The sequence below is a fragment of the Streptococcus infantis genome (genome assembly GCF_047464415.1).
Classification (GTDB): Bacteria; Bacillota; Bacilli; order Lactobacillales; family Streptococcaceae; genus Streptococcus; species Streptococcus infantis_AE.
On record NZ_JASHBX010000004.1, the window covers coordinates 56,168 to 156,842 of the forward strand.

Consider the following 100,675-nt stretch of genomic DNA (forward strand, 5'->3'; position numbering starts at 1 on the left):
TCCCAAATCTATTTTTAGATATGGGAGTGTTAGATATTTGCTTAACAATATAAAGAAAACTCTAAAACAGTTTCACTTATAAAACCTAAACTTCTTAGTTTTTGTCTGATTCTTCGAATGGTGAAACTTCTACAACTTCTTCAGTTTCATTGATGGTTACTACTTCTACTTGTTTCGTTGGCATAGCTAACAAAACTAAAAGAGCAAGAGAACCAACTATCGGAATAAAAATGATAAAGATTAGAGCCCAGTGGAAACCAGCATCACGTAGACGACGAACTGTCAAAGCTAACATAGGTAATATTAGGGCTAGCCCGAAAATCATGTAGATAATAGCAATTCCACCCAAGGCCATAAGAGCAGCCTCATTTCTTGGATTTGCTAGTACCTTAAAATATGCTGAGTAAAAAGGGACAAGGAGGATCATATTTGTTAGCCAAATCCACCAATACTCTGAGCGTGTTGAACGGCCTGTAAAATCTACATAACCTTTAAAGAAATTCTTATATGCGTTAATCATAAGTTACTCCCTATTTTTTTAATTCATACGAAATGAAAATGAAAGAGCAAATTAGAAAGTTCGTTATAAATCATATCTAAGTACAATAAAACGACGCAGACCTCATTTACTTTGATTTTCAAATAGTATAAATTTAGTTTACCATAAATGTTCAACAATGACAAGTTTGTTCAAAAAATTGGTAAAGGAGTAGCAGTTATCAAGAAAAGGTATAATTCCACTCACCTCTAACATGAAGCTAGGAATCATACCTTTTTTCTTTTTTAATGAATGTGAGTTGTTTCGTTAGCAAAACCGATAATAGCTTGTTTCAACTCTGAACCTTGCAAGGCACGGAATTCTTCAATCTTTTGATTGATGACTTCAAGTGGCATGACATTAACCTTACCAACAAAAATCTTATCCATGACTTGATTATCAACTAATTCAGTAGATACCAACAATTCCTCATAGAGTTTCTCACCTGGACGAATCCCCACTTCTACAATCGGAATTTCATTTTCAGTACGTCCGCTGAGAAGAACCATTTTCTTGGCCAAATCATAAATCTTAACTGGTTTGCCCATATCGAGGATAAAGACCTCTCCATCTTTAGCATAAGCTCCTGCATGGATCACCAAACGGCTAGCTTCTGGAATGGTCATAAAGTAACGAGTCATACGGAAGTCCGTCACAGTCACTGGACCACCCTCTGCAATCTGACGCTCAAATACTGGAATCACACTACCACGGCTACCAAGAACATTCCCAAAACGAACCGCACAATAGGTAGACTGACTACGTTGGTTGAATCCTGTAACAATCAACTCTGCCACACGTTTGGTAGCTCCCATTACGTTTGGTGGATTAACGGCCTTATCGGTCGAAATCATAACCATCTTCGGTACCTTAGCGGCGTCAACTGCCTTGGCAACATTGTAAGTTCCGAGGATATTATTTTTAAAGGCTTCTTTTGGATTGCGTTCCATCATTGGCACGTGCTTATGGGCAGCAGCGTGGTAAACAATGGCTGGTTGGTACTGCTCAAATACTTGAAGCAAGCGATCGTAGTCTTGGATGTCTGCAATCACAGGAACATAGTCAATTCCTTGGAAGCTACGAATCAATTCATGATAGATCAGATAAATGGAGTTTTCCCCATGACCCAAGAGAACCACGCGCTCTGGATTAAAACGACTAACCTGACGGCAAATTTCAGACCCGATAGAACCTCCTGCACCTGTCACCAAGATCGTTTTTCCAGTAATTTCTGAGCCTAGGCGTGACTCATCTAGTTGAATTTCTTTACGTCCCAAAAGGTCAGTAATATCGATTTTTTGGAAACCACCTACCTGAGGATGCAATCCTTGTACAACTGACTCAATCTTGGGCATCTTATAACACTTCAAGCCAAGTTGGTTACACATTTTTAGGATACGTTCATATTCTGATGGATCGAGAGAAGGAATCGCAACGATAACTTTTTCAATCTGATGACGTTTTGAGAGTTCTGGTAACTGTTCATAAGATCCTAAGACTGGGATTCCACCTAGTTTTTGACCTTTTTTCTTTTCATCATTATCCAAAATACCCACTAACTCAAGATCACTCGTAGGATGTTGGTAGCTGTTCATAAAGAGAGCTCCACCGTCTCCCGCACCAATCAAGAATGTACGACGATGTTCCCCTTCTCCATCACCCTTTTTGCGTCTTGAATAGATCAACTGCCAAGTAATACGTGGGAGCAAGATCAAGAAGGTGCTGAGCAAGATAAAGAGAACGATGAAACGCACAGAGAATAGTGGCAAGAAGGCATAGCAAAGGAGATAGGACAAGACACTGCTGACACTTACTCCAATGAATATCTTCATAAAGTCTGTGATTTTACTATAGCGACTAATGCTGGCATTGAGACCCCAAAATCCAATCATAATCTGATAGAACAAGAAGGTCAAGCTCGTATAGATGACATAGTCCACAGGTGCTGGATTGATCAATCCATAAAACAAGATATAAGAAACAATGATTGAGGAAATCATGCTGGCAGCATCAAAAATCCCCCAAAAGACTTGTTTTTGTTGTTTATTTAACACTTCAACAAGATCAATTACATAATCTGTCATTTTTTTATTCATGTGAATGGTATCCTCCTACACAGAGAAAATGTTTAATTAAGCACGACATAAGAAATCTTAATCTAAATACTGAATTTCGTATTTATAACCTTTTCTCCATTTAAAACCTTTGATTAATCCAACTATTGTACCTATACCGTAGGCAAAATGAATAGAAAACAGCATAAAAGGCATTAACAGTAATACTTCGTTTTTATGCTTCAATAAAGCAAGTATCGTCAAAGATATCACAAGTAAACTATATACTGCTAACAGAAGCACTAAAAACAATGGAGAAAAAGGTAGTAACATAGCACTTACAAAAATGCTTAACACAAACGCAAAGGGAACATAATGAAAAATAGATAGACATTTTGGTTTAACATGAGTTGTCAATCCAATCCATAGCCCGTTTGAATACTTTTGGTGGAGCATCTTTTTAAATGTTGGTCGAATATATTGATAAGATAAAACGTTGGGACTAAATCTTATTTTATATCCGTGATTTCTAATACGATAATGAAGTTCATTGTCTTCTGTTCTTCCAAGTTGTTCATCGACTAAACCAGCTTGCTCAAAAACTTCTCGACAGTACATGCCATGAAAAATAGAAGACACATATCTGTCTTGAGAGCTGTTTCGATAATCTGCGATGCTGCTTCCAAACATATTTTCTTCAACGATATGTAAAGCTTCTGACCATTTACCCTCACCTTCAACAAGCGTTGGTCTAGGCCCACCACAGACATATTCCCCCTGATTGATAATCTCAACATTATTCTTCACAAAATCCTCTGTGACTTTGGAATGCGCATCAATCTTCAAAACAAGGTCTCCATTAGAGTTCTTAATCCCTAAATTAAAACCACTTGCTTGATTCTTTTTAGGGTTATCATACAATCTAATTGACCTAAATTCGGTATTCTCAGAAATAAATCGCTGAATAATATCGGTTGTCTTATCAGTAGACATTGCATTAATAAATAAAATTTCAATATTTTCTTTATTGTATGTCTGTCTTTTTAAATCTTCAATTAAGTCCGGTAAGTACTTCTCTTCATTATAAGCACTAATCACAATAGAGACGATTAAATTATCGATTTGTTGAATCACTTACAGTCTCCTAAATATTTTCTTCCACTATTTTATCACAAATTTTCCGACTTTCCTATTTTTATTTGAATCCAAGAAAAAAACTAGTAAATCTATCCTTCTTTTTTCCCCATGATTTCGCTCAACTAAAGAGCGGATTTTCTCACACCATCTTGACATCTATTGGAAAAAGCCTTAAAATAAGCTGTTATCAAAATCAGTTTATTGAGGTTCACATGAAAAAACGATCACTCTTTTTTATTCTAGGAATTATCTTAATCGGAGCGGTCTTAAGAGCTCCTTTTACGGCCTTACCAACTGTTTTGGGAGATATTGCTCAAGGTTTAGGAGTTGAGGTCAGTTCACTTGGTGTTTTGACCAGCCTTCCTCTCTTGATGTTTGCCCTTTTCTCCTCTTTTGCGACGCGTTTGGCTCAAAAGATTGGCCTCGAGCACCTTTTTACACACAGCCTCCTCATCTTAACCGTCGGTTCAGTGATTCGTATCTTCAATCTTCCCCTTCTCTATCTGGGAACCTTACTCATCGGAGCAAGTGTCGCTATTTTTAACGTACTTCTTCCTAGCATGATTCAGGCAAACTACCCGCAAAAGATTAGCTTCCTGACAACGGTTTATGTGACGACTATGGGAATCGCGACAGCACTAGCTTCCTACCTCTCTGTACCCATTACTCAGGCAACATCTTGGAAAGGGCTGATTCTCTGCCTGTCCATGGTCTGCCTGCTAACCTTATTGGTCTGGTTCCCCAACCATGGCCACAATCATTTTCTAGAAAGGCATGAAGAGAAAAAAGAAAAAGAGAATATCCTAAAAAGCAAGCAAGTTTGGGCTATTATTGTCTTCGGTGGACTTCAGTCCTTACTCTTCTATACCAGTATGACCTGGTTACCAACCATGGCCATCAGTGCAGGGCTAGCTCATACGGATGCCGGACTTCTGGCTTCTATCTTTTCACTAATTAGCATTCCCTTCTCCATGACCATTCCAAGTTTAACGACGCGTTTGTCAAATCGTCACCGTCAAATCATGTTAACAATCATCTCTCTGGCTGGTATGTTAGGAATTGCCATGCTTTTATACCCAAGCAACAGTTTCTTGTATTGGTTGGTTGCCCATCTCTTGATTGGTACTGCTTGTAGCGCTCTTTTCCCTTACCTCATGGTTTGCTTCTCCATCAAAACCAGCTCTCCTGAAAAGACGGCCCAATTATCTGGTCTTGCCCAGACCGGTGGTTACATTCTAGCTGCCTTTGGACCAACTCTCTTTGGTTACAGTTTTAACATGTTCCAGTCTTGGGTTCCAGCGGTACTGATTCTTCTAGTAATTGATATCATCATGACAATCGCCCTCTTTATGGTGGATCGAGCTGATAAAATCCTCTAAAAAATTTTAGAATTTACTACAATAAACTCACTTTTCAAGCTAGACATCTGTCTGGCTTTTTTCTTTTAAAAAGGTTTGAAAGGCCTCCTCACAAGACTTTCGTTAAGCTAAAACATGCTATAATATACCTATGATGGAAACAATTATACAATTTATCTCTCAATGGAAGGGGATTGTTTTGCCCCTAAAAACATCCATGTAGATTCCTCTAACTTTTTAAATGATATACCATAGTTACGCTATTTCAGCTTTTTTACTGGTAACCTAAAAAGTAAGGACGCAACTTCAATCATTAATCTGATAAAGCTAGAATATCTAACAATCAAACCTTCCAAGGAGGTTAAACTCTTGCATCATGTAATCCTTCAATTCCCAAAATTGAAGGATGGCTCAGTCATTGAGAAACCAGAAATCTATCTAAAATAAAATCTTAAAGAACTTTACTTGTTTTAACTCAATTACAAACAAGTATTTGTTTAAAAGTCTAAAAAGACTATTGAAAATGTAGTAACATTTAAGGAGAAATTTATATGCTAGCAAAAGCAGGGGACGTCTATTGTGTTTACAATTTCCACCTAAAAAAATACATAGCTTGTCAGATAACCAAGATAGAAGAGGGAGAGAAAAAGCCGCAGGCTGTCCTACTGTCATTAGACTGGTCAGGAGAACAACCTCTTACAGAAGAAGAACTATCTTTCTTAAAGCCACTGTACATTGATTTTATGTACTGGGATAGAGGCTTGCATCTGTGTAATGTTGATATTCATGTACCGTCAAATTATATTTTTATTGGGAATACAACACCATTAACAACCGAAAGCACAAACACATATGCTATGTTTTGGGGGAATGGTTACGATATTTATAGGCAACTGAAATGGCAAGAAATCCCAAAAGAAAAAAGAGATTTATTTAAGAAAGCAGATAAAAGCAAGGAAAAGGTTTCATTTGCAGGGAATGACTACCGTATTTCTAAACACAATATTAATGACGAGTGGACGCCTTTTGAAGACGCATTAGAATTAAAGGTCTTCCCTTGTTTATCTAAGTTAGAATTAACTAAATGGCATAAAAATATATATGAATATTTACAGTCGACTCCTTTTATTACAGAACTAGTTCTTGAAAATCATGGACAAACAAAACTGGATTTTTCTAAGACATCCATACATCGACTTTCCATTGATTTGACAGGTGTAGAGGAACTTAGATTGAATGATGATTTGGAGGAGCTACTCTTATTAGGAGACATGAGCGACAATTGTCAGATACTTGTAAAAAACCATGGAGCCAGCTTACGATTACACCTTGACAACTCTCTACCCAAGGTGCTGGGATTAAAGGATTTGGGAGCCATCCATTGTTCTAACATCCTCGAAATAGACTTTGCACAAATCTTGAATAACTATCCAAGGCTTAGGGAATTAAGATTGTGGGGGAAACCTGGTCATATTCTTAATTTCCATAAATTATCAGAGTTCAAAGAGTTAGTCAATTTTTCAACCGTTGATTTGTTTGGCTTTACTGCAGAGGATATCCCAAAACCAGAAGATTTACCTCAATTAAGCATGTTTTGGATGAGTAGCTTACCAGAAGATGCCGCTAAAGTAGCCAAAAAATATTATAAAAAACTGCAGGACAAGGGACTGAATCTTTGGATAACAAAACCGAGGAAAGCTGAATGGCTAGCCCAAAACCTAGATAATCCATTTCGCTCATGGGATGGACAAGAGAATATTTCAACAGCAAACGCAAAAAAAGCAGCCTCTCTATATAGAAAGACTAGAGCAAGCCTTATAAAGCTTCTAGAAAACCTCAATGAGAACACTATGACAAACGTAGAAGTTCTCATAAGAGAATATACTCAAGGTTTCAATAAAATGGACAAACGTAACTGTTTTATTGAAACAATCGAGAGAGAGGATATCTATAGTGCCCTAGTTGAGATCTTAGATTTACTACCTGAAGATTTAGGAATGGACAAAGAAAAATTTATAGAAATCTTTGATGAGCTAAAGGATTTTTAAATAAGAAGCCTTTCTAGTTCATTCCTGAAACGGAGATTATCATGACTAACTTTATACAGACTATCACAGTAGAAAATCGGCAGGTCGACAAAGAAAATTACTTTACAATTGGCTACTCTCCTGAGATAGAAAAATCTTTACTGTGTGTTTATATTTCTTGGATTGCTGGTTACGAACGCTATTACGAGTTAGATGACGGAGATTTGGATCTCTTTGAAAGCAAACGAGAGGCATTTCTCAAAAAATATGAAAAAGAAATCAAGGCTTATCGGACTGAAAGATTGATTGGTTCTGGGGCTCTGAGGGATTACAATTTCAGATCTTTGCCTGAGAATATCCTAAAAAACTTGGATAGCTATCCTCCATTTAACGGATATGTCTATCAAAACGGCATCCTCTGTGCCAAAATCAAGATTGAAGACAAGTATTTTTATCTTCCGCCCATTTATGATGAGGATTGCAGATAAGCATTGCCTCAAAGTAATGCAAAACAGCCTCCAATCTTCTAGTTTTCACTAGAAGATTTTTTATATATAAAAATTTTACACATATTGCTTGACAGGGCTTACAAATAGATGTATGATGTATGTGTAGAATAATTATATATAAAATTTTTACATACTAAAAAAGGAGGTGCCCCATGTATTTTCCAACATCATCGGCCTTGATTGAATTTCTCATCTTGGCCATCCTAGAACAAGGGGATTCCTATGGTTATGAGATTAGCCAAACCATTAAACTCATTGCCAAAATCAAGGAATCTACCCTCTACCCCATCTTGAAAAAACTGGATACCAATCGCTATCTGACTACATACTCTCGCGAATACCAAGGTCGGATGCGCAAATACTACTCCTTGACAGAAATCGGAGAGGAGCAACTCTTTGTCCTTCGAGAAGAATGGACACTCTACACTGACACGATCAACGGCATCATAGAAGGGAGCATTCGCCATGACAAGAACTGAATATTTGAATCAGCTTGAAGCCTATCTGATGAAGCTGCCTCAATCTGATCGTATCGAAGCCATGGACTACTTCAAAGAACTCTTTGATGATGCTGGGCCAGAAGGTGAGGAGGAGCTTATCGCTAGCCTGGGAAGTCCAAAAGAAGCTGCCCATGATGTCCTGACTACACTTCTTGATAAGAAAATCAACGAAGAAAATTCCAGCAAGAACGATCACCATATTTTACGCATCGCTCTACTAGCCCTTCTTGCAGCTCCTATCGGAATTCCGGTCGGCATTGGTCTTCTCATGGCTATCATCGGGATTTTTATCGCTGCTGTCAGCGTACTTATAGCCTTCTTTGCTGTTTCAGCAGCTGGGATGGTTCTCGGAGCTGTTCTCCTATTTGAAAGCTTCTACATTCTGGCGGAATCGACATCTGCTTTTATTCTGATTTTTGGAGGAGGTTTACTGGCAATCGGAGCTTCGTCCCTAGTTTTGCTAGCAACTTCCTATGTGACCCGTTTCTTTGGAATACTAGTCCTTCGACTCATTCAGTGGATTCTTAATAGAGGAAAGAGAGGTGAAAGTCATGCGTAAATTAACAAAAGGATTTCTTATCTTTGGTGTTGTTACTAGTATCATTGGTTTTTCCATGATGATCATCGGGATCCAAACAGATGGTGTCAGAAGCCTCCTTGCAATGTCTCAAAATCCAGTATTTGAAAGTCGAATGGAAGAACTCGTTTTTGATCAAGATATTGAAAATCTAAACATCTCACTAACAGAACATTCTCTCGTCATTACGGAGTCAAACGATGATAAGATTCACCTCCAGTATCATCCAACCATCTCTGAAAAAGAAAATCTTCAACACTCTATCAAAGAGAAAAGTCTTGAAATAACTGACACCAAGTCAACTACACGTCGCTCTATAGGTTCTAGTATCGAGGGTATTCTCTATATCGCAAGCGGAATTTCTAGCCGCAATGATGAAGTTGTTCTCTCATTACCAAGAGGAAAAGACTTAAAAAATCTAACTGCCCAGGTAAACCATCGTATCCTTTCAATTGCTAATGCAAAAATCAGCAATGCCAAGATTCTGTCAAATGGATATCTCCTTCGTATCACTGATAGCGAGATTAAAAATAGCCAACTGATCACAACTGGAATTGTCAATGTATTTGAAACCAGTCTAACAGATAGTCGCATCCAAGCAGATCATGAACATATCAAGGCAGACGATATCCAAGTGCATGGTCGAGTGGAATTCGAGGCAAGAAAAGATATCTCACTCGAGTTATCTCAGAAGGAACTTGATCGAATCAATCTTGAATTTTCTGCTGAACATGGTGATATCTATCGTTGGCATCGAGACAGACGTGACATACCTACGGGAGGTAGTAAAGGTGAAGCATTAGCGAACCCTTACAAAACAGAAAAAAAAGATACGCAAGATCTCCTCGTCGCAAAATCTAATCAAAGTATCTATTTCCCATAATAAGATCGCTTGCTTTCTTATAGAAATCATGAATAAAGACAACTAGTAGTTACTACTCAAAAATTAATCAAAAAAGGGAGGTCTATTATGACTCAAGAATGGTTTGAAAGTGCTGATTTCGAAAAAACAGCCAACAATGATAAAAAAGATAGCCCATCCGACTCAGTTCTCCTTGAAGAAGATTCAGAGACAAGAGAAGAGGCGCCAGTAGTTGAGGAAAATCCTCAAGCCAATCCAGAAGATAAGGAAACTGACCTAGAAAAAGTAGAGGTCGAAGAACCTGAAGAAGAGCCGGCAACAAAGACAGACCAGTCAGAAGAACCTGTCAAAGAAGCTTCTCAGAAAAGTCAATCTTTGGAAAGCCCGTTTTTACCAGATTCTGTATCTGCCAAAACAGCACTATTCGCAGTATTCAAAGAAGAACTGGCTGATCTTTGGTTTTGGCTACAAGGTGCCCTTAAAGAACCGACAACAAGCATTGATACAGATAAAAAACATAGTTATAATGCCTTTGCCCTGCTGACTATCTTTTCTGCTCTTAGTTTCTTCTGTGCGATTTATCATATCAAGCATAACTACTACGGCCATATGGCGGCTATCAACTCTCATGTCAGCGAGCAGTTCCCTTCACTGAATCTCTTTTCTATCTTCTCCATCTTGGTAGCGACAAGTTTATTCTTCTTTTCTATCCTTATGGGTGGATTTGTAGTTAAACGTTTTGTCAATCAGGACAATGACTGGACACTGGAAAAATCCTTGCAAGAGTACAGCAGACTCTTCGCCCTTCCTCTCCTGCTCACAGGTATTGCCAGTTTCTTTGCCTTCTTTAATAGTCTACGCTTTGCGGCTCTTCTCTGCCTCATTAGCATTGGTCTGGTACTTCTTGCCAACCTCTATACCATCTCAAGACCAAGTAAAGATAGCCAAACTGATCCCTTCTATCGCCTTCTCTTGGCATTTCTAGTTAACGGTGGTATCCTATTTCTCTTCTTCCTAGCAGAAATGACTCTGGTTTTTGAATATCTACGAATCCTAGCTTTTATGTAAGATAAAGGTAGCGAGATAGAAAGATATTAGCTTTAGAGGATCATTACTATAAAATTTTAGAAATAAAAAAGCGAACAAGACAGAATTCTGATAATCAGAAAACTAATCTTGTTCGCTTTTTAACTTTATAGAAACTTTTGTCACAGATTCCTTATTTATCTATTTGCTAAGGCTTCAAAATCCTCTCCTGAAACTGGTCCTACCTCTACTTGGTTGGCATCCAAATCCTGACAAAGTTCCTTTGGAAGAGCTTCTAAAAAGGCTTGGTAATCCAGTCTAGCTACTGCTTCATAGTCTTCAGGCTTAGAACCATCTCCAGATATTTTCACCAAGTCAATCTCCCAGACAAGGTCCTTACCAGCCAACTGCTCAACATAAGGCACGGGAACAACAGGACCTTTCGGCAAAATTGTCTTAACCCCCTGAGCCAGGTGATAGATGCCGTGGATCTTACCTTCACTATCTGGGTAGAATTTTGCACTTGCAGGGTAGGCATCTGACTCTTGAACCTTTTTGACTAATGCTTCAAAACGTGCCACTCCATCTTCTTCCAAGAAGCTTTCTAAGTCCTTCTTATCAAAGTAAATAGTTGATAGAATTCCTTGGCAGAAGGCCAAACGAGCTTCCTTATCAGCTAGATAGTTTTTAACAGTTTCTTGGAAATAGTCTTCCAAATCAAAGTCTGCCAAGCCTTCAACAGATTCACCAACCTTGCTAGACAAGGCTTGTAAGAGAACTTCGACAATCTCCCAATCAGCTCTTGTAATCAAATCAGGAATGATTACTTGATAGCCTTTTTGAGAATCTACATAACGAACTTTAAAGAGAAATTGAGACTTGCCTACGATTCCACACTCGATATACTCAAGACGATTGAGGGGTTGACGGAGATAGACTGCATCATAGCTATGTGACTCTAAGCCATCTACCAAGGCCAAGACTGACTTAGCTGTAAGAATCTCCTGTTGTCCTAGAATACTTTGTTTATTTGGAATAAAAAATGTTTTCACCATAAATGGTCTCCTTTGAAATCGTTTACATCTAGTATACACCATTTTCCTGAAAGATGCAGAAACAAATTTAAGATTTTTTGGTCAAAAGCATAGAAAAAACAGCCCCTAAGGACTGTCCTACTTTTATACAACTTCAGAATGATCCAAGTTCTCACCAATCGCTGCTAAACGCTCGATGACTTGATCTTGTGTCAATTCATGCTCTAAAACATAGCGATTGCGTGGGTGGACACGGCACTCGTGCGAGCAACCACGGAGATACTTGTCTTCATTCTCTTCTGATGTCAAGATACGACGGTTACAGAATGGATTTCCACAGTTGACATAACGTTCACACGGTGTTCCATCAAACCAATCTTTCCCTACAATGGTTGGATTGACATGGTTGACATCGACTGCAATACGTTCATCAAATACGTACATTTTCCCATCCCAAAGTTCGCCTTGAACTTCTGGGTCTTTCCCGTAAGTCGCGATTCCTCCGTGCAATTGACCGACATCTTTGTAGCCTTCACGGACCATCCAACCTGAGAATTTCTCACAGCGAACCCCACCTGTACAGTAAACAACGACACGCTTGTCCATAAATTTTTCTTTGTTATCACGGACCCATTGTGGCAACTCACGGAAGTTGCGGATGTCTGGGCGGATAGCCCCACGGAAGTGTCCAAGGTCGTACTCATAGTCATTACGAGTATCAAGGACAACTGTATCTTCGTCTAGAAGAGCTTCTTTAAATTCCTTTGGAGACAAGTAAGCACCTGTTGTTTCAAGTGGGTCGATATCATTGTCAAAGTTATCATCCTCTAAACCAAGGTGGACGATTTCCTTTTTGTAGCGAACAAACATCTTCTTGAAGGCTTGCTCATTTTCCTCGTCAATCTTGAACCAGAGATCTTCCATACCTGGAAGGCTGTGGACATAGTCCATGTATTTTTGCGTGGTCTCATAGTCACCAGAAACAGTTCCATTGATCCCTTCGTCTGCGACTAGGATACGGCCCTTGAGACCAATCGACTTACAAAAAGCTAGGTGATCTGCAGCAAATTGTTCTGCGTTCTCAATTGGAACATATTTATAGTAAAGTAAAACTCGAATATCTTTTGACATAAGATTGATTCTCTTTTCTAAGATTAAATTATCAGAATTTTTCATTCAACTATACCAGTATACTCTCCCAGGAAAACGAATGCAATTTATTTGACCGAAAATTGAAAACAAGACCTGAAAACAGGTCTTGTTTTAGCTGAATATTCGCTGAAAAAAGGTTACCAAAAACGGCAAGGTAGCTACGATATTATTCATAACATGAACTGCATAGCTAGGATAGATACTCTTGGTATAGCGAGTTAAACCCGCACAAAACACTCCAAATGACGAAAAAACAAGAATATCTAGGAAATTGGGAAAGTTTGAAAAGTGAGGAAGAGCAAACAAAACCGAAGGAAGAATTAGGTCAAGCCCAAATTTCGAATCTTTAAAGAAGGCATGTTGGAACAAGCCCCTATATATCAACTCTTCCATCAGAGGACCTAGGAAAAATAAGGTCAAGTAGAGACCCAACTCAGCAAAATTTGTCCTGCTATAGCCGATTAGTACAGCCCACCCTTCAGAAGTTGATTGTACATGTCTAGCTGTTTGGAAATTAAAAGATATGGAAAGTACAGTTACGAGAATCGTCAAAACTGTATACCAAAGTCATTTTTTCTTTGGAATAACAAAAAGATATCCATGTCCTGTCTTGATTAAAATCCCTATCATGATGCCAATAAAGACAAGACTGATAAGGTTTCGGATCCAGAAAAAAATTGCCAATCTGAGAAGAAAATTGCCAGTAATTTTGGATCATAAGAGTTAGCTAATACTCAATGAAAATCAAAGAGCAAACTAGGAAGCTAGCCGCAGGCTGTACTTGAGTATGGTAAGGCGACGCTGACGTGGTTTGAATTTGATTTTCGAAGAGTATAAGAAAGCCCATATACGAAAAATAAGTAGGATAAGATTGCACTTATTTTAAAGAATGGATGATATTTTTTCATATGACTATAACCTATGTTAAATGTAAGAGCATAACTCTGAACAAAATACAGATAATTATATGCAAATACTGAAAAAGAATCACCACCTTATCTAGAAGGCTCTAGACAAGGCAGTGATCGCTCTTTTTAGGAATGAATACACGAAATCAATCTATCTTATGATTTTTTGCTTTTCAAGAATTCGTCGTATTGTTTTTGCATTTCATCCAATACTTTTTGGTAAGCACCTTCAGATTTAAGTTTTTCCATCAATTCTGGAATAGCTTTTTCTGGGTCTACAGTACCAGTGTTGATAGCTGTATCGAATTGTTGCATAGTGTTAGTGATAGCTGAGATTTCAGATTTCACATTGTCAGTGTTAAAGATGAATCCAAGCGCTGGAGATTCTTTTGCAGTTTCCAAGTCTTTCTTAGATTGTGCAATTTGCTCATCTGTTACGTTTTCGTTGATGTAAAGAATCCAGTTGTTACCAGTGTTCCATCCTGACATGTGAGTGTTTCCTTTGTATCCATCAAGGACTTTAACACGATTTTCTTTACCTGCAACTTTCTCCCAGTTCTTGCCTTCTGGTCCATAAACAAGTCCGTTCAAGAGTTCTGGGTTAGTGTTCAAGAGGTTCAACACTTCCATTGCTTTTTCTTTGTTCTTAGAGTTGTTTGAGATTACAAAGTTTGCAACTTGAGTTGTTTGGTTTTTCTTGATGAAGTTAGTAAATGGTTTGATTTGGATGTTTCTGTTAGCAACACGAGAAAGCAAGCTGCTACCGTAGTCAGCTGGTCCTACTGTTTCTTCGCGAGCAAACCAAGTATCTTGAGTAAGGTCATATGAAGTTTCGCTTGTTGCTACGTCTTTTGGAATGTATCCTGCTTCATAGAATTTGTGAAGAGTCTTCAAGTGTTCTACGAAACGAGGCACTTCGTAACGGTTAACGATCTTAGTAGTGTCGCCTTCAAGGTCGATGACGAATGGAAGTCCATTTGCAACTGGGTAGTCAAAGTTTTCTGATGGAATAAAGTTTTTACCAACAGCGAATGGCATTACATCTGGAGCTTTTTCTTTGATTTGTTTCAAGACTGGTTCAAGTGTTTCGTATGAAGTTACACCTGAGATATCGATTCCATATTTTTCAAGAAGTGGGCCGTTGAAAGCAAAGTTTTGTGAAGATGCAACGTTAGCTGCAACTGGAACTGCATAGATTTTACCGTTTACAGTGTTACCTTTGATGTAAGCTGGGTCAAGAGCTTTGTAAAGGTCAGCTCCTTCTTTCTTGTACAATTCTGTCAAGTCAGCATAAGCACCTTTTTGAGCGTTTACGACATAGTTATCTGCAAAGGCGATATCATAGTTTTCACCTGATGAAGTGATAACTGACATTTTCTTGCTGTAGTCACCCCAACCAAGGTATTGGATATCCAATTTAGCGCCAACTTTTTCTCCGATGATTTTGTTTGCATTTTCTAGCAATTCATCCAAGTTATCTGGTTTGTCACCGATTTGGTACATTTTGATAACAGTTGTATCACCTGATGACGATGATTCAGCAGCTTTTTGGTTGTTTCCTTTAAGGTTTCCACAAGCAGCAAGGCTAGCAGCTAAAGCGACAAGGCTAGCAGATGCAAAAGCATATTTTTTCCAGTTTTTCATTATAAAAACTCCTTTTTTTATTTTTAAAGTTATTAACAAATTGAGATTGTTGATTTTCCTTTGCCAGAAAAATCAGAGTTAGAGAAGAAACATTGTTTCTTAGACTTCCTTACTCTTTAACACCACCGATAGTCAAACCTTTTACAAAGTAGCGTTGGAAGAATGGGTAGAGGATCGCAATCGGAACAGTCGCAACTACGACCATGGCCATACGACCTGTTTCTTTTGGTAGGGCAACCGCAAGTTGTCCTGACATACCAACTGACTTAGCAATGTAATCCATGTTGTTTTGAATTTGCATGAGCAAATATTGTAATGGATACAAGTTATCACTCTTGATGTAAAGAAGGGCGTTAAACCAGTCATTCCAGAATCCAAGCGCTGTCAATAGTGTGATCGTTGCGATACCTGGTAGTGACAGTGGCAAACAGATTTGGAAGAAGATACGAGCTTCACTAGCTCCATCGATACGAGCTGATTCGAGGATTGCTTCTGGGATGGTTTTCTTGAAGAAGGAACGCATCAACATGATGTTGAATGGTGATAGAAGCATTGGAACAATCAAGGCCCAAATGGTATCACCAAGGTGAAGCAATTGAGTCACCACGATATAGCCTGGTACCAAACCAGCATTGAACAACATACTAAGAAGAGCGAAGATTGTAAAGAATTTACGATACTTAAATGTTGAACGTGAGATGGCATAGGCGTAAGTTGTCGTGATAAAGACGTTTGTCAATGTACCAACAACTGTCACAAACACTGAGATAAAGAGTGCTTGTAAAATCTTATCTTTGAACTGAGCCAAAAACTCAAAACCATCTAATCCAAACTGTGATGGGAAGAAGCTATATCCATATTGAACGATACTCTTCTCATCTGTAACTGAGATAATGATGACAAAGATGAAAGGCAAGATACAAGAGAAAGCCAGCAAACCAGAAATGATACTAAAGAAGATATCTGCTTTCTTGCTGAAGGAGTGTATGCCAACATTATCAATTTTTTCTTTTTGAATTTTTTTTGCCATATGCTCCTCCTTTCTAGAATAGTGCTGAGTTAGGATCAACACGTCTTGCAAATAAGTTTGATAGGATAACCAGAATCAAACCGACGACTGACTGATAGAGACCAGCTGCTGAAGCCATACCGATGTCTGCTGTCTGTGTCAAACCATTAAAGACATAGACGTCCAATACGTTTGTTACGCTATAGAGCTGACCAGCGTTGTGAGGGATTTGATAGAAGAGACCGAAGTCTGCACGGAAGATGTTTCCGACTGCAAGGATGGTCAATACTGTCACAAGTGGTGTCAACTGAGGGATGGTTACGTTGCGGATACGTTGCCATTTGCTAGCACCGTCCACTGTCGCTGCTTCGTAGTAAGTTGGGTCAATACCCATGATTGTAGCGTAGTACATAACACTACTGTATCCGAAGCCTTTCCAGATACCTAGGAAAAGGAGGAGGTAAGGCCAGATACTGATGTCTGCGTAGAAGTTAATACCCTTCATCCCGAGAGCTTCTAAGGTGTGATTGATAAGCCCTTTATCGATATTTAGGAAAGCATCTGTAAAGAAACTGATGATAACCCAAGATAGGAAGTACGGGAATAACATAGAAGTTTGGTAGATTTTAACCATTTGCTTAGAGCGAAGTTCACTAAGGATAATGGCAATCCCAACCGATACGATCAAACCGATAAAGATAAATCCAAGGTTGTAAAGGACAGTGTTTCGAGTGATGACAAAGGCATCTTTTGAACTAAATAAGAATCTGAAGTTATCTAGTCCAACCCATTTACTATTTATAATACTGTGGACGAATCCTTCACCAGTCATATGGTAGTCTTTGAAGGCAACCACATTTCCAAATACTGGGATGTAGAAGAATAAGATCAACCAAAGTGTCCCTGGTAAAACCATTAAGAGAAATATCCAATTATCTCTCAAAGTTTTTGAAAACTTGTTCATAATTTCCTCCCTTTTTATTTTTCTAAAACTTGATAATCTCACAATTTTTAGACTTGATAACGTTTACAAAAATAGTATACTCTTATTTTAAGGATAGTTTAAACTACTAATTATAGAAAAAACTCCACAAATTATTTTATGTGGAGAACTTTTTTTATAATAAGAAGTGTGTTTCACGAGAAACTTTCTTCCTGAATAGAGTTTTTCTAGGTCGTATAAATGGTCGAAGCTGTCGCAATGGTGTGCCATTGGTTAGCTGTTGTTGCTGCGAAGTCCTTGTCTCCGTAGAAATCATTGAATGGCAAGATGTCTACTTCTAGTTCTTCGATGCGGTCAATTTGACCAGCAAGATAAGCCTCAATACGACTTTCTGCTCGCTTGATCCGCTGCAAGAGTCCACCCATACGGATGTCCACTGTATCCAAGCCAAAGACCTTGTTCTCTTTTAGCCATTGTTGGCTAAAGAGCTTGTGGAAGTTTTCAATCTCGCTTCGGAGTTTTGGTAATTCTTCTCTAGCAATTTGTTGCAAGCTCTCTTTATCGCCTGCTTGATAGGCTTGACGGATGCGTCGTCCCACATCAACCTTACTACTTAAAATAGCATTCAACTGAGCCTGAGTTTCAAAGAGATAGGCGTAGATACCTGCTTTTTCTTTAATGTCAGTAAGAATCTCAGCTGCCTTGGCAAAGTGTGGCTTGTCCTGTTCAGGAGTCATGTGCTTGTCAAGAATTGGACAGAGAACATCCTGATAAAAAACATAGCGGTTGGGGTTGATCCCGCAGAGATTACCTGGTAGGTCTGGCAAGAGATTGGCCAGGTCAAGCTGCATGAAGTCCTCAACGGATAGACCTGTATTAGTCTTAAAGTGAGCAGACAGACGCTCTAAATCATTGCGGTAGCTGAGTTCTGCCCAGATTTGCAAGCTTGGCAAGATTGAGAACTGGGCTGTTTCACCACCATTGTCCCCCCAACCCGTCACAATGACTTCCTTGATCTGGTTGGCACGGCAGGCTTTGTTTGCTTCAAGAGCAATGAGACGGCTGAAATGGTTATGAGGTGTAAAGCCAATCCACTTCCAAGCACCACCTGCAAAGACGATATCCTGGCTAATCTTGTGGTGGTTACTAAAGTTACGATTGTATTTTTCTTCGCTATCTTGATAATAATCCCAGTAAACCAAGGTAACACGGTCTTTGAGACGATCTAAGTAAACACGAGTTTCTTCTGGAATTTCTACATCACGGTCGTACTGGCCGTCTGCTGACATGAGTTTGAAGAACATATCGCTCCACATCTGGCAGTGGAAACCGTATTTGTCTGCAATATCCAGCACGCGCTCCAAGTGTTGGCACATGAGGAGGCTACGATCAACTACACCGTTCAGGATAAGATAACGCCCCAAACCAACCAAGTGAGCTTCGTCCATTCCGATGTTGACCTTGCGAGTTTGCAGTTTAGATAGAGTTGCAAACATACCGTCAATCAGGTCATAGACTTTTTCCTCACCGATGAGGAGAATGTCTTCTACATCACGAAGTTGCTGGACTTCTTTGACTCCCCATTTGACAAAGGCTGATAAGTGAGCCAAGGTCTGGATACATGGGACAAAAGTCATGCCAAACTGTTGGGCGTAGGCTTCAATTTCCTGTAACTCTTCAGCTGCATAAGCTCCACGGAAATAACCAAAGTAAGGTTGCCCTTCAATCTGATAGGTGTCTTCCATGTAGAGCTCAAAGGTTGAGTAGCCCATGAGAGCCAAGACTTCAATCATCTGTTTGGCTGATGCGACATTGAGCACCGCATTGCGCGAACAATCCGCCATATAGGCTAAATCTTCGTAAGCCGCTTGTTCTTCAATCTCTACCTTGTCCCCTTCTGCTAAAGCTGTTGCTAGCACAGATAAAGCACGGTAGAGTTGATGAGGTTTACGGTAGGTCAAATGATACTGTCCACTCTCGCCCTTGATAGAGATGGAGGCTTGGTCAGACTGATCGACTGCCACCTCTACATCCGGTAGGGAGATGTGATTTTTTAATACTTCGATAGATTGGGATTGTTTGGGACTAAGTCCTGTAAATCTTACCATTGGTTTTCCTCCTGTAACCAGTTGACAAGGGCACCGTAGAGATTGGCATCTGCGTGATAGGTGCAAGCTTGAATGACTGGAGCAATTGTATATTCTTCATATCTTTCCACAAAGGAGTCTACTGCTTTTTGCACACCCTTAATAAAATCAGGGTTCTGACTGATAGAGCCACCTAGGCTAATGACATCTGGGTCGATTAGGTACTGGATATTGAGCAGGCCTTGAGCTAGGTTGCGATTCATACGCTCAATAGCTTCTTGGCAGAGGGCATTTCCTGCCGCAGCCTCTTGGTAAATCTTACGCCCATCCCAGTCAGACTGACCTGATTTTTCAATCACATAACGAACCATGTTTCCTGTAGAAGCGAGTTGCGACCAGTTGTTGAGTCTTTCTGCTGGTTCGATGGTGGTCATGTAGCCAAACTCACCGCCCAAACCATGGCGACCACGGTGTAGCTTGCCATTGATAATCATAGCGCCACCGATTCCTGTACCAATCACGACACAGGCTGCATTTTCAATCTCAGGATGAGCTAGTAATTCACTTAGTCCAACGCAGTTGGCATCATTTTCTAGGTGGATAGGTAGCTGGTGATGAGAAAGCGCATCATACCATGAAAAACCATGGATGTAAGGAATGGCACTAATCCCCTCAATCACACCTGTTTCTTGATTAACGGCTCCTGGTACACTCATAGCAATCCCACGATAGTCTTGTTCTGACAAACGTTGGTCCAACCAAGCAAGCAACTCTTCTAGAGTCTCTGGGGTTGGTGTGCTGTTCTTATCTAAAATCTTTCCATCAGGAGTTAGACTAGCAAACTTAATGCCAGTTCCTCCAATATCAATGGTTGCAAGGGTCATGGCTTTCACCTGTAAAAAGGAGCGAATCAGCAGTTGGTTCTTACTTTTTCGCTCCTCCTTTCTGTTTATGTTTTCTTTTTGAAATTAAATTTCTTCTTTTTTAATCAATTCTGTACGAATTTCTTGTGGCGCCAATAGTCCTGAATGAACTGGATATGGTCGTTCCAATAAGTCAAGAATGGTTTGTTGTTTGTCAGACACGCGAACATTTTCTTGACTCATATTGTAATAACGAAGGACGTAGCCTTCTTCATTTTCGGCAACTTTAAAGGCTGTTGGGCAGACTTGTGGCAAGTTCAGTGCCGCATGATTGAAGAGACTACCTGTTGCTGCGACGCTACCTTCTTGTTTTGCAACTTGAAGAGCTGTAAATGGCACCTGGAAGGCTTTGGCGCGACGGAAGGCTGAGAAACGTTCGCCTGCTTGATGGCATTCTACTGCAAACTCAACTTCGATATCGCGCAAGCACTGGGCTTCTGGCGTTGGGAAGTAGCCCCAGTCACCTAGCTCACCTGAAGCACGGAGAAGAGTTACAGCCATGGTGTCGTCTCCAAGGATTTCGTATTCGTGCAATCCTTTATTGGATACGGTCACTCCTTTTACATCATCATACAAACTGACAAAGGCTTGTTGGTGTTGTGGATTTTCAGGATTTTCCCAAGAAGCTGCCGGTTTATTTGGTCTTGTCACAACTTCATAGATGCTTTCAGAATCATTACTTGGGCGTGTGTTATGAGTTTTGACCAAGAGACGAATGCGGTGGTCTTTGGCTGTATTGGTAAAGCGAGTCTTGAAACGAATCTGTGGATTGTCCACAAAGACAGTCATCTCTGTTTCAAGAGGAATGGTTGTCAACTCTTCTGAACGACCTGCGTCTCGTTTCATGAATTCGATGATTCCTCTTTGTTCAGCATCCAATTTTTCATCTGCACTGACTGGGATAGTCAAGTCGTGTTTGAGCAAGACCTTAGCATAGCGAGCATTGTTTTCTAGAACTTCATAACCTTTCAGTTGCGCAAAGATTGGCTCTGTTCCTTTTGGTTGGAAGTAAATGTACTCGTTACCGATATCACCACGGTCCTCAAATTGGATGAAATCTTCATAAGCTTCGTTTGTAGTCTTGTCGTAGACTGTAATTCCTTGGTCTACACTCACAGTTACGAATGGTGTATCAATGACTCCATTTTGGTAAATACCATCACGGTGATTTACTTGACCTTCAACCAATTGGAAGCTTGCCCAAGAAAGAGGAGCAAGGTGAACTGGGATTGTCACGCGCACTTGACGTGCAATATATGGCTGACGGAATTTATCCTTTGGCAAAGTATAGCCAAAACTTGCTCCCAAGTCTTCAATCTTGGCTTCAATGACATGACCATCCAAATCTTCAACGTGATAATCTGGCAAGGTCACAGCTGCCATCTTCTTGTAGCCTTCAGTCGGATGCAATTCTTTGAAATCACAAGTGACAACATCCACTACAACACTAACCGTATCAACCTTGTCATGTAAAGCTGTGTTGACAACGGTAAAGAGGTGGTCACTTTGCGCTTCTTGAGTTGCTATTTTGTGTTTCCATTCATTGAGAAGGTTTGTTTTGACAAAGTTTCCGACTTGATTGACCTTGGCAAAGCGAGTTTCCATTTCACGGTGTACTTCATCAATACTACATCCACAGATGCTATCGTGTGGTGCATTTTGCAAAAGTACTTTCCAAGCATAAGTTAATTGATCCTTGTGGTTATGTCCACCTGTGAGAATAGTCAACGGTTCCACGATCTGCTCTAACAGGTTGCTGTTTTCTTGGAAGGCTTGTTTGAGATAAACGCGTGAAGAAGAGGTGTTAGCAAGAGTGTACCAACCATCTGTTTCTTGGCTAGTCAACTCACCTGTAACTGTTGATAGGTGTTCAGGAAGTGCACTTTCCACTGCTTGAACGTATTCATCAAAGGAGCTGTGAATAAAGGTCACGTCTGGGAAGAGTTCATTGGCCACACGAATAGCTTCACTAATATTTCTCTGTACTGGTTGGTGGTCACAACCATTCATCATCAACCATTGGTTAGTAGAAGCATAGTCACGTACGTCTGCCAATTTTTGTTTCCAGAAGGTCAAGGCTTCATCTTTATCCACTGGAATTTCGTTCCCGTTACTGTACCAGTTAGCAAAGAGAATACCAAGCACACGGCTACCATCAGCACCCTGCCAGTACATCTCAGAAAATTGAGAGGTGAATTGCTCATCTTCGAGAACTTGGTTGTCAAATCCGATTGGTTTAACACCGCGACCAAAGGCTGCTACGTGAATGCCTGATTTTTGAAGAATTTGAGGAGCTTGCCCCATATTTCCAAAGGTATCTGGGAAGTAACCAATCTGCGTAGATTTGCCCCATTTAGCACATTCAGCTTGTCCAATCAAGGTATTGCGGACGTTAGCTTCGCTGGAGATCAAATAATCATCCTGCAAGATATAGAAAGGACCAATCTTGAGCTTGCCTTCGTCGATATAGCGCTGAACCTTGTCACGGTTTTCAGGGCGAATTTCTAAATAGTCATCAAGGACAATGGTTTGTCCATCCAAATGGAAACTCTTGAACTCAGGGTCATTTTCAAAAAGATCAAAAAGATTGTCAAAAAGTTCCACCAATTGCATACGATGACTTTCAAAAGGTAAGTACCACTCACGATCCCAGTGGCTGTGAGAGATAATATGTACAACAACATTTTCCATGAGTAAAACCTCATTCTAACTTAAATTTAAAAATATATTTGTGATTCTGTACAAGAATCTGTCGAGCAAAAGCTCATTAGCGGATATCCAAGTAATCCAAGACTAATTCGCAGAACATCATGTTGGCCCATGAGAACCATTCGCGTGAGTAGAGTGTCGGGTCGTCTACGTGGAAGCTTTCGTGCATCACACCTGTTCCACCATCACAGGCAACCAACTGATCTAGCAAGAATTTCTTCTCTGCCTTATCCGTCGTTGTCAATCCTTGGATAGATAGAGCAATCGGCCAGATATAACGGTAGAAGGTATGTGAACTTCCGAGTCCACTTGCGTACTCTCCTTGGTAGAAATATGGATTTTCAGGGCTCAGGATAGTGCGACGAGTTGCTTGATACACTTCATCGTTAACATCACAGTAACCCAGATACGGAGCCGCCAATAAGCTTGGCACGTTTGGATCATCCATGATACTAGCATTTCCTAAACCGTCTACCTCAAAGGCATAGATTTTCTCGCCCTTACTGTTTGTAGTGTAGGAGTAGTTCTCAATTCCTTCTTGAATCTCAGCTTGGAGTCGTTTGGCATCAGCAATGATGCTCTTGCTATCAGCTAGATTCAATTCTGCAAAGATTTCTTGGACATAACCTAAGACAACCACTGCAAACATATTTGATGGAATCAAGTAGCTGTACTGACAGCAGTCATCACTTGGACGGAAGGCTGACCAAGTCATCCCTGTTACGGCGAAGTCTGGCCCAAAACCATCATTTACCAAGGTATCTTCCTTGCGATCAGTATCACGGACAAAGCGATAAGGAGAGTTCTTGTGGTCTTGTTCTACCGTCCACAGATGAAGAATTTCCTTGGTCGCTGTAACAAAGGTTTCATCAAATTGGCTAGTTTCACCAGTTTCTTTCCACAGAAGATATGCTAACTGCAAGGGGTAGCAAAGCGAATCCACTTCATACTTGCGCTCCCAAATCCAGCCATTGAGGTCTGTATGATCTGTCTCGTGGTGACCCTTCCAGTTCTCCTCAATATTGAAAGAATTAGCATAGGGATCTTTGAGAATCAAAGTCATCTGGCGTTTGACCAAACCTGCAATAGTCTGACGTAAACGAGGGTCTCTTTTTGCCACATGAAGGTATGGTCTAAGCTGAGCAGTCGAGTCCCGAAGCCACATAGCTGGGATATCCCCCGTCAGCACAAAGGTCGAGCCATCTTCTAAGATTTCAACTGTATTGTCTAAAGTGTCTGTGTAACAACGTTCAAAGACATCCACCCATTCCGGATGATCTTTAGCACGCTCTGCTACCTCATCTAGCCACTCTCTGACAATTTCTTTTGAATAAACCATAAACTATTTTGCCTCTTTCAAACAAATTTTCATTTTCAGTATATAGCTTTTAGTCCAGAAAATATATACACAAATGTTAGTCATTATTCTACAAAATCAAAAATTGCTTATTTTATGTTTCTTTATAGTTCCCTAACCCTTATATAACGCGCTTTTTAATAAAAATTACTAACATTACTATTTACTACTTGCTCCCCCAAAGTACGCAAAAAGGGGAGCAAAAAAGCCCCACAAAAGGGCTAGGATTTGATGAGTTCAGCAGGCAAGAAACTAGCACGGTCAAACGTGCTTTTTTATTAGGAAATCAAGGTATACGTTTACTAAAAGCAAACAAACGTATATATGTTTAGTAAATTTCTCCATTACTCAGCATTTGTTTTATGTTTGGGATCTATACGGGTTATATTAAAATAGTTTTCACTATTGTAATATCCAAACACTCTAAATGAATTACAATCTTTCCCGTAATGTACAACATCTTTGTTATTGATGGTTTGTGTTACCCCACCTTTTGTTCTCAAATACAGTTTATCTACTTGAGTTATCGTTAATTTCTTTCCAATAGTTATATCAATGAAGTTGTGTAAGGCTTTAATATCTGCAGCTTTTAAGTCTTTAAATGCGAAATTGTTATCTAATTGCTCACTAATTGAGAATTTAAAAGGAACATCTCGTAAAGCTGTTAATGAAGCGCCCTTACTCGAAGAAGCACTATTTTTGTTTGTTAGTTTCTTCAAGAATTAGTCTCCAATATAAATTGAAAGATAGTACTCTTTCATGTCTTCGGCATTAATCAGTTCATGACTAGGTTCTGTTTCCCCTAAACCTTTACGAGCATTTATCCAAGGAAGTTCACTATGTGTCAATGCTTCTAATTCGTTTGCAGATTTTGACCCGTATGTAATCCATACAGATTCCAATAAATCTAATGTCTTATTATCAAACAAATCTGAATTATCTTCTGTTTGTTCAATATCATTCCATCCAAATTCTTTATATCTGCTATACAATTCTGGAGAGACAGGACCATGTACCCACGCCTCAAATTTTGTATCAGATATAAGAGAGTCATTAAACAATGCGTAACTCCATGCTTCAAAATAATAAGAAAGTTTTTGTAACTTTTTAGGAGTCATTGCTTCTTTTGATAGAAACCAATCAGAAATATTAAAAATGCTATATTTTTTCATCTCTTTTCTACTCCTTTCTAAAAAAATTATAACAGCTCACTATACTTATGTCAATCTATTTCGCTTTAAAATTAAGTTAAAACATATTTTTTTAAAGCCAAATTTCAAGTTCAAGTTAGTCATCAAGCAGTCTTCTCTGGGAGACTTGTAGTTTATCCGTGGTGTTTTAGTTGTCCAGTACGAAACAAAGCAAAATAGGGGGCGAATATGAAGCCTCAGCCTACATTTGCCAACATTTACGCTTCTAACTCTCCGTTCTGGTGGAACATGTAGGAACTTTTCAGACCCAGAGAGCATTTTTTAGTTTTTCGATGACGGGGGGACGTGTAAGAACTTGTTAGTACCTGACAACATTTTATGAGCTGTTCAACGACTGGCGATATGTGTCCATAAATGTCCATACCTGCTAACTTAATTCTCAACATTTCTCAACAAAACACCACCACGATAGCTTTTAGCAAAGTCTAGCAGTATCTCAGCTTTTAGACGTTCATACTCAGCCTTATCAATGCCCAGTGTCTCGTATAACCGCCCTAGCTTCAACCTCTCCCCAGTCCGTCTTGTAAATAGATTGGCGAATATCTCACGTCGTACATCGTCTAGATTGTCCCTGAAGGCTTCAATCACACCCATCAACTCCTCAGCTTTGGCTCTAAATGCTCCATCTTGGCCGTCTAGACTCAATTTTACCAGTGAGTGATAGCTTTTTAGAAATCTGTATACCTGTTTGACTGTCTCTTTTTTATCAATCTGCATTTGCCATACCTGCTAAGTGTTCTATAGCTTCCTGCCTTACTCGATATACCAAAGTTTTAGATTTTCCTATTTCTTCAGCGACTTCCAAAGCTACAAGATCATTCAAGTAAAAAAGTCTTAGAACAGAACGCTCAAGTGGATTGTCCAGCTTATCGATTAGCCCCGATATTGCCATTCTCTCCTCAGTAAGGCGCTCAATTCTCTGGAGTGTATCCTCTTTTAGCTTCAGAACACTTATAAGATTGTTCTCTGTCTTGTTCTCTCTGCTCGTTTGTACCTTGCTATGGCTTAGTGTTGGCTTTTTGATAATACCACTCTCCAGGGCTTCCAATTCCAAATATAAGCCTTTGATCTCCTTGTTTATCCACTTAACGCCCTCTAGTTTTTCTTTTACCTGCTCTGGTGTCATGCCTTGGCCTCCTGTATGGTATAATTTCATTGTGTTAATTATAGCTGAGGTGGTAAGCCTTGGCTTTTTTGCATTTTCAACGACTGGCGGAATATGTTCATAATTGTTCATGTTTGAAAGCATGTTGTAAGTGTAAATAAGGCAAGTTATTTGTTCCTTCTCTGCTTGATAAATGATAGGGGATATACCCCACTTTCTCAGGCTTCGCTCGAGCTTCAAGCTATGTAATCTTCTCTGTTCGTTCTCTGTTCAAGAGCTATTTTCTCGGCGTTCGCTCGGAGTTCAACACACATAACCCTGCCATTTGTCAGGCATATTTACTGCCACTACCTAAGCAAAATCTCACCATTGGAAGACTTCGATACCTTACCGTTCTTTGTCTCTAAAAGTATCTATATCTTAGGAAATCTTAGTGTTTTATCTCTAGAACAAAGCCCTGTACCTTGCTATTATTAAATGCAAAACCTAATTTAAACCTTACCAAAACCTAAGTATTTCCTGTTTCCTTTTCCTAAACGAATAACTTTTTTTCAAATCACGCGCACCCTTTCGGAACGCTCGAATCCGTCAAAAGTCTTGATATAGCTGACTTATTTCAGAGTTTTAGTCGTCTAATATGTAGTATTTGTTTGTTTTGTAAATTGCACCCTACTAAAAATTACCTTAGAGATCCCAAACCATTCAGCCAAAAGCTATCCCCTTTTCTGGTGTAGTTAACAAACTTTTGATAATGCTTATAATACTTGTCACGTTTCATATACTTTGGTCTTTCAGGAAAACCATCAAACATATATCCGCCACGTTTGGGACTCCAACCTGGTTCCACCTTTCTAGCTTCCCTCAGTGCTCTCTCCCAATAGTATTGGCAATCTGTCTTACTTCGGTTCAGGGTTGATTTGTGTATTTTCTGGCATGATCCACAACCATATAGCAAAAGTCTCATATAGAGTTTTCTGCATCGTTTACCACAAATAGGACAGAGAAAAAAGTAGCGATTTCCTCCCTTAGTTCCTGGTATTCTTGCTAAATCAAAACGATCACGTTCAAAGGTGATATACAGATTATCTAGGTCTATTTCTAGTTTTCTACCGTCCAACTCAGCTATACCGTGACTGATATTCTTGTTTTTCATTGGCTTTATAAATGTCTCTATGGTTATTGATTTTATAGTTTTCATCCGCTCCAAAATCTCCATATACAGAAAAACCCAAATCTATTGGGATAAGTAGCAATTAAACCACAAAAAGAGGCTGGTGCCTCTCTTGATAGTTCTAGCTTTCTGCCTCTGCCACATAATCAGCAAGGCCTTTATATTCGCCTTCTACGTCCAACTTTTGGAGTAGGCTAATACTTTCATCGCCCAGCATTTCCAACGTACCAAAAGCAGTCATAGAGTCCATAGGGGTAGGCTTATCAGAAAGCAAGCGATCAGCATAGTCTAATAGTTCTAGCTCGTAGTCTGTAACCTTATTGAGCAAACTCTCAAAATCCTCTGACTCTTTGAGTTGAATCACGCGCTCCCGTTTGTAACATTCTTCCAACGCTGCAGCCTCTCCTGGTTGTTTGTCGTAGTCTTTAAAGCTGTCACAAATACGCTTGAAAGTCTTGTTTAGCTTGTGATCTTCTACATACTCAGCGACAAGCGTGCCTTTATCCTTGTAGGTCAATGAGATTACAGGCTGGCAATATGTTCCAGTCATATATCCCAGTAGCGCGTGACCTGCTACTTGAGCGGTGTCTTGGTCTTTAAATTCGTAAGTGAAAGTAAATGTTTTTGCTTTATCAGAAAATGTTTTTAATGTCATGTTGTTTCTCCTGTTCTGTTATTTGTATAGAACCATCACACTGGTTAGTGTATCCATATCCTCACTATTCCCCACTGTTGCCTCTGTATATTTCACGTCAATAACTTCAACGCCTGCCATAAAACCATTTACCTGGCTTTCCAAATCCCAAAGGGCTTTCTTGTATTTCTGATGAAATAGTTTAATTTTCATGTTGTTTTTCCTCTTTCTGTTTTTAAGGGTGTCACTAGTAGTTACACCATTGCAAGGGGGTCGGTACTATCTACCCCATTTTGTTACCTTCTTTAGTGATTTTGTTACCTTCTAGGTAACATAGTTCAGCCTTACTCCCCCAAGGGTTTAGATCCTTTTGTTACCATGTTACCTTCTTTTGAAGTCATAGCCCTTATATATAAAAATACTATTTTTTCCCTATATAGAGAGTTAAAAACAAGGTAACAAGGTAACATTTTCCCAAAAAAGTCAGTAGTATCAAGGGTTTAACAACGTTACCTTCTTTCTAAACAAGGTAACAAGAAGGTAACATTTTTGGGCAAAAACCTAGATATACCAAGGGTTTAGGGCATAAAAAGAAGGTAACATTTTAGTCTTTAACGACAGCGTGATTAGTTTTGGATAGTTTGGTTCTTTCAAACTCTAGCGGATCTAGTTTGTCATAATCTTCAACTTTGACCCTCGCTCTTTTAAGTTTGTAATGATTGGGTGTTAACTGTTGTAAGTGTCTTATCGTTTCTTTTCCTGCCCCGTAAACATTGGGCTTGGGTATTCCCATATCTTCAGCATAATGTTTCAGCGACCTAGTTAGTATAAAAACAGGTACTACGTCCAGCTCATGCCAACCTTTTTCCATGTATTCATGCTTAACCCATGAAAGTAAGTAGTCATTATCCTCCTGGTATTCTTCTAGGAGTCCTTTAACTGCTTTAGGTTCGATAAAGTGAGTAAATGGCTCTTGATTGATAGCTTTGTAGAGGGCATATTCTAATACTTCATCATTGGCCAAAAATTCATTTTTTATCCAAGGTTTTTCCTTCTCCCCGTTAAAGTCAGCATTAAAAGGGACGATCATAATTCTACGATACCAGCCTTTTGTCTTGTTGCCACCATTGGGGATATAGTTGCCTGAAAAGATATTGAATAGCTTAAAAGTAGCTTCAAAAGCTGGCCGACCTTTTGGATTGACTAGCACGGTGTCCCCACTAGTGATACTCATTAGATCCGACGGATTTTTTAAGTATTCGTTAGGTGCTTCATCCCCAATATTACAGACTTTACCTACCAAGGTTTCTAAGTTATGTTTTTCAGCAAACTGTGCAGGTTTTAAGGCTGATATATTGCTTTCCCCTATCAGGTTGATAAGGAAGCGCTGAAATGTCCCTTTACCATTGTTACCGTCCCCGTAGAAGATAGCAAACTTATTTCGGGTATGGTTAGGGTTAATAGCTTCAAGGATAATCTGCCAAAACAGTGTTACCAGTTCACTATCATTACAAGCGATTGAGTTTAGCCAATCATCAAAAGTTTTGCCCTCTCTATCTGTTGGGACTCGTTTAGGCGCGTGGTAGGCCGTGCTTATCTTACTTGTAATTACATACTTAGGACTAAAGGGGAGTAGTTCCTTAGTTTCTAAGTTGATAATGCCGTTCTGTACGGGAATAAGGTTAGCACTTTCTAAAGGTTTTCGTATCTTGGCCAATGTTCTAACCATTAACTTAATCTGTGGCCACTCTCTGGGTTTAATTCTAACGTCAAAGGTCTTACACAAAAGATTGAATAGATCATTACTAGCGGTATAGATACCCTCGTCTAAATCATAGATATAGAGCAGGCTATAATCAGGTATATTGCTCTTGCTGATAAAAGTAAATGTGACAATCTCGCTCAGTATTTTAGCTACTGTGAATGTCTGTGGCATGGCCACCTTTTCGGTAACGTCCCCTGTGGTCTCATTTACCTTAGTTTCGGTATGTTCTGCCCGCCATTCTTCTCCAGCTTTAAAGATACGATTTTCAAGCTCCTTCATCGTTCTAGGAGGTTGTTCTTGCTCTCTGACCTCCAAGATTTCACTTTCTAGGTTTCCTAATTCTTCTAGTTCTATGGTTCTAACCTCTCTTTCTATATTCAGCCCGTGCTATGCTGCTGAATGTACGGTCTAGTTCCTCGATTGGTAAAGGTTCAGCCGTCACGCTATTGGCTATCTTTGTCAGTTCGTAGGCGGTCTCTAAGTCACAATCAACCCACTTGTTAAAGAGCAAGCCTACAAATCGTGTCACTGCCACGTTACGCCCTCCCTCGTCTCCAAAGCCATTAAAAAGCGTGTCAATGATCCTCATTGTCATTGACCTCTGGCCACTTGCTCTAGGCTTGTAACGCTCAGTAGTTTCTTGCTTCGCTCTTGGTTCAACCTTGGGGACTGGATAATCTAGGCCATGCTCTACGATTTTTTGATAGTCTGCTGGGTTGCCTGTTGTGACTGGTAGCCCTTGGAGTTGTGACCAGGTTAGACTGGCCATGTCAAATGGTAGCCCTATCTTGTCAGCAATCTCCTTGACTACCTGCTTATAGGTTGCCTCATTCATCACGTTGTCAGGCTTCACCACAAGGCGAAAACGGGGCTTTTCTGCGCTATGTTTGATAGTCGGGTATAAGATATAGGAGTAGCCAAACAAGGCGCTAGAAACGGCGTTTATGAAGCCCTCAGACGTCTCCTGTATATCGTCATAATCAAGAAAAATCAAATCCCGATATACTAGGCTGGTGTTGTTTCGCTTGTAACTCCCGTTTTTCTCCGGCATAACCTTACCACTTAAACAATATGGCGCCTGGGTTCTTTTGTATTCCTCCGGATCAGCACTTTCAGAGACTACAAAAGGTTTAAAGCGTTCAATATACTGGAATGGCTCAATCTTATCAAATGGATAGACAAGATTACCCTGAAAGCCTCTAGCCTCGTAAATTGCCACATTATCGCCCCTTTCTACGTTTTTTCTTCAGCTTTTTAAGCCTTTGCTGCTCCTTTAGCTGGTCTAGGGTTGGCCTGCGCTCTTTGTAAAATTTAATATTGTGATAATGTCCTTTATTATCTGCCGGATGAATACTATACCTTGCCATTTTCCACCCCCATAAACTTCCAGATGTCAGATATTTTATAATAGATTTTCCTAGTGTCTTCTAGTGGGGGCTGGTATCGTCTTAGCCCAGCATCTTCCCACTTTTGGAGTGTCTTATATTTTACGTCTAACTCGTCCATGACTTCCTGGGCTGAGATTAACCCTGTCAAACGTGGTTTGACTGTATCACGCGCCTCCAGGTAATTCTCCACAAGCTCCAGAACGCCATGAGTTAGCTCATATTCGCTCTCTTTGCTAAGACTAAACAAATTCATCAGCTCCCTTCAGTAGTTGCTTGTAGCTCTCTAAATCAGCATTTAAAAGGACCGTTAGGCGTTTCTGTTCTTCCTGTACCTGGTTATAGAATGCCTTTGCTCCGTCCAGTAGCTCCTCTTTGTTAGCTGGGATAAAGTAGCCTCTAAAAGCTCCGTGACGTATCCCGATGATAGGAACGCCGTAGCGCGTGATCAGACGGCTGATAATGTCCTGTACAGTTCTTTCTGCTAGTTTGGTGATTAGGCTGATTTCTGCCCCTGTTATGGAGTTCTCAGCCCCTACCTTGATTAGTCTTAATACTCGCTTATCATTCTCTGTTAGGCTCATTCAATTCCTCCCCATACGTTAACCCCTGCAAGCTGGATATATCGCCCATAATCAGGGTTTAAATCCTCGCTAGGTGTTTCTATCGTCTGTTTGTTTTCTCGCTCAATTTGGGCGCTTTTTTTGCGATCTCGGTGGTTTAGATAAAGCAGTAAGCCAATCAATACCACGATGGAGATAAACGCCTGTGTGTTGCTTAAATCTAGTTCATTCATGCTATGCCCTCGCTTTGTAATTCTTGATGTAGTCCACTTGGTCGCTTCGCTCCATCTTCAGGAAGTCGTCCACCTCTTCGGTGCTCACTTTTCTATCTACAAAATCAGAGATAAACTGAAAGAGGTTCGGGTGTCTCTCCTTGATTTCAGCCATTAGTTCATCAAATTCTGCTTGTGTCATGTTATCTAGGTCTAGTGTCATTTCAATAGCCCTCTTTCTTTCAAATCCTTTATAATCAAGCTACGTAAATACGTCCAGGTTGAAGCAGTTGTGTGATTGATCCCATTACTTAAATTGTTTTCTTTTATTGCTTGATCTAAGAAACTGAATAGCAACCAGTCAGGAGCTTCCCCGTGCCTTTCTGTGCATTCGTCGTCATATTTTTTTAATTCTCCAAGCAGGTTCTCAACATTCCTATTAAAGAAATCCTCATGACTTGCCTCTTGCTTTTTATACACCTCAGATAATTTGTAAAACTGAATCCATAACTGACTAATTGCTGATCTACAATCTTCAGCAATCTCTGTTGCCCCATGGTGTTTCTTGGAAAAATGCCACTCTGATAAAATATCTAGCTTTTCCTCTACAAGTCCCAGCTCTTTTTCAAAATCTTTAAAGTATGTGTCCATGTTTTTTACCTCTGTTTCTGTGTTTGTGTAATTGCCTTGATGGGCTTTTTAATGGTCGTTTCCTATACATGATTGGCACCACTCCAAACGCTGGGCGATTGCCCCAAGTTGGCGGACGCTTGTAGTGATGACCAGTTTAAAGAGTTAGCGCTCTCCGTATGGTCAAAATGTCCTAGATATGCTATAATCTAGTTATAAATCTTTACTAAAACCTCTTTAATAATAGCTTGCCTGCGTTGTTAAATTCGTTTTAGTCTTAGTGTGAAAGGCTTTGCTGATTGGTCTCGGTAAGCCTTTTTTGTTGTTCTCACGCGCTTCTTTGGCGTGTTTTTTTATTTCTAAATGCCATAGCTTTGATTTCTTGGTAACTCATATTCAAGCCAATCATGGCTATTACCATGTCTTCAAATGCCTGGTACTTCTCCAGCTCGTCACTGGTCAAGCTATCGATGCCATTATAGCCCCCACGTTCTTTCCTTAGCTGCTTAGCGTTCCTGTCGGTTACTGCCTTTAGTAGTAAGTTGTTCATGGTGCTATGCGCGTGCTTTGGTGCATTAGTCCATGTTTCAATACTGTCATGCAAGGTTTTTCTTTTTGGCTTTTCTAGCGCCCTCTGCATACGAAACTTAGAAAGTTCCTCACGCATTTCAAAGAAGGCTTTGACTAGATTGGTTTTGAAGTTGGCCACTTGCTCGGTATTCTTTAAGAATGTAACTAACAAGGTCGCTTGTTGCTCATTCAAAATATAGTCCTTGGTATTCTGGCCACTCTCCATAGCTTGGATTTTAAATCCAACCTTTCCGAACTGTTCAAACCTTTCTTGATGTTTGCGGATCGTCTTGGTTACTGTGTGATGTTGCAATCCTGCACATTCTGCAACAATACTGCTTAATGTGTACGGCTCTTTCTTGCCGTCCATGTAGACTAGTTCCATTGTGGTTCTACCTCCTGCATGAATCTGGTTAGCTTGCTTGTCAGACGGCTCTTCTCGTCCATATTTTGAGCCTCTGCAATGGCTTTGGCTAGTGTATCGATATAATACCGCTCTGCCTCTGCCAACGTGTCAGGGGCTTTTATAGTGGTCTGTGGTTCTTCCACCAGTTCCCCAGCCATATAGTAGCCTTGTTTTCTAATATCTTTTAATACTTGCTTAACCCATTTCTTAAACTCTTTAGCTTTTGGTTTGCGTGATTGGAATAGAATCTCATATAATCCTTGTTCGGTTAGAAACCAGACTTGTTGAACGCCTCCAGGGGTAAGAACTTTCTTCTTGTCCTTTTCGTCTTCGTCTACCATTTCAAGAAACTTACTCAAACTGCTATTTGAGTAGTCTATCATTCTAGCAATCTCTCCAGCTCTAAAAAGTGGGTTGTCAAAATCTCCGTAGATGTCCAACGCTTGACCGTGGAAAATAGTAGTAGTGACAACCTGCAATAGTTTCCCTTGGTCTGTTGTCTCTTCAAAAATACTTACTTGTGTTGTCATGTCTTGCTTAACCTCTCTGTATAACTGATTTAGTCTTTTTCTGCTTTCCTTGTTGGGCTTATGTTTGCCCTGTGCCCACTTGCCAACTGTTCGGGGGTCTATTCCTATTCGTTGGCCAATAGCTACCAAGTTCAGCCCGTGAGTGGTTCGCATTTCATCGATGACCCTTGTATAGTTCCTCTTCATTGCTTGCCTGCCTTTCTTAATCTTCTGGTGTTAGTAGTTCGTCAATAGAAACACCTAGATAGTTAGCAATTTTTAGCAAGGTTTCAATATCTGGGCGCTTAGTACGCTCATAGTACAAAGCTATCAAAGTGCTTTTTGCGATACTTGTCGCCTTGTGTACGTCTGAAACCTTTTTTCGTTGTTTTGCTAAAAGAACACGAAAATTATTTTTCATATCCCCAACCCTCCTTTTTTATATTTTTGGGAAAAATTGAAGCGTTACCGCTAAAATTATATCTCTTATTATACACTATGTTTTTATCGTGTCAAGTAAAATAATAAAAAAACTTGAAAATTTTTAGTGCATAGGCTAAAATATTTTCAAGGAGGAGTTTTCTTATGCTTCGTAATAATTTAGCTAAATTGATGATTGATAGAGGTATCTCGGCAACTCAGTTATTTAATGACACTGGTATAGCACGCTCTACCATTTCAAAAATTTCAAATAATAATACAGATAAAATAAGCTTACAAACCATTGATAAAATTTGTAATTATCTAGAGGTTAGCCCTTCAGAATTTTTTGATTTTTGGCCTTATGATGTAAAGGTACAGTGTGGTTTTATTAATTTTGATTCTCTTGCTGAAGTAAAAGAGAAATGGAAGGCAATACCAGACTTTAAAGAACCTGCTTTTTTATTAATTGAATTTACTAGAGGCAAAAATATAAAAAGAGTTCTTGAGTACAGATTTAATTACATAGAGGAATATGAACCAGGTATTCCATTTAACAATGGATATTTAGACAGTATTGTTCTGGACAATTCCCCGTCAGAAACGAGTATTTTTGATAATATGCCTGTTCAATTTCAAAATGAATTAGTTGAAGAAATAAAAGAAAAACTATCTGAAACTTTTGATGTTATGCCGTTTTCGCCAACGATAGAGAATTTGGACCTATTCACCCTCAGCGGTCTGTTCTAAACCCACGCGCCACAATATCCAACAATCCTGAAGCGCGTGACTTCTCAAGCTTCGTTCGAGCTTCAAGCCTATATAAGCCCCATATCTACTAATTTTGTTGATGTCAACAAATGTCAACCACTTACAATATTTTAGAAAGGATACTTTATTATGGAACTCCAACAGTACGATGAATTAACTTTTGAAAATATCAAACACATAGACGAAAATGGAGTAGAATTTTGGTACGCCAGAGAACTACAAACCATTTTAGAATATATGGAGTGGCGTAACTTTAACCAAGTTATAGACAAAGCAAAAATAGCCTGTAAAAACTCCGGAAAGCGCGTGGTTACCAATTTTGTTGACGTCAACAAAACTGTACAACTTAATTTTGGAACGCGAGAAATTGCAGATATTAAACTCTCTCGCTATGCCTGCTATTTGATTGTCCAAAATGGCGATCCTAGAAAAGAGGTCATTGCACTAGGGCAATCGTATTTTGCTATTAAAACCCGTCAGCAAGAACTACACGATGATTTTAATCAACTGACTGAAGATCAGAAACGCATTGCTATCCGTGATGAAATAAAACATCACAATAAATCGTTATCTGAATCTGCTGGCAATGCCGGTGTTAAAAACTTTGGCCGATTTCACAACTCAGGATACAAGGGGTTATATGGTGGGTTAACTATGCAGGATATTCATAACCTCAAAGAACTAAACGAAGGGGAGCATATTCTGGATTTTATGGGGAGTGCTGAATTAGCTGCTAATTTATTCCGTGCCACTCAGACCGACGAAGTTCTACGACGTAGAAACATAAAAGGCGAAGATCTCGCAAATGATACCCATTTCAACGTAGGCCGAACCATTAGAAATACCATGAAAGAACTTGGAACAACCATGCCGGAGAATCTCCCTACTCCTCGTGAAAGTATACAAGAGTTGAAAAATAAACAGAAAGAACTTGAAAAACAAGCTGATAATAACCAACTTTCGCTCTTTGATGATATGTAATAGTGGGCAATATTAGCCCCATATTCGCCTTGTTTCATACTCTGGTATTATTTACGTCTTGATTGCTTAAAAGCGAAAATAGGGGCATTCTCGTAGCTCCTCGCATGATATAAACCACAATCTAAAACCTCTTTAATAATAGCTTGCCTGCTGATGTATTTTAGAAAGGTTTATCATCATGAAAATAACTGAAGTTATAAAAAAAGACGGTAGTAAAGTCTATCGTGCTAATGTATATCTAGGAGTTGACCAGGTAACAGGAAAGAAAGTAAAAACCAAAGTAACAGGGCGGACACAAAAGGAAGTTAAGCAGAAAGCTACTCAAGAAAAAATTGCTTTTCAGAAAGCAGGATCTACTAGACAAAAAGCTAGTACCATAACAAGCTATCAAGAATTAGCTAATCTCTGGTTGGAAAGTTATCAGAATACTGTTAAGCCAAACACTCAAGGCAATGTTAGAAAGCTAATCGATAATCATATATTGCCTAATTTTGGGGCCTACAAGCTCGATAAGCTCACTACTCCACTTATCCAGTCAATTATCAACAAACTTGCTGACAAGACTAATAGAGGGGAAAAAGGGGCTTTTCTACACTATGACATGATACACGCTTTAAACAAACGTATCTTACAGTATGGCGTAACCATGCAAGCGATACCGTCCAATCCTGCTCGTGATGTTGTTTTACCTCGTAACACTCAGAAAGCAAAGCGAAAAAAAGTAAAACACTTTGATAATCCAGAATTAAAAAAGTTTCTTGTTTATCTTGATAATTTAGATAGTTGTAAATATCGTTATTACTATGACGTAACGCTCTATAAGTTCCTACTGGCAACTGGTTGCCGTATCAATGAGGCTCTAGCGCTTAGCTGGTCTGATATTGACTTAGACGGTGCCATTGTACACATCACCAAAACACTAAATCGGTATTTAGAAATTAACAGCCCAAAATCTAAGGCTAGTTATCGGGATATAGATATAGATCAAGAGACTGTTAGTATGCTAAAGCAGTACAAACTGCGCCAAACTAAAGAGGCCTGGAAGATAGGACAACGTGAAAGTGTAGTATTTTCTGACTTCATTCATGAATATACTAGCATTGTAAAACTTAAAAAAAGATTACTAACACATTTTAAACGAGCTGATGTTCCGAATATAGGTTTTCATGGTTTCCGTCATACTCACGCTAGTTTACTGCTTAACTCTGGAATACCTTACAAGGAACTCCAGCACCGCCTAGGTCATTCAACTTTATCAATGACCATGGACACATATAGCCACCTCTCAAAAGAGAATGCAAAAAAAGCAGTATCATTCTACGAAACTGCACTAAAAGCACTATAAGGGGAACAAAAAGGGGAACAAAAAGGGGAGCAAATTCAAAAATTAACAATTCAAGACAAAGCAAAAAGCCAATAACAACGGTATTTTGTGAGAGTTATTTTGTAAAAAAGGCTCATTATTCTACAAAATTGTTATATTTGAAAGTCATTTTCTAAAAGTATCCTTTTTCTGATATAATGTAGAAAACTACTGAAGGAACTACTATGAAACCTATACTTGAAACCATTGATACGCGTTTTGGAACAGCCAGTAAACACGCTTTTTCGCGAGGAAACACCCTACCCTACACAGGTGTTCCTTTTGGGATGAATTACTTTGTACCCCAGACTAGTGACCAGGAAGGATCTTGGTTCTTTGATCCCCATCTTCCTATCTTTCAGGGTATTCGACTAACCCACCAACCTAGCCCTTGGATTGGCGATTACTCCTGGCTCTTGCTGACACCAATTACAGGAGAAATCAGCGGCAATACTCTCTTTCATCGTCAATCTTCTTATAATCTTGAATGTGCTATTTTTAATCCTCATTTTCTAAAGATTTTTTCTGAGCGTTACCAGATTGAAACGCAACTAAGTCCTACTTGCTATGGTGCTTCCCTTCAGATAAGACAAGGACAAGGAAAGAACCTCTCCCTCTATCTTCATGCCGCAGATGAACTGACAGTCGAACAAGTCCATAAGCGTACTCTGGCCCTGAGACAAGCAGGAGAAACCGAAACCAATAAAAGTCCCCTAGCCATGTTCACTGCCCTCACATTTTCAGTAGAAATCTTATCTATCAAGCAAGAGGGACAGGACTGGCGTATTGACTTGGCTGGAGCGGAAGCTCAGGTTCAACTGGCGACTTCCTTTATTTCCAAAGAACAAGCCCTCTTTAATCTTCCTAAACAAGATTTTGAAGAAACGAAAATAAACGCTAAAGCGAGTTGGGAAGATCTTCTAGATCGTTTTGATGTCGTGGAAACTGGACCAGTAGATCGAACATTTTTTGATCACTGCCTCTACAGACTTTTCCTCTTCCCACAAACCTTCTATGAGGTAAATGAGCAAGGCGAGACTATTCATATAGACCTTGCTTCAGGAACGATCAAGCCTGGTCTACTCTTTACCAATAATGGTTTTTGGGATACCTTCCGCACTTCATTCCCACTCTTTGCCTTGATTATTCCGGAACGCTATCGTCAGTTTCTCGAAGGCTTCCTCAATAGCTACCGCGACACTGGGTATCTCCCTAAGTGGCTGGCTCCTGACGAAAGAGGAATGATGCCTGGCACCTTGATTGATGGCCTTATTGCAGATAGTGCTTGTAAAGACATGGCACCTGAACTTGAGGAGGAATTTCTCAAAGCCATGCTTGAAACTGCGACTAAGGCTGATCCAAAAGCTATCAACGGACGACACGGCCTTGCTCAATACCAAGAACTGGGCTATCTATCTACAAACTTCCATGAAAGTGTCAGTCATACACTGGACTATGCTTACAGTGATTTTTGTATCTCTACTTGCGCAGCAAAATTGGGTCATGAAGAGCTAGCCCAAACCTATTCCCAATATGCTAAGAATTATCAAAACCTCTTTGACCCTGAGACAGGATACATGAGGGCGCGTGATGTAGATGGCAACTTCCGCCCTGACTTTTCTCCTTATAGTTGGGGCCGTGATTATGCTGAGTGTTCAGCCATCCAAGCCAGTCTCGGTGTCTTACACGATATTTCTGGACTTAGTCAACTAATGGGTGGAAAAGAAGCCTTTAGCAACTATCTCTTAAAATCTTGTCAAAGTCTCCCACTCTTTGAAACGACGGGTTATGGATATGAAATTCACGAGATGAGCGAAATGGCAACAGCACCTTTTGGTCAACTAGCCATTTCAAACCAACCAAGTTTCCACATCCCTTATCTTTTCCGTTACAGTAATTATCCTCAGTACACCAGTCTCTTAATCAAGACTCTCCGTCAAAAAGCCTTTCGAGCTGGCTGGGATGCTTATCCAGGCGATGAGGATAACGGTAGTTTATCGGCTTGGTATGTCTGGTCCACTCTTGGGCTTTACCCAACCTGCCCAGGAAAAGCAAGCTATGATCTTGGGATTCCGCTCTTTGATCACCTTCGTGTCTATCTTGCAGAAAAAGACCAGTGGTTGGATATTCACGCGCATCAAAATCATGAACACTTCCACTTTGTACATGACTGTCATCTTGACGGAAAAGAAGTTCAGAGTATTGGTCACCAGGATTTGCTAAACGCCCAATCTCTCGACTTTACCCTCAACTGGTTACCAAATCACTAATAGTTCAAATCCCTTTGTCATGTACAGGGGGATTTTCTGATTAATAGTAAATCCTCCACAAAGTTATCCACAGATTGTGTATAACTTTCAAATCAATTTCATATACTTCCAAACGATTTCTCTCAACCATTTTTTTGACATCCTAAAGTAAAAACACCCTCAATATCCTGTTCTATCAGTCTTTATAACCGACTACCTTAGTACTCAACTCACACATTCTATCTCTTTTTTCTAAACTAACATTTGGAAAACAATTTTTTATTTCACAAAGTTATCCACAGATTGTGTATAACTTTTACTCAAGTACAAACTCCAGCTGATAAATTCCCCCTACATTTTTTATAGGAAATTTCGGATTTTGTTAGGCGCTTTCAAAAAAACATGATATACTGAAATTAATAGAAAAGGAGACATTATGAAAAAAGATCAACACCAACTTAATTGGCTGATGGTTTCTCTGATTGCCTTCAACATGGTTTGGGGGCTAGGAAACGTCGTCAACAACTATTCTCAACAGGGAATTTCAGTCGTCGTATCTTGGATTTTGATCCTCGCACTCTACTTTATCCCCTATTCCCTCATCGTTGGACAACTAGGTTCTACCTTTAAGGAAAGCGGAAGCGGTGTTAGTGACTGGGTTGAAAAAACATCAACCAAACGTTTAGCCTACTTTGCTGCTTGGACCTACTGGGTTGTGCATATCCCTTATCTCGCACAAAAACCTCAAGGAATTCTAATTCCGCTTGGTTGGGCCTTGCAAGGTAACGGACAATTCCTTAAACAAATCGACATCCACTGGATCGTTATTCTCTGCTTGCTAATCTTTGGACTTTTCCTCTACCTTTCTACAAAGGGATTGGCAACTCTAAAAGTCATTGGTAGCTTAGCGGGAAGTGCTATGTTGATTATGTCTTTACTCTTTGTGCTTTTGGCTGTCGGTCTGCCTTTCATTAAACCAGACATCCAGTTTGCGACACCACACATGGATCAACTAAGCACCTACATTCCAAACTTTGATTTTTCTTATTTTACAACAATCTCACTACTAGTCTTTGCAGTTGGTGGTTGTGAAAAGATTTCCCCATATGTCAATCAAACCCGCAACCCTGCAAAAGAATTTCCAAAAGGTATGATTGTGATGGCCATCATGGTCGGTCTCTCTGCTATCCTCGGATCAGTTGCCATGGGAATGCTATTTGATGGCAATAATATCCCTGAAGACCTCATGCGTAATGGTGCTTATCAAGCCTTCCAAATGTTAGGAAATTCTTGGGGAGTTGGAAACCTCTTCGTTGTGATTTACGCTCTAACAAATATGGTCGGACAAATCGCCGCGCTTGCCTTCTCGATTGACGCACCATTGCAAATCCTTCTCAATAACGCTGATGAAAACTACATCCCAAGCTGGCTTCGAAAACGTACTGAAAAAGGTGTCCTCATTAACGGCTACCTTCTTACAGGTGTCCTCGTTAGCCTTATCATCATCCTTCCAATTTTTGGTATTCAGGAAATTGACGGACTTGTAAAATGGATGACCAACCTCAATTCTATCGTAATGCCAATGCGTTACCTCTGGGTATTCCTTGCCTACATGATGCTTAACCGTGCTTGGAAGACATACAAAAATGCCGAATACAAGTTTGTGAATAATCCTAAACTTGGCTTTATTATCGGTACTTGGTGCTTCCTCTTTACTGCCTTCGCTTGTATCCTTGGTATGGTTCCAAAAATTAACTATGCTGAGAATCCAACTGCTTGGCAATTCTCGCTTCTTACAAACATCTTGACCCCAATTATTCTGATTGGATTAGGTGTGATTCTACCAGTACTTGCCAAAAAAGAACAAAAGAAACAAATCAAATAAATTCTACTACTAGCTAGATAAAATCGCTTTTATCTCTGCTTGCAAGAATTTTATCAGCAAAAATCCCCTTAAACGTTACTGTTCAAGGGGATTTCTTTTTGTTTAATAGTCTATTTTCTACTTGGCTTCATACCAAGTTACGCCTTCATTTTCATCAGCAATGAGGGGCACACTGAGTTGAATAGCTTCTTCCATGGTTTGTTTGACCAATTTTTTCATCTCTGCTAGTTCTGATTTAGGAACTTCAAGAACAATTTCATCATGCACTTGTAACAGCATCTTGGTCTGATAGCCGCCTGCAACTAGAGCCTTGTCTAGCTGAATCATAGCAATCTTGAGAATATCTGCCGCAGATCCCTGGATAGGTGAGTTGATGGCTGTACGTTCCGCAAAACCACGAATGTTGAAGTTACGCGAATTGATATCTGGCAACTCACGACGACGTTTGAAGAGGGTCTCTACATAACCTTTATCACGCGCCTCACGAACCACTTCATCCATGTAGTTTTTGATCCCTGGGAAGCGTTCAAAGTAGGTATCAATGTAGGCCTTAGCCTCTTTACGACTGATGCCTAGATTATTCGATAAACCAAAGTCTGAAATTCCGTAGACCACTCCAAAGTTGACAGCCTTGGCATTGCGACGGTCGTTTGGTGTTACATCCTCAGGACATTCAATTCCAAAGACCCGCATAGCTGTTGAGGTATGGATGTCAGCTCCCTCTTGGAAGGCCTTAATCAAGTGCTCATCTTTAGAAATATGGGCCAAAACTCGTAGCTCAATCTGTGAATAGTCCGAGCTGAGAAGGACACTGTCCTCCCATTCTGGCACGAAAGCCTTACGAATGAGGCGCCCTTGTTCCAAACGAACAGGGATATTTTGCAAGTTTGGATCGACACTAGACAGACGACCTGTCTGAGTCAAATCTTGCACATAGCGCGTATGAATCTTGCCATCCGCTAAAATCCAATCCTGTAGACCGATTACATAAGTCGATTGAATCTTAGCAATCTGACGGTAATCGAGAATTTTCTTAACGATTGGTGCAATAGGTGCTAGACGTTCCAAGACATCTACTGCTGTCGAGTAACCCGTTTTTGTTTTCTTGGTGTATTCTAGAGGGAGACCTAGTTTTTCAAAAAGAAGGACACCCAACTGTTTAGGTGAATTGATATTAAATTCCTCACCTGCCAACTCATAAATCTCTTGCGTCAACTTTTCAATGACCAGTTCATTTTCAGTTTGCATCTCAAGCAATGTTTCTTTTTTAACCTTGATCCCAGCAATTTCCATCTTAGCAAGGACAGAAGCCAGAGGCTGCTCCATGTCATAAAGGAGATCTAATTGCCCATTTTCGCTTAATTTTTCAAGTAAGACAGGCTCCGTCTCAACCAATACAGCAACCTTACGAGCCAAGTGCTCCAAGAATTTTTCTCGCTCTGGGATAGCTTTCTTTACACCTTTACCGTAGAAGGTTTCATCATCGACCAGGTAAGTTTGACCGTAGAGACTAGCGATGGTGGAGATTTCATTATTCTCTACTGTTGATAGAAGATATTTTGCTAAACGACTGTCAAAAGCAGGAGCCTGTAAATCCAAACCAAAACGATTTAAGAGGACTTTTGCTTTCTTAAAGTCATATACTTTTAGAGGTGTTTTTTCTAGAAAGTCCTTGAAAATCGGGTCTTGCAAAAGTTCCAGCTTATCTGTGGCATAGAGCTTGTCTCCGCACGACCAGGCAAAACCAATCAAGTCATCTGTATGGTAGTTTTCTCCAAAAAGTTCAAAGTGGAAGATAGAATCTGCACTCAGCATATCTTGACTGAATTTGTCAACCATAGTAAAGTCCAAACTCTCAGCCACATCAGCTGATGATACATTTAAAGCCTGCTTGAGTTGTTTGAAGCCCATCTCATCGTAGAATTTACCTAAGCTTTCCACATTTGGTCCGCTATAAACCAAATCATCCAGTCCAATCTCAATCGGTGCTTTCGTATCAATCGTTGCCAGTGTTTTAGACAGAAAGGTTTGCTCCTTATCATTGATGAGATTTTCCTTCATCTTAGAAGCCTTCATCCCATCGATATTTTCATAAATACCTTCGAGCGAGCCATGTTCTAACAAGAGCTTGATCCCAGTCTTTTCACCAATCTTGGTTACACCAGGGATATTATCAGACTTATCCCCCATGAGTGCCTTAAGATCAATAAACTGAGCTGGGGTAATCCCCATCTTTTCCATGAGATATTCTGGGGTAAAGGCCTCAAACTCGGCGACACCTTTCTTAGAAATCTCAACCACCGTATGTTCATCCGTCAACTGGATCAAGTCCTTGTCTCCACTGACGATAGTTACATCAAACGAATCCTTTTCAGCTAAACGACCTAAGGTACCAATGATATCATCTGCTTCATACTGGGCTAGCTCATAATGACGAATTCCAAGATGCTCTAGCAACTCACGAATGAAGGGAAATTGCTCACGAAACTCATCCGGAGTCTTGGCACGACCACCCTTATAATCAGCATACATCTCTGTACGGAAAGTCGTTTTACCCGCATCAAAAGCAACCAAGATATGACTCGGTTGGATACGTTCCAGTAGGTGATTTAGCATCAGGTGAAAACCGTAGATTGCATTGGTATGTAGTCCATTGTCATTTTTAAAACGATCCAGTTGCTGGTAAAGTGCAAAGAATGCCCGAAAAGCAACTGAAGAACCGTCAATTAGTAATAATTTTTTCTTGTCCATACACCCATTATAAAGGAAAGCAGGGAAAAATACCATTAGGAAGAGCCCAAATGCTGAATAACACTTATGAGGCTGGTTTTTCTACTCGAACTCCATCAGCATCAACTTGAAATCCATCGATAGTCGTATTTACTGCCAATTCTCCAGATGCATTTACATAATAATGTTTTCCTGAAACCTGGAACCACTGACTAGTTTTCATAGCTCCAGAACTTTCCAGATAATACCAAATGCCCTTATCCTTTAACCAACCTGTCTGCATTTCACCAGATGACTTCAGATAATACCAATTCGAACCTTCTTTTAACCAGCCTGTCGTCATTCTACCATCAGCTTGCAAATGATACCAATTCCCATTTATCTTCTTCCAACCGACTGCTTTTTGACCATTGTCATAGTAGTACCAACTTGTTCCCTCTTTTTCCCAACCATTTTTAGAACTACTTGTTTTAGTTAAGGGGATATAGCGTCTGTTTCCACTTCGTGAAATATAACTAATCCATTTATATCCTTCTTTTTCAAAGGTTTGATCATAATGAACACTCATTCCAGCTTCGTAGTAATCAATGACAGTAGCTGTCAGTGTCGGCTGATCCATAATAGCTGATTTTTCTGTGAAGTGATGAGTTCCACTGAAAGCTAGTAGAGACTGATGAGGCCCTACACTAGCATTCCCAACATCTTTAAAATGAATAAAACCAGTCATAGAACTCGCTTTTACAATTCTACGATGATACGTTTCTGTATAATCGTAATTGTACTCCTCAATTTCAATCATGTCTCCAATCACGTTAGATACCCAAGCTACGTGACCATATTGCCCTCTTGTACTCCAAGCAATCGCACCAATTGCTGGTTGCTGGTCCACACGATAGCCTTCTTTTTGGGCTCGATAACCCCATTGATTGGCATTCCCATAAGCAGCTGGTAGCTCAAAACCATTGACACTACTTAAACGAAAAGCAGCAAAAGAGGTACACTGTCCTGAGTACATGCGCCACTTATCAATTTTTTGACTTCCATTTTTATAATAATAGGGATAATCATCTCCACGTGCCAGCGATCCATTGTTTGCCTGGTTGGCATGAACAGTTCCTCCACCAAACAAAAAAGCTCCTGCTAGTAATAGTGAAGCTGATCCTACAGCTGTCTTTCTGAGAAAAGTTCCCTTTTTATGTCCTGCTTTAGTAAATGTCATTCATTCTCCTTCAAATAATTAGATTTTTGAGGTTGACCTCATCTATATCATTCGAAAGAAAATAAAAAAAGTGAGAAATCTTCTCACTTTCATGATTATCCTTAATCCAAATAATGAATTAAGTTCTTTTCTGTCAAAATATCTGAATAGGTGAAAGATTCAACATAGACATTAGCCTGTTTGTCTCCTTCAACATTTCCAAACTCAACGATGAAGAGCGATGGATAAACCTCAATTAGTTTTCCTAAACGATTCTTTTGGCGTTTACGACCATTTTCTAAGGTCATTTCCACCACTTGTCCCTCATGCGCCTTAATTTCTTCTTTGATTTTTTTCATTTTAGCCACATCTGTAAATGCGTCTGTCATCTTGGTTCCTCCATCTTCGAAATACTTGAAAATTTATTATATTCTTTTTGGAAAATCAATTCTACCGTTCCGCGAGCACCGCTACGGTTTTTCTCGATAATCACTTCTACTTTATTATTTGGAATACCTTCCTCCTCTTCACCACCGCGCTCATAATAGTCATCACGATAGAGAAAAGCTACGATATCAGCATCCTGCTCAATAGATCCAGATTCACGAATATCAGACAAAACTGGTCTCTTATCTTGACGTTGCTCTACACCACGAGAAAGCTGACTAAGAGCTATAACTGGAACTTTGAGTTCTTTTGCTAGGATTTTCAACTGACGGGAAATCTCAGATACTTCTTGTTGACGATTTTCTCGACCAGTCCCTGTGATCAACTGAAGATAGTCAATCAAAATCAAGCCTAGATTACCTGTTTCCTGAGCCAGTTTACGGGAACGAGAGCGAATTTCTGTGATCCGAATCCCTGGTGTATCATCAATGTAGATACTTGCATTAGCCAGATTACCCTGAGCAATCGTATACTTGCGCCATTCTTCCTCAGTCAATTGACCTGTACGGATAGAATGCGACTCTACCAACCCTTCCGCAGCCAGCATACGATCGACCAAACTTTCAGCACCCATTTCCAGAGAGAAAATAGCAACTGTCTTGTCTAGTTTGGTTCCGATATTTTGCGCAATATTCAAAGCAAAGGCTGTCTTACCAACCGCAGGACGAGCTGCCAAAATAATCAATTCTTCCTCATGCAGACCTGTCGTCATGTGATCTAAATCTCGATAACCTGTCGCAATACCCGTGATATCCGAAGTCTGTTGAGAACGAGCTTCTAGATTTCCGAAGTTGATATTCAATACATCGCGAATATTTTTAAAGCCATTTCGATTGGCATTCTCACTAACGTCAATCAAGCCTTTTTCTGCACGAGCAATAATTTCGTCAGCAGGTTGAGAAGCCTCATAGGCTAGGTTTACAGACTCTGTCAACTTAGCAATTAGACGTCGAAGCATAGCCTTTTCTGCTACAATTTTAGCATAGTATTCCGCATTGGCAGAGGTTGGCACCGAATTGACAATCTCAACCAGATAAGACAAGCCTCCGATAGTTTGTAAATCACCCTGGCTATCTAGTATCGTCCGAACTGTGGTTGCGTCAATAGCATCTCCACAATCAGACAAATCAACCATAGCTTGAAAAATCAAACGGTGAGCATACTTAAAGAAGTCCTGTGAATCGATATATTCTCGGACAAAAACGAGTTTAGTCTCATCAATAAAAATGGCTCCTAGAACAGATTGTTCTGCTAGGATATCTTGAGGCTGAACACGCAGTTCTTCAACTTCTGCCATCAGACTTTCCTTCCTTTTACAATATTGTCAACCAATCGTAAATTAAGCTTCCTTGACACGAAGATTGATTACACTTGTTACATCTTGATAAATCTTAACCGGAACATCAATCAAACCAACTGCTCGGATTGGTGATTGAACTTGAATATGACGTTTATCAATTTTAATACCAAATTGTTTTTGCAATTCTTCTGCAATCTTCTTGTTAGTAATTGACCCAAAAGTTCGTCCGTCTGGACCAACTTTTTCGACAAACTCAACGATTGTTTCTTCTGCTTCCAGTTTTGCTTTAATTTCCTTCGCTTCTGCAAGCATCTCTGCATGTGCTTTTTCTTCTGATTTTTGCTTACCACGCAACTCACCAATGGCTTGAGCTGTAGCTTCCTTAGCAAGGTTTTTCTTAATTAAAAAGTTTTGTGCATATCCAGTTGGTACTTCTTTAATTTCACCTTTTTTCCCTTTACCTTTAACATCTGCTAAAAAGATTACTTTCATTCTTCTGACTCCTTTTCTTTTGTTTCATTAAAAATAACAGTTTTCAGTTTATCTCCTGCTTCTTGCAGGCTCATATCTGTCAAACGTGCTGCAGCTAAGTTAAAGTGACCACCGCCACCTAACTCTTCCATAATTCGTTGGACATTGATCTTACTTCTGCTTCGCGCAGAAATGGAGATTGCTCCTTGACTATTTTTAGCAACTACAAAGCTGGCCTCTATACCAGACATGGCAAGCATAGCATCAGCAGCCTTACTAATAACAACCGTATCGTACTCTTTATCCTCCAAAGCTTGAGCAACCAGGATTGATGGCTGTACCATTTGCCCTTGTAAAATTAATTCATTTACCAATCGATATTCTTCAAAATCAGTGGCCGAAATTTCCTGAATGACAATGCTATCACTCCCTCTCGTTCTGAGATAACTTGCAACATCAAAAGTTCGACTAGTTACCCGAGAGGTGAAATTTTTAGTATCCAGCATCATCCCTCCCATAAGAACACTAGCCTGAATACGACTCAAACGTTTCTTCTTAGAGTTTTGAAATTGAATCAATTCTGTTACTAGTTCACTAGCACTACTAGCTCCACTCTCGATATAGGTAATGACCGAATTATCTGGAAAATCTTGGTCACGACGATGATGGTCAATGACAATCGTCTGGGTAAACAAATCATAAAACTCTTTGGATAAGGTTAAAGCTGTCTTAGAATGGTCAACCATCACCAGTAAGGAGCGTTTGGTAACCATTGTCATCGCTTGATTTAAAGGAAGAAGTTTTGAAACACCCTCATCTTCCAAATAATTGACCGCTCGAGCGATATCTGGAGACAGTTGTGTAGGATCATAAACCACATAACTATCTTCTAGTACATTACTCGAAAACAACTGCATTCCAACTGCTGAACCAAGAGCATCCATGTCAAGATTCTTGTGACCAACAACAAAAACTCGATCGACACTTTTAAGTTTATCTGAGATAGCTGTCATCATAGCACGAGTTCGTGTCCGAGTTCGTTTAACAGATGCTGCTGAACCGCCTCCAAAGTAGATTGGATTTTTGGTTTCATCATTCTCTTTTACAACTACTTGGTCACCACCACGAACTTCGGCTAAGTTGAGATTGAGGAGAGCAACCTTCCCAATCTGGTCGTGATTCCCATCACCATAGGAAACTCCTATACTCATCGTTAGTGGTAAATTCCGTTGCTTAGCTTCCTCACGAAAGGTATCAATAACAGAAAACTTATCCTGCATCAAGTGATCAAGTACAGTGTAGTCAGTAAATAGATAAAACCGATCCATACTCACTCTACGAGAAAACATGGCATGTTTCCCAGCAAATTCTGAAACAAAATTTGCAACAAAGCTATTAATATGACTAATATCTGATTCAGACGTTTCATTTTCCAAATCATCATAGTTATCAACTGAGATAATCCCGATTACCGGTCTACTTGTCACAAGCTCAGCAGTAGCCTCATATTCACCAGAAACATCAAAAAAGTATAAGACACCTGAATTTCTATCTAAATGCACTGCATAACGTTTCTCCCCAACAATGGCATAAGCCCCTGGAGTAGAAATCGAACTCTTTAAAATTTTTTGAAATTGAGGAAAATCAATTTCTCCATCCTCAGTTGTTAAAATTAATTCCGCATAGGGATTGAACCATTCAATCTCACTGCTGTTCATGTTTAATTTAACAACTCCGACAGGCATTTGCTCTAGGAGGGCACTCAAACTATCCGTAGCCTGATGATTGACATACTGGATTTGCTCGATATCTGTTTTTTTGTAATATTTTTTCTGGAAATTAAATAGCAGAACATAGAATACGATAAATAAAAATAGACTTGCTATAGTGATAAGATTATCCTTTACTAACACAATCAAAATGGTCATAATCGTAAAGGTTACCATAGCAATAAGATACATAAAAAAGGGATTTATTTCATTTTTTTTCATTACAAACCTCTTGCGCATTATTATACCATAAATATGGCCAAAATGCGACTTTTAAAGAGGTATCCCTAGAGTCAATCAAGAGTAAAATGTCCAAACTAAAAAGTGGTTTACACTAGTGTAAACCACTTTTACAAACTAATTATTAAGATTATTTAACTTCTAGAAGACCGATATCTCCATCTTCACGACGATAGATAACATTTGTTGTTTCATCTTCAACATCTACATAGATAAAGAAGTCATGTCCCAATAAATCCATCTGTAAGATGGCTTCTTCCAAATCCATTGGTTTCAAATCAATTTGTTTTGAACGAACAACTTTTGGTTGTGCTACATCTAAGTCCTCAACTAAAGCATCTGTAAAGAGTTGACTTGTTGATACTTTATTTCTGTTCTTACGTTCAATTTTAGTTTTGTTTTTACGAATCTGACGTTCAATCTTATCTGTCACCAAATCAATAGAACCGTACATATCTTGAGAAATATCTTCTGCACGAAGAGTAATAGATCCAAGCGGAATGGTTACTTCTACTTTAGCAGTCTTTTCGCGGTAAACTTTCAAGTTAACACGCGCATCCAATTCTTGGTCTGCTTGGAAGTATTTTTCGATCTTTTCGAGTTTAGAAACTACATAATCACGAATTGCTTCTGTTACTTCTAGGTTTTCACCACGGATACTATATTTAATCATATAAGTACCTTCTTTCTAAACATATTTGTTTTTCTAATTATATTATAACGCTTTCATAAAATTTTTGCAAACTTTTTCCTCATCTTGCGAGGGAAAAAGTTTTAATATTCTGACAACCAGCCTCTAAAAACATACTTTTAAGACGATTCAAGGTAGTTCCAGTTGTATAAATATCATCAAAGAGTAAGATATTTTCTGGGGACTTCACTCCATCTTTCAATAAAAATGGAAACTCTGTAAGTAAACGATCAGATCGATTTTTTGAAGAACTAGCCTCCACTTCTTTTTTAACCAAAATATCCAGATATGCTAACCCAGTATCCTTTATCAAACCTTCAACTTGATTAAAGCCTCTGCTTTTTAAACGCTGGTCACTCAGAGGAACAATCACAATCTGATAGTTCTTATACTTCTTTAACTCTTTTTGCAATATCTTAGAAAATACCTTTCTAAGAAGATAATCTCCATCAAATTTATAGCGACTAAAATACTCTTTCATAGCCTGATTATAGGAATAAAGAGCTCTATGATCAACCTTTACACCTTTTTTACACCAAAATTGACAATCTTGACAAATAGTTGACAAACCTTTTTTAAAACAACTAGGACAATGATTACCACCAATGCTCTCGAAAGACGAAATACAGGATTCACAGACTATTTCCTCCTCCTTTTTAAAACAGAGCAGGTTAGTAAAGGTTATCTCTGTTTGCAAGCTTTTACCACACAATAAACACTTCATACTCCTGCCTCCTGATTCATTTGCTTAATCTCCTTTATGGCTTTCTTAATGGACTGATTGGGTCCGTCATGGAAAAATATAAGTTCTCCAGTAGGACGATCCATGCTTCTTCCAACTCGTCCACCAATTTGTACTAAACTTGACTTGGTAAAGAGTTGATGATTGGCTTCCACCACAAAAACATCTACACGAGGGAAGGTAACTCCACGCTCTAATATAGTTGTGCTTATTAATATCGTCAACTCTCCATCTCGAAAGGCCTGTACCTGCTCTAATCGGTCTTCCGTGATTGAGGATACAAATCCTATTTTCTCATTTGGAAATTTCTCCTGCAAAATTTCTTTTAGCTTTTCTCCCTTTTTAATCTCAGAGGCAAAGATTAGTAAGGGATAGGCTGTCTTTCTCTGTTTCTCAATGTAAAGTTTTAATTTTGGAGGTAAGCCATTTTTTTCTAAATATCTATTAAAATGGGATAACCAGATTGGCTTGGGGACAATGAGAGGATTTCCATGAAAACGACGAGGTAAACTGAGACGCTTTAACTCCCCTTGTTTAACTTTTCTATCTAACTCGTCAGTTGACGTTGCTGTTAAAAATATTCTCAATCCGGTATCCTTTACACAATTATTGACAGCATGGTAAAGTACAGGATTATCAACATAAGGGAAGGCGTCTACTTCATCCACAATTAATAAATCAAAAGCTTGATAAAATTTTAATAGTTGGTGAGTGGTTGCTACAACTAAAGGTGTACGAAAATAGGGATCCGACTCCCCATGTAGTAGCGCGATCTCACATGCAAAATCATTTTGTAGTCGTTTATGTAGCTCTAAGCAAACATCAATTCGTGGACTGGCCAGACAAACAGCTCCACCTTGATCAATCACCTTGGCAACAACTTGGTAAATCATCTCTGTCTTACCAGCTCCTGTCACTGCATGTACCAAGGTAGCCTCCTTCTTATCTACCGCCTGAAGGAGTCCTTGTGATACCCGCTCTTGAAATGGAGTCAGTTGACCTGACCATTTGAGTACATCTTGCTGTGGAAACCTTTCTTGCGGAAAATAATAGAGATTTTGATCACTTCTTATTCGCTTCATAATCAAGCATTCTCGGCAATAAAAAGCACCAATAGGCAAATGCCATTCTTCTTCTATCTGACTACCACAACGCTGACAATATTGTTGACCCTTTTCTTTTTTCATGGATGGAATTTGTTTTGCTTGTTGTCTCTCCTCATGACTTAATTCTTGCTCGGTAAAAAGGCGACCGAGATAATTTGGATTTACTTTCATATTTCTTTATTCGTAAAATGTAGAACTTTACGCTATTTTTTAGTACAATAAAAATATGGAATACATAACTATAAAAGAGGACGGACAAGTCCAAGAAGAAATCAAAAAATCACGCTTTATCTGTCATGCCAAACGTGTCTATAGTGAGGAAGAGGCTCGTGATTTTATCACAACTATTAAAAAAGAACACTATAAAGCTACCCACAACTGCTCTGCTTTTATTGTCGGTGAGCGTAGTGAAATCAAGCGAACTAGTGATGATGGAGAACCTAGTGGGACTGCTGGCGTTCCTATGCTAGGAGTTCTGGAGAATCACAACCTTACTAATGTCTGTGTTGTAGTTACTCGTTATTTTGGCGGTATCAAACTAGGGGTTGGTGGTTTGATTCGCGCTTATGCTGGTAGTGTTGCCCTAGCAGTTAAGGAAATTGGGATTGTCGAAATCAAAGAGCAAGCTGGCATCTCCATTCAAATGTCTTATGCCCAATATCAAGAATACGGTAATTTTCTTAAAGAGAATAATCTCATAGAATTAGAGACAAACTTTACAGATCAAGTTGACACTATGATTTTCATTGATAAAGAAAAGAAAGACGGTATCAAGGCTGATCTCATTGAATTTTTCAATGGAAAAGTTACTCTAACCGACAAAGGTTTACGTGAAGTTGAAGTACCTGTAAACCTATCGTAAAGAAAGGAAATATCATATGGCTTTTGGAAGATTAATTCAGGGACTCGCTGGAAACTTCAGTGAGCAAAGTAAAGAAGCTCTTACCAAGGAGTTTGGACAATATTTATTAGAAAATGAAGAAATTCAAAGCGGATATAAACTCATTCGTGACTCAATTATCTTTACTAATATCCGTATCATCTTTACAGATAAACAAGGGGTAACCGGACGGAAGATATCTATCAAATCAATTTTCCTCATGAACATTGTCAATGTGGAAATGGAAACTGCTGGACTTGGGATTGATGATAGTGAGATTACGATTACTTATTTAGAAAATGCCTTTTTAAAATCTCACAATGAGCATTTTAATTCTCACAAATTTGAATTTCCAAAGAAAACTGATATTGTACCTCTTTACACCTATCTATTTGACTTAGCTTATCATAATCGTTTGAATATGAATAGTTTGAATCACTGATATAAAAAAATCCTATCACTCCGATAGGATTTCTATATTTTACAAAAGTTAAAGTTAGAGTTATACTAGTAGCATCTTATATAAAGAGGTGCTAATATGGCAATTTATAACAATATCACAGAACTCATCGGTAAAACACCGATTGTTAAATTGAATAACATTGTACCAGAAGGTGCAGCAGATGTTTATGTAAAACTTGAAGCTTTTAACCCAGGATCGTCAGTTAAGGACCGTATCGCCCTAAGCATGATTGAAAAAGCAGAACAAGAAGGTAAATTGAAACCAGGTTCTACCATTGTAGAAGCAACTAGTGGGAACACTGGTATTGGTCTCTCATGGGTTGGTGCCGCTAAAGGTTACAAAGTTGTCATCGTTATGCCTGAAACAATGAGCGTGGAACGTCGTAAAATTATCCAAGCTTATGGAGCTGAACTAGTCCTCACTCCTGGTAGCGAAGGAATGAAAGGTGCGATTGCAAAAGCGCAGGAAATTGCTGCTGAGCGTGATGGTTTCCTACCATTACAGTTTAATAACCAAGCTAACCCAGAAGTTCACGAAAGAACAACAGGAGCTGAAATTCTAGCTGATTTCGGATCTGATGGTTTAGATGCCTTTGTTGCTGGTGTTGGTACTGGAGGAACTATTTCTGGTGTTTCTCATGCTCTTAAAACTGCTAACTCAAACATTCAAGTTTTTGCTGTTGAGGCAGACGAGTCAGCTATCTTGTCTGGTGAAAAGCCAGGTCCTCACAAAATTCAAGGTATCTCTGCTGGATTCATTCCAGATACACTTGATACAAAAGCTTACGATGGTATCGTTCGTGTAACATCAGATAACGCTCTTGCACTTGGCCGTGAAATCGGTGGAAAAGAAGGATTCTTAGTCGGTATTTCTTCTGCAGCAGCTATCTATGCAGCAATTGAAGTCGCTAAAAAACTTGGAGCAGGTAAAAAAGTCCTTGCGCTTGCACCAGATAACGGAGAACGTTACCTATCTACAGCACTCTATGAATTCGAAGTATAGTCTCCTAAATACACTAAGCCCTTGTATAGGGCTTTTTGTTTACCGTTTATAATAAAAAAAGGATTCCTATGAATCCCCTCTAACAAAAGAAAAGGAAGCAAATTAGCTTCCTTACTTTTTTATTAGTTATTCAAGGCTGCTGCCATTGTAGCTGCAACTTCTGCTTCAAAGTCGTTTGCAGCTTTTTCGATACCTTCACCAACTTCAAAACGAGCGAACTCAACTACTGAAGCGTTAACTGATTCAAGGTAAGCTTCAACTGTCTTGCTGTCATCCATGATGTAAACTTGTGCAAGAAGTGTGTATGCTTGGTCAACTTTAGTGTTGTCAAGCAAGAAACGATCCATTTTACCTGGGATGATTTTATCCCAGATTTTTTCTGGTTTGCCTTCTGCAGCCAACTCAGCTTTAATATCAGCTTCAGCTTGAGCAATCACTTCATCAGTCAATTGAGCTTTTGATCCATATTTCAAGTGTGGAAGAGCTGGTTTACCAACCATAGCACGGCTTTCATTATCTTGGTCGATAACGTGGTTCAATTGTGCCAACTCATCTTTAACAAATTGCTCATCCAATTCTTTGTATGAAAGAACTGTTGGTTTCATAGCAGCGATGTGCATTGAAATTTGTTTAGCAAGTGCTTCGTCTCCACCTTCGATTACAGAGATAACACCGATACGTCCACCGTTGTGTTGGTATGCTCCGAAGTGTTGTGCATCTGTTTTTTCAATCAAAGCAAAGCGACGGAATGAGATTTTTTCTCCGATAGTTGCTGTTGCAGACACATAAGCCGCTTCAAGAGTTTCACCTGAAGGCATTGTCAAAGCAAGAGCTTCTTCGTTGTTAGCTGGTTTTCCTTCTGCGATCGCTTTAGCTGTTGCGTTTACCAACTCAACAAATTGAGCGTTTTTCGCAACGAAGTCAGTTTCAGCATTTACTTCAACAACTGCTGCAACGTTACCATCAACATAAACACCAGTCAAACCTTCTGCAGCAACACGGTCAGCTTTCTTAGCTGCTTTTGCCATACCTTTTTCGCGAAGCAATTCAATCGCTTTTTCGATATCGCCTTCCACTTCAACCAATGCTTTTTTAGCGTCCATAACACCAGCACCAGATTTTTCACGCAACTCTTTAACAAGTTTAGCTGTAATTTCTGCCATTTTGATTCTCCTATATTTTTTAAAAATAGGAGAGCCGGGCTAAGCCCCGCCCTCCTAGGTAATTACTATTTATTATGAATTAAGCGTTGTCGCCTTCTACAACTTCAACGATTTCTTCGATTGAATCTGCTTGAGCTTCTGAAACTACAAATTCTGCTTCAACTGCTGCAACAGCATCTTCACCTTGGCGACCTTCGATGATAGCGTCTGCCAATTTAGCTGTAATCAACTTAACTGCGCGGATAGCGTCATCGTTAGCTGGGATGATTACATCAATATCGTCTGGATCTGTGTTTGTGTCAACCATCGCTACAACTGGGATTCCCAATTTTTTAGCTTCTTTAACAGCGATTTGCTCTTTATGTGGGTCAACTACGTACATTACATCTGGGATACGAGGCATATCTTCGATACCACCCAAGAATTTTTCAAGACGTGCACGTTGTTTGTTAAGAAGTGCAACTTCTTTCTTAGGAAGAACTTCAAAAGTTCCATCTTCTTCCATACGTTTGATTTCTTTCAAACGAGCGATACGTTTTTGGATTGTTCCCCAGTTTGTAAGAGTTCCACCCAACCAACGGTGGTTGATGAAGTATTGACCTGAACGTACTGCTTCTTCAGCAACTGCGTCAGCTGCTTGTTTCTTAGTACCAACAAACAATACAACTGCATCGTTAGCTGCAGCATCACGCATGAAGTCGTATGCTTGGTCAGCGTATTTTACAGTTTGTTGCAAGTCGATAACGTGGATTCCGTTACGCTCAGTGAAGATGTACTTAGCCATCTTAGGGTTCCAGCGACGAGTTTGGTGACCAAAGTGCACACCAGCCTCAAGAAGTTGTTTCATTGAAATTACTGCCATGAGTATTTCTCCTTTTTGTTTTTTTCCTCTTCTTGATTTCAGCTTGCAAAACGACCCGAAGGCAACAGCTTCACAATTCATCAAGAATGAGTATTATCGTTTACACGACAAGTCATATTATATCATAGTTGAACCTTTTTTTCAAGTAATTGTGCTAGTTTTTCCTTCATAACATAACTTCCCAACTGAAATTTTAAAAAAATTTATCAACTTTAAATAAAAAACATCCCAACATAAATTGGTTACTGCTAAATGTGCAATAACCGCTTATGTTGAGACTCAGATAAATACAAAATATTTCGAGTTGATAACTTAAATGTTTTGATATGAAAGAATCTACTTTATATTTTTTATAGCAAGTATCATATCTTCATACTCTATGTTATCAAAAAAACAATTACTAAAGATTAAACTTGCCAATAAGTCTTTGACTTTCTACTTGCTACTTCGAAGTTTCTTACGGATTTTATAGGCTATATTAAACAAGAAATACAATGAGCTAGTTGGGTAATTAAACTCACCAGCAAATTCCTCGATAGTGGGATTAAACTTAGATTTAAAATTAAATAACCCACCCTCTAAGTTGTTTTCAATTCCACCCATATTATGAGTTTCTGCCCCGCGTTCAAATGAATGTTGAGCAGTCTCAAACCATGTTGGAATAGCAGGTTGATAATGTCTAAATTCCTCATTCATTCCAGCATATAAGTTCTCAGAAGTTTTCCCAAATTCGATGGTCAAAGTTCCAGACAATGGAACAACACTGTTCCCTCTATCAATATGACTCTTAAGAAAAGAAATTTCTTCCTCTAATCGTTTTCTCTCTTGCTGATTCTCTTTTATTTTGCCTTCTTTCGTTTTATCAGTGAATTTCTGCGCTATTTTAAGATTTTTTTCGAGTTGCTGCTCAACTTCTTTCAGTCTATTAGGTAAATCTAAATAGCTCAGTGTGATAAAGGAATGATCAGGATAAGTAGTCAATAACTTCTGATAATAATCTTTTCCTCGTAAACTGATGTTCTTACGAGACTCTGTTTTCTTCATTAAAAATGAAAATTCATCTAATAAATCAAGTCCACCGAATTTCACTTCCAATCCTTTATTTCTTGCAGTTCGGATTGCCTGTCGAGTAGATTTGGACAGTTGATCCAGCGAGAAGTTTTCTTTATGAATATTAGCTTGAAAACGAGGTTGTATGTTTTCTGCCATATCCTTTGTCAATCCTGTCCAATGAACTTTATTTTTTTGCAATTCCTCAACAATTTCAAAAGTTATAGAATTTTGAATAGTTTTTTGGTCGATCAGACTTCGACTGATAAAAAGGCTTGGATCAAATTTAACCATTATTGCATTGCTTTTTTTAGCAATTTTTTTCAATGTTAAAATCACAAATTTCAGAAGTTCTTTATCTTCATAATTAATAACTGGGCCTCTTGGAATATAGAACATGGAAAATCCTAATGGAAGAGGCTGAATTAAGATATTCGCTACTCCAACTAGTTGATTTTCTTTATAAAATCCAACTCTCTCATTCCCCCAAGTATCCTTTATCTTGGCCCAATCACTACTCTGCAATAAATTCCCTTGAGGATGATTTTCTAAAAATAAATCCCACTCTTGAGCATCAACATTCATTTTATAAGTAAACATAATTCCAGTACCAACTCTCTTAAAAACATATTATTTCGTTAGATAAACATACTTATCCTAGCTACATATCCGATAGTTTTCATCCCATCTTTAATTCCATAATGACAAAAACATTCTGATAAAAATTTTTTATTAATACCATACAAAGGGTGAGATTAATAAAACCTCACCCTAAATTTAGTAATAATTAATATGTTAGTTTGGATAAATGTATCTTACTGTACCACGTGATGCTGTAGGATTAAACCATCCACGATAATTTCCGATTGGTTGAGTTCCACTACCATCATAGTTACATTCTGAAACTTGAATACGCGTTGTTGACTCAACAGCAGTAACAACTGCTACGTGCCCGTATCCTCCATCATCCCATGAAGCAATTGCTCCAACTTGTGGTGTAGAACCTGTACGGAAACCTGCAGCCGCTGCACTTGCAGCCCATTGACCACCATTTCCCCAGTAATCACCAGCCCATGGAGCCAAAGTCTTAGCACCCCATGTACATTGACCTACAGGGTAACTTGAAGCATTTGAACTATAAGTTGGTCGTTGACTTACAGTAGTTGCTGCAGGTGTGTAGCTTGATTCTTCATCTGATGATGAAGATGATGAAGAACTTGAAGTTGCTTGTACTTGTGCAGCAAAGGTTGTGTTAGCCGAAGCTACAAGTGATTGTTGTTGACTTGCTTGTTTAGCTTTATAAGCTGCCTCTGCCTCTGCTGCTGCTTTGGCTTCTGCCTCTGCTGCTGCTTTTTTCTCTAGCAAGCTAGCTTTTTCGTTTTCTGCTGTAGCTTTTTCAGCTGCAAGATTTAACTCAGCTACTTTCAATTCTGCTTGTTTTGTTGTCAAAGCTTGAGCATCGTCAGCAAGCGTTTGTTGGTTAGCAATGACTGTATTGATTGCTTCGTTGTTTGCAACTTGTTTTTCAGAAATAGCTTTCTTATCTTCTTTTTGTTGCTGCAACATTTTATTGTTTGCTGATACGATTTCACTCATAGCTGCTACACGAGAAATAGCTTCTGTAATTGAGTCAGAGTTAATAATCGTATTGATATAACTTGTAGCAGTTCCGTTCGTTTGTGCACTACGAGCTTGGTTTTCAAGTGATTCATTACGTGCTACGATATTTTTTGAAAGCTCTGCGATTTCACCTTCAAGTTTTTTAGATTCTTCTTGAAGTTTTTCGTTTTCAGATTGTAATTTTTCTTGCTCTGATTGAATAGCTGAAACTTTAGTTTGAATTTCGTCTACTTGTTTTTGAGCTTCTTTCTGTTGAGCTGTCAAGTTACTAATTTTACTATCTTGAGCAGCAATCTTTTCATCTGTTGTATTTGCTTTAACACTTGAAAGAACAGCTCCTTGTGAGACCAATACTGTACTTAACAAAAGTGATGCTAGGATTTTTTTCTTCATAAGTGTGAATACTCCTTCTTTTACGACAATACTAGTATATCAAAAAAAGGCCTAATAAATATTACGCCTTTATTACAGTTTTGTTTCTTTCTTATAGATATATTTTTTCAAAAATAAACTGAAAAATTAACATCCATAGACAGTTTAATATCATTGATGGAACTAGACCATAAACGATAAAAACTGTTATACTTTCAGCAGTTAAGCCAATCATTTGCGCTAGAAGAAAACTGCCAAATTCAAAAGAGAAAGTCATCATTAAAATAGCTAATAGTCTAGTCCATCTATTTGATAAAATGAGCGCATTATTTTTATAAACGATTGCACCAATAATCACAAAAAGAAGACTGGCAATCCCTACTAAATGGAAAAAATAAATATCGTATATAAGACCAATAAATAAGCAATAAACTAAAAATAGATACTCCGATACTTCAATAGTTTCAAACAACAAGAAGATGAAGATAAAGTGGCTCACAATTTGAAAATGTGGAAAAAAACTATTTACAAATTGCCCTAAATGACTGTCTATTAAGACAACTATAGGCAAGAGTAAAAACATCCCTATCTGCTTCAACAGTCTCATGATGGATTCCCCACTAACTCTACGACTTTTAGATTCATTGGATCAGCATGGAGTTTGACCATAACTTCTCTTGTTAGATAGTCACTACTATGGGTAACTGATACAACCTCTCCTACGGGAATATCTGTAGTTTTAAAGTTGCCCAGACCTCCTGTAACTACCTTGTCTCCTTGGCTGATATCACTACTACTATTTAACTGGCTTATTTTAAGCAAGTCTTTTTCTTTGTCGTACCCAATGATAATGCCATATATACTAGTAGAACCGTGTTGGATTTTAACGGATATTTTCTCCGTATTTTCCGCATTGGTCAATAAGTTGACCACAGTAGAGTTATCTTCAACCTTTCCCACGCTTCCAATCAGTCCTCCACCAGCAATCACAAGCATATTGCTTGTCACGCCTTGTTGAGAACCTGCATCAATTGTCAACTCTTGTTTCCAGGTTGCAGGAGTTCTCATGATGACGTCAGAAGCAATTAACTTGGTTGCATTCAATTTTGATTTCATATCCAATAACTGACGTAGTTGCTCATTTTCTTCCTTCAGACTGTCTGCTTCATTCATTTCCTTCTTCATCTGATAGAGTTCTTTTTTGAGAGTTTCATTCTCGTTATAGGTTCTGGTCAAACGACCTAAATCAGATTTTACGGAAGAAAGCCATTGAAAAGGCTTTTGCACTATTCTATCGACTAATGAAATTCCATCTCCAGCTTTTGTTACAACTGCACTTGATTGTGTTGTCACTAAAAAAACGGATACTACTAATACAACGACAAATAGAACAATGATATATTTTGATTTTTTAAAACGGTTCATACCTCTACCCTATCTCATTCTATACTTCACTTTAGGATTTCAACAAAAATAGAATCAAACCCAACACACATACAAGAAGTAAGGCCACACTATCTTTATTCATCCAATTTAACTGTCGATACTGACTGCGTCCATTCCCGCCTTGATATCCTCTAGCTTCCATGGCTGTAGCAAGAGAATCCGCTCGTTTCAAACTCGTAGCGAATAAAGGAATCAAAATAGGAATCATAGCCTTAACTTTTTGGATTACATTTCCTTCTCCAAAATCAACACCACGCGCCTTTTGAGCATTCATAATGCGAATCGTATCATCCATTAAGGTTGGTACAAAGCGTAAACTCATAGACAACATGAGCCCAATCTCATGAACAGGCACTTTAAATCTTTTTAAAGGTCCAAGTAAGGATTCAACTGCTGTTGCCAAACTTAGTGGCATAGTCGTCAAGGTTAGCAAAGTTGAGAAAAAGATAATCAACACAAAGCGGCAAAAAATGATTCCAGCCTGCTCAATACCATAGCTTGTGATTTTTATAAATCCCATCTCGAACATGACGTGACCACCAGAGATAAAGAACAGTTGAAAAAGGGTTGTAAAAGCAATCAGAAAAAACATAGATCGCAAACCTTTTATAAAAAAAGATAAGGGAACTTCTGATAAAACGACAAATATGCCTGTTGCAATGAAGAGTATGAGATTTGTAATTGGATTATTGGCCCAAAAAGCGATGATGATCAATAAAATCATTGCTACTAACTTACTACGAGGATCTAGACGATGAATAATCGAATTTCCTGGTATGTATCGACCTAAAATCATATTATCCATTGATAAACTCCTTAAACTCCTCTATCGTTATCGGCAATTGTTCGAAAGAAATTCCTCTGTCAACTAGCCTTTGAGCAAATCGTGTGATTTTAGGAACACCCAATTGGATTTTTTCCATAAATTCGACATTTTGAAAGACAAGACTTGGCTTCCCACACTTAACTAGTTTCCCTTTTTCCATCACATAAACTTGGTCAGCAAATTCGGCCACGTCATCCATAAGGTGGGTTACTAAAACAATTGTTATGCCATCTTGATGAAGCTTTTTAAACAAGGCCATCAACTCTTTTCGACCAATTGGATCCAAACCAGCTGTTGGTTCGTCTAAGACCAAAATGCTAGACTCCATTGCCAAAATCCCAGCAATAGCAACCCTTCTCATTTGTCCACCTGAGAGTTCAAATGGACTTCGTTCAAAGAGTGATTCATCGATTCCTACTAAAGCTAGTTTTTCACGCGCAATAGCTTCTGCCTCTTCTACAGAAACTCCAAAATTTTGAGGGCCAAAAGCCACATCTTTTAGGACAGTTTCCTCAAAAATTTGATTCTCTGCAAACTGAAACACCAACCCAACTTGTTTACGAATTTGACGAATTTGCTTATTGACCGATGTTGGTGTGATCAATGTATCAAAGACACGAACACTTCCCTCTGTGGGAACTAGCAAACCATTTAAAAGCTGCAAAATTGTGGATTTCCCACTTCCTGTATGCCCAATAATAGCAGTATAGGAACCATCTTCTATGGTCAAACTGACATCTGACAAGGCAGCTGAGGCAAAGGGTGTTCCTTCCTGATAAGTATAACTAACATTGTCTAGAATAATTCCCATAAAGCCTCCTCGAGCTCCTCCTCGGTCAGGTAGTGCTCTGATAATTTCAAGCCATTATCACGCAGTGATTGTTTTAATTGGTTGACAAAGGGTTGATCTAAGCCAATTTGATCTAAATCTGATCTAGAAAATAACTCTCTAGGAGTGCTAGTTGACTCGATTTCTCCTTTTTTCATCACCAAAACTCTGTCACTCATGGCCACCTCATCCAGATCATGCGTAATGGAGATGACTGTCATCTGATGGTCTTTGCGAATCTTCTGGACTATCTTAATCAACTCTAATCGTCCCTCAGGGTCCAACATACTTGTAGCCTCATCCAAGATTAAAATATCTGGTCGCAGAGCAACAACACCTGCAATAGCTACTCTCTGCTTCTGACCTCCTGACAAGCGAGCTGGTTCCTTTTTAGCAAATTCAGCCATCCCAACCAATGATAAAGCCTCAGAAACGCGTTTCTTCATCTCTTCAAGTGGGATTCCTTGATTTTCCAGTCCAAAAGCAACGTCGTCTTCAACAGTTGCTCCTACGAATTGGTTATCAGGATTTTGAAAGACCATACCAATCTTACGTCTTTTTTCCCAGACATTTTCTGGAGTTAGGCAATCACCGTCTATCCAAATTTCTCCAGATTCAGCCTCGAGCAAACCATCAATCAAGCGAACTGTCGTTGATTTTCCACTACCATTATGACCAACGATAGACAACCATTCTCCACGTTTCACGTGAAACGAAAGGTTATGAACATCATAATGTTCTTGATCTGCCTGATATCGAAAAGACAGATCTTTTATCTCAATAATCGATTCCATATCTAACGAAAAGTTCCTTTAAACAAATATGCGCTTCCCTTGAAATAATCATAACCAGAATAAACTGTGAAGAACAAGGCAATATAAAGAGTTATCTGACCAAGCACATTCCAGTGAAGTAGCAAGAATATAATCGCAAACATCTGACTAAATGTCTTGATTTTTCCAGGCATAGCAGCAGCTAGAACAGTACCTCCTGTTTCAACTAAGAGCAAGCGCAAACCAGTGACTGCAAGTTCACGGCAGATAATAACTGCTACCACCCAAGCTGGTGCCATCTTTAGACCGACCAACATGATAAAGGCTGACATGACCAATAATTTATCAGCCATTGGATCTGCAAATTTACCAAAATTACTAACCACTTGCCATTTTCTAGCTAAATAACCATCTAGATAATCAGTGATACTGGCAATAGCAAAAATAACTGCTGCTATTTTATGTAACACAGGAGATGGCCCAACTGATAGAAGGAGAATAAAAATCGGAATAAATAAAATTCTACCAAGCGTAAGCATATTAGGAATATTCTCTTTTTTCATGTTATCCTTCCTTTAGTTTGAACTTAATGTTAGAGTAATCCAACCAGTTTGACCAGTTAATTTTGAAGTGTCAATTTCCTTATTATCAATTTTCACCGATACTCCTTTAACAACACCCAATGTTATGGTTACTGGAGATCCTTTAGAGATGGTTGTTTTGGCTGTTTTATTATTAGGTTCAAGAGTCACTCCTCCTGCTAAATCAGTATCCGAAACACTAATCCAGCTTGTTGTATCTGTTACAGATAAGTGAAGATCCGCAGAATCTTTAGATGTCTTATATTCCACTGACAAAGTATCTCCCTGACCTGAAACAGTCAAAGTAGTTGCCTCACTCGAACTTGATGAACTAGTAGCTTGACTACTACTTGATGCTACACTACTAGAGCTACTTGTTGAACTCACAACACTATAAGTTGCTGCAGAAGATGCAGTTGGTTGGGTTTGAATATAATTCCACACATAGTAGGTTACAAAAATTAAAATTGATAAAGAAAAAAGAACAAAGTAAAATAGCGGGAGAAATGAATTTTTCTTTCGATTAGACCGTCTACGTCCTGAAAGTTCAATCTCATCTACATCAACTTCTTCATAAGTAATCATACTTCCCGAATCATAGGCATCTAGAACGATATTTTCATCTAATTCAACAGCCCAAGCATACTTTCTCAAAAATGAACGAGCATAAAAAGTACTCGGTAGTTTGTCAAAATCATCTGACTCCATTGCCTCCAACAAATCCAGCTGAATATCTGTCTTTCTGTGCAATTCCTCTAAGCTCAGTCCTTGGTTAATTCTTGCAAGACGTAAGACCTCACCAATTGTTTTTTTTCTCATACTTAACATTCCTTCTTTCTAGTGTATTTTCTAGCGATTATATCGGGAAAATTGTATAATCAACCATATCGCTATTATCTATCAAATCATGTCCAGCCTCTAGAACATCTTCTAAAGTAATTTCCTGCAAAAGTTTAGGAAGGTCAAACAGGGTAGAACCTGTATCGGTTGGATGATACTGCGTGGCAATGTATTCTAGGGAATCCATACTATGAAGAAATTCTCCATACATCTCAGTTTTTACAATATCCAAGTGATCCTCAGTTACATCCTCATCTTTCATAAAATTGCGAATAGCTTTACGAAATTGATGAGAAAGTGCCACAGGTTCCTTTGTATCCATTGTTAATATCACAAAATGGAAACGAGGATCAACTTCTATTTCTAGAGACAGGGAAGCATCCAGTTTACCTGTCTCATATAATTTTTGAAATCTTTGTGAAGTCCAACCAAACATCATTGTAAACAACAATTTCAATAAAAGATGATAACGATACTGATCTCGATTTCCGATGTCTTTATTTCCTCTAATACCAATCGCTAATTTTGGAGAAGCCACGTCCATCCGTAAACTTTCAGTAGTCTTTACAGGATGTAAAGGTATTTTTTCTCTCTTAAACTCATGTTTTTTTTCTTGAGGATGAGATTTCTTAGCAAAATAATCTTCAAGCAGTTCAAAATCAAAATTCCCCACTAAAAAGATATTACTATTGACAGGTCTGTAAAACTCTTTAAAGTTCTCTTTTAAATCCTCCAAACAAATAGCATCAATAGAGTTTTCACTACCAACAATATCTGAAGCTAAAGGACTTTCTGGATAGAGATTTGCCAAAGTCTTGAAAAATAAACAAGAATCCGGATCATCCTGATACATCTCTCTTTCCTGTTGAATGATATCCTTTTCGCGCTCCACAGATTCTTCAGTCATATTGAAAGTAGTGACAAGTTCTTCTAGCAAATCTAAACACTCTAGAGCATTTTCAGAAGTCGAGAAAAGATAGTTAGTGTTCGTAAAGCTCGTAAAGGCATTACTTTCAGCACCCAACTCTGTAAAAGTTGCCATAACATCTCCAGAATCTTCTCTTTCAAAAAGCTTATGTTCTAAGAAATGAGCAATTCCTTGTGGATATTGTTGTAAGTCCTTATCATCCACTGTAAACCTTGTGTCAACAGAACCGACTTGGACACTTACAACGCCATAAACCTCGTTAAAGTCCTTTTTAGGTAGTAAAGTAACTGTCAAACCATTTTCTAAGCTAGTTTGATACAAAGTTTCTTTTACAGAAGGATAATATTTCTTTTGAAAAGTAGGTCTTGTCATTCTGCTCCTTCCATAAAATAAATAGCCTGCAACTTAAAACTGTTTGCTGCTTCACAAATTGCTTCTCTATCAACTTGTTCAAGCTTATCGATTAAAGTTTTTGTGTCAAGATTCGCTTTTCCAAAAAAAGTTGACAGATAATATTTATCGACGATAGAATCTTGATTATCCTGAGCAAGTAGTATTGATCGACGAATCATTTGTTTGGTCTGATCAATCTCCTTATCTGTAAACTTGCCATTTTTTATGTCAAGCAACTGATGATTCATCAATTTTCTTACTTTATTTCGATTTTGCCGATCAATTCCAGCAAACAATCGTAAAAATCCACTAAAGAGATCCAAATGACTTGATACCGTATAGGCCAGTCCTTCTTTTTCTCGCACTTGGGTAAATAGTTTCGAATGAGGAAAGGCTCCTAAAAGACCATTGACAAGAAGCACTGCCATCTGTTCTTCATCACCATATGCCACTGAACTATGGTAGCCCATCTCTAAAACAGACTGTCCTAATCTCTTTCTAACAATACCTTCTCTAAGAATATTAGAATAGGGTTGCTGATATTGAATGTTTACAACTGATTTACGACCTGTTAAAGGAAATTTATGTAAAAACTCTAAAACTTCAATTTCATTAAAATCGCCTAAGAAGAAAATATCTATTTGGTCTTCTTTTAGCATTTTTTGATAGCTTGAAAAACATGTTTTTGAAGTCTCTTCTGAAATTCTAGAAATCAAATCTTTTGGAACTAGCTGCATTGATTCTTCTTGGAAAAACAATTGATCCAACTCTTTATGTGCAAAGAAGAATGGGTCTTCTAATTCTGATTCCAGCCTTGATAAGATCTGTTTTTTCTCGATGTCAAAAGCATTTTTCTCAAATCCATCCTCATCCGACAATGGTGTAAACAGAACCTGGTGCAATAATTCTAAAATTTGAGAAGTTAATACGTTTTTCTTACTTAAAAATTCATCACGCACATAGGAAATACTCAAATCCACAAGATGACTTTGTCCTCTTCGATAGGCGTGCGCTGACAAATCAGTTCCATACAAGGTTGCTAAACGTTTTCTAAACAGTTGAGCAGTTGGATAACTTTGGTTGGCAGTTTCAAGCATACTGGCACTTAACATGCGACTTGAAATTGAATCCAAAGACAATGGAGCTGTGAAACGCACAGTAATTTTATTAGTTTTAAATTTTTTTGATTGGATAAAATGCACTGCAATTCCAGGTACTAACTCCATCTCTTACCTCCTTCTACATAGAGTTCTATTATACCATGAAAAGAGAAAATTTTCTTGTTCTCTTTACCCCTTTTAAAATTAAAATCGCTTTCATTTCTAACGAATTTACCTCTGCCATTTCAAGGTAAAATATGGTATAATACCAAAGATTGAGGTGAACTATGGAATACAAATTATTTGAAGAATTTATCACTCTCCAAGCTCTCTTGAAAGAACTTGGTATTATACACAGTGGAGGAGCTATTAAATCCTTTTTAGCTGAGCATCATGTCTACTTTAATGGGGAATTAGAAAATCGTCGTGGGAAAAAAGTAAGAATCGGAGACTCTATCGACATTCCTGACATGAAAATCCAAATCATTCTGACGCAACCGAGCTTAGAAGAACAGGAAGAATATCTCCAAGAAAAACTTGAGAAAGAACGTGTGGCTAAACTTGTCAAAGAAATGAATAAGACGGTCAAAAAAAAGCCAACAAAAAAGACCCCGAAAGCTAAAACAAAAACTGCACCACGTTTCCCAGGTAGATAAGTATGTGGCTAAAAAACTTATCCATCAAGCAATTTAGAAACTATCAGAATACCGAAATTGAATTTAATCCTAAATTAAATGTATTTGTGGGTCGAAATGCTCAAGGCAAAACTAATCTTCTGGAAAGTATTTACTTTTTAGCTTTAACTAGAAGTCATCGTACAAAGACAGACAAGAATTTAATTCAATTTGAAGAAGAACAACTTCAAGTTTCTGGAATTCTTCAAAAAAGAACGGCTACTGTACCACTTGAGATTGACTTAACCCCAAAAGGTCGGATTACTAAAGTCAATCACTTAAAGCAAGCTCGGCTATCTGACTATATTGGACACATGAATGTTGTTCTATTTGCACCCGAAGATTTACAACTTGTCAAAGGAGCACCAGCTATCCGACGTAAGTTTATAGATATGGAGCTAGGGCAAATCAAACCCATATACTTGTCAGACTTGTCAAGCTACAACCATGTGCTCAAACAAAGAAATACCTATTTAAAGTCAGCGAATCAGATTGACGAAACATTTTTATCTGTTCTGGATGACCAGCTAGTAGACTATGGTTGTCGGGTGATGGTCCACAGAGAAGAATTTATAAAAAAAATGGAATCTTTTGGTCGTAAAAAACACTTTGATATTTCGGACCAATTAGAAGAATTGTCAATTCGTTATCAACCATCCGTAAACTTCACTGACAAGGGAAAACTAGCAGAATCTTTCTATACCGCACTTCAAAAAAGTAGATCAAGAGATTTATTTAAGAAGAATACTGGAGTTGGCCCTCATCGGGATGATATGATTTTCTTAATCAATGGAATGGACGCAAGCTTTGGAAGTCAAGGACAACATCGTAGCCTTGTTCTTTCTATTAAACTAGCTGAAATCGAATTAATGGAGAGCATTACAAAAGAATCGCCTATACTTTTACTTGACGATGTTATGAGTGAACTTGACAATACTCGTCAACTTAAATTATTAGAAACTATATCTCAAAATATTCAAACCTTTATTACAACAACTAGTTTAGAGCATCTTCAAAACTTACCAGATAATCTCAGTATATTTACTGTAAAGAACGGTCAATTATCTGTAAACTAAATTTTACATTGGCGTAAACAATAAAAAATCTCCTGTTTTACAGGAGATTTTTTATTACATTGAGTAGTTTGGTGCTTCATTTGTGATTTGCACATCGTGTGGATGGCTTTCTTTTAGACCGGCACCTGACATTTCGATAAATTGAGCATTGTCATGCAATTCTTTAAGGTTAGCTGCACCACAGTAACCCATACCAGATCGGATACCACCAATCATTTGGAATACGATATCAGCTGCTGCTCCTTTATATGCAACACGTCCTTCAATTCCTTCTGGAACGAGTTTATTTGCTTCATTGACAGAGCCTTGGAAGTAACGGTCGCTTGAACCTTTCTTCATTGCAGCGATTGAACCCATACCACGATATGTCTTGAACTTACGTCCTTGGAAGATTTCAGTTTCTCCTGGAGCTTCATCTGTTCCTGCAAACATTGATCCAAGCATTACTGCATTTCCACCAGCAGCAAGGGCTTTAACAATATCTCCAGAATACTTGATTCCACCATCAGCAATGATTGTTTTGCCATATTCACGCGCAACTGCTGCTGCATCATAGATAGCTGTAACTTGTGGAACTCCTACACCTGCGATAACACGAGTTGTACAGATTGAACCTGGCCCAATACCAACTTTAACAACGTCAACTCCTGCATCATAAAGAGCACGTGCACCTTCAGCAGTGGCAATATTTCCGGCAATTAGTGTACGGTCAGGGAAGTGCGCACGGATTTCAGCAATTTTACGAAGAACACCTGCTGAGTGACCATGGGCAGTATCAATAACAATGGCATCTGCACCTGCTTCAAAGAGTGCTTCTGCACGTTCAAATGTATCAGAAGTTACACCTACCGCACCAGCAACTAAAAGACGACCGAACTCATCTTTAGCTGCATTTGGAAACTCAATCACTTTTTCAATATCTTTAATCGTAATCAAGCCAGAAAGACGACCTTCTTCATCAACCAAAGGAAGTTTTTCAATACGGTGTTCTTGAAGAATGCTCTCAGCTGTTTCAAGATCTGTTCCAACAGGAGCAGTAACAAGATTCTCACTGGTCATATGATTTGAGATTGGTTGATTGTAATCTGAAATAAAACGAAGGTCTCGGTTTGTTAAAATACCAACCAATTTACGATTTTCAAGAGTTTCAACCACTGGAACACCACTGATACGGTAACGTCCCATGAGTTCATCTGCTTCTGCAATTGTATGCTCTGGAGTCAAGAAGAATGGATCAATTATAACACCATTTTCAGAACGTTTTACCTTACGAACTTCATCTGCCTGCTGTTCAATAGACATATTTTTATGGATAACACCAAGACCACCTGCACGCGCAATAGCAATAGCCATTTGGCTTTCTGTTACAGTATCCATCGCAGCTGTAATAATTGGGATATTTAAAGTCAGATTATCTGCCAATTTTGTAGTTAAATCCGCATCATTAGGCAACACATGACTCTCTGCCGGAATAAGCAATACATCATCAAAGGTAAAACCTTTTTTCAAAAATTTAGTGTCCCAATTAGACATTGAAGTTTCCTCTTTTCTTTCTTTTGGAGCTTAACGCTTTTTGTATTGTATCTATCATACCATTCTATGAAAATTTGTCAATTATATTGATAATAGATAATGTAAAAAAACTATCCCTTTAATTTTAAAGAAGAGATAGTTTTAGAGTTCGTATTTTATCGATTAATGAAAGTAATTTAGACCCATTGCTGATTTTACTTCTGATAGCGTTTGACCAGCAACTTCTCGAGCTTTTTCACTACCTTTTTGAAGCATATTATACACTTCACCCATATCTTTAGCATATTCTAGGCGACGTTCACGGATTGGACCAAGTTCACGGTCTAGGATTTCAAGTAGATACCGTTTTGTCTTAACATCACCTAAACCTCCACGTTGATAATGCTCTTTCATGACAGCAATTTCTTGAGCATCTTCAGGACGTCCGAAAACATCTAAGTAATGGAAGACCATATTTCCTTCAATCTTACCTGGATCCTCAACACGAATGTGATCTGGATCTGTATACATACTCATTACTTTCTTACGCAAGGTATCTGCATCATCTGACAAGTAGATACCATTATTAAGCGATTTAGACATTTTGGCATTTCCATCAAGACCAGGTAAGCGACCTGCTCCTTCATTTTCAGGATAAATTCCTTCCGGTTCTACTAAAACATCACAATTATAGGCATGGTTGAATGAACGTACAATCTCACGCGTTTGTTCAATCATCGGTTTTTGGTCTGTACCTACAGGAACATAGTTAGCCTTAAAAGCTGTGATATCTGCTGCTTGAGCAATTGGATAAACTAAAAATCCAGTTGGAATACTTTCTCCAAATCCTTTCTGAGCAATTTCTGTCTTTACAGTAGGATTACGCTCCAGACGAGCCAAAGACACTAGATTCATGTAATACATAGACAACTCTGCCAATTCTGGAATTTGACTTTGAATGAAAATCGTTGATTTATTAGGATCTAATCCCACTGCAAGATAGTCCAAAGCAACATTCCCAATAGACTCTACAATAGTTTGTGGATCTTTTGCATGGTCAGTTAAAGCTTGCTGGTCAGCCAAAAAAACAAACATGTCATATTTATCTTCTTGCTGTAATAAGACACGATTTTTTAAACTACCAACGTAGTGCCCAATATGTAATTTACCCGTTGGACGATCTCCTGTTAAAATAATGGGTTTATTCATCTTATTCTCCTTTGATATGGTCCTTTCAATTATAGCATTTTTTTGATAAAAAGACAGATAATTTTTTTTATCAAATAATTACGATTTCAATTACTTAACTGTAAACCATTTGTAAACATCCTTTACAAATAATTGACAGATAAAAATTTGAATATTTGCTGATTTTCTAGTAGAATTAGAGTATTACATATAATAGGAGAAAAAAATTGCTAACAGTATCTGATGTTTCACTACGTTTTAGTGATCGCAAACTTTTTGATGAGGTCAACATCAAATTTACAGAAGGAAACACATATGGTTTAATTGGTGCTAACGGTGCAGGTAAATCAACATTTTTAAAAATCTTAGCTGGGGATATTGAACCTACAACTGGTCATGTTTCTCTTGGACCTGATGAACGTCTTTCTGTGCTTCGTCAAAATCACTTTGACTACGAGGATGAACGTGTTATTGATGTTGTTATCATGGGTAATGAAAAACTATACAATATCATGAAAGAAAAAGATGCTATCTATATGAAAGCAGACTTTACTGATGAAGATGGAGTTCGTGCAGCTGAGCTTGAAGGTGAATTTGCTGAACTAGGTGGTTGGGAAGCTGAGAGTGAAGCTTCACAACTCTTGCAAAACTTGAATATCCCTGAAGATCTTCATTACCAAAATATGAGTGAACTCGCAAATGGAGACAAAGTGAAAGTACTCCTTGCTAAAGCTCTATTTGGTAAACCAGATGTCCTTCTTTTGGATGAGCCTACCAACGGTTTGGATATCCAATCTATTACTTGGTTAGAAGATTTCTTGATTGACTTTGATAACACTGTTATTGTCGTATCCCATGACCGTCACTTCTTGAACAAAGTATGTACTCACATGGCCGACCTTGACTTTGGAAAAATCAAACTCTATGTCGGAAACTACGACTTCTGGAAAGAATCTTCTGAGCTTGCTGCTAAATTGCTAGCAGACCGTAATGCTAAAGCAGAAGAAAAAATTAAGCAACTCCAAGAATTCGTTGCTCGTTTCTCTGCTAATGCTTCTAAATCAAGACAAGCAACATCACGTAAGAAAATGCTTGATAAGATTGAACTTGAAGAAATTGTGCCATCCAGTCGTAAATATCCTTTTATCAACTTTAAAGCTGAACGTGAAATCGGAAACGATCTCTTGACAGTAGAAAATCTATCTGTCAAGATTGATGGTGAAACTATTCTTGACAACATCAGCTTTATCTTGCGTCCAGGTGACAAGACAGCTCTTATCGGTCAAAACGACATTCAAACAACTGCATTGATTCGTGCGATCATGGGTGATATCGACTATGAAGGAACTGTCAAGTGGGGGGTTACAACTAGTCGCTCTTACTTACCAAAAGACAATTCAGCTGATTTTGCTGGGAGTGAATCTATCCTTGACTGGCTACGTCAATTCGCAAGTAAAGAAGAAGATGATAATACCTTCTTGCGTGGTTTCCTTGGTCGTATGCTCTTCTCTGGAGATGAGGTTAACAAACCTGTAAATGTCTTGTCAGGGGGAGAAAAAGTGCGCGTAATGCTATCGAAACTCATGCTTTTGAAATCAAATGTTCTTGTACTTGACGATCCTACAAATCACTTAGATTTGGAATCTATTTCAAGTTTGAACGATGGATTGAAAAACTTCAAAGAATCAATCATTTTCGCCAGTCATGACCATGAATTCATTCAAACATTGGCTAACCACATTATTGTCCTATCTAAAAACGGTGTAATCGACCGTATCGATGAAACCTATGATGAATTCTTAGAAAATGCTGAAGTACAAGCAAAAGTCAAAGAACTTTGGAAAGACTAAATAATACTTTAAAACTCAGTTGGATTAACCAACTGAGTTTTCTATCATTCTATGAGGTAACATGAAAACATTTTTTAGAAACTATTGGACCTATTTTATTTCTTTCATCATTCCCCTAGTAATTATGTCAGGAGTCTATCTTTCTCAAGGTATCTACTGGAACAGTGATACTTCACCTTTATTAGGGGATGGATTTCATCAATATGTTATTTTTGATCTTAATCTTCGCAATATTTTACATGGGAGTGATAGTCTATTTTATACTTTTACCAGCGGTCTAGGTCTCAATTTTTATGCCTTGTCCAGTTATTACCTTGGTAGTTTTCTATCTCCTCTTGTTTATTTTTTTGATGTATCAAGCATGCCAGATGCAGTTTATCTTTCAACCTTGTTGAAATTTGGCTTGATAGGTCTGTCAACCTTTTTTAGCTTGAGTATAATATTCAAAAATCTACCAGCCCCGCTCAGATTATCTTTATCTACCTCATATGCTTTAATGAGCTTTACAGTTAGTCAACTTGAGATTAAAACCTGGTTAGATGTTTTTATTTTAATCCCCTTAATTTTAACTGGTTTACATCTACTCATAACGGAAAAAAAACGTATTCTATACTTTACAAGTTTGTCAATCTTATTTATCCAAAACTACTATTTTGGTTATATGACTGCCCTGTTTTTGGTAGTTTGGTATTTTTGCCAACTTTCCTGGGATTTTAAAAGTCGCAAGTATTCTTTCCTTGATTTTTTCCTAACATCCTTACTCGCTGGTTTAACAAGTTTCATCATGACACTCCCAACCTTGTTTGATTTAAGAACTCATGGTGAAAAATTAACCGCTATTACAAAAATAAAAACAGATGCCAGTTGGTATCTAGATCTATTCGCTAAACAATTTATTGGTTCTTTCGATACAACTAAATATGGTTCTATCCCAATGATTTTTGTTGGCCTCCTTCCTTTTATCTTAACAATTGTATTCTTTACATTAAAATCAATTAAGTTTCACGTGAAACTATGCTATGCAACTCTACTCATTATCATCATTGCTAGTTTTTATCTAGAAGCCTTAGATTTATTTTGGCAAGGAATGCACGCGCCAAATATGTTTCTTCATCGCTATGCGTGGATTTTCTCTACTCTTTTGATTTATATATCTGCGGAAGTTTTAAATAGATTTAAGGATATTAAGTTATGGAATATTTTATTCTCAATAACTTTACTTTTATCTGGCTATCTGGCAACCATTTATTTTAAAAATCATTATTCCTTTTTAACTAAACTAAATATACTCTTAACGCTTGAATTCTTAGTGGTATACTTACTGTTATTATTAGCACTTATTAAAAAACTGATTTCTCTAAAAATCTTTTCAATTCTTATTTTGATCTTTACAGTAAGTGAAGTTAGTTTTAATGCTTCATCTCAACTAAATGGAATTACGAAAGAATGGGGATTTGCTTCTCGTAGTACCTATGATAAAGATATTCCAAGTATGGAAGCTATTTTGGAGTATACCAAACAGCAACCAGATACATTTACACGAACTGAAAAGTTACAAACTCAAACTGGAAACGATAGCATGAAATTTAACTACAATGGCATCTCACAATTTTCATCTGTTCGTAATCGTTCTGCAAGTACAACGTTAGATAAGTTGGGTTTTAAATCTTCAGGTACCAACCTTAATCTTCGTTATGCAAATAATACTATCATTGCAGATAGTTTATTTGGAATCAGCTACAATATTTCTGAAACCTATCCAGATAAATATGGTTTTCATCCAAGCTATCAAAAAGATAATCTAACCCTTTATAAAAATCAATTCGCTCTCCCAATTGCTTTTGCTACACAGTCTCTTTACAAAGATGTCACTTTTAATGACCATACTCTTGATAACCAAACTCAATTTTTAAATCAAATTGCTGGCTTAAATGAAGAGTACTTTTATCCGATAAATCATTATACAGACTCTGATGACAACGTTGTCAATCTAAACGGAACTGATACTGAAGATGCAACTATCAGCTACAGCATTGAAGTACCTGATAATAGTCAGATTTACCTTTCCATGACCAAGCTAAATTTTTCAAATGATAAGAAAAAGCAAGTTGACATCATTGTCAATGGTGAAAAAAAATCCTTTACCACAGATAATGTTTTTACATTTTTTAATCTTGGATATGCAGAACATAAACAAACTTTTGATATCCAGATTAAGTTCCCAGGAAATGCTCAAGTATCATTTGAATCTCCAACTTTCTATCGCTTAGATACTAATAAATATACGGAGGCTATACGCAAAATAAAAGAAAATCCTGTAGAGGTGAGCTCTTATAAAAATAAAGTCACTGTAAATTATAAGGTAAAGAATGAGACATCGATCTTTTTCACAATTCCATACGATCAAGGATGGTCTGCTTATCAAAATGGTAAAAGATTACAAATTGAACAGGCACAAACTGGATTTATGAAAATTGATGTTTCTGAAGGTGAAGGGACTATTACCCTTTCCTTTATACCAAAAGGATTTGTTACTGGTGCAAGTTGTTCTCTTATAGCTATTATTGTCTTTATTTTTTATGATATTCAAAGAAAAAAATATTCTAGATAAAAAACTATCGACCAAATCGGTCGATAGTTTTTAGTCTTCTTCAGCTTTTTTAGGTTGATAGGCTAGCATTCCTAAAGCAACAAAAATCATTACTGTAAAGATAAGGAAAATAATCTGACTATGAATATTACCTGTCATAGAAATGGTTTGTCGTAGACCTGAAACTGAATAACTCATAGGTAACCATGGATTAATAGTTTTAAAGAATTGATTCGTCAAAGCTAAAGGATAAGTTCCTGCACTTGATGCTAATTGAAGGAGTAATAAAATTAAGGAGAAGAAAGCGCCTAGGCGAGAATTCCAGGTTGTCAATGCTGTTACCATCGCCATAAAAGCAAGACTGGTTAAAATGATCAAAGCTAAAGTTTTGAATTCATGAACTGCAGTCAGTCCGATTAAATGTACCCCACCATAAACTAATAATCCTGCCAAACCAGCAATGATACCGTTAATTTCAAAGCGAGACTTAAACCAAGCCCAGCGACTTTCTGGATGGCGCCCAGAAGGCAATTTAGCAAAAATCATATTAGTTGAAATAGCAGCAACAAAAAGAGCAACTGATATCATATACGGAGCCATAGCAATCCCATTAACAGCAACTTGATCCGTATCAGTTTTTGAAAGACTTAGAGGATCAGCAAGTAAGTCTGCATTTGTTGGTTCAGTTGAAGCCTGTTGCAATTGCCCCTTAGCCTCTGTCAAACCTTGATTTAATTGACTTGAACCATCACTTAATTTTCCAAGTCCTGATTGTAAAATTTCAGATCCTTGAGCAAGTTGATCTGCTCCACTAGCTATTTTTTCAGAACCATTAGCCAGTTGATTTGCTCCTGAAACTAGCTGGTCTGATTTATCAGCTAATTGTTGAGAACCCGCTTGTAATTGATTAAATCCAGCAGTTAAATCTGATGTTTTATTGTTTACTTGGTTGACACCTGATGCAAGTTTATCAATTCCTGTTGCTAATTCTGGCCCATTCGCTGCTAATTTAGCAGTAGCACCTGTCAATGTAGAAGATTTTTCTGTCAACTGATTAGAGCCTTGTAGCAACTTATTGAAACTTCCTGTCAAGTTCGAATTTTTCGAACTCAACTGACTTGCTCCTAAAGCTACTTGGTCTACAGATTTTGTATAGCTGTCAATACCAGATGCAAGAGTTTGACTAGCTGGCAATAACTGACCGTCAATTGCTGTTTGAACCTGTGTTAATCCACTTGACAAACTTGTCAATGTTGAAGAAGCAGTTGGTAATAATTTACTTGAGTTATTCTTTAATTGAGTTAAACTATTTGTTTGAGTGGTTACATTTTCTAAAGAAGATTGTAACGTTTGAACTGTAGTTAAAATTGTTCGTGCTGATTCACTAGTAGAAGATGATTGGTTAGAAACCACAGAAGTTATCTCTGCCTGTTGGTCAGGAGTTAAGCTTTGATAAGAACTCGTAGATTGAATAGCTGATAAAGTAGTTTCTTTTTCAGATTGATTTGAAGTAATGATGCTTTGTGCTGAATTTGCAATCGTTGATAGACTACTAGAAAGCTGGTTTGTTACTTGTGTTATCTCTCCACTATCTGCTGTTTGAATATTTTGAATAGCTTGATTAAATTGCTCTAAACTAGTTGCTAATTGTTTAATCTGATCTTTTTGTTGGTTTGCACCATCTAATTGAGTAGAAAGTTCTTGAATACCTTGATTAAGTTGTGTTAGTCCTGTACGTAGAGTCTCTGATTTAGTAGAAATCTGATTTGCACCTGATGATAGACTTTGAACTCTATTTGTATAAGTATCAATACCAAGTGAAAATTGATTTAATCCTGAATTAAGTTGAGAAACACCACCTGTATAGGCTTGTGTGCCTGTATCAAGTTGAGTCAATCCGGATACCAGTGCCGGTGTCTGTGAATTCAGTTGGTTTAATCCATTATCGATTTGTGAAATAGCGCTGGTATATTGATTTAAACCAGTATTAAAATTACCAAGACCAAGATTTAACTGATTTACACCAGCTGTATAGGTTCCCAATCCTGTAGATAATTGATCAGCACCATTAGAAAATGTGAGACTCGATTGAGCTAAGGTTTGAAGATTGGTTGTTAAGGTTTGACTCCCATCCGAAAGTTGATTCGAACCATCAGACAACTGTAAACTTGCATTTGCAGCTTGAGATAAACCAAGTTTTAAATCACCCATCTTCTCAAATAAAGCTTTGGTATAAGATTGAGTAACATTAGTAGCCACAGTCTGTTTGATTTGTGTCATGGCAGAATCACTCATCTTGCTTGCAATAAAACTATGACCACTTGATGTCTGATAGTCAATCGTCATCTGTTCAGGATGATTTGTAAGGATAGAAGAAGCTTTCTCAGAAAGATTACTTGGCAATGTTACAACCATGTAATAATCCCCATCTCGTAGTCCTCTTTCTCCCTCATCTTCATCTACAAAATGAAAATCCAGACTATTACTATCTTTTAAATTAGAGACCATGTCTTCACCAATAGTGAGTTTTTCATCATTATAAGTAGCAGCTTGGTCCTTATTAACAATTGCTACAGGTAACTCCGAAAGTTTACCGTATGGATCCCACATTGATGATAAGAAAATGATATTGTAAAGAGCTGGAATTAAGGAAATTCCTATCATGACAATAATAAATGTCGGTTTTTTAAAGATTGCTTTCCATTCTTTAAACATATTGTCTCCTTTTTTAAACTACTTGTCTAAATTTTTGATATAATAGATTATACATAAAAAAATTAAAAAGACAAGATAAAAAATCAATTTTTAAACACATTGTCTAAAAATGTTCATCTGGAGGGAACATGCAAGAAAGTAATAAACGATTAAAAACTAAGCGCATTATCGAAAATGCCATGGTAGAATTATTGATGGAACAACCATTCGATCAGATTACAACTGTTAAATTAGCACAAAAAGCTGGAATTAGCCGCTCCAGTTTCTATACTCATTACAGAGATAAATACGATATGATTGAACATTACCAAAGTAAACTATTTCATACCTTCGAATATATCTTTCAAAAACACGCTAATCACAAACGAGATGCTATTCTAGAAGTATTTGAATACTTAGAATCAGAACCGCTTCTAGCAGCTCTTTTATCTGAAAATGGAACCAAGGAAATTCAAAATTTCCTGCGAAATAAGCTTCACATCCTACTGAGCACAGACCTTCAAAAACGTTTTATGCAACTCAAACTAAATGAAATAGAATTAGAATACAGTAGCATCTACCTAACAAATGCTCTCTTTGGAGTCTGTCAAACCTGGATTGCCCACGGAAAAAAAGAAAGTCCACAAGAAATCACGGACTTTTTAATGAAAATGTTAGGGGATACAAATTAATAAAAAGCTCTATAATAGTTATAGGGAATCAAACCCCTATGGATATTATGGAGTCTATTTTGTTGTTCTTATTAGACTAATACTAATTTTCCTTAGTTTTATTTTCGGACACAAATCATTATCTATCCGTATGTTAGGTATGCCTCCCCTCATTACATCGGACAAAGAATCAAAAAAAGGAACACCAAATAGTGTTCCTTTCGTCTGACTCCGCCAGTAGGACTCGAACCTACGACATCATGATTAACAGTCATGCGCTACTACCAACTGAGCTATGGCGGATTAAATAGTCCGTACGGAATTCGAACCCGTGTTACCGCTATGAAAAGACGATTTCTTAACCAACGGACCCTCTACCTGTAGCAGATATAACCATTATATCAATTTATCAAAAATTGTCAATTACTTTTTTTAGTTTTTAGCCATTAGTTCTCTCAATTTTTTAGTTTTTAGGCGTGAGATAGGACAACGATGATCTTCATAAAATACAACTTCCATTTTTTTACGATCAATCTCTCTCACATTACCGATATTGACTAAAAATGACTTGTGAGCTAGATAAAAACGTTGTGTTTCCTTATCCTTTTCTTGAATATCTGTCATTGTTCCATAGAATTCTTTGGCAAAATTCTTACCTACAATTCGTAATTTATGAGAAGTTCCCGTTGTTTCAATGTAGAGAATATCATGATAAGGAATACAAAGATCATTTCCTTTATAACTATAATCAAAATAATCAACGACTGATTGGTTTTCAAGTAAAGTAGTCTTAGTGTAAAGCACACAGTCGGCAACTCTACTTTTAAAAACTTGATCACTGGTTTCTTTATCAATGAAATCCAATGCTGAAACTTTGTATTTATAAGTCAAAGTAGCAAATTCAGATCGACTTGTAATAAAAACAATAATGGCATAAGGATTGCGGTGACGAATAAATTGAGCAACCTCAAATCCTTTTCTCTCAATCCCATTGATATCAATATCTAGAAAATAAAGCTGATTAACTTCATCATGCTCTACATATTCCATAAACTCTCTCACTTTTCCTGTTGTTTTATAGGAGATAGGAATATTTGTTTCCTTAGAAATTTTATTCAGAGTTGTTTCCAACCTTACTTGGTGTTCTATAATATCTTCTAAAATCAATACTTTCATATCAGTTCCCTCTTAAATCTAATCACTTGTTTAAATACATCATTATCAATTTCTGTTTCTAAAATAACATTGTCATATTTTCCTAAAATTTCTTTAACATTATTAAGTCCAAGTCCTCTATGTCTTCCTTTAGTTGAAAATCCTAATTCAAATAAATCTTCGGATTTTACCTTTCTTTTTTTACAAGAGTTTTGGATGACAACTAGGGTTTCAAGATCCAACTTGATAATAGCTACCTCTAGTTGTTTTTGATAGCTTTCAACTGCCCCTTCAACAGCATTATTGAGCAGAACGCTCATCACGCGCACTAAATCTAACAATTCCATAGATAAAGGTGTAATAATATCTTTTACCTCTAATGTGTACTCTACATCATTAGTTTTCGCATTCACAATAGATTGTGCAATCAAACTACGAAGTGCTGAATCCTCAATATTATTCAAATCGAAATAGGTATACTTGTCTGAACGTAATTTTTGATTCGCCTTTACAAGAACTTCACTGTAAACCCTGTCAATTTCTTGTAAATCTTTACTTTCGATCGCCATTCTTAAACTGATAAGCATGCCTGTATAATCATGGCGAAAACCACGAATTTCATTATATAAAGTAACAATCTCATCCGTGTAAGTTTGTAAATGTTTTTGCTCAAACTTCTTTTGTTCCAACTCAATCTCTTTTTCTATCTGAACTTTGTGAGAATTCATGGAAAAGAAGGTCAAAAGTAGACAAACAAAAACAATAGAAGATAAAATACTTCCAAAACTGTTTAAATTGGGAAAAGTACTCACAATATCTGAAATAAATAAGAGGATATGTAAGGTGAAGAAAGCAACTAGCACATTTTTTAAAAATGGATAGAGGTAGTCTTTATCAAAATAGGTCATTTCCAAGTGGAAATAAGTAATGATTTTTTTGATTGCAAAATAAGTTAATGATAGAACTACAAAAAAGAAGAGTTCTTCATGCTGTATTACTAATTGATCTCCTATTATAGATGATAAAGTTACAGATATAAATGTATGGCTACTATTATATAGTAATGACAGTAGTATACTGATAAATCCTGCTTGATACTTATCGTATTTTTTAAAAATTTTTAGATATGCGTAGAGAAAAATAGGAAATAAAAATTTTTCAAATCCTAATCCAGATAAGGAAATAAAATCAAAGCAAAATTCAGCTAAAAGTTGGAATAAAAATAGATAAATTCCAAACCAATATCTTTCTTTTCTTGCTATCTTACAAATTATTCCATAACTAATTGTTAGAATATAGATATGAAGAAAAATTGTTCCTAATATAACTAAATTCATTATAGCTCCCTATCTTACCACTATTTTATATTATTTTGAAAATAATTTTTTTATAATATGAGGTAATCTTATATCCCCACCTCTGATTTCCTGCAGTTCTTTTTCGTTCAATTCTTGGAAATCTTTCATTTGAGCAAAATCTGTATTCTTTTTCATAATATAAACTCCTATAATGTTTTTCTTGTAAATTAACTTACACAAATATTATATAAAATCTACGATACCTATAGAGAATTATTTCCCAAATGCTCAAATTTTATTCTGAAATGTCAAATTTTTACAAAAAAAGCTGGGATTTTTTCCCAGCTTACGATTTAACACTGATCCCAGCAGGATTCGAACCTGCGACCGTTCGCTTAGAAGGCGAATGCTCTATCCAGCTGAGCTATGAGACCTTACTAATCTATCTTATCAAAAAAAGCTAGCTTAGTCAATCATCTATTTATGATAGGGAGAGCCCTGTTGAATCGAAAACGCTCTATAAATTTGTTCTACTAGGACTAATCTCATTAGTTGATGAGGAAGCGTCAATCTCCCAAAACTAACAGAGAGATTGGCTCTTTTTTTCACCTCTGGAGATAGTCCTAAACTCCCACCAATGATAAAAGTGATTGTTGAAAATCCATTGATAGAAGCCCTTTCAAGCTGCTTACTGAACTCTTCAGAAGAAAAAGTGGTTCCTTCAATAGCTAAAACAACTACAAAATCACGTTCCCCTACTTTAGCAAGAATGCGGTTCCCTTCCAACTCCAAAATCTTTTGATTTTCAGATTCGCTGGCCCGATCTGGTGTTTTTTCATCAGCCAACTCAATCATTTCTAGATTAGCAAATCGTGAAATTCTCTTGGAGTATTCTGCTATGCCATCTTTGAGATATTTTTCTTTCAGTTTTCCAACTGTTACCACTTTAATTTTCATTCTTCTATTCTAACATATTCACACTCAATTTCACATCTTATTCACAGATAAGATTTTGAAAAACTTCAATAAATTCACAGGTTTTTGAAAGTTATCCACAAGTTGTGAAAAACTTTTTGTTTTTAAGCTTGGATTAAGCTAGCTATTTTATACTTTCATTGATTAAAAAACATGGAGGCTTCTATGAAAAACTTACAAACTAGTTCCAAAAAATGGGGACAACTTTTAGTAGTCATTCTCATTAGCTTTTTTAGTGGTGTTTTAGGTACTTTTACCACATTGCAACTCAGTCAAAAACAAAATAGTGGTACGACAACTACAACGACTGTAAGCAAAACAGCTGTAAAAAATGAAAACTCAACTACTCAAGCAGTTGATAAAGTTAAAGATGCTGTTGTATCTGTCATTACTTACTCATCAAACTCTCAAAACAGTTTACTCGGATCTGATGAAACTGATACAGATACCAATGCTGAACAAGTATACAGTGAAGGTTCTGGTGTCATTTATAAAAAGGAAGGGGATACTGCTTACCTTGTAACCAATACTCACGTTATTAATGGTGCTAAAAAAGTTGATATTCGTTTAGCAGATGGTACAAAAGTCCCTGGTGAAATTGTGGGTTCTGATACTTATTCAGATATTGCCGTTGTAAAAATTGCTGCAGATAAGGTCACAACAGTAGCCGAATTTGGTGATTCTAGTCAACTAACAGTTGGAGAAACAGCTATTGCAATCGGAAGTCCTCTAGGTTCTGAATATGCCAATACTGTGACACAGGGGATTGTATCAAGTTTAAATAGAAATGTATCTCTAAAATCTGAAGACGGACAAGCTATCTCAACTAATGCTATCCAAACAGATACAGCTATTAACCCTGGGAACTCAGGTGGTCCTTTGATTAATATCCAAGGCCAAGTCATCGGTATTACATCAAGTAAAATTGCCTCTAATGGTGGAACATCTGTCGAAGGTCTCGGTTTTGCCATTCCTGCAAACGATGTAATTAATATTATTAAGCAGTTGGAAAAAGATGGAAAAGTAACTCGACCTGCTCTTGGAATCCACATGGTTAACTTATCAAATCTTAGTACAACTGATCTTCAAAAACTAAAACTTCCTGGAAATGTTACTTCTGGTGTAGCTGTTCGTTCTGTTCAAAAAAATATGCCTGCCAATGGACATCTGCAACAATATGACGTCATTACAAAAATAGATGATAAAGCTATTTCTTCCACTACTGAATTGCAAAGTGCTCTATATAGTCATTCTATTGGAGACAGTATGACTGTTACTTACTACCGTGATGGTAAGGAAGAAACAACAACTATTAAATTAGATAAGAGTACTAGTGATTTAGATAAGTAGTTTACAGATATGTAAAGTTGCTTTACAGAATATCTAAGTTGTGTTAATGTAGAATTATGGAAGAATTTAAAATTGTTCAAATAAAAGAAATTCAAAAAAATCCCTATCAACCTCGTAAGGAATTTTCAGAAGAAAAAATACAAGAACTTGCACAATCTATTAAGGAAAACGGCTTGATTCAGCCTATTATCGTTAGAAAATCTCCAGTACTTGGATACGAAATTTTAGCTGGAGAAAGGCGGTATCGTGCTTCAATTGTTGCCGGACTTTCAGAAGTTCCAGTCATTGTTAAGCAACTTTCTGATCAAGATATGATGCTTCATTCTATCATTGAGAATCTCCAACGAGAAAATTTAAATCCTATCGAGGAAGCTAAAGCATATCAGTCCTTAATTGATAAAGGTTTTACCCACACAGAAATAGCTGAAAAAATGGGAAAATCTCGACCTTATATTACAAACCTAGTTCGATTATTAGGACTACCTAAACATATCCTGATAGAAGTTGAAAGTGGAAGGCTTTCTCAAGCTCATGCTAGACTCCTCATTCAATTATCAAGTGATAAACAAGATAAACTCTTGAATCGTATTCAAACTGAAAATCTATCTGTTCGACAAGTTGAACAAATACTACAAAAAACGAAGAAGATCAGCAAAAAAGAAAAAAATCACTTTGTCAAAGAAGAAGAGCAAAAATTGAAAAAAATACTCGGATTAGATGTTCAGATTAAGCTACAAAAAAAAGATAGTGGTAAAATTTCAATTTCCTTCCATAACCAAGATGAATACCAACAATTTATTAACAGCCTGAAATAAGGCTGTTATTTTAGTATTCTTAACGAACATAGTTATCCACTGTATTTTAGTTTTTAAAAGCCCAGTATTTCAGAATTTTTCTTAGTTATCCACATTTTGTGGATAACATTTAAAAACATTGTTAATTGTTTTCCACAACTTGTGGAAAAATAATCTTATCTATGGTAAAATGATTCTATCAATAAACCTTTTAAATTCTATAGTAAAGGAGGAGAAAATCATTGAAGGAAAAACAATTTTGGAATCGTCTTTTAGAACTTGCACATGATAAATTAACTCAGTCAGTTTATGATTTCTATATTTTAGACGCAAAACTGGTTAAAGTTGAAGAAAATACTGCAACGATTTTCTTACCCCGCGATGAAATGCAGATATTCTGGGAAAGAAATATCAATGGGATGCTTTTAGCAGCAGGTTTTGAAATCTATGATACTGAAATAAAAGCCCATTATATCTTCACGAAAGTTGAAGAAGCTAGCTCACAAGTAGCTTTCGAGTCTGAAACTGTCAGCGACTATAAAACAAGTCAATCCACTATTCCATATTCTGAAACTGGACTCAAGGAAAAGTATACTTTCGATAATTTTGTTCAAGGGGATGGTAATGTTTGGGCTAAGTCTGCTGCTTTGGCTGTTTCTGAAGATCCAGGATTAACTTACAATCCTCTATTTATCTACGGAGGGCCTGGACTTGGAAAAACTCACCTGTTAAATGCCCTTGGAAATGAAATTCTAAAAAAGAGCCCAAATGCGCGTGTAAAATACATACCTGCTGAAAGTTTCATTAATGAATTCCTAGAGCATTTGAGACTCAATGATATGGAAAAATTCAAGAAAACTTACCGTAGTTTAGACCTCCTACTCATTGATGATATTCAATCACTTAGTGGAAAGAAGGTACAAACTCAGGAAGAGTTTTTCAATACATTTAACGCCCTTCACAATAATAATAAACAGATTGTTTTGACGAGTGACCGTAGACCTGAACATTTAGAGAGTCTGCCTGAACGTCTGGTCACGCGCTTCTCGTGGGGATTAACGACAGATATCACACCACCTGATTTTGAAACACGTATTGCGATTTTACAGAGTAAGACTGAACATCTCAACTATCATTTTCAGAATGATACACTCGAATATTTGGCTGGACAATTTGACTCTAACGTGCGAGAACTCGAGGGAGCACTCAACGATATCAGCCTAATGGCCAAAGTCAAAAAGATTAACGATATCACAGTTGATATTGCAGCTGAAGCTATTCGTGCTCGTAAACAAGACGTTAGCAAAATGATCGTGATTCCAATTGATAAAATACAGACAGAAGTTGGAAACTTCTATGGTGTTAGTGTCAAGGAAATGAAAGGAACTAGACGTGTTCAAAATATCGTTTTAGCCCGTCAAGTTGCCATGTATCTAGCCAGAGAAATGACTGATAATAGCCTTCCTAAGATTGGAAAAGAGTTTGGTGGTAAAGACCACACAACGGTCATTCACGCTCATGGAAAAATCAAATCCATGCTTGAAACAGATGATAATTTACGTATAGAAATTGAAAACATCAAAAAGAAAATTAAATAACTTGTGGATAACTTTTAAAAAATTCTCTTATTTATCCACATCTTTTAAACAAGGCTCTGTCCTTGAGTTTTCTTGATTACAAGTGTTTTTCCACAGATTTCACACGCTCTATTATTACTATTATCCTTCTAATAATAAAAAGAATAAAGGAGAATCCATGATTCATTTTTCAATTAATAAAAACTTATTTTTACAAGCTTTAAATACAACAAAGAGAGCTATTAGCTCAAAGAATGCAATTCCTATTTTATCGACTGTAAAAATTGATGTTACCAATGAAGGAATTACCTTGATTGGATCAAATGGTCAAATCTCAATCGAAAATTTTATCTCGCAAAAAAATGAAAATGCAGGTCTCTTGATTAACTCTTTAGGTTCAGTTCTACTGGAAGCTTCTTTCTTTATCAATGTTGTTTCAAGTCTTCCAGATGTAACACTTGATTTTAAAGAGATTGAACAAAAGCAAATTGTCTTAACTAGTGGAAAATCAGAGATTACTCTTAAAGGAAAAGATAGTGAGCAATATCCACGTATTCAGGAAATTTCTGCAAGCAATCCTTTACTTCTTGAAACAAAACTTCTTAAAAAGATTATCAATGAAACAGCTTTTGCAGCTAGTACCCAAGAAAGCCGTCCTATTTTGACAGGTGTCCACTTTGTTTTAAGCAACCACAAAGAATTAAAAACAGTTGCGACAGACTCTCACCGTCTTAGTCAGAAAAAGTTGACTCTTGAAAAAAATAGCGATGATTTTGATGTTGTCATCCCAAGTCGTTCGCTACGCGAATTTTCAGCTGTTTTTACGGATGATATCGAAACAGTGGAGATTTTCTTCGCCAATAATCAAATTCTCTTTAGAAGTGAAAATATTAGCTTCTACACACGTCTCTTAGAAGGAAATTATCCAGATACCGATCGATTGATTCCAACAGATTTCAATACAACAGTGACTTTTGACGTTGCTAAACTACGCCAGTCTATGGAACGTGCTCGCCTCTTATCAAGTGCGACACAAAATGGTACTGTTAAATTAGAAATCAAAGAAGGAGTTGTAAGTGCCCATGTTCATTCTCCAGAAGTAGGGAAAGTAAACGAAGAAATTGATACTGAAAATGTAAGTGGTGCTGATTTGACAATTAGTTTCAACCCAACTTATTTGATTGAAGCACTAAAAGCTTTGAATAGCGAAAAAGTTACAATCAGTTTTATTTCAGCAGTTCGTCCATTTACTCTAGTTCCAGCTGATACAGATGAAGATTTCATGCAGCTCATCACACCAGTTCGTACAAATTAATGGAAAGAGGTTGAGCCTAGCTCGCCTCTTTTATGATATAATCGAAAAAGAAAAAGGAGACTAACTATGTATCAAGTTGGAAATTTTGTTGAAATGAAAAAACCTCATGCTTGTACGATTAAGTCAACAGGCAAAAAGGCAAATCGCTGGGAAATTACCCGTGTTGGAGCAGACATAAAGATAAAATGTAGCAATTGTGATCATGTGGTCATGATGAGTCGCTATGATTTTGAAAGAAAAATGAACAAAATCATCGACTAGGAACCCAATAGTAAGAGGGTTAGCAAGTTTTCCCTTTTTGTGTTATAATATTGAAGATTGAAATGTGAACGGAGAATGAGAAACTATGGCTTTAACAGCAGGTATTGTAGGTTTACCAAACGTTGGTAAATCAACCCTATTTAATGTAATTACAAAAGCAGGAGCAGAGGCTGCAAACTATCCTTTTGCGACCATTGATCCAAACGTTGGAATGGTAGAAGTTCCAGATGAACGCCTCCAAAAATTGACGGAAATGATTACTCCTAAAAAGACAGTTCCAACAACCTTTGAATTTACAGATATTGCAGGGATTGTAAAAGGAGCATCAAGAGGAGAAGGTCTTGGGAATAAATTCTTGGCCAACATCCGTGAAGTTGATGCGATTGTTCATGTGGTTCGTGCCTTTGATGATGAAAATGTCATGCGTGAGCAAGGTCGCGAAGATGCCTTTGTGGATCCGCTAGCAGATATTGATACCATTAACCTAGAGTTGATTCTTGCTGATTTAGAATCAGTCAATAAACGCTATGCGCGTGTAGAAAAAATGGCGCGTACGCAAAAAGATAAGGAATCAGTTGCAGAATTTAACGTTCTCCAAAAAATTAAACCAGTTCTTGAAGATGGAAAATCAGCTCGTACCATTGAATTTACAGATGAAGAGCAAAAAGTTGTCAAAGGACTCTTTCTCTTGACAACGAAACCAGTTCTTTATGTAGCTAACGTTGATGAGGATGTGGTTGGAGACCCAGAATCTATCGATTATGTGAAACAAATTCGTGAATTCGCAGCAACAGAAAATGCAGAGGTAGTGGTTATCTCTGCGCGTGCTGAAGAAGAAATTTCTGAGTTAGACGATGAAGATAAAAAAGAGTTTCTTGAAGCTATTGGTTTGACAGAATCAGGTGTGGATAAGTTGACTCGAGCTGCTTATCACCTACTAGGACTTGGAACTTACTTCACAGCTGGTGAAAAAGAGGTTCGTGCTTGGACCTTTAAACGTGGCATGAAAGCTCCTCAAGCTGCTGGTATCATCCACTCAGACTTTGAAAAAGGATTTATTCGTGCAGTGACCATGTCTTATGACGATTTGGTAAAATACGGCTCTGAAAAGGCTGTAAAAGAAGCTGGACGTTTGCGTGAAGAAGGAAAAGAATATGTCGTGCAAGATGGCGATATTATGGAATTCCGCTTTAACGTTTAATCAATATTTAAAATAATGTCAATTAGGTTGGAAAAAAATTCCAACCCTTTTGACTTTTGAAAGGAAATATAAATGACAAAATTACTTGTAGGATTGGGAAATCCAGGAGATAAATATTTTGAAACTAAACATAATGTTGGCTTTATGCTGATTGACCAACTAGCCAAAAAACAGAATGTTACCTTTACACACGATAAGATATTCCAAGCTGAGTTAGCCTCATTTTTTCTTAACGGTGAAAAAATTTATCTGGTGAAACCGACGACTTTTATGAATGAAAGTGGAAAAGCTGTTCATGCATTGTTAACCTACTATGGTTTAGATATTGAAGATTTACTGATTATTTACGATGATCTTGACATGGAAGTCGGAAAAATTCGTCTTCGAGCTAAAGGATCAGCTGGTGGTCATAATGGAATCAAGTCGATTATCCAACATATTGGGACACAAGTTTTCAATCGTGTAAAGATTGGTATTGGGAGACCTAAAAAAGGAATGTCAGTTGTTAACCATGTTTTGAGTAAGTTTGATCAAGAAGATTATATCGGTATTTTACAGTCAATTGACAAGGTTGACGATGCTGTAAATTATTATTTACAAGGAAAAAACTTTGAAAAGACGATGCAGAAATATAATGGGTAAGGAAATGGCATTAATCGATTTCTTTTTAGAGAATAAACAAATTCTATCTTGGCATGAGAACTTACCACAGAAACAAAGACAATTATTGCTAGAACTTTCTGGATCAGCAAAATCGTTAGCGATTGCTAGTAGTCTGAAGAGTCAGGATAAGGTTTTAGTGATGACCTCTACATATGGAGAGGCTGAGCGTCTGATTAATGATCTAATCTCCATATTAGGTTCGGATCTGGTTTATCCATTTCTAGTAGATGATTCACCAATGGTTGAATTTTTGGTATCATCTCAGGAAAAGATTTTTTCTCGGGTTGAAGCTTTGCGTTTTCTAAGAGATGAGTTTCAAAGAGGAATTTTAGTTTGTAACGTCGCATCTAGTCGAGTATTCTTGCCGAATCCTCAAGTTTTTGATGATAGTATCTTAGAACTTCAAGTGGGGCAAGAATGCGAACAAAGAGAATTAAAAAATCACTTGATTTCTCTTGGTTATAAGAAAGTTACACAAGTTCAAAGTCAGGGAGAATTTAGCCTTCGTGGAGATATTCTAGACATATTTGAAACCTCTCAAATATGTCCTTATCGGATTGAATTTTTCGGTGATGAGATTGATGGCATTAGAGAATTTGATACTGAAACTCAATTATCAAAAGATAGTCAAACTCAAGTACTAATCTATCCAGCTAGTGATATTTTGTTAACGAATGAAGATTATCATCGTGGTCAGAAATTTTTAGAACATGAGATTGATAAGGCACTTTCTCCAACTTTAAAGTCTTACCTAGAAGAAGTTTTTAGTTGTACGAAAGAGCAAGTTCTTCATGCGGATATTCGCAAGTTTTTGTCTGTATTTTATAAAAAACAGTGGACCTTGACAGACTATTTGAATCAAGTGCCTATTATCTTTGATGATTTTCAAAAAATCATGAACCAGTACGATGCTTTTGATAAGGAAATAGCTAGCTACTTTACAGAAGATTTACATAATAGTAAAGCAGTATCAAGTTTACAATATTTTGCTGATGTAGAAAGTCAGTTTAAAAAATATGTACCAGCGACTTTCTTTTCAAATTTTCAAAAAGGCCTTGGAAATTTGAAATTTAATAATCTGTACCAGTTCAATCAATATCCTATGCAAGAGTTCTTTAATCAGTTTTCTTTTCTGAAAGAAGAAATTGAACGTTACAAAAAATTAAAGTATACGATTGTTCTTCAATCAAGTAGCAAAACTGAACTAAAGAAACTGTCAACGATTCTTGATGAATACGATATTAAAGTTGATAATAGTAATGAAAGTAAAATCTGTAAAGGAACTGTCAATCTTGTTGAAGGAAATCTGCGACATGGCTTTCATTTTGTAGATGAAAATCTTGTATTTATCACTGAATATGAAATTTTTAAAAAGAAGATTAAACGCAAGTATCGAAGACAAAATATCAGTAACGCTGAACGATTAAAGGATTATAATGAACTCCAAAAAGGAGACTATGTTGTTCATCAAATCCATGGTATTGGTCAATATTTAGGGATTGAAACGATTGAAATCAAAGGGATTCATAGAGACTATGTAAGTGTTCTATATCAAAATGGTGATCGTATTTCTATTCCTGTAGAACAAATTCAAACCTTATCTAAATATGTTTCAAGTGATGGAAAAGCTCCAAAGTTAAATAAACTAAATGATGGACGTTTTAAAAAAGCGAAGCAAAAAGTAAAGAGTCAAGTTGAAGATATTGCAGATGATTTAATTAAGTTATATGCAGAGAGAAGTCAACTTAAAGGTTTTGCATTTTCAAAAGATGATGAAGACCAAAACGCTTTTGACGAAGCTTTCCCATATGTAGAGACTGAGGACCAACTTCGAAGTATCGAAGAAATAAAAAAAGATATGCAGGCTCCTCAACCGATGGACCGACTATTAGTTGGAGATGTTGGTTTTGGTAAGACAGAAGTTGCCATGCGAGCTGCATTTAAGGCTGTCAATGATCATAAACAGGTTGTCGTTTTAGTGCCAACAACCGTTCTTGCTCAGCAACATTACAGTAATTTTAAGGAAAGATTTGAACAATTTGCTGTCAACGTAGATGTTTTGAGTCGTTTCAGAAGTAAAAAAGAACAGACTGAAACACTTGAGAAATTAAAAAAAGGTCAAGTAGACATCTTGATAGGGACCCATAGAGTCTTGTCTAAAGATGTTGAGTTTGCTGATTTGGGGTTGATGATTATTGATGAAGAGCAACGTTTTGGTGTTAAGCATAAGGAAGCTTTGAAGGAATTAAAAAAGAAGGTTGATGTCTTAACCTTGACAGCTACACCAATTCCTCGAACTCTTCATATGTCTATGCTAGGTATCCGAGATTTATCAGTCATCGAAACTCCTCCAACCAATCGATATCCTGTACAAACCTATGTCCTTGAACAGAATGATCGTGTCATTCGTGATGCTGTATTGAGAGAAATGGATCGTGGTGGTCAAGTTTACTATCTTTACAACAAAGTTGACACTATTGAAAAGAAGGTTTCAGAGTTACAAGAACTGATTCCAGAAGCTTCTATTGGATTTGTCCATGGTCAAATGAGTGAAATTCGCTTAGAAAATACACTTCTTGATTTTATAGAAGGACAATATGATATTTTAGTGACTACAACAATCATTGAAACAGGTGTAGACATTCCAAATGCTAATACCTTATTTATTGAAAACGCAGATCATATGGGCTTGTCAACCTTGTATCAATTAAGAGGTCGTGTTGGTCGTAGTAATCGAATTGCTTATGCTTATCTCATGTATCGTCCAGATAAAACTTTGACAGAAGTTTCTGAGAAGAGATTAGAAGCTATCAAAGGTTTTACTGAACTGGGTTCTGGTTTTAAAATTGCTATGCGTGATTTATCCATTCGTGGAGCTGGAAATCTATTAGGAAGTTCGCAGTCTGGCTTTATTGATTCTGTTGGTTTTGAGTTGTACTCTCAGTTGTTAGAAGAAGCAATAGCTAAGAAAAATGGAACTGACAAAAAACGTGAAAAAGGAAATGCTGAGTTGATTCTACAAATCGATGCCTATCTCCCAGATGATTATATATCGGATGAAAGACATAAAATTGAAATTTACAAGAGAATTCGTCAGATTGATAATCGTGTCAACTATGAGGGATTACAAGATGAGTTGATCGATCGTTTTGGAGAATATCCAGATGTGGTTGCTTACCTTTTAGAAATTGGATTAGCTAAAGCATATCTTGATAAAGTATTTGTCAATCGTGTAGAAAGAAAGGTTAATAAGCTGGTCATTCAGTTTGAAAAAATATCGCAACAATTATTTTTAACACAAGATTATTTCCAGGCTCTTTCTCAGACAAGTTTGAAGGCAAATATTTCAGAAAATCAAGGTTTAATCGAAGTTGTTTTTGATATTCGTAATAAAAAGGATTATGAGATTTTAGAAGGTCTTTTAACTTTTGGAGAATCATTAGCAAATATAAAAGATTCAAAAGAGTCGAATTAGGTATAACATTTTTCTTCTATAAAAGGGATAAAAATGGTACAATAATAATTTGAGGTAATAAAAATGAGACTAGATAAATATTTAAAAGTATCAAGAATTATTAAGCGTCGTACAGTAGCTAAAGAAGTTGCAGATAAGGGACGTATCAAGGTAAATGGTATTCTTGCAAAGAGCTCTACAGATTTAAAAATCAATGACCAAGTTGAAATTCGTTTTGGAAATAAATTGTTGCTCGTAAAAGTGTTAGAAATGAAAGATAGCACTAAAAAAGAAGATGCTGCAGGTATGTATGAAATTATCAGCGAAACAAGGGTAGAAAACGATGTATAAAAAAATTGTACAAATGAATAATTCTTTTATTCAAAATGAACACCAACGTCGTAAATACTTGATGGAAGAACGACAAAGACGAAATCGTTTTATGGGTTGGGTTTTGATTTTGATTATGTTGTTGTTCATCCTACCAACCTATAATTTGACTCAAAGTTATCAGCAACTACTCGAACGTCGCCAACAGTTAGCCGATCTGAAAAAACAGTATCAAGAATTGAGCGATGAAAAAGATAAAGAATCAAATCTTGCAACCAAATTAAAGGACGAAACATACGCAGCCAAGTATTTGCGTGCAAAATATTACTATTCAAAATCATGGGAGGAAGTTTATACTATTCCGGACTTACTTCCTAGGTAATGTAAAATGGAAAATTTATTAGATATTGTAGAAAAGTTTTTAAGTCAATCAGATGAAAAATTAGAAGAGTTAGCTCAAAAAAATCATCTGTTACGGCTACAAGAAGAAGAGGAAAAAAAGAATGCGTAAATTTTTAGTGATATTACTACTTCCTATTTTTTTAAAAAGTGTCCAAGTAGTAAGCACTGAGAATCCAGTTATCATTCCAAACCAAGAAGTTTATTCCTTAACCCACGCTTCGTATCATTTTTACTATCAAGATGTTATAGAATCTCCAAAATTTTATGGTGAAACGTCTGTTTATTCTACAGAAGATTTGATTAAAGAATCAGGAAAAGTCAATGCAGATACAAAATTATCTGTTTTAGAATGGAGATTAAATAAACAAGGACAGCCTGTCTTTAAATTGTCAAATAATCAATTTGTGATGGCTGATAAACGACTTTTATACGATAGTTCAATTGTCAACGATTTTTCTAAACGAGTATGGTTAGAACCAGGATTTGTCGTTTATAATAGTCCTTATGATCAACAAGAATTAAAGTCTACTTTAGCAGCTTATCAAGAGGTTGAAGCAGATATGTCTATTTTTGCTGAAGGTCGTGAATTCTTACATATCAAACAAATTGGTTGGATTTCGACGGATTACATTTCCAACGATGACAATCGTATCCAGAAAGTACAAGAGTTGTTATCTGCGAATTATCAAAATGAACAGTTTTCTATTTATGTTAAACAATTGAGCACGGGTAATGAAACTGGAATTAATGAAGATCAAAAAATGTACGCTGCTAGTGTTATGAAATTGCCTTATCTTTATTATGTTCAAGAAAAAATCAATCAAGGTGATTACCAACTTGACACGAAATTGAAGTACCTTTCTGAAGTAAATGATTTCCCTGGTTCTTATAAACCCGAAGGAAGTGGAAGCCTCCCTAAAACAGCGGACAATAAAGACTACACTCTCAAAGATTTAATTACAAAGACAGCGAAAGAATCTGACAATGTAGCTCATAATATTCTTGCTTATTATATTACGAATAAATCAGATGAAGCTTTTAAAAAAGAAATGGCTACTATCGCAGGTGAAGAGTGGAACGTAACAGAGAAGTTAGCTTCAGCTAAAATGGCTGGTCAAGTTATGGAATCTATTTATAATCAGAATGGTTTTGTTTTAGAATCGCTATCGCAAACAGCTTTTGATAATCAGAGGATTGCTAAGAATATTTCTGCTAAGGTAGCCCATAAAATTGGGGATGCAGATGAATTTAAACACGATGTAGGAATAGTCTATACAGATTCTCCTTTCATTATTTCAATCTTTACCAAAAATTCTGATTATGATACCATTTCTAAAATTGCTAAGGATGTCTATGAGGTCCTAAAATGAGAGACCAATATTTTTTAAATCATTTTCTAGAAAAAGGTTATTTTAAAGATCATTCACGAGTTGTACTAGCCTTATCTGGTGGATTGGATTCGATGTTTCTCTTTCACCTCCTATCAACCTACCAAGAAGAACTCGGGATAGAATTATTTTTAGCTCATGTAAACCATAAACAACGACCAGAATCAGATGATGAAGAAATTGAATTAAGAAAACTAGCTGAACAAGTTGGAGTTCCAATTTACGTAGCTCATTTTACTGGAGATTTTTCAGAAGCAAATGCTCGTCAATTTCGCTATGATTTTTTTAGAGAAGTAATTGAGAAAACTTCCTCTACAGCCCTTGTAACAGCTCATCATGCAGATGATCAGGCTGAAACGATTTTTATGCGATTGATTCGAGGTGTTAGGTTGCAACACTTATCAGCTATAAAAGAGAGACAAACGTTTGATAAGGGAGAGTTAATTCGTCCTTTGCTGTCTTTTTATAAGAGGGATTTTCCTGAAGTTGAGCATTTTGAAGATAGGACGAATAAAGAAAATCATTATTTTCGCAATCGAGTTCGTAATATTTACTTACCACAACTGGAAAAAGAAAATATTCAGCTAAAGAGAGCGTTTTTAGAGTTTGGAAAAGAAGCATTTGACTATCAAATTGCTCTGACTGAATTATCTCAAACAGTCAATGTGAAAGATTTAGCTCAGTTTTTATCTTTTAGTGAAGCAACGCAACGAGTTTTACTACAACAATACCTTAGTCGTTTTGCTGATTTAAATGTAACAAGAGAACAATTTCAAGAAATTCATCATATTTTAAAAACTAAGAGCCAATATCGCCATAGTATAAAAAATGGTTATGAACTTATAAAAGAATACCAGCACTTTCAAATTGGTAAAATCAGACCAAAGTCTGATGAAAAAAGTAGTGAGTGTGTGTTAAACTATCAAAATCAAGTTCATTATGAAGGTTATTTATTTTCATTTGGAATCCCTCTAAAAGGGGAAAATGTTCAAAAGATGAATGTTTCTCGTGAAACATCGTTGATTTTACGGCATCGACAGTCCGGTGATTATTTGATAAAAAATGGTCATCATAAAAAACTAAGACGACTTTTTATTGATTTAAAAATTCCTAAAGAAAAACGAGAAAAAGCTATTATCATTGAGCAATTTGGAAAAATTTGTTCAGTTTTAGGAATTGAAATCAGTGATTTGAGTAAAAAAATGAAAAATGATATAATGAACACTGTACTTTATATAGAAAAAATAGATAGGTAAAATCATGTTAGAAAAAGATATCAAGAAAATTTTGATTTCACAAGATGAAATTACAGAAGCAGCTAAAAAATTGGGTGCTCAGTTGACAAAAGATTATGAAGGAAAAAATCCGATTTTAGTTGGAATTCTAAAAGGTTCTATTCCTTTTATGGCAGAATTGGTGAAATATATTGATACACATCTTGAAATGGACTTTATGATGGTCTCTAGTTATCATGGTGGGACTGTAAGTAGTGGTGTCATTAATATTAAACAAGACGTAACTCAAGATATTAAAGGTCGACATGTTGTCTTTGTAGAAGATATTATTGATACTGGTCAAACCTTGAAGAGTTTGAGAGATATGTTTACTGAAAGAGAAGCAGCTTCTGTTAAGATTGTCACAATGCTTGATAAACCAGAAGGTCGTACAGTAGAAATCGAAGCAGATTATACATGTTTTACAATTCCAAATGAATTTGTTGTAGGCTACGGTTTAGACTATAATGAAAACTATCGTAACCTTCCTTATGTAGGTGTATTGAAAGAGGAAGTTTACTCAAAATAGAAGGGTAAGTGTTTGAATGCAAAAACAAAATAATGGTTTCATAAAAAATCCATTTCTTTATTTGTTGATGATTTTCTTGCTAGTGACAGGATTCCAGTACTTTTTTGCTGGCAGATCTGCTGGTCATAGTCAACAAATTAAGTACTCAGAATTGGTTCAGGAAATCACTAACGACAATGTAAAAGAAATGACCTACCAACCAAGTGGTAGTGTTATTGAAGTGTATGGTGTCTACAAAACTGCTAAGACAGAGAAACAGGAAACGGGAATTCAATTTTTTACACCCTCTGCTACAAAAGTAGAGAAATTTACAAGTATTATCCTCCCATCAGATACAACTGTAGCGGATTTGCAAAAGCTAGCAAGTGAACATCAAACACAAATTGAAGTGAAACACGAAAGCTCAAGTGGTATGTGGATTAACATCCTGGTTTCAGTAGTACCATTTGCTATCTTATTCTTCTTCCTCTTCTCTATGATGGGAAATATGGGCGGAAATAGCGGACGTAATCCAATGAGTTTTGGACGTAGTAAAGCTAAGGCTGCTAACAAAGAGGATATTAAAGTCCGCTTCTCAGATGTCGCAGGCGCAGAGGAAGAAAAACAAGAACTTGTTGAAGTTGTTGAATTCTTAAAAGATCCAAAACGATTTACAAAATTGGGTGCCCGGATTCCAGCTGGAGTTCTCTTAGAAGGACCTCCAGGAACTGGTAAAACATTACTTGCCAAAGCAGTCGCAGGAGAAGCTGGTGTACCATTCTTTAGTATTTCAGGTTCTGACTTTGTAGAAATGTTCGTCGGTGTCGGTGCGAGCCGTGTACGTTCTCTCTTTGAGGATGCCAAAAAAGCAGCACCAGCTATTATCTTCATTGATGAAATTGATGCCGTTGGTCGACAACGTGGTGTCGGTTTAGGTGGAGGTAATGATGAACGAGAACAAACCTTAAACCAACTCTTGATTGAAATGGATGGTTTTGAAGGAAATGAAGGAATTATTGTCATTGCGGCAACAAACCGTTCAGATGTTCTTGATCCGGCCCTACTTCGTCCAGGCCGTTTTGATAGAAAAGTATTAGTTGGTCGTCCTGATGTTAAGGGTCGCGAAGCAATCTTGAAAGTCCATGCTAGAAATAAACCTTTAGCTGAAGATGTAGATTTGAAATTGGTAGCACAACAAACTCCAGGTTTTGTTGGTGCCGATTTGGAAAATGTATTGAACGAAGCAGCTTTGGTTGCAGCTCGTCGTAATAAATCAGTGATTGATGCTTCTGATATTGATGAAGCTGAAGATCGTGTTATCGCTGGACCATCTAAGAAAGACAAGACAGTTTCACAAAAAGAACGTGAATTGGTTGCCTACCATGAGGCAGGACATACCATTGTCGGTCTAGTATTGTCAAATGCCCGTGTTGTTCATAAAGTTACTATAGTACCACGTGGACGTGCAGGTGGATATATGATTGCACTTCCTAAGGAAGACCAAATGCTTCTATCTAAAGAAGATATGAAAGAACAATTAGCTGGCTTAATGGGTGGACGTGTAGCTGAAGAGATTATCTTTAACGTCCAAACAACTGGAGCATCCAATGACTTCGAACAAGCTACTCAGATGGCGCGTGCAATGGTTACAGAGTATGGTATGAGTGAAAAACTTGGTCCAGTACAATATGAAGGAAATCATGCCATGTTTGGTGCACAAAGCCCTCAAAAATCAATTTCAGAACAAACAGCTTATGAAATTGACGAAGAAGTTCGTTCATTATTGAATGAAGCACGAAACAAAGCTGCTGAAATTATCCAGTCAAATCGTGAAACTCACAAGCTGATTGCAGAAGCATTATTGAAATACGAAACATTGGATAGTACACAAATTAAATCTCTATACGAAACAGGAAAGATGCCTGAAACAGTAGAAGAGGAATCACATGCACTATCTTATGATGAAGTAAAATCAAAAATGAGTGAAGAAAATTAATTATCTTAAATACTATAAACAGAGGAGGCACAAGTTTTCTCTGTTTTTTTAAAAAATTGAGGGAAATCTAATTTAAATCAAAGATTTTTATATAATAGAAAACAAAATACAAGTTCACCTATGTTAATGCTCCCTTAGAGAAAATGATTCAAATTTTCTGAAAATAAGAATGCAAGAGTTACTTGAGTAATATGAAGAAATGTTTTTAAAAAATGATATGTGCTTCATAAAAAACAATTATTGTAAGAAAAAAATTAACCGAAACTCTGGGCAGACGAACGATTTAAAGGCCGCAAAGCCCTTCTCAGAGAGCTGAAGGAAGTAATTCAGGAGAAATGAAAAAAAGTTAAAAAAAGGTGTTGACAAAGTAAGAAAAGTCGGTATAATAGTAAGAGTTGAAAATAACAACTCCGGTCCGTTGGTCAAGGGGTTAAGACACCGCCTTTTCACGGCGGTAACACGGGTTCGAATCC

At 37.5% G+C, this 100,675-nt stretch carries 93 protein-coding genes, 2 tRNA genes and 1 pseudogene; 35 read left to right on the forward strand and 61 right to left on the reverse strand.

Features of this window, described 5'->3' with window-relative positions; translation table 11 throughout:
- Positions 1-94 precede the first annotated feature (94 nt).
- From QM460_RS03445 to QM460_RS03455, 3 genes are all read right to left on the reverse strand, one after another.
- A complete protein-coding gene (locus tag QM460_RS03445) occupies positions 95-520 on the reverse strand; it encodes a DUF805 domain-containing protein (RefSeq protein WP_414289238.1) in 426 nt (141 codons plus the stop codon).
- A gap of 263 nt (positions 521-783) precedes the next feature.
- Entirely contained in the window at positions 784-2,634 is a 1,851-nt protein-coding gene (locus QM460_RS03450; RefSeq protein WP_001035795.1) for a polysaccharide biosynthesis protein, read from the reverse strand.
- A gap of 57 nt (positions 2,635-2,691) precedes the next feature.
- A complete protein-coding gene (locus QM460_RS03455; protein ID WP_414289239.1) occupies positions 2,692-3,726 on the reverse strand; it encodes a glycosyltransferase in 1,035 nt (344 codons plus the stop codon).
- 215 nt (positions 3,727-3,941) lie between these two features.
- Between QM460_RS03455 and QM460_RS03460 the strand changes: the two genes are divergently transcribed.
- From QM460_RS03460 to QM460_RS03490, 7 genes are all read left to right on the forward strand, one after another.
- Positions 3,942-5,108 carry a CynX/NimT family MFS transporter gene (locus tag QM460_RS03460; RefSeq protein WP_414289240.1) on the forward strand — a complete coding sequence of 389 codons (1,167 nt, stop codon included), beginning with the start codon at positions 3,942-3,944 and terminating at the stop codon, positions 5,106-5,108.
- A 530-nt stretch (positions 5,109-5,638) separates the two neighbouring features.
- A complete protein-coding gene (locus QM460_RS03465) occupies positions 5,639-7,135 on the forward strand; it encodes a gliding motility protein (RefSeq protein ID WP_414289241.1) in 1,497 nt (498 codons plus the stop codon).
- 41 nt (positions 7,136-7,176) lie between these two features.
- Entirely contained in the window at positions 7,177-7,602 is a 426-nt protein-coding gene (locus QM460_RS03470) for a hypothetical protein (RefSeq protein ID WP_414289242.1), read from the forward strand.
- A gap of 173 nt (positions 7,603-7,775) precedes the next feature.
- Positions 7,776-8,102 (forward strand): PadR family transcriptional regulator, encoded by a 327-nt coding sequence (locus QM460_RS03475; RefSeq protein ID WP_000273853.1) that lies wholly within the window; start codon positions 7,776-7,778, stop codon positions 8,100-8,102.
- Positions 8,089-8,682, forward strand: coding sequence for a DUF1700 domain-containing protein (locus tag QM460_RS03480; protein WP_414289243.1), 594 nt, complete (start codon positions 8,089-8,091; stop codon positions 8,680-8,682). The genes QM460_RS03475 and QM460_RS03480 overlap by 14 nt, the downstream gene beginning before the upstream one ends.
- On the forward strand, positions 8,675-9,583 hold the full coding sequence (locus QM460_RS03485) for a DUF4097 family beta strand repeat-containing protein (protein WP_414289244.1): 909 nt from the start codon (positions 8,675-8,677) through the stop codon (positions 9,581-9,583). Before QM460_RS03480 ends, QM460_RS03485 begins: the two co-directional genes overlap by 8 nt.
- A gap of 87 nt (positions 9,584-9,670) precedes the next feature.
- Positions 9,671-10,630 (forward strand): DUF6574 domain-containing protein, encoded by a 960-nt coding sequence (locus QM460_RS03490; protein ID WP_414289245.1) that lies wholly within the window; start codon positions 9,671-9,673, stop codon positions 10,628-10,630.
- A gap of 155 nt (positions 10,631-10,785) precedes the next feature.
- Here the strand turns inward: QM460_RS03490 and QM460_RS03495 are convergent, their stop codons facing one another.
- The 27 genes and pseudogenes from QM460_RS03495 to QM460_RS03625 all read right to left on the reverse strand — a co-directional run bounded on the left by QM460_RS03495 (position 10,786) and on the right by QM460_RS03625 (position 34,936).
- The gene (locus QM460_RS03495; protein ID WP_414289246.1) at positions 10,786-11,643 is read right to left on the reverse strand and encodes a DUF4299 family protein; all 858 of its coding nucleotides are present in this window, start codon (positions 11,641-11,643) and stop codon (positions 10,786-10,788) included.
- A 123-nt stretch (positions 11,644-11,766) separates the two neighbouring features.
- On the reverse strand, positions 11,767-12,753 hold the full coding sequence (locus QM460_RS03500) for a rhodanese-related sulfurtransferase (protein WP_414289247.1): 987 nt from the start codon (positions 12,751-12,753) through the stop codon (positions 11,767-11,769).
- A 141-nt stretch (positions 12,754-12,894) separates the two neighbouring features.
- A pseudogene (locus QM460_RS03505) lies at positions 12,895-13,501 on the reverse strand (lysostaphin resistance A-like protein); the annotation flags it as partial.
- 337 nt (positions 13,502-13,838) lie between these two features.
- Positions 13,839-15,326: an ABC transporter substrate-binding protein gene (locus QM460_RS03510; protein ID WP_075228422.1), complete on the reverse strand. Its 1,488-nt coding sequence runs from the start codon at positions 15,324-15,326 to the stop codon at positions 13,839-13,841.
- 109 nt (positions 15,327-15,435) lie between these two features.
- Positions 15,436-16,356, reverse strand: a complete 921-nt coding sequence (locus QM460_RS03515) for a carbohydrate ABC transporter permease (protein WP_006149055.1) — start codon at positions 16,354-16,356, stop codon at positions 15,436-15,438.
- A gap of 13 nt (positions 16,357-16,369) precedes the next feature.
- Positions 16,370-17,299 (reverse strand): ABC transporter permease, encoded by a 930-nt coding sequence (locus QM460_RS03520; RefSeq protein WP_301559909.1) that lies wholly within the window; start codon positions 17,297-17,299, stop codon positions 16,370-16,372.
- Positions 17,300-17,505: 206 nt separating this feature from the next.
- Positions 17,506-19,386, reverse strand: coding sequence for a beta-N-acetylhexosaminidase (locus QM460_RS03525; RefSeq protein WP_414289248.1), 1,881 nt, complete (start codon positions 19,384-19,386; stop codon positions 17,506-17,508).
- A complete protein-coding gene (locus tag QM460_RS03530) occupies positions 19,380-20,249 on the reverse strand; it encodes an ROK family protein (RefSeq protein WP_414289249.1) in 870 nt (289 codons plus the stop codon). Before QM460_RS03530 ends, QM460_RS03525 begins: the two co-directional genes overlap by 7 nt.
- A gap of 84 nt (positions 20,250-20,333) precedes the next feature.
- Positions 20,334-22,979: an alpha-mannosidase gene (locus QM460_RS03535; protein ID WP_414289250.1), complete on the reverse strand. Its 2,646-nt coding sequence runs from the start codon at positions 22,977-22,979 to the stop codon at positions 20,334-20,336.
- A gap of 76 nt (positions 22,980-23,055) precedes the next feature.
- Positions 23,056-24,336, reverse strand: a complete 1,281-nt coding sequence (locus tag QM460_RS03540) for a glycoside hydrolase family 125 protein (protein WP_075228426.1) — start codon at positions 24,334-24,336, stop codon at positions 23,056-23,058.
- Positions 24,337-24,698: 362 nt separating this feature from the next.
- Positions 24,699-25,073 carry an MAG6450 family protein gene (locus QM460_RS03545; RefSeq protein ID WP_049530335.1) on the reverse strand — a complete coding sequence of 125 codons (375 nt, stop codon included), beginning with the start codon at positions 25,071-25,073 and terminating at the stop codon, positions 24,699-24,701.
- A 3-nt stretch (positions 25,074-25,076) separates the two neighbouring features.
- Positions 25,077-25,526 (reverse strand): Panacea domain-containing protein, encoded by a 450-nt coding sequence (locus QM460_RS03550; protein ID WP_049530336.1) that lies wholly within the window; start codon positions 25,524-25,526, stop codon positions 25,077-25,079.
- A 411-nt stretch (positions 25,527-25,937) separates the two neighbouring features.
- The gene (locus QM460_RS03555) at positions 25,938-26,282 is read right to left on the reverse strand and encodes a hypothetical protein (RefSeq protein WP_049530338.1); all 345 of its coding nucleotides are present in this window, start codon (positions 26,280-26,282) and stop codon (positions 25,938-25,940) included.
- Positions 26,272-26,691, reverse strand: coding sequence for a DUF1492 domain-containing protein (locus QM460_RS03560; protein ID WP_049530407.1), 420 nt, complete (start codon positions 26,689-26,691; stop codon positions 26,272-26,274). Before QM460_RS03560 ends, QM460_RS03555 begins: the two co-directional genes overlap by 11 nt.
- Positions 26,692-27,349: 658 nt before the next feature.
- Positions 27,350-27,859, reverse strand: a complete 510-nt coding sequence (locus tag QM460_RS03565) for a hypothetical protein (protein ID WP_049530409.1) — start codon at positions 27,857-27,859, stop codon at positions 27,350-27,352.
- A gap of 103 nt (positions 27,860-27,962) precedes the next feature.
- On the reverse strand, positions 27,963-28,496 hold the full coding sequence (locus tag QM460_RS03570) for a hypothetical protein (protein ID WP_414289251.1): 534 nt from the start codon (positions 28,494-28,496) through the stop codon (positions 27,963-27,965).
- Between the two features lie 18 nt (positions 28,497-28,514).
- Entirely contained in the window at positions 28,515-28,688 is a 174-nt protein-coding gene (locus tag QM460_RS03575) for a sporulation protein Cse60 (protein ID WP_152904478.1), read from the reverse strand.
- 391 nt (positions 28,689-29,079) lie between these two features.
- A complete protein-coding gene (locus tag QM460_RS03580) occupies positions 29,080-30,519 on the reverse strand; it encodes a phage/plasmid primase, P4 family (protein ID WP_414289252.1) in 1,440 nt (479 codons plus the stop codon).
- 79 nt (positions 30,520-30,598) lie between these two features.
- Positions 30,599-31,459 (reverse strand): primase alpha helix C-terminal domain-containing protein, encoded by an 861-nt coding sequence (locus tag QM460_RS03585; protein ID WP_414289253.1) that lies wholly within the window; start codon positions 31,457-31,459, stop codon positions 30,599-30,601.
- 134 nt (positions 31,460-31,593) lie between these two features.
- On the reverse strand, positions 31,594-31,875 hold the full coding sequence (locus QM460_RS03590) for a hypothetical protein (protein ID WP_049526489.1): 282 nt from the start codon (positions 31,873-31,875) through the stop codon (positions 31,594-31,596).
- Complete coding sequence (locus QM460_RS03595) at positions 31,868-32,209, reverse strand: DNA-binding protein (RefSeq protein ID WP_414289254.1); 342 nt, start codon at positions 32,207-32,209, stop codon at positions 31,868-31,870. Before QM460_RS03595 ends, QM460_RS03590 begins: the two co-directional genes overlap by 8 nt.
- On the reverse strand, positions 32,206-32,421 hold the full coding sequence (locus QM460_RS03600) for a hypothetical protein (protein WP_261075054.1): 216 nt from the start codon (positions 32,419-32,421) through the stop codon (positions 32,206-32,208). Before QM460_RS03600 ends, QM460_RS03595 begins: the two co-directional genes overlap by 4 nt.
- 1 nt (position 32,422) lies before the next feature.
- Positions 32,423-32,623 (reverse strand): hypothetical protein, encoded by a 201-nt coding sequence (locus QM460_RS03605; protein ID WP_247952586.1) that lies wholly within the window; start codon positions 32,621-32,623, stop codon positions 32,423-32,425.
- A complete protein-coding gene (locus tag QM460_RS03610) occupies positions 32,620-33,051 on the reverse strand; it encodes a hypothetical protein (protein ID WP_247952585.1) in 432 nt (143 codons plus the stop codon). Before QM460_RS03610 ends, QM460_RS03605 begins: the two co-directional genes overlap by 4 nt.
- Before the next feature lie 307 nt (positions 33,052-33,358).
- On the reverse strand, positions 33,359-33,985 hold the full coding sequence (locus QM460_RS03615; RefSeq protein WP_414289255.1) for a Rha family transcriptional regulator: 627 nt from the start codon (positions 33,983-33,985) through the stop codon (positions 33,359-33,361).
- Positions 33,976-34,722, reverse strand: a complete 747-nt coding sequence (locus QM460_RS03620; protein ID WP_414289256.1) for a BRO family protein — start codon at positions 34,720-34,722, stop codon at positions 33,976-33,978. The genes QM460_RS03615 and QM460_RS03620 overlap by 10 nt, the downstream gene beginning before the upstream one ends.
- A gap of 16 nt (positions 34,723-34,738) precedes the next feature.
- A complete protein-coding gene (locus QM460_RS03625) occupies positions 34,739-34,936 on the reverse strand; it encodes a helix-turn-helix domain-containing protein (RefSeq protein ID WP_017644139.1) in 198 nt (65 codons plus the stop codon).
- Between the two features lie 164 nt (positions 34,937-35,100).
- On the opposite strand from QM460_RS03625, the gene QM460_RS03630 reads away from it, so the two are divergent.
- The 5 genes from QM460_RS03630 to QM460_RS03650 all read left to right on the forward strand — a co-directional run bounded on the left by QM460_RS03630 (position 35,101) and on the right by QM460_RS03650 (position 42,184).
- Positions 35,101-35,685 (forward strand): helix-turn-helix domain-containing protein, encoded by a 585-nt coding sequence (locus QM460_RS03630; protein WP_414289257.1) that lies wholly within the window; start codon positions 35,101-35,103, stop codon positions 35,683-35,685.
- A gap of 150 nt (positions 35,686-35,835) precedes the next feature.
- A complete protein-coding gene (gene dinD, locus QM460_RS03635; protein WP_414289258.1) occupies positions 35,836-36,687 on the forward strand; it encodes a DNA damage-inducible protein D in 852 nt (283 codons plus the stop codon).
- 178 nt (positions 36,688-36,865) lie between these two features.
- Positions 36,866-38,032, forward strand: a complete 1,167-nt coding sequence (locus QM460_RS03640; RefSeq protein ID WP_414289259.1) for a tyrosine-type recombinase/integrase — start codon at positions 36,866-36,868, stop codon at positions 38,030-38,032.
- Positions 38,033-38,235: 203 nt separating this feature from the next.
- Positions 38,236-40,320, forward strand: coding sequence for a GH92 family glycosyl hydrolase (locus tag QM460_RS03645; protein WP_414289260.1), 2,085 nt, complete (start codon positions 38,236-38,238; stop codon positions 40,318-40,320).
- 415 nt (positions 40,321-40,735) lie between these two features.
- Positions 40,736-42,184 (forward strand): APC family permease, encoded by a 1,449-nt coding sequence (locus QM460_RS03650; protein ID WP_223140384.1) that lies wholly within the window; start codon positions 40,736-40,738, stop codon positions 42,182-42,184.
- Positions 42,185-42,301: 117 nt separating this feature from the next.
- Here QM460_RS03650 and polA read toward each other — a convergent pair whose 3' ends face one another.
- From polA to QM460_RS03695, 9 genes are all read right to left on the reverse strand, one after another.
- Complete coding sequence (polA, locus tag QM460_RS03655; protein ID WP_414289261.1) at positions 42,302-44,935, reverse strand: DNA polymerase I; 2,634 nt, start codon at positions 44,933-44,935, stop codon at positions 42,302-42,304.
- Positions 44,936-44,999: 64 nt separating this feature from the next.
- The gene (locus tag QM460_RS03660) at positions 45,000-46,133 is read right to left on the reverse strand and encodes an SH3 domain-containing protein (RefSeq protein ID WP_414289262.1); all 1,134 of its coding nucleotides are present in this window, start codon (positions 46,131-46,133) and stop codon (positions 45,000-45,002) included.
- Positions 46,134-46,234: 101 nt separating this feature from the next.
- Positions 46,235-46,501, reverse strand: coding sequence for a Veg family protein (locus QM460_RS03665; protein WP_000128621.1), 267 nt, complete (start codon positions 46,499-46,501; stop codon positions 46,235-46,237).
- Complete coding sequence (dnaB, locus tag QM460_RS03670) at positions 46,498-47,856, reverse strand: replicative DNA helicase (protein WP_414289263.1); 1,359 nt, start codon at positions 47,854-47,856, stop codon at positions 46,498-46,500. The genes QM460_RS03665 and dnaB overlap by 4 nt, the downstream gene beginning before the upstream one ends.
- A 42-nt stretch (positions 47,857-47,898) precedes the next feature.
- Positions 47,899-48,351: a 50S ribosomal protein L9 gene (gene rplI, locus QM460_RS03675; protein ID WP_000864204.1), complete on the reverse strand. Its 453-nt coding sequence runs from the start codon at positions 48,349-48,351 to the stop codon at positions 47,899-47,901.
- Complete coding sequence (locus QM460_RS03680; protein WP_414289264.1) at positions 48,348-50,321, reverse strand: DHH family phosphoesterase; 1,974 nt, start codon at positions 50,319-50,321, stop codon at positions 48,348-48,350. Before QM460_RS03680 ends, rplI begins: the two co-directional genes overlap by 4 nt.
- A gap of 148 nt (positions 50,322-50,469) precedes the next feature.
- Positions 50,470-51,012, reverse strand: coding sequence for a ribosome hibernation-promoting factor, HPF/YfiA family (gene hpf, locus QM460_RS03685; RefSeq protein ID WP_045762429.1), 543 nt, complete (start codon positions 51,010-51,012; stop codon positions 50,470-50,472).
- 79 nt (positions 51,013-51,091) lie between these two features.
- Positions 51,092-51,754: a ComF family protein gene (locus QM460_RS03690; protein WP_414289265.1), complete on the reverse strand. Its 663-nt coding sequence runs from the start codon at positions 51,752-51,754 to the stop codon at positions 51,092-51,094.
- A complete protein-coding gene (locus QM460_RS03695; RefSeq protein ID WP_414289266.1) occupies positions 51,751-53,049 on the reverse strand; it encodes a DEAD/DEAH box helicase in 1,299 nt (432 codons plus the stop codon). The genes QM460_RS03690 and QM460_RS03695 overlap by 4 nt, the downstream gene beginning before the upstream one ends.
- 55 nt (positions 53,050-53,104) lie before the next feature.
- Between QM460_RS03695 and QM460_RS03700 the strand changes: the two genes are divergently transcribed.
- From QM460_RS03700 to cysK, 3 genes are all read left to right on the forward strand, one after another.
- Positions 53,105-53,740, forward strand: a complete 636-nt coding sequence (locus tag QM460_RS03700) for a YigZ family protein (RefSeq protein ID WP_414289267.1) — start codon at positions 53,105-53,107, stop codon at positions 53,738-53,740.
- A gap of 16 nt (positions 53,741-53,756) precedes the next feature.
- Positions 53,757-54,200, forward strand: coding sequence for a PH domain-containing protein (locus tag QM460_RS03705; protein ID WP_414289268.1), 444 nt, complete (start codon positions 53,757-53,759; stop codon positions 54,198-54,200).
- 96 nt (positions 54,201-54,296) lie between these two features.
- On the forward strand, positions 54,297-55,223 hold the full coding sequence (cysK, locus tag QM460_RS03710; RefSeq protein WP_414289269.1) for a cysteine synthase A: 927 nt from the start codon (positions 54,297-54,299) through the stop codon (positions 55,221-55,223).
- Between the two features lie 122 nt (positions 55,224-55,345).
- Here cysK and tsf read toward each other — a convergent pair whose 3' ends face one another.
- The 13 genes from tsf to yfmF form a co-directional block, all read right to left on the reverse strand.
- Positions 55,346-56,386: a translation elongation factor Ts gene (gene tsf / locus QM460_RS03715; RefSeq protein WP_000808094.1), complete on the reverse strand. Its 1,041-nt coding sequence runs from the start codon at positions 56,384-56,386 to the stop codon at positions 55,346-55,348.
- A gap of 79 nt (positions 56,387-56,465) precedes the next feature.
- Entirely contained in the window at positions 56,466-57,248 is a 783-nt protein-coding gene (rpsB, locus tag QM460_RS03720) for a 30S ribosomal protein S2 (RefSeq protein WP_414289270.1), read from the reverse strand.
- Positions 57,249-57,683: 435 nt separating this feature from the next.
- Positions 57,684-58,898 (reverse strand): aminoacyltransferase, encoded by a 1,215-nt coding sequence (locus tag QM460_RS03725; RefSeq protein ID WP_414258538.1) that lies wholly within the window; start codon positions 58,896-58,898, stop codon positions 57,684-57,686.
- A 195-nt stretch (positions 58,899-59,093) separates the two neighbouring features.
- On the reverse strand, positions 59,094-60,311 hold the full coding sequence (pcsB, locus tag QM460_RS03730) for a peptidoglycan hydrolase PcsB (protein WP_414258537.1): 1,218 nt from the start codon (positions 60,309-60,311) through the stop codon (positions 59,094-59,096).
- Positions 60,312-60,402: 91 nt separating this feature from the next.
- Positions 60,403-60,897, reverse strand: coding sequence for a rod shape-determining protein MreD (mreD, locus tag QM460_RS03735; RefSeq protein WP_070458176.1), 495 nt, complete (start codon positions 60,895-60,897; stop codon positions 60,403-60,405).
- Entirely contained in the window at positions 60,894-61,715 is an 822-nt protein-coding gene (mreC, locus tag QM460_RS03740) for a rod shape-determining protein MreC (RefSeq protein WP_414289271.1), read from the reverse strand. Before mreC ends, mreD begins: the two co-directional genes overlap by 4 nt.
- 31 nt (positions 61,716-61,746) lie before the next feature.
- Entirely contained in the window at positions 61,747-62,541 is a 795-nt protein-coding gene (locus QM460_RS03745; protein ID WP_414289272.1) for an energy-coupling factor transporter transmembrane component T family protein, read from the reverse strand.
- A complete protein-coding gene (locus QM460_RS03750; RefSeq protein ID WP_414289273.1) occupies positions 62,534-63,373 on the reverse strand; it encodes an energy-coupling factor transporter ATPase in 840 nt (279 codons plus the stop codon). Before QM460_RS03750 ends, QM460_RS03745 begins: the two co-directional genes overlap by 8 nt.
- Positions 63,358-64,185, reverse strand: a complete 828-nt coding sequence (locus QM460_RS03755; protein WP_414289274.1) for an energy-coupling factor ABC transporter ATP-binding protein — start codon at positions 64,183-64,185, stop codon at positions 63,358-63,360. The genes QM460_RS03750 and QM460_RS03755 overlap by 16 nt, the downstream gene beginning before the upstream one ends.
- Positions 64,186-64,187: 2 nt before the next feature.
- The gene (gene pgsA / locus QM460_RS03760; RefSeq protein ID WP_049530373.1) at positions 64,188-64,727 is read right to left on the reverse strand and encodes a CDP-diacylglycerol--glycerol-3-phosphate 3-phosphatidyltransferase; all 540 of its coding nucleotides are present in this window, start codon (positions 64,725-64,727) and stop codon (positions 64,188-64,190) included.
- 12 nt (positions 64,728-64,739) lie between these two features.
- Positions 64,740-65,564, reverse strand: a complete 825-nt coding sequence (rodZ, locus tag QM460_RS03765; protein ID WP_080936287.1) for a cytoskeleton protein RodZ — start codon at positions 65,562-65,564, stop codon at positions 64,740-64,742.
- A 37-nt stretch (positions 65,565-65,601) separates the two neighbouring features.
- Positions 65,602-66,885 carry an EF-P 5-aminopentanol modification-associated protein YfmH gene (gene yfmH / locus QM460_RS03770; RefSeq protein WP_414289275.1) on the reverse strand — a complete coding sequence of 428 codons (1,284 nt, stop codon included), beginning with the start codon at positions 66,883-66,885 and terminating at the stop codon, positions 65,602-65,604.
- On the reverse strand, positions 66,882-68,132 hold the full coding sequence (yfmF, locus tag QM460_RS03775) for an EF-P 5-aminopentanol modification-associated protein YfmF (RefSeq protein ID WP_223140369.1): 1,251 nt from the start codon (positions 68,130-68,132) through the stop codon (positions 66,882-66,884). The genes yfmH and yfmF overlap by 4 nt, the downstream gene beginning before the upstream one ends.
- Positions 68,133-68,293: 161 nt before the next feature.
- Here yfmF and yaaA point away from each other — a divergent pair, with 161 nt between their 5' ends.
- Both yaaA and recF read left to right on the forward strand, forming a co-directional pair.
- Positions 68,294-68,662, forward strand: coding sequence for a S4 domain-containing protein YaaA (gene yaaA / locus QM460_RS03780; protein ID WP_373095363.1), 369 nt, complete (start codon positions 68,294-68,296; stop codon positions 68,660-68,662).
- Between the two features lie 2 nt (positions 68,663-68,664).
- On the forward strand, positions 68,665-69,756 hold the full coding sequence (gene recF / locus QM460_RS03785) for a DNA replication/repair protein RecF (RefSeq protein ID WP_414289276.1): 1,092 nt from the start codon (positions 68,665-68,667) through the stop codon (positions 69,754-69,756).
- Positions 69,757-69,810: 54 nt separating this feature from the next.
- On the opposite strand, the gene guaB is transcribed toward recF, so the two are convergent.
- Both guaB and trpS read right to left on the reverse strand, forming a co-directional pair.
- Positions 69,811-71,289, reverse strand: coding sequence for an IMP dehydrogenase (guaB, locus tag QM460_RS03790; protein ID WP_045762410.1), 1,479 nt, complete (start codon positions 71,287-71,289; stop codon positions 69,811-69,813).
- 162 nt (positions 71,290-71,451) lie between these two features.
- The gene (trpS, locus tag QM460_RS03795) at positions 71,452-72,477 is read right to left on the reverse strand and encodes a tryptophan--tRNA ligase (protein WP_414289277.1); all 1,026 of its coding nucleotides are present in this window, start codon (positions 72,475-72,477) and stop codon (positions 71,452-71,454) included.
- Positions 72,478-72,683: 206 nt separating this feature from the next.
- Between trpS and QM460_RS03800 the strand changes: the two genes are divergently transcribed.
- Positions 72,684-74,306: an ATP-binding cassette domain-containing protein gene (locus QM460_RS03800; protein WP_000958799.1), complete on the forward strand. Its 1,623-nt coding sequence runs from the start codon at positions 72,684-72,686 to the stop codon at positions 74,304-74,306.
- Positions 74,307-74,367: 61 nt separating this feature from the next.
- Positions 74,368-76,917, forward strand: a complete 2,550-nt coding sequence (locus QM460_RS03805; RefSeq protein ID WP_414289278.1) for a YfhO family protein — start codon at positions 74,368-74,370, stop codon at positions 76,915-76,917.
- Positions 76,918-76,947: 30 nt separating this feature from the next.
- On the opposite strand, the gene QM460_RS03810 is transcribed toward QM460_RS03805, so the two are convergent.
- Positions 76,948-79,611, reverse strand: coding sequence for a YhgE/Pip family protein (locus QM460_RS03810; RefSeq protein WP_414289279.1), 2,664 nt, complete (start codon positions 79,609-79,611; stop codon positions 76,948-76,950).
- 128 nt (positions 79,612-79,739) lie between these two features.
- Here QM460_RS03810 and QM460_RS03815 point away from each other — a divergent pair, with 128 nt between their 5' ends.
- Positions 79,740-80,282 carry a TetR/AcrR family transcriptional regulator gene (locus QM460_RS03815; RefSeq protein ID WP_414289280.1) on the forward strand — a complete coding sequence of 181 codons (543 nt, stop codon included), beginning with the start codon at positions 79,740-79,742 and terminating at the stop codon, positions 80,280-80,282.
- A gap of 208 nt (positions 80,283-80,490) precedes the next feature.
- Here QM460_RS03815 and QM460_RS03820 read toward each other — a convergent pair.
- The 6 genes from QM460_RS03820 to rlmH all read right to left on the reverse strand — a co-directional run bounded on the left by QM460_RS03820 (position 80,491) and on the right by rlmH (position 83,671).
- Positions 80,491-80,564: transfer RNA gene (locus QM460_RS03820), tRNA-Asn, on the reverse strand.
- Positions 80,565-80,693: 129 nt separating this feature from the next.
- Positions 80,694-81,437: a competence system response regulator transcription factor ComE gene (gene comE, locus QM460_RS03825; RefSeq protein WP_414289281.1), complete on the reverse strand. Its 744-nt coding sequence runs from the start codon at positions 81,435-81,437 to the stop codon at positions 80,694-80,696.
- Complete coding sequence (gene comD / locus QM460_RS03830; protein ID WP_414289282.1) at positions 81,434-82,753, reverse strand: competence system sensor histidine kinase ComD; 1,320 nt, start codon at positions 82,751-82,753, stop codon at positions 81,434-81,436. The genes comE and comD overlap by 4 nt, the downstream gene beginning before the upstream one ends.
- Before the next feature lie 30 nt (positions 82,754-82,783).
- Complete coding sequence (locus QM460_RS03835) at positions 82,784-82,909, reverse strand: ComC/BlpC family leader-containing pheromone/bacteriocin (RefSeq protein WP_007555225.1); 126 nt, start codon at positions 82,907-82,909, stop codon at positions 82,784-82,786.
- A 165-nt stretch (positions 82,910-83,074) separates the two neighbouring features.
- Positions 83,075-83,148 (reverse strand) — tRNA-Arg (locus tag QM460_RS03840).
- A gap of 43 nt (positions 83,149-83,191) precedes the next feature.
- Positions 83,192-83,671, reverse strand: a complete 480-nt coding sequence (gene rlmH, locus QM460_RS03845) for a 23S rRNA (pseudouridine(1915)-N(3))-methyltransferase RlmH (RefSeq protein ID WP_000695942.1) — start codon at positions 83,669-83,671, stop codon at positions 83,192-83,194.
- 183 nt (positions 83,672-83,854) lie between these two features.
- Here rlmH and QM460_RS03850 point away from each other — a divergent pair, with 183 nt between their 5' ends.
- From QM460_RS03850 to ftsH, 15 genes are all read left to right on the forward strand, one after another.
- Positions 83,855-85,039 (forward strand): S1C family serine protease, encoded by a 1,185-nt coding sequence (locus QM460_RS03850; RefSeq protein ID WP_045762402.1) that lies wholly within the window; start codon positions 83,855-83,857, stop codon positions 85,037-85,039.
- Positions 85,040-85,095: 56 nt separating this feature from the next.
- The gene (locus QM460_RS03855; RefSeq protein WP_414289283.1) at positions 85,096-85,854 is read left to right on the forward strand and encodes a ParB/RepB/Spo0J family partition protein; all 759 of its coding nucleotides are present in this window, start codon (positions 85,096-85,098) and stop codon (positions 85,852-85,854) included.
- Between the two features lie 221 nt (positions 85,855-86,075).
- Positions 86,076-87,431: a chromosomal replication initiator protein DnaA gene (gene dnaA / locus QM460_RS03860; protein WP_414289284.1), complete on the forward strand. Its 1,356-nt coding sequence runs from the start codon at positions 86,076-86,078 to the stop codon at positions 87,429-87,431.
- A gap of 157 nt (positions 87,432-87,588) precedes the next feature.
- Positions 87,589-88,725, forward strand: coding sequence for a DNA polymerase III subunit beta (dnaN, locus tag QM460_RS03865; protein ID WP_248035104.1), 1,137 nt, complete (start codon positions 87,589-87,591; stop codon positions 88,723-88,725).
- Between the two features lie 66 nt (positions 88,726-88,791).
- Positions 88,792-88,986, forward strand: coding sequence for a DUF951 domain-containing protein (locus QM460_RS03870; RefSeq protein WP_000285188.1), 195 nt, complete (start codon positions 88,792-88,794; stop codon positions 88,984-88,986).
- An 85-nt stretch (positions 88,987-89,071) separates the two neighbouring features.
- Positions 89,072-90,187 (forward strand): redox-regulated ATPase YchF, encoded by a 1,116-nt coding sequence (gene ychF, locus QM460_RS03875; protein ID WP_414289285.1) that lies wholly within the window; start codon positions 89,072-89,074, stop codon positions 90,185-90,187.
- Positions 90,188-90,259: 72 nt separating this feature from the next.
- Positions 90,260-90,829: an aminoacyl-tRNA hydrolase gene (gene pth / locus QM460_RS03880; protein ID WP_045762397.1), complete on the forward strand. Its 570-nt coding sequence runs from the start codon at positions 90,260-90,262 to the stop codon at positions 90,827-90,829.
- Complete coding sequence (gene mfd, locus QM460_RS03885; RefSeq protein ID WP_414289291.1) at positions 90,822-94,325, forward strand: transcription-repair coupling factor; 3,504 nt, start codon at positions 90,822-90,824, stop codon at positions 94,323-94,325. The genes pth and mfd overlap by 8 nt, the downstream gene beginning before the upstream one ends.
- Positions 94,326-94,388: 63 nt before the next feature.
- Positions 94,389-94,655 (forward strand): RNA-binding S4 domain-containing protein, encoded by a 267-nt coding sequence (locus tag QM460_RS03890; RefSeq protein ID WP_001234970.1) that lies wholly within the window; start codon positions 94,389-94,391, stop codon positions 94,653-94,655.
- The gene (locus QM460_RS03895) at positions 94,648-95,016 is read left to right on the forward strand and encodes a septum formation initiator family protein (RefSeq protein ID WP_000277028.1); all 369 of its coding nucleotides are present in this window, start codon (positions 94,648-94,650) and stop codon (positions 95,014-95,016) included. The genes QM460_RS03890 and QM460_RS03895 overlap by 8 nt, the downstream gene beginning before the upstream one ends.
- Before the next feature lie 6 nt (positions 95,017-95,022).
- On the forward strand, positions 95,023-95,145 hold the full coding sequence (locus QM460_RS03900; RefSeq protein ID WP_045762396.1) for an SP_0009 family protein: 123 nt from the start codon (positions 95,023-95,025) through the stop codon (positions 95,143-95,145).
- Positions 95,138-96,406, forward strand: a complete 1,269-nt coding sequence (locus QM460_RS03905; protein ID WP_414289286.1) for a serine hydrolase — start codon at positions 95,138-95,140, stop codon at positions 96,404-96,406. The genes QM460_RS03900 and QM460_RS03905 overlap by 8 nt, the downstream gene beginning before the upstream one ends.
- Positions 96,403-97,680, forward strand: coding sequence for a tRNA lysidine(34) synthetase TilS (gene tilS / locus QM460_RS03910; RefSeq protein ID WP_414289287.1), 1,278 nt, complete (start codon positions 96,403-96,405; stop codon positions 97,678-97,680). The genes QM460_RS03905 and tilS overlap by 4 nt, the downstream gene beginning before the upstream one ends.
- 4 nt (positions 97,681-97,684) lie before the next feature.
- Entirely contained in the window at positions 97,685-98,227 is a 543-nt protein-coding gene (gene hpt, locus QM460_RS03915) for a hypoxanthine phosphoribosyltransferase (protein WP_373095407.1), read from the forward strand.
- A gap of 16 nt (positions 98,228-98,243) precedes the next feature.
- Positions 98,244-100,202, forward strand: a complete 1,959-nt coding sequence (ftsH, locus tag QM460_RS03920; RefSeq protein ID WP_414289288.1) for an ATP-dependent zinc metalloprotease FtsH — start codon at positions 98,244-98,246, stop codon at positions 100,200-100,202.
- Positions 100,203-100,675 lie beyond the last annotated feature (473 nt).

Coding starts and splice junctions, on each gene's coding strand:
- QM460_RS03705 (WP_414289268.1), top strand. CDS start 53,757: ATGGCTTTTGGAAGATTAATTCAGGGACTCGCTGGAAACTTCAGTGAG.
- QM460_RS03615 (WP_414289255.1), bottom strand. CDS start 33,985: ATGGAACTAGTCTACATGGACGGCAAGAAAGAGCCGTACACATTAAGC.
- QM460_RS03480 (WP_414289243.1), top strand. CDS start 8,089: ATGACAAGAACTGAATATTTGAATCAGCTTGAAGCCTATCTGATGAAG.
- mreC (WP_414289271.1), bottom strand. CDS start 61,715: ATGAACCGTTTTAAAAAATCAAAATATATCATTGTTCTATTTGTCGTT.
- QM460_RS03905 (WP_414289286.1), top strand. CDS start 95,138: ATGCGTAAATTTTTAGTGATATTACTACTTCCTATTTTTTTAAAAAGT.
- QM460_RS03805 (WP_414289278.1), top strand. CDS start 74,368: ATGAAAACATTTTTTAGAAACTATTGGACCTATTTTATTTCTTTCATC.
- QM460_RS03555 (WP_049530338.1), bottom strand. CDS start 26,282: ATGCAGATTGATAAAAAAGAGACAGTCAAACAGGTATACAGATTTCTA.
- QM460_RS03450 (WP_001035795.1), bottom strand. CDS start 2,634: ATGAATAAAAAAATGACAGATTATGTAATTGATCTTGTTGAAGTGTTA.
- QM460_RS03500 (WP_414289247.1), bottom strand. CDS start 12,753: ATGTCAAAAGATATTCGAGTTTTACTTTACTATAAATATGTTCCAATT.
- QM460_RS03700 (WP_414289267.1), top strand. CDS start 53,105: ATGGAATACATAACTATAAAAGAGGACGGACAAGTCCAAGAAGAAATC.
- hpf (WP_045762429.1), bottom strand. CDS start 51,012: ATGATTAAATATAGTATCCGTGGTGAAAACCTAGAAGTAACAGAAGCA.
- QM460_RS03625 (WP_017644139.1), bottom strand. CDS start 34,936: ATGAAAAATAATTTTCGTGTTCTTTTAGCAAAACAACGAAAAAAGGTT.
- pcsB (WP_414258537.1), bottom strand. CDS start 60,311: ATGAAGAAAAAAATCCTAGCATCACTTTTGTTAAGTACAGTATTGGTC.
- mreD (WP_070458176.1), bottom strand. CDS start 60,897: ATGAGACTGTTGAAGCAGATAGGGATGTTTTTACTCTTGCCTATAGTT.
- QM460_RS03530 (WP_414289249.1), bottom strand. CDS start 20,249: ATGACCCTTGCAACCATTGATATTGGAGGAACTGGCATTAAGTTTGCT.
- QM460_RS03570 (WP_414289251.1), bottom strand. CDS start 28,496: ATGACATTAAAAACATTTTCTGATAAAGCAAAAACATTTACTTTCACT.
- QM460_RS03495 (WP_414289246.1), bottom strand. CDS start 11,643: ATGGTGAAAACATTTTTTATTCCAAATAAACAAAGTATTCTAGGACAA.
- QM460_RS03475 (WP_000273853.1), top strand. CDS start 7,776: ATGTATTTTCCAACATCATCGGCCTTGATTGAATTTCTCATCTTGGCC.
- dnaB (WP_414289263.1), bottom strand. CDS start 47,856: ATGGCAGAAGTTGAAGAACTGCGTGTTCAGCCTCAAGATATCCTAGCA.
- comE (WP_414289281.1), bottom strand. CDS start 81,437: ATGAAAGTATTGATTTTAGAAGATATTATAGAACACCAAGTAAGGTTG.
- rplI (WP_000864204.1), bottom strand. CDS start 48,351: ATGAAAGTAATCTTTTTAGCAGATGTTAAAGGTAAAGGGAAAAAAGGT.
- pth (WP_045762397.1), top strand. CDS start 90,260: ATGACAAAATTACTTGTAGGATTGGGAAATCCAGGAGATAAATATTTT.
- QM460_RS03560 (WP_049530407.1), bottom strand. CDS start 26,691: ATGACACCAGAGCAGGTAAAAGAAAAACTAGAGGGCGTTAAGTGGATA.
- QM460_RS03605 (WP_247952586.1), bottom strand. CDS start 32,623: ATGACACTAGACCTAGATAACATGACACAAGCAGAATTTGATGAACTA.
- QM460_RS03815 (WP_414289280.1), top strand. CDS start 79,740: ATGCAAGAAAGTAATAAACGATTAAAAACTAAGCGCATTATCGAAAAT.
- QM460_RS03695 (WP_414289266.1), bottom strand. CDS start 53,049: ATGAAAGTAAATCCAAATTATCTCGGTCGCCTTTTTACCGAGCAAGAA.
- comD (WP_414289282.1), bottom strand. CDS start 82,753: ATGAATTTAGTTATATTAGGAACAATTTTTCTTCATATCTATATTCTA.
- QM460_RS03490 (WP_414289245.1), top strand. CDS start 9,671: ATGACTCAAGAATGGTTTGAAAGTGCTGATTTCGAAAAAACAGCCAAC.
- QM460_RS03755 (WP_414289274.1), bottom strand. CDS start 64,185: ATGGAATCGATTATTGAGATAAAAGATCTGTCTTTTCGATATCAGGCA.
- QM460_RS03810 (WP_414289279.1), bottom strand. CDS start 79,611: ATGTTTAAAGAATGGAAAGCAATCTTTAAAAAACCGACATTTATTATT.
- QM460_RS03485 (WP_414289244.1), top strand. CDS start 8,675: ATGCGTAAATTAACAAAAGGATTTCTTATCTTTGGTGTTGTTACTAGT.
- tsf (WP_000808094.1), bottom strand. CDS start 56,386: ATGGCAGAAATTACAGCTAAACTTGTTAAAGAGTTGCGTGAAAAATCT.
- yaaA (WP_373095363.1), top strand. CDS start 68,294: ATGGAATACAAATTATTTGAAGAATTTATCACTCTCCAAGCTCTCTTG.
- rpsB (WP_414289270.1), bottom strand. CDS start 57,248: ATGGCAGTAATTTCAATGAAACAACTTCTTGAGGCTGGTGTGCACTTT.
- QM460_RS03550 (WP_049530336.1), bottom strand. CDS start 25,526: ATGAAAAAATATAGCATTTTTAATATTTCTGATTGGTTTCTATCAAAA.
- QM460_RS03575 (WP_152904478.1), bottom strand. CDS start 28,688: ATGAAAATTAAACTATTTCATCAGAAATACAAGAAAGCCCTTTGGGAT.
- QM460_RS03650 (WP_223140384.1), top strand. CDS start 40,736: ATGAAAAAAGATCAACACCAACTTAATTGGCTGATGGTTTCTCTGATT.
- cysK (WP_414289269.1), top strand. CDS start 54,297: ATGGCAATTTATAACAATATCACAGAACTCATCGGTAAAACACCGATT.
- QM460_RS03855 (WP_414289283.1), top strand. CDS start 85,096: ATGGAAGAATTTAAAATTGTTCAAATAAAAGAAATTCAAAAAAATCCC.
- QM460_RS03890 (WP_001234970.1), top strand. CDS start 94,389: ATGAGACTAGATAAATATTTAAAAGTATCAAGAATTATTAAGCGTCGT.
- QM460_RS03680 (WP_414289264.1), bottom strand. CDS start 50,321: ATGAAAAAAAATGAAATAAATCCCTTTTTTATGTATCTTATTGCTATG.
- QM460_RS03640 (WP_414289259.1), top strand. CDS start 36,866: ATGAAAATAACTGAAGTTATAAAAAAAGACGGTAGTAAAGTCTATCGT.
- rodZ (WP_080936287.1), bottom strand. CDS start 65,564: ATGAGAAAAAAAACAATTGGTGAGGTCTTACGTCTTGCAAGAATTAAC.
- QM460_RS03660 (WP_414289262.1), bottom strand. CDS start 46,133: ATGACATTTACTAAAGCAGGACATAAAAAGGGAACTTTTCTCAGAAAG.
- QM460_RS03725 (WP_414258538.1), bottom strand. CDS start 58,898: ATGTTTACTTATAAAATGAATGTTGATGCTCAAGAGTGGGATTTATTT.
- QM460_RS03595 (WP_414289254.1), bottom strand. CDS start 32,209: ATGAGCCTAACAGAGAATGATAAGCGAGTATTAAGACTAATCAAGGTA.
- ftsH (WP_414289288.1), top strand. CDS start 98,244: ATGCAAAAACAAAATAATGGTTTCATAAAAAATCCATTTCTTTATTTG.
- ychF (WP_414289285.1), top strand. CDS start 89,072: ATGGCTTTAACAGCAGGTATTGTAGGTTTACCAAACGTTGGTAAATCA.
- QM460_RS03540 (WP_075228426.1), bottom strand. CDS start 24,336: ATGGTTTATTCAAAAGAAATTGTCAGAGAGTGGCTAGATGAGGTAGCA.
- QM460_RS03850 (WP_045762402.1), top strand. CDS start 83,855: ATGAAAAACTTACAAACTAGTTCCAAAAAATGGGGACAACTTTTAGTA.
- tilS (WP_414289287.1), top strand. CDS start 96,403: ATGAGAGACCAATATTTTTTAAATCATTTTCTAGAAAAAGGTTATTTT.
- yfmH (WP_414289275.1), bottom strand. CDS start 66,885: ATGACAAGACCTACTTTTCAAAAGAAATATTATCCTTCTGTAAAAGAA.
- QM460_RS03870 (WP_000285188.1), top strand. CDS start 88,792: ATGTATCAAGTTGGAAATTTTGTTGAAATGAAAAAACCTCATGCTTGT.
- pgsA (WP_049530373.1), bottom strand. CDS start 64,727: ATGAAAAAAGAGAATATTCCTAATATGCTTACGCTTGGTAGAATTTTA.
- dinD (WP_414289258.1), top strand. CDS start 35,836: ATGGAACTCCAACAGTACGATGAATTAACTTTTGAAAATATCAAACAC.
- QM460_RS03620 (WP_414289256.1), bottom strand. CDS start 34,722: ATGAAGAGGAACTATACAAGGGTCATCGATGAAATGCGAACCACTCAC.
- guaB (WP_045762410.1), bottom strand. CDS start 71,289: ATGTCTAATTGGGACACTAAATTTTTGAAAAAAGGTTTTACCTTTGAT.
- trpS (WP_414289277.1), bottom strand. CDS start 72,477: ATGAATAAACCCATTATTTTAACAGGAGATCGTCCAACGGGTAAATTA.
- QM460_RS03835 (WP_007555225.1), bottom strand. CDS start 82,909: ATGAAAAAGAATACAGATTTTGCTCAAATGAAAGATTTCCAAGAATTG.
- QM460_RS03465 (WP_414289241.1), top strand. CDS start 5,639: ATGCTAGCAAAAGCAGGGGACGTCTATTGTGTTTACAATTTCCACCTA.
- QM460_RS03690 (WP_414289265.1), bottom strand. CDS start 51,754: ATGAAGTGTTTATTGTGTGGTAAAAGCTTGCAAACAGAGATAACCTTT.
- QM460_RS03750 (WP_414289273.1), bottom strand. CDS start 63,373: ATGGGAATTATTCTAGACAATGTTAGTTATACTTATCAGGAAGGAACA.
- rlmH (WP_000695942.1), bottom strand. CDS start 83,671: ATGAAAATTAAAGTGGTAACAGTTGGAAAACTGAAAGAAAAATATCTC.
- dnaN (WP_248035104.1), top strand. CDS start 87,589: ATGATTCATTTTTCAATTAATAAAAACTTATTTTTACAAGCTTTAAAT.
- QM460_RS03525 (WP_414289248.1), bottom strand. CDS start 19,386: ATGGTAAGATTTACAGGACTTAGTCCCAAACAATCCCAATCTATCGAA.
- mfd (WP_414289291.1), top strand. CDS start 90,822: ATGGGTAAGGAAATGGCATTAATCGATTTCTTTTTAGAGAATAAACAA.
- QM460_RS03895 (WP_000277028.1), top strand. CDS start 94,648: ATGTATAAAAAAATTGTACAAATGAATAATTCTTTTATTCAAAATGAA.
- QM460_RS03745 (WP_414289272.1), bottom strand. CDS start 62,541: ATGGATAATATGATTTTAGGTCGATACATACCAGGAAATTCGATTATT.
- QM460_RS03445 (WP_414289238.1), bottom strand. CDS start 520: ATGATTAACGCATATAAGAATTTCTTTAAAGGTTATGTAGATTTTACA.
- QM460_RS03535 (WP_414289250.1), bottom strand. CDS start 22,979: ATGGAAAATGTTGTTGTACATATTATCTCTCACAGCCACTGGGATCGT.
- QM460_RS03645 (WP_414289260.1), top strand. CDS start 38,236: ATGAAACCTATACTTGAAACCATTGATACGCGTTTTGGAACAGCCAGT.
- QM460_RS03520 (WP_301559909.1), bottom strand. CDS start 17,299: ATGAACAAGTTTTCAAAAACTTTGAGAGATAATTGGATATTTCTCTTA.
- QM460_RS03665 (WP_000128621.1), bottom strand. CDS start 46,501: ATGACAGACGCATTTACAGATGTGGCTAAAATGAAAAAAATCAAAGAA.
- QM460_RS03510 (WP_075228422.1), bottom strand. CDS start 15,326: ATGAAAAACTGGAAAAAATATGCTTTTGCATCTGCTAGCCTTGTCGCT.
- yfmF (WP_223140369.1), bottom strand. CDS start 68,132: ATGGAGTTAGTACCTGGAATTGCAGTGCATTTTATCCAATCAAAAAAA.
- QM460_RS03600 (WP_261075054.1), bottom strand. CDS start 32,421: ATGAATGAACTAGATTTAAGCAACACACAGGCGTTTATCTCCATCGTG.
- recF (WP_414289276.1), top strand. CDS start 68,665: ATGTGGCTAAAAAACTTATCCATCAAGCAATTTAGAAACTATCAGAAT.
- polA (WP_414289261.1), bottom strand. CDS start 44,935: ATGGACAAGAAAAAATTATTACTAATTGACGGTTCTTCAGTTGCTTTT.
- hpt (WP_373095407.1), top strand. CDS start 97,685: ATGTTAGAAAAAGATATCAAGAAAATTTTGATTTCACAAGATGAAATT.
- QM460_RS03630 (WP_414289257.1), top strand. CDS start 35,101: ATGCTTCGTAATAATTTAGCTAAATTGATGATTGATAGAGGTATCTCG.
- QM460_RS03460 (WP_414289240.1), top strand. CDS start 3,942: ATGAAAAAACGATCACTCTTTTTTATTCTAGGAATTATCTTAATCGGA.
- QM460_RS03470 (WP_414289242.1), top strand. CDS start 7,177: ATGACTAACTTTATACAGACTATCACAGTAGAAAATCGGCAGGTCGAC.
- QM460_RS03515 (WP_006149055.1), bottom strand. CDS start 16,356: ATGGCAAAAAAAATTCAAAAAGAAAAAATTGATAATGTTGGCATACAC.
- QM460_RS03580 (WP_414289252.1), bottom strand. CDS start 30,519: ATGAAGGAGCTTGAAAATCGTATCTTTAAAGCTGGAGAAGAATGGCGG.
- QM460_RS03900 (WP_045762396.1), top strand. CDS start 95,023: ATGGAAAATTTATTAGATATTGTAGAAAAGTTTTTAAGTCAATCAGAT.
- QM460_RS03610 (WP_247952585.1), bottom strand. CDS start 33,051: ATGGACACATACTTTAAAGATTTTGAAAAAGAGCTGGGACTTGTAGAG.